96 protein-coding genes, 1 tRNA gene and 1 pseudogene (1 of these 98 only partly in view) are annotated in these 93765 nt (G+C 65.7%); 63 read left to right on the top strand and 35 right to left on the bottom strand.

Annotation, left to right across the window (positions count from 1 at the left end):
* A pseudogene (locus ISO4_RS01235) lies at positions 1 to 186 on the bottom strand (hypothetical protein); the annotation flags it as partial.
* Positions 187 to 203: 17 nt separating this feature from the next.
* Positions 204 to 443 (bottom strand): kazal domain protein, encoded by a 240-nt coding sequence (locus ISO4_RS01230; protein ID WP_142947645.1) that lies wholly within the window; start codon positions 441 to 443, stop codon positions 204 to 206.
* Positions 444 to 576: 133 nt separating this feature from the next.
* Here ISO4_RS01230 and ISO4_RS01225 point away from each other — a divergent pair, with 133 nt between their 5' ends.
* The 7 genes from ISO4_RS01225 (at position 577) to ISO4_RS01195 (ending at position 7337) form a co-directional block, all read left to right on the top strand.
* Positions 577 to 1341 carry an ATP-binding protein gene (locus ISO4_RS01225; RefSeq protein WP_142947644.1) on the top strand — a complete coding sequence of 255 codons (765 nt, stop codon included), beginning with the start codon at positions 577 to 579 and terminating at the stop codon, positions 1339 to 1341.
* Between the two features lie 242 nt (positions 1342 to 1583).
* Complete coding sequence (locus ISO4_RS01220) at positions 1584 to 4424, top strand: monovalent cation/H+ antiporter subunit A (RefSeq protein ID WP_194854870.1); 2841 nt, start codon at positions 1584 to 1586, stop codon at positions 4422 to 4424.
* On the top strand, positions 4424 to 4759 hold the full coding sequence (locus ISO4_RS01215) for a Na+/H+ antiporter subunit C (protein WP_142947642.1): 336 nt from the start codon (positions 4424 to 4426) through the stop codon (positions 4757 to 4759). The genes ISO4_RS01220 and ISO4_RS01215 overlap by 1 nt, the downstream gene beginning before the upstream one ends.
* Positions 4759 to 6249 (top strand): monovalent cation/H+ antiporter subunit D, encoded by a 1491-nt coding sequence (locus ISO4_RS01210; RefSeq protein ID WP_194854869.1) that lies wholly within the window; start codon positions 4759 to 4761, stop codon positions 6247 to 6249. The genes ISO4_RS01215 and ISO4_RS01210 overlap by 1 nt, the downstream gene beginning before the upstream one ends.
* Positions 6246 to 6731, top strand: coding sequence for a Na+/H+ antiporter subunit E (locus ISO4_RS01205; protein ID WP_142947640.1), 486 nt, complete (start codon positions 6246 to 6248; stop codon positions 6729 to 6731). The genes ISO4_RS01210 and ISO4_RS01205 overlap by 4 nt, the downstream gene beginning before the upstream one ends.
* Positions 6725 to 6994, top strand: coding sequence for a K+/H+ antiporter subunit F (locus tag ISO4_RS01200; RefSeq protein WP_142947639.1), 270 nt, complete (start codon positions 6725 to 6727; stop codon positions 6992 to 6994). The genes ISO4_RS01205 and ISO4_RS01200 overlap by 7 nt, the downstream gene beginning before the upstream one ends.
* A 10-nt stretch (positions 6995 to 7004) precedes the next feature.
* Positions 7005 to 7337: a Na+/H+ antiporter subunit G gene (locus ISO4_RS01195; protein ID WP_142947638.1), complete on the top strand. Its 333-nt coding sequence runs from the start codon at positions 7005 to 7007 to the stop codon at positions 7335 to 7337.
* 440 nt (positions 7338 to 7777) lie between these two features.
* On the opposite strand, the gene yihA is transcribed toward ISO4_RS01195, so the two are convergent.
* Positions 7778 to 8407, bottom strand: coding sequence for a ribosome biogenesis GTP-binding protein YihA/YsxC (gene yihA, locus ISO4_RS01190; RefSeq protein ID WP_142947637.1), 630 nt, complete (start codon positions 8405 to 8407; stop codon positions 7778 to 7780).
* A 200-nt stretch (positions 8408 to 8607) separates the two neighbouring features.
* On the opposite strand from yihA, the gene ISO4_RS01185 reads away from it, so the two are divergent.
* From ISO4_RS01185 to ISO4_RS01170, 4 genes are all read left to right on the top strand, one after another.
* The gene (locus ISO4_RS01185; RefSeq protein WP_067610052.1) at positions 8608 to 8904 is read left to right on the top strand and encodes a c-type cytochrome; all 297 of its coding nucleotides are present in this window, start codon (positions 8608 to 8610) and stop codon (positions 8902 to 8904) included.
* Between the two features lie 23 nt (positions 8905 to 8927).
* Positions 8928 to 9581, top strand: coding sequence for a c-type cytochrome (locus ISO4_RS01180; protein WP_194854868.1), 654 nt, complete (start codon positions 8928 to 8930; stop codon positions 9579 to 9581).
* A 187-nt stretch (positions 9582 to 9768) separates the two neighbouring features.
* Positions 9769 to 10407 (top strand): thiol:disulfide interchange protein DsbA/DsbL, encoded by a 639-nt coding sequence (locus tag ISO4_RS01175; RefSeq protein ID WP_194854867.1) that lies wholly within the window; start codon positions 9769 to 9771, stop codon positions 10405 to 10407.
* A gap of 22 nt (positions 10408 to 10429) precedes the next feature.
* Positions 10430 to 11329, top strand: coding sequence for an endonuclease/exonuclease/phosphatase family protein (locus ISO4_RS01170; protein ID WP_142947635.1), 900 nt, complete (start codon positions 10430 to 10432; stop codon positions 11327 to 11329).
* A 6-nt stretch (positions 11330 to 11335) separates the two neighbouring features.
* On the opposite strand, the gene ISO4_RS01165 is transcribed toward ISO4_RS01170, so the two are convergent.
* Entirely contained in the window at positions 11336 to 12511 is a 1176-nt protein-coding gene (locus tag ISO4_RS01165) for a helix-turn-helix transcriptional regulator (protein WP_194854866.1), read from the bottom strand.
* 158 nt (positions 12512 to 12669) lie between these two features.
* Between ISO4_RS01165 and ISO4_RS01160 the strand changes: the two genes are divergently transcribed.
* Both ISO4_RS01160 and ISO4_RS01155 read left to right on the top strand, forming a co-directional pair.
* Complete coding sequence (locus tag ISO4_RS01160) at positions 12670 to 13068, top strand: gamma-glutamylcyclotransferase family protein (protein ID WP_323745315.1); 399 nt, start codon at positions 12670 to 12672, stop codon at positions 13066 to 13068.
* Positions 13043 to 13816, top strand: coding sequence for an alpha/beta fold hydrolase (locus tag ISO4_RS01155; RefSeq protein WP_228547816.1), 774 nt, complete (start codon positions 13043 to 13045; stop codon positions 13814 to 13816). Before ISO4_RS01160 ends, ISO4_RS01155 begins: the two co-directional genes overlap by 26 nt.
* Positions 13817 to 13833: 17 nt before the next feature.
* Here ISO4_RS01155 and ISO4_RS01150 read toward each other — a convergent pair whose 3' ends face one another.
* The gene (locus ISO4_RS01150) at positions 13834 to 15186 is read right to left on the bottom strand and encodes a deoxyguanosinetriphosphate triphosphohydrolase (protein WP_194854864.1); all 1353 of its coding nucleotides are present in this window, start codon (positions 15184 to 15186) and stop codon (positions 13834 to 13836) included.
* Positions 15187 to 15323: 137 nt separating this feature from the next.
* Between ISO4_RS01150 and ISO4_RS01145 the strand changes: the two genes are divergently transcribed.
* On the top strand, positions 15324 to 15998 hold the full coding sequence (locus ISO4_RS01145; RefSeq protein ID WP_194854863.1) for a type 1 glutamine amidotransferase domain-containing protein: 675 nt from the start codon (positions 15324 to 15326) through the stop codon (positions 15996 to 15998).
* A gap of 67 nt (positions 15999 to 16065) precedes the next feature.
* Positions 16066 to 16542: a glutathione peroxidase gene (locus ISO4_RS01140; RefSeq protein WP_142947629.1), complete on the top strand. Its 477-nt coding sequence runs from the start codon at positions 16066 to 16068 to the stop codon at positions 16540 to 16542.
* A 6-nt stretch (positions 16543 to 16548) separates the two neighbouring features.
* Here the strand turns inward: ISO4_RS01140 and trhA are convergent, their stop codons facing one another.
* Positions 16549 to 17226 (bottom strand): PAQR family membrane homeostasis protein TrhA, encoded by a 678-nt coding sequence (trhA, locus tag ISO4_RS01135; RefSeq protein ID WP_142947628.1) that lies wholly within the window; start codon positions 17224 to 17226, stop codon positions 16549 to 16551.
* 201 nt (positions 17227 to 17427) lie between these two features.
* Between trhA and ISO4_RS01130 the strand changes: the two genes are divergently transcribed.
* The 3 genes from ISO4_RS01130 (at position 17428) to ISO4_RS01120 (ending at position 19892) form a co-directional block, all read left to right on the top strand.
* A complete protein-coding gene (locus ISO4_RS01130; RefSeq protein WP_142947627.1) occupies positions 17428 to 17877 on the top strand; it encodes a Dps family protein in 450 nt (149 codons plus the stop codon).
* Positions 17878 to 17993: 116 nt separating this feature from the next.
* Positions 17994 to 18734, top strand: a complete 741-nt coding sequence (locus ISO4_RS01125; RefSeq protein WP_067604764.1) for a glutathione peroxidase — start codon at positions 17994 to 17996, stop codon at positions 18732 to 18734.
* Between the two features lie 282 nt (positions 18735 to 19016).
* Positions 19017 to 19892: a metal-dependent hydrolase gene (locus ISO4_RS01120; RefSeq protein WP_194854862.1), complete on the top strand. Its 876-nt coding sequence runs from the start codon at positions 19017 to 19019 to the stop codon at positions 19890 to 19892.
* An 8-nt stretch (positions 19893 to 19900) separates the two neighbouring features.
* Here ISO4_RS01120 and ISO4_RS01115 read toward each other — a convergent pair whose 3' ends face one another.
* Complete coding sequence (locus ISO4_RS01115; RefSeq protein ID WP_142947625.1) at positions 19901 to 20719, bottom strand: mechanosensitive ion channel family protein; 819 nt, start codon at positions 20717 to 20719, stop codon at positions 19901 to 19903.
* Positions 20712 to 23411 (bottom strand): ATP-binding protein, encoded by a 2700-nt coding sequence (locus ISO4_RS01110; RefSeq protein WP_194854861.1) that lies wholly within the window; start codon positions 23409 to 23411, stop codon positions 20712 to 20714. The genes ISO4_RS01115 and ISO4_RS01110 overlap by 8 nt, the downstream gene beginning before the upstream one ends.
* A gap of 126 nt (positions 23412 to 23537) precedes the next feature.
* Here ISO4_RS01110 and ISO4_RS01105 point away from each other — a divergent pair, with 126 nt between their 5' ends.
* From ISO4_RS01105 to ISO4_RS01085, 5 genes are all read left to right on the top strand, one after another.
* Positions 23538 to 23942: a CBS domain-containing protein gene (locus tag ISO4_RS01105; protein ID WP_142947623.1), complete on the top strand. Its 405-nt coding sequence runs from the start codon at positions 23538 to 23540 to the stop codon at positions 23940 to 23942.
* A 123-nt stretch (positions 23943 to 24065) separates the two neighbouring features.
* Complete coding sequence (locus tag ISO4_RS01100) at positions 24066 to 24566, top strand: Mpo1 family 2-hydroxy fatty acid dioxygenase (RefSeq protein ID WP_142947622.1); 501 nt, start codon at positions 24066 to 24068, stop codon at positions 24564 to 24566.
* Positions 24567 to 24638: 72 nt separating this feature from the next.
* The gene (locus ISO4_RS01095) at positions 24639 to 25358 is read left to right on the top strand and encodes a helix-turn-helix transcriptional regulator (protein ID WP_194854860.1); all 720 of its coding nucleotides are present in this window, start codon (positions 24639 to 24641) and stop codon (positions 25356 to 25358) included.
* Between the two features lie 15 nt (positions 25359 to 25373).
* On the top strand, positions 25374 to 26240 hold the full coding sequence (locus ISO4_RS01090; protein WP_194854859.1) for a crotonase/enoyl-CoA hydratase family protein: 867 nt from the start codon (positions 25374 to 25376) through the stop codon (positions 26238 to 26240).
* Positions 26241 to 26274: 34 nt separating this feature from the next.
* A complete protein-coding gene (locus ISO4_RS01085; protein WP_194854858.1) occupies positions 26275 to 27546 on the top strand; it encodes an O-acetylhomoserine aminocarboxypropyltransferase/cysteine synthase family protein in 1272 nt (423 codons plus the stop codon).
* Here ISO4_RS01085 and ISO4_RS01080 read toward each other — a convergent pair.
* Positions 27543 to 28514 carry an AraC family transcriptional regulator gene (locus ISO4_RS01080; RefSeq protein WP_194854857.1) on the bottom strand — a complete coding sequence of 324 codons (972 nt, stop codon included), beginning with the start codon at positions 28512 to 28514 and terminating at the stop codon, positions 27543 to 27545. The genes ISO4_RS01085 and ISO4_RS01080 overlap by 4 nt on opposite strands.
* 202 nt (positions 28515 to 28716) lie before the next feature.
* Here ISO4_RS01080 and ISO4_RS01075 point away from each other — a divergent pair, with 202 nt between their 5' ends.
* From ISO4_RS01075 to ISO4_RS01050, 6 genes are read left to right on the top strand one after another with little or no spacing between them, the layout of a single operon-like run.
* On the top strand, positions 28717 to 30003 hold the full coding sequence (locus ISO4_RS01075) for a flavin-containing monooxygenase (protein ID WP_194854856.1): 1287 nt from the start codon (positions 28717 to 28719) through the stop codon (positions 30001 to 30003).
* Positions 30004 to 30017: 14 nt separating this feature from the next.
* Positions 30018 to 30929: a bile acid:sodium symporter family protein gene (locus ISO4_RS01070; RefSeq protein WP_194854855.1), complete on the top strand. Its 912-nt coding sequence runs from the start codon at positions 30018 to 30020 to the stop codon at positions 30927 to 30929.
* Positions 30926 to 31861: an SDR family oxidoreductase gene (locus ISO4_RS01065; protein ID WP_194854854.1), complete on the top strand. Its 936-nt coding sequence runs from the start codon at positions 30926 to 30928 to the stop codon at positions 31859 to 31861. The genes ISO4_RS01070 and ISO4_RS01065 overlap by 4 nt, the downstream gene beginning before the upstream one ends.
* Complete coding sequence (locus ISO4_RS01060) at positions 31858 to 32658, top strand: SDR family NAD(P)-dependent oxidoreductase (RefSeq protein WP_194854853.1); 801 nt, start codon at positions 31858 to 31860, stop codon at positions 32656 to 32658. The genes ISO4_RS01065 and ISO4_RS01060 overlap by 4 nt, the downstream gene beginning before the upstream one ends.
* Positions 32659 to 33399, top strand: a complete 741-nt coding sequence (locus tag ISO4_RS01055) for a sulfite exporter TauE/SafE family protein (RefSeq protein WP_228547815.1) — start codon at positions 32659 to 32661, stop codon at positions 33397 to 33399. It abuts the gene before it with no gap.
* Between the two features lie 28 nt (positions 33400 to 33427).
* Positions 33428 to 34039, top strand: a complete 612-nt coding sequence (locus ISO4_RS01050) for a GNAT family N-acetyltransferase (protein ID WP_194854852.1) — start codon at positions 33428 to 33430, stop codon at positions 34037 to 34039.
* 208 nt (positions 34040 to 34247) lie between these two features.
* Here ISO4_RS01050 and ISO4_RS01045 read toward each other — a convergent pair whose 3' ends face one another.
* Together ISO4_RS01045 and ISO4_RS01040 are read right to left on the bottom strand one after the other, a co-directional pair.
* Entirely contained in the window at positions 34248 to 34883 is a 636-nt protein-coding gene (locus ISO4_RS01045; protein WP_194854851.1) for a class I SAM-dependent methyltransferase, read from the bottom strand.
* Positions 34880 to 35977 carry an alpha/beta fold hydrolase gene (locus tag ISO4_RS01040; RefSeq protein ID WP_194854850.1) on the bottom strand — a complete coding sequence of 366 codons (1098 nt, stop codon included), beginning with the start codon at positions 35975 to 35977 and terminating at the stop codon, positions 34880 to 34882. The genes ISO4_RS01045 and ISO4_RS01040 overlap by 4 nt, the downstream gene beginning before the upstream one ends.
* A 186-nt stretch (positions 35978 to 36163) precedes the next feature.
* On the opposite strand from ISO4_RS01040, the gene ISO4_RS01035 reads away from it, so the two are divergent.
* From ISO4_RS01035 to ISO4_RS01005, 7 genes are all read left to right on the top strand, one after another.
* Positions 36164 to 36403: a hypothetical protein gene (locus ISO4_RS01035; RefSeq protein ID WP_142947610.1), complete on the top strand. Its 240-nt coding sequence runs from the start codon at positions 36164 to 36166 to the stop codon at positions 36401 to 36403.
* Between the two features lie 243 nt (positions 36404 to 36646).
* On the top strand, positions 36647 to 37255 hold the full coding sequence (locus ISO4_RS01030) for a hypothetical protein (protein WP_194854849.1): 609 nt from the start codon (positions 36647 to 36649) through the stop codon (positions 37253 to 37255).
* Positions 37252 to 37821, top strand: coding sequence for a hypothetical protein (locus tag ISO4_RS01025; protein ID WP_194854848.1), 570 nt, complete (start codon positions 37252 to 37254; stop codon positions 37819 to 37821). Before ISO4_RS01030 ends, ISO4_RS01025 begins: the two co-directional genes overlap by 4 nt.
* 89 nt (positions 37822 to 37910) lie before the next feature.
* Complete coding sequence (locus ISO4_RS01020) at positions 37911 to 38195, top strand: hypothetical protein (RefSeq protein ID WP_194854847.1); 285 nt, start codon at positions 37911 to 37913, stop codon at positions 38193 to 38195.
* Positions 38192 to 38446, top strand: a complete 255-nt coding sequence (locus ISO4_RS01015; protein WP_194854846.1) for a hypothetical protein — start codon at positions 38192 to 38194, stop codon at positions 38444 to 38446. The genes ISO4_RS01020 and ISO4_RS01015 overlap by 4 nt, the downstream gene beginning before the upstream one ends.
* The gene (locus ISO4_RS01010; protein WP_194854845.1) at positions 38446 to 40011 is read left to right on the top strand and encodes a PepSY-associated TM helix domain-containing protein; all 1566 of its coding nucleotides are present in this window, start codon (positions 38446 to 38448) and stop codon (positions 40009 to 40011) included. Before ISO4_RS01015 ends, ISO4_RS01010 begins: the two co-directional genes overlap by 1 nt.
* Before the next feature lie 194 nt (positions 40012 to 40205).
* Positions 40206 to 42971 carry a PKD domain-containing protein gene (locus tag ISO4_RS01005; RefSeq protein ID WP_194854844.1) on the top strand — a complete coding sequence of 922 codons (2766 nt, stop codon included), beginning with the start codon at positions 40206 to 40208 and terminating at the stop codon, positions 42969 to 42971.
* On the opposite strand, the gene ISO4_RS01000 is transcribed toward ISO4_RS01005, so the two are convergent.
* From ISO4_RS01000 to glnT, 3 genes are all read right to left on the bottom strand, one after another.
* Positions 42960 to 43568 (bottom strand): TetR family transcriptional regulator, encoded by a 609-nt coding sequence (locus tag ISO4_RS01000; RefSeq protein WP_194854843.1) that lies wholly within the window; start codon positions 43566 to 43568, stop codon positions 42960 to 42962. The two genes, ISO4_RS01005 and ISO4_RS01000, sit on opposite strands and share 12 nt — an antisense overlap.
* 62 nt (positions 43569 to 43630) lie before the next feature.
* On the bottom strand, positions 43631 to 44722 hold the full coding sequence (locus tag ISO4_RS00995) for a putative urea ABC transporter substrate-binding protein (protein ID WP_194854842.1): 1092 nt from the start codon (positions 44720 to 44722) through the stop codon (positions 43631 to 43633).
* A gap of 22 nt (positions 44723 to 44744) precedes the next feature.
* Positions 44745 to 46103, bottom strand: coding sequence for a type III glutamate--ammonia ligase (gene glnT / locus ISO4_RS00990; protein WP_142947601.1), 1359 nt, complete (start codon positions 46101 to 46103; stop codon positions 44745 to 44747).
* Between the two features lie 148 nt (positions 46104 to 46251).
* Between glnT and ISO4_RS00985 the strand changes: the two genes are divergently transcribed.
* The 4 genes from ISO4_RS00985 to ISO4_RS17140 are packed head-to-tail and all read left to right on the top strand — an operon-like array spanning position 46252 to position 50414.
* Positions 46252 to 47250 carry an alpha/beta fold hydrolase gene (locus ISO4_RS00985; RefSeq protein ID WP_323745312.1) on the top strand — a complete coding sequence of 333 codons (999 nt, stop codon included), beginning with the start codon at positions 46252 to 46254 and terminating at the stop codon, positions 47248 to 47250.
* Between the two features lie 43 nt (positions 47251 to 47293).
* Positions 47294 to 48028 (top strand): TetR/AcrR family transcriptional regulator, encoded by a 735-nt coding sequence (locus tag ISO4_RS00980; protein WP_185956858.1) that lies wholly within the window; start codon positions 47294 to 47296, stop codon positions 48026 to 48028.
* The gene (gene nfi, locus ISO4_RS00975; RefSeq protein WP_194854840.1) at positions 48029 to 48736 is read left to right on the top strand and encodes a deoxyribonuclease V; all 708 of its coding nucleotides are present in this window, start codon (positions 48029 to 48031) and stop codon (positions 48734 to 48736) included. It begins immediately after the preceding gene.
* 40 nt (positions 48737 to 48776) lie between these two features.
* Positions 48777 to 50414, top strand: coding sequence for an NHL repeat-containing protein (locus ISO4_RS17140; protein WP_194854839.1), 1638 nt, complete (start codon positions 48777 to 48779; stop codon positions 50412 to 50414).
* Between the two features lie 12 nt (positions 50415 to 50426).
* On the opposite strand, the gene ISO4_RS00965 is transcribed toward ISO4_RS17140, so the two are convergent.
* The 5 genes from ISO4_RS00965 to ISO4_RS00945 all read right to left on the bottom strand — a co-directional run bounded on the left by ISO4_RS00965 (position 50427) and on the right by ISO4_RS00945 (position 56124).
* Entirely contained in the window at positions 50427 to 51293 is an 867-nt protein-coding gene (locus ISO4_RS00965; RefSeq protein WP_194854838.1) for a hypothetical protein, read from the bottom strand.
* 101 nt (positions 51294 to 51394) lie between these two features.
* The gene (locus tag ISO4_RS00960) at positions 51395 to 52789 is read right to left on the bottom strand and encodes a hypothetical protein (protein ID WP_194854837.1); all 1395 of its coding nucleotides are present in this window, start codon (positions 52787 to 52789) and stop codon (positions 51395 to 51397) included.
* A 580-nt stretch (positions 52790 to 53369) separates the two neighbouring features.
* On the bottom strand, positions 53370 to 54245 hold the full coding sequence (locus ISO4_RS00955) for a crotonase/enoyl-CoA hydratase family protein (protein ID WP_142947594.1): 876 nt from the start codon (positions 54243 to 54245) through the stop codon (positions 53370 to 53372).
* A gap of 76 nt (positions 54246 to 54321) precedes the next feature.
* The gene (gene pyk, locus ISO4_RS00950; RefSeq protein WP_194854836.1) at positions 54322 to 55767 is read right to left on the bottom strand and encodes a pyruvate kinase; all 1446 of its coding nucleotides are present in this window, start codon (positions 55765 to 55767) and stop codon (positions 54322 to 54324) included.
* A gap of 280 nt (positions 55768 to 56047) precedes the next feature.
* Positions 56048 to 56124, bottom strand: a tRNA-Arg gene (locus ISO4_RS00945).
* A 254-nt stretch (positions 56125 to 56378) separates the two neighbouring features.
* Between ISO4_RS00945 and ISO4_RS00940 the strand changes: the two genes are divergently transcribed.
* The 5 genes from ISO4_RS00940 (at position 56379) to ISO4_RS00920 (ending at position 61304) form a co-directional block, all read left to right on the top strand.
* Complete coding sequence (locus tag ISO4_RS00940; protein WP_194854835.1) at positions 56379 to 56708, top strand: DMT family transporter; 330 nt, start codon at positions 56379 to 56381, stop codon at positions 56706 to 56708.
* Positions 56709 to 56799: 91 nt separating this feature from the next.
* Positions 56800 to 57489: a response regulator transcription factor gene (locus ISO4_RS00935; protein WP_194854834.1), complete on the top strand. Its 690-nt coding sequence runs from the start codon at positions 56800 to 56802 to the stop codon at positions 57487 to 57489.
* Between the two features lie 227 nt (positions 57490 to 57716).
* Positions 57717 to 60314, top strand: coding sequence for a CHASE2 domain-containing protein (locus ISO4_RS00930; protein WP_194854833.1), 2598 nt, complete (start codon positions 57717 to 57719; stop codon positions 60312 to 60314).
* 160 nt (positions 60315 to 60474) lie between these two features.
* Positions 60475 to 60927: a c-type cytochrome gene (locus ISO4_RS00925; RefSeq protein ID WP_194854877.1), complete on the top strand. Its 453-nt coding sequence runs from the start codon at positions 60475 to 60477 to the stop codon at positions 60925 to 60927.
* Positions 60928 to 60959: 32 nt separating this feature from the next.
* The gene (locus ISO4_RS00920) at positions 60960 to 61304 is read left to right on the top strand and encodes a c-type cytochrome (protein ID WP_194854832.1); all 345 of its coding nucleotides are present in this window, start codon (positions 60960 to 60962) and stop codon (positions 61302 to 61304) included.
* A 15-nt stretch (positions 61305 to 61319) separates the two neighbouring features.
* Here ISO4_RS00920 and rep read toward each other — a convergent pair whose 3' ends face one another.
* The gene (rep, locus tag ISO4_RS00915; RefSeq protein WP_194854831.1) at positions 61320 to 63341 is read right to left on the bottom strand and encodes a DNA helicase Rep; all 2022 of its coding nucleotides are present in this window, start codon (positions 63339 to 63341) and stop codon (positions 61320 to 61322) included.
* Between the two features lie 74 nt (positions 63342 to 63415).
* Between rep and ISO4_RS00910 the strand changes: the two genes are divergently transcribed.
* The 3 genes from ISO4_RS00910 to ISO4_RS00900 are packed head-to-tail and all read left to right on the top strand — an operon-like array spanning position 63416 to position 65332.
* The gene (locus tag ISO4_RS00910; protein WP_194854830.1) at positions 63416 to 64144 is read left to right on the top strand and encodes a pseudouridine synthase; all 729 of its coding nucleotides are present in this window, start codon (positions 63416 to 63418) and stop codon (positions 64142 to 64144) included.
* Positions 64141 to 64620, top strand: a complete 480-nt coding sequence (locus ISO4_RS00905; RefSeq protein ID WP_142947586.1) for a LabA-like NYN domain-containing protein — start codon at positions 64141 to 64143, stop codon at positions 64618 to 64620. Before ISO4_RS00910 ends, ISO4_RS00905 begins: the two co-directional genes overlap by 4 nt.
* Positions 64613 to 65332 (top strand): 16S rRNA pseudouridine(516) synthase, encoded by a 720-nt coding sequence (locus ISO4_RS00900; protein WP_194854829.1) that lies wholly within the window; start codon positions 64613 to 64615, stop codon positions 65330 to 65332. The genes ISO4_RS00905 and ISO4_RS00900 overlap by 8 nt, the downstream gene beginning before the upstream one ends.
* Here the strand turns inward: ISO4_RS00900 and ISO4_RS00895 are convergent.
* On the bottom strand, positions 65329 to 66390 hold the full coding sequence (locus ISO4_RS00895) for a fatty acid desaturase family protein (RefSeq protein WP_194854828.1): 1062 nt from the start codon (positions 66388 to 66390) through the stop codon (positions 65329 to 65331). The genes ISO4_RS00900 and ISO4_RS00895 overlap by 4 nt on opposite strands.
* A 142-nt stretch (positions 66391 to 66532) precedes the next feature.
* Here ISO4_RS00895 and ISO4_RS00890 point away from each other — a divergent pair, with 142 nt between their 5' ends.
* Complete coding sequence (locus tag ISO4_RS00890; protein WP_142947583.1) at positions 66533 to 67564, top strand: AraC family transcriptional regulator; 1032 nt, start codon at positions 66533 to 66535, stop codon at positions 67562 to 67564.
* Between the two features lie 120 nt (positions 67565 to 67684).
* Entirely contained in the window at positions 67685 to 68443 is a 759-nt protein-coding gene (locus ISO4_RS00885; RefSeq protein ID WP_142947582.1) for an SDR family NAD(P)-dependent oxidoreductase, read from the top strand.
* Here the strand turns inward: ISO4_RS00885 and ISO4_RS17275 are convergent.
* From ISO4_RS17275 to ISO4_RS00875, 3 genes are all read right to left on the bottom strand, one after another.
* On the bottom strand, positions 68440 to 69147 hold the full coding sequence (locus ISO4_RS17275) for an ATP-binding protein (RefSeq protein WP_407647908.1): 708 nt from the start codon (positions 69145 to 69147) through the stop codon (positions 68440 to 68442). The two genes, ISO4_RS00885 and ISO4_RS17275, sit on opposite strands and share 4 nt — an antisense overlap.
* Positions 69047 to 69931 (bottom strand): magnesium chelatase domain-containing protein, encoded by an 885-nt coding sequence (locus ISO4_RS00880; protein WP_407647907.1) that lies wholly within the window; start codon positions 69929 to 69931, stop codon positions 69047 to 69049. Before ISO4_RS00880 ends, ISO4_RS17275 begins: the two co-directional genes overlap by 101 nt.
* Before the next feature lie 116 nt (positions 69932 to 70047).
* Positions 70048 to 70290, bottom strand: a complete 243-nt coding sequence (locus ISO4_RS00875) for an accessory factor UbiK family protein (protein ID WP_194854827.1) — start codon at positions 70288 to 70290, stop codon at positions 70048 to 70050.
* Between the two features lie 301 nt (positions 70291 to 70591).
* On the opposite strand from ISO4_RS00875, the gene glnK reads away from it, so the two are divergent.
* From glnK to ISO4_RS00860, 3 genes are all read left to right on the top strand, one after another.
* A complete protein-coding gene (glnK, locus tag ISO4_RS00870) occupies positions 70592 to 70930 on the top strand; it encodes a P-II family nitrogen regulator (RefSeq protein ID WP_067612559.1) in 339 nt (112 codons plus the stop codon).
* A gap of 86 nt (positions 70931 to 71016) precedes the next feature.
* Positions 71017 to 72276: an ammonium transporter gene (locus ISO4_RS00865; RefSeq protein ID WP_194854826.1), complete on the top strand. Its 1260-nt coding sequence runs from the start codon at positions 71017 to 71019 to the stop codon at positions 72274 to 72276.
* A gap of 154 nt (positions 72277 to 72430) precedes the next feature.
* On the top strand, positions 72431 to 73783 hold the full coding sequence (locus tag ISO4_RS00860; RefSeq protein WP_194854825.1) for a DEAD/DEAH box helicase: 1353 nt from the start codon (positions 72431 to 72433) through the stop codon (positions 73781 to 73783).
* A gap of 12 nt (positions 73784 to 73795) precedes the next feature.
* Here ISO4_RS00860 and ISO4_RS00855 read toward each other — a convergent pair whose 3' ends face one another.
* Genes ISO4_RS00855 through ISO4_RS00845 form a run of 3 tightly spaced genes read right to left on the bottom strand, consistent with a single transcriptional unit; the run spans position 73796 to position 76093 of the window.
* Positions 73796 to 74548, bottom strand: coding sequence for an SDR family oxidoreductase (locus ISO4_RS00855; RefSeq protein WP_194854824.1), 753 nt, complete (start codon positions 74546 to 74548; stop codon positions 73796 to 73798).
* Positions 74549 to 74581: 33 nt separating this feature from the next.
* Entirely contained in the window at positions 74582 to 75394 is an 813-nt protein-coding gene (locus ISO4_RS00850; RefSeq protein ID WP_194854823.1) for an alpha/beta fold hydrolase, read from the bottom strand.
* Positions 75395 to 75415: 21 nt separating this feature from the next.
* A complete protein-coding gene (locus tag ISO4_RS00845; RefSeq protein WP_142947575.1) occupies positions 75416 to 76093 on the bottom strand; it encodes a histidine phosphatase family protein in 678 nt (225 codons plus the stop codon).
* A 95-nt stretch (positions 76094 to 76188) separates the two neighbouring features.
* On the opposite strand from ISO4_RS00845, the gene ISO4_RS00840 reads away from it, so the two are divergent.
* From ISO4_RS00840 to ISO4_RS00830, 3 genes are all read left to right on the top strand, one after another.
* Positions 76189 to 77103, top strand: a complete 915-nt coding sequence (locus ISO4_RS00840) for a LysR family transcriptional regulator (protein ID WP_142947574.1) — start codon at positions 76189 to 76191, stop codon at positions 77101 to 77103.
* Positions 77104 to 77456: 353 nt separating this feature from the next.
* A complete protein-coding gene (locus tag ISO4_RS00835; RefSeq protein WP_194854822.1) occupies positions 77457 to 78182 on the top strand; it encodes an SDR family oxidoreductase in 726 nt (241 codons plus the stop codon).
* 28 nt (positions 78183 to 78210) lie between these two features.
* On the top strand, positions 78211 to 78798 hold the full coding sequence (locus tag ISO4_RS00830) for a 2-hydroxychromene-2-carboxylate isomerase (RefSeq protein ID WP_194854821.1): 588 nt from the start codon (positions 78211 to 78213) through the stop codon (positions 78796 to 78798).
* An 8-nt stretch (positions 78799 to 78806) separates the two neighbouring features.
* Here the strand turns inward: ISO4_RS00830 and speE are convergent, their stop codons facing one another.
* Positions 78807 to 79664, bottom strand: coding sequence for a polyamine aminopropyltransferase (speE, locus tag ISO4_RS00825; protein WP_194854820.1), 858 nt, complete (start codon positions 79662 to 79664; stop codon positions 78807 to 78809).
* Positions 79665 to 79823: 159 nt separating this feature from the next.
* Between speE and speA the strand changes: the two genes are divergently transcribed.
* The 4 genes from speA to betA all read left to right on the top strand — a co-directional run bounded on the left by speA (position 79824) and on the right by betA (position 86101).
* A complete protein-coding gene (gene speA / locus ISO4_RS00820; RefSeq protein ID WP_194854819.1) occupies positions 79824 to 81701 on the top strand; it encodes a biosynthetic arginine decarboxylase in 1878 nt (625 codons plus the stop codon).
* Positions 81702 to 81705: 4 nt separating this feature from the next.
* Positions 81706 to 82161 carry a DUF4112 domain-containing protein gene (locus tag ISO4_RS00815; RefSeq protein ID WP_142947569.1) on the top strand — a complete coding sequence of 152 codons (456 nt, stop codon included), beginning with the start codon at positions 81706 to 81708 and terminating at the stop codon, positions 82159 to 82161.
* 179 nt (positions 82162 to 82340) lie between these two features.
* Positions 82341 to 84413, top strand: a complete 2073-nt coding sequence (betT, locus tag ISO4_RS00810; RefSeq protein WP_194854818.1) for a choline BCCT transporter BetT — start codon at positions 82341 to 82343, stop codon at positions 84411 to 84413.
* On the top strand, positions 84410 to 86101 hold the full coding sequence (betA, locus tag ISO4_RS00805; protein WP_142947567.1) for a choline dehydrogenase: 1692 nt from the start codon (positions 84410 to 84412) through the stop codon (positions 86099 to 86101). Before betT ends, betA begins: the two co-directional genes overlap by 4 nt.
* 126 nt (positions 86102 to 86227) lie before the next feature.
* Here betA and betB read toward each other — a convergent pair whose 3' ends face one another.
* Both betB and ISO4_RS00795 read right to left on the bottom strand, forming a co-directional pair.
* Entirely contained in the window at positions 86228 to 87691 is a 1464-nt protein-coding gene (gene betB / locus ISO4_RS00800) for a betaine-aldehyde dehydrogenase (protein WP_194854817.1), read from the bottom strand.
* Between the two features lie 23 nt (positions 87692 to 87714).
* Positions 87715 to 88383 carry a DUF523 domain-containing protein gene (locus ISO4_RS00795; RefSeq protein WP_142947565.1) on the bottom strand — a complete coding sequence of 223 codons (669 nt, stop codon included), beginning with the start codon at positions 88381 to 88383 and terminating at the stop codon, positions 87715 to 87717.
* A gap of 34 nt (positions 88384 to 88417) precedes the next feature.
* Between ISO4_RS00795 and ISO4_RS00790 the strand changes: the two genes are divergently transcribed.
* Positions 88418 to 89389, top strand: a complete 972-nt coding sequence (locus ISO4_RS00790) for a 2-hydroxyacid dehydrogenase (protein ID WP_194854816.1) — start codon at positions 88418 to 88420, stop codon at positions 89387 to 89389.
* Between the two features lie 15 nt (positions 89390 to 89404).
* A complete protein-coding gene (locus ISO4_RS00785; RefSeq protein WP_194854815.1) occupies positions 89405 to 89830 on the top strand; it encodes a secondary thiamine-phosphate synthase enzyme YjbQ in 426 nt (141 codons plus the stop codon).
* Positions 89831 to 89851: 21 nt separating this feature from the next.
* On the opposite strand, the gene ISO4_RS00780 is transcribed toward ISO4_RS00785, so the two are convergent.
* From ISO4_RS00780 to ISO4_RS00760, 5 genes are all read right to left on the bottom strand, one after another.
* On the bottom strand, positions 89852 to 90580 hold the full coding sequence (locus ISO4_RS00780; RefSeq protein ID WP_142947562.1) for a DUF2057 domain-containing protein: 729 nt from the start codon (positions 90578 to 90580) through the stop codon (positions 89852 to 89854).
* Positions 90581 to 90652: 72 nt separating this feature from the next.
* On the bottom strand, positions 90653 to 91000 hold the full coding sequence (locus tag ISO4_RS00775) for a DUF4870 family protein (protein ID WP_194854814.1): 348 nt from the start codon (positions 90998 to 91000) through the stop codon (positions 90653 to 90655).
* Positions 90997 to 91275, bottom strand: coding sequence for a BPTI/Kunitz-type proteinase inhibitor domain-containing protein (locus ISO4_RS00770; protein ID WP_194854813.1), 279 nt, complete (start codon positions 91273 to 91275; stop codon positions 90997 to 90999). The genes ISO4_RS00775 and ISO4_RS00770 overlap by 4 nt, the downstream gene beginning before the upstream one ends.
* Before the next feature lie 56 nt (positions 91276 to 91331).
* Complete coding sequence (locus tag ISO4_RS00765) at positions 91332 to 91685, bottom strand: DMT family protein (protein WP_142947559.1); 354 nt, start codon at positions 91683 to 91685, stop codon at positions 91332 to 91334.
* Positions 91686 to 91754: 69 nt separating this feature from the next.
* On the bottom strand, positions 91755 to 93134 hold the full coding sequence (locus ISO4_RS00760) for a cytochrome P450 (protein ID WP_194854812.1): 1380 nt from the start codon (positions 93132 to 93134) through the stop codon (positions 91755 to 91757).
* Between the two features lie 161 nt (positions 93135 to 93295).
* Here ISO4_RS00760 and ISO4_RS00755 point away from each other — a divergent pair, with 161 nt between their 5' ends.
* Positions 93296 to 93765 carry the 5' portion of a complex I NDUFA9 subunit family protein gene (locus ISO4_RS00755; RefSeq protein WP_194854811.1) on the top strand. Its footprint extends 439 nt past the window's final position, so only the first 470 of its 909 coding nucleotides appear in the window; its start codon is at positions 93296 to 93298; the stop codon falls past the right edge of the window.

Below are 93765 nucleotides of genomic sequence, written 5' to 3'. Positions count from 1 at the left end.
CGCGCCGGCGCCGGGGGCGTCCACCGCGCTCAGCCAGGCGGCGGCGTCCGGCGGCGGCGCGCCGTCCTGTTCACGGGCCAGCGCCAGACGGCGGTCGCGGCGGTGCAGAAAGTCCGGCGTGTGCTGCTGGTCGCGGCGGTATTGCGCGTCGAAGTCCAGTAACCGGCGTACGGGCGAAAGCGGCAAAGCGGTGTCCTTGGACGTTATTTAACCGGCACGGTATAGGCGACGCCTTCTTTGGCGCAGCCGCTGCAGGCGTTGCTGTATTCGCCCAGGGTTTCGCCGTTCTTGTCCAGGCCGATCACCGGGCGGTATTCCATGGTGCACATTTGCGGCCGCGGTTCCGGGCAGGGGCGGGCGTTGTCGGGGAGGTTCGCCGGGGTATGGGCGCAGCCCGCGGCTGCCAGGATCAGCGTAAGGCCGGCGAGAGGGAAGCGAATCATGGGTGTCTCCGGGGTCGGTTGCGTGTTTTATCCTGGGTCCATGTTAAAGGTGGACCCGGGGCGGGCAAGCAAGTTCTTTAGTCGCCGGGCCGACCGTGGCAATATTTTTGACCTGATTTCCAACGGGGACACCATGAATCACGTTGATTGGCGCGCGGAAGCGGCCGCCATCTGGCGGCCCAGACAGCAACGACTGAGACCGGTGCGGCACCTGGACCCGGTGGCGCTGGACGATCTGCTCGGCGTGGACACGCAGAAACGGAAGCTGGTGCAGAACACCGAACGCTTCCTGGCCGGCAAGCCCGCCAACCATGCGCTGCTGTGGGGCAGCCGGGGCACCGGCAAGTCGTCGCTGGTGAAAGCGCTGCTGAACGAATACGCGCCGCGCGGGCTGCGCATGATCGAGGTGGAAAAGCACGACCTGGTGGACCTGCCGGAGATCGTCGATGATCTGCGCGAGCGCGCCCAGCGTTTCGTGGTGTACTGCGACGACATAGCCTTCGAGGACGGTGAAACCCAGTACAAGCACCTGAAAAGCGTGCTGGAAGGCTCGCTGGAGCTGCCGCCGGAGAACGTCCGCCTGTACGCCACCAGTAACCGCCGCCACCTGGTATCCGAGTACCAGGCCGACAACGAGCAGAGCCGGGTGGTGGGCCGTGAGATCCACCACGGCGACGTGGTGGAAGAGAAGATTTCCCTGTCCGACCGGTTCGGCCTGTCGCTGAGCTTTTACCCGATCAATGAAGCGCAGTATTTCCAGATCGTCGATCACCTGTTCGGCGAGGTCGCCGACCGCGACCGGCTGCACATTCTCGCCCGCCGCTTTTCCATGGAGCGCGGCGGGCGCTCCGGGCGCACCGCCCGGCAGTTCTATAATCAATTCGTGGGCGAGCTCTGATACCCGGGTGGCGGGCCGGTCTTGTGTTCGCCCCGGATCGGCGTGGCATACTACGGACCCTTTTCAGTGATTCGGTTTTGCATGGACTGCCAATTGCGGCACCACAGAATGATCAGTATGCCCGCCCACTGCCCGCGGCGGGGCCGCCGCCCCTATTTCCCGGATCCGCCCGTTGTCACGCTGAGTTGATGATTTACTGATAAGCTCGACGCGGCGTTGCCGCAACTGACAACGGATTGCCTATGAATCTTTCCATTCTGGTGCTGCTGCCCTTTCTGGGGGCCGCACTGCCGCCGCTGGCCGAACGTTTCAGGGCCTCGCGCACGCTGCTGGCGCTGAGCGCCGCGGCGTTGCCGGCTCTGGCGCTGGCTTTGATGGTGGCGCCCGCGCGACGGGTGATCGCCGGCGAAACGGTGCTCTCTTCACTGCAGTGGCTGCCCAGCCTGGGCCTGGACCTGGCGTTCCGCCTGGACGGCCTGGCGCTGATGTTCGCCATGCTGGTGCTGGGCATCGGCCTGCTGATTATTCTGTACGCGCGCTACTATCTGTCCGCCGATGAAAAAGCCGGGCGTTTTTACGCCTACCTGCTGCTCTTCATGGGCGCCATGCTGGGGGTGGTGACCAGTGACAACCTGCTGCTGCTGGTGGTGTTCTGGGAGCTCACCAGCCTCAGCTCGTTCTTGCTGATCGGTTTCTGGTCGCACAACAGCGGCGCCAGGAAGGGGGCGCGCATGGCGCTCACGGTCACCGGCCTGGGCGGCCTGGCACTGCTCGCCGGGGTGCTGCTGATCGGCCAGGTGGTGGGCAGCTATTCCCTGGGCGAGGCGCTGGCCAGCGGCGACGCCATCCGCGCCAGCGGGCTCTACCCGCTGATTCTGTGCCTGGTGCTGCTGGGTATTTTCACCAAGAGTGCCCAGTTCCCGTTTCACTTCTGGCTGCCCCATGCCATGGCGGCGCCGACGCCGGTAAGTGCTTACTTGCACTCCGCCACCATGGTCAAGGCGGGGGTGTTTTTGCTGGCCCGCTTCTACCCGATGCTGGCGGGCACCAACCTGTGGTTCGACCTGGTCACGCTGGCCGGCATGGCGACGCTGCTGTGGGGTGCGCTGGCCGCGCTGTTCCAGCACGACCTGAAAGGGTTGCTGGCCTATTCCACCATCAGCCATCTGGGTCTGATCACCCTGCTGTTCGGCCTGAACACCGAGCTGGCGGCGGTGGCGGCGGTGTTCCACATCATCAACCACGCCACCTTCAAGGCGTCGCTGTTCATGGCCGCCGGCATCATTGATCACGAAACCGGCACCCGGGACATGCGCCGTATCAACGGCTTGTGGCGTTACATGCCGTACACCGCGGTGCTCGCCATGGTGGCCTCGGCGGCGATGGCCGGGGTGCCGTTGCTCAACGGCTTCCTGTCCAAGGAGATGTTCTTCGCCGAGACCCTGCAGTCCGACCGCCTCGGCGCCCTGAGCTGGGTGCTGCCGCTGGGCGCCACCCTGGGCGGCGTGTTGTCGGTGGCCTATTCGGCGCGCTTTATCCACGACGTCTTCTTCAACGGCGAGCCGGTGAACCTGCCCAAGTTTCCGCCCCATGAGCCGCCCCGTTACATGAAAGTGCCGGTGGAGATTCTGGTGGCGCTGTGCGTGGCGGTCGGCGTGTTCCCGGCGCTCACCGTGGCCGGGCTGCTGGCGGTGGCCGGCACCGCCACGCTTGGCGGCACCCTGCCGGAATACCATCTTTCCATCTGGCACGGCTTTAACCTGCCGTTGCTGATGAGCGTCATCGCCCTGGTCGGCGGCGTGCTGGTCTACAGCCAGCGGCAGCGCCTGTTCCGGTGGCACGCGCGCCTGCCCGAGATCAACGCCAACCTGATTTTCGAGCGCGCCATGCAGGCGGTGGCGGGGTTCGCCGGCGCGTTGAGCGGGCGCTTGCGCAACGGCTCCCTGCAGACCTATGTGGCCTGGTTGCTGGCGGTGGTCTCGCTGGTGCTGCTGACGCAGCTGGGGCCGCGTTTGCTGAGCGGCGACCGGGCGCTGCTGCCCCTGGACGGGGTGGCGCTGCTGGCCGGCGCCATGTTGATCGTGGCCGCGGTGATCACCGCCATTCTGCACCGCCACCGGATGACGGCGATCATGTCGATCAGCGTGGTGGGGCTGGTGGTGTCGCTGGTGTTCGTGCGCTTCTCGGCGCCGGATCTGGCGCTCACCCAGCTTTCCGTGGAAGTGGTCACGGTGATGCTGCTGATCCTGGCGATGTACTTTCTGCCGGTGCGCACCAGCGCCGAATCCGGCGTGTTCAGAGTGTTCCGCGATCTGTTCCTGTCGGTGGTGGTCGGCGGCGGCGTCGGCGTCATGGCGTTCGCCATGATGACCAGCGACTTCAACAGCATCAGTGGCTTCTTCCTGGAGAACGCCAAGCCGGGCGGCGGTGGCACCAATGTGGTCAACGTGATCCTGGTGGACTTCCGGGGCTTCGATACCTTCGGTGAGATCACCGTGCTGGGCATCGCCGCCATGGGCATCTACGCGCTGCTCAAGGATCTCAAACTGACCTCGCCCCGGGCGGATTCCACCGGCCGGCCCTGGGCGCGGGACGCGCACCCGCTGGTGCTGGTGACCATCTCGCGGCCGTTGCTGCCGCTGGCCCTGCTGGTGTCGGTGTACATCTTCCTGCGCGGCCATAACCTGCCCGGCGGCGGCTTTATCGCCGGCCTGGTGACGTCGGTGGCGCTGTTGCTGCAGTACGTGGCCTCCGGGGTGGGCTGGATGCACCACCGCATGCCCGGCGACTACCACCCGGTGGTGGCGTTGGGCCTGCTGCTGGCCGGGATCACCGGGGTGGCCTCCTGGTTGTTCGGCCATCCGTTCCTGACCAGCACCTTTGATTACATCCACTGGCCGCTGGTGGGCAAGTTCGAGGTGGCCAGCGCCATGCTGTTCGATACCGGTGTGTTCCTCACCGTGGTGGGCGCCACGCTGCTGATGCTGGCGAACCTCGGCAAGCTGTCGCTGTTGGACGACAAGGGCGCCGGCACCGGCGCCGGGAATGACCCTGACCAAACCGGCCAGAGAGGAGGCGCCTGATGGAAGTGATGCTTGCGTTGATCATCGCGACGCTGGTCGGTTGCGGCGTCTATCTGACCCTGCGCGCGCGCACCTTCCCGGTGATTCTGGGCATTACGCTGCTCAGCTACGGGGTCAACCTGTTCGTGTTCGTGTCCGGCCGCTTGAGCCTGAACCAGGTGCCGGTGGTGGGCATGTCCGAAAACGCCAGCGACCCCTTGCCCCAGGCGCTGGTGCTGACCGCCATCGTGATCGGTTTCGCCATGACCGCCTTTCTGGTGGTGCTGGCCCTGCGCGGCCAGGGTGAAATGAAGAGCGATCACGTGGACGGTGGCTCCGACGGGGAGGACGGCTGATGGAACATTTGATCATCGCGCCGATTCTGATCCCCGCGTTCGCGGGCATGCTGCTTTTGCTGGAGGTCCGCGAACGCCAGCGCCTGCGCCGCCTCACCGGTTTGCTGGCGACCCTGGCATTGATCCCCGTGGCGCTGGGCCTGTGGCAGCAGGCGGCCAGCGGCGACATCGGCGTGTATCAGCTGGGTGACTGGCGGGCGCCGTTCGGCATCGTGCTGGTGCTCGACCGGTTGAGTGCCCTGATGGTGCTGCTCACCGCGGTGCTGGCGCTGCCGGCGCTGATCTACGGCAGCCGTGGCGACGACCGGCGCGGCGCCAACTTCCACGCGTTGTTCCAGCTGCAGCTGATGGGCATCAACGGCGCCTTCCTGACCGGCGACCTGTTCAACCTGTTCGTGTTCTTCGAGGTGCTGTTGATCGCCTCCTACGGGCTGGCCCTGCACGGCCGTGGCCCGGCCCGGGTGAAGGGCGGCATTCACTATGTGGTGCTCAACCTGATCGGTTCGGCGCTGTTCCTGGTTGCGCTGGGGCTCGCTTACGGCACCACCGGTACGCTCAATATGGCCGACTTTGCGGTCAAAGTGAGTGAACTGGAGGGTAACAGCCTGGATCTGGCGCGCCTTTCCGGCCTGCTGATGTGGGTGGTGTTCGGCCTGAAGGCGGCGCTGTTCCCGCTCTACTTCTGGCTGCCGGCCACCTACGCCAGCGCCACGGCGCCGGTGGCGGCGCTGTTCGCGATCATGACCAAGGTGGGTATCTACGCCATCGCCCGGGTGTACGGCCTGGCGTTCAGCGGCGGCGCGCTGGCCGGGCTGGGCCGGGACCCGCTGTGGATTCTGGCGCTGATCACCCTGGGCCTGGCGGCGGTGGGTGTGCTCGGCGCCCGCCGCCTCGGCGAAATGGTGGCCTATTTGCTGGTGATGTCGGTGGGCACGCTGGTGGCCGGGCTGGCCTGGTCGTCGCCGGCGGCCTTCGGCGCCATGCTTTACTACCTGATCCACTCGACCCTGGTGTGCGGCGGCCTGTTTCTGCTGGCGGACCTGGTGTCCCGGGGGCGTGGGGAACTGGCGGACCGGCTTGAAGCGGGGCCGTCCCCCGTCGGCCGCGGGGTGCTCGGCGCGCTGTTTTTCGCCGGCGCCATCGCCGTGGTCGGCCTGCCGCCGTTATCCGGCTTTATCGGCAAGGTCGCCCTGATGCAGGCGGTGCCGGCGCCGGTCTATTGGTTGCTGTTGCTGGGCGGCGGCCTGATCGCCCTGATCGGCCTGAGCCGGGCCGGGTCGACGCTGTTCTGGCGGGCCACCGGCGACGGCGAAGAACGCAGCCTGGACGGGCCGCGCCTGGCGGCCACGGTGGCGCTGCTGGCCACCACCCCGGCGCTGGCGATCTGGGGCGAGCCGGTGCTTGAAGCCTGCCTGGCGGTGGCCGGGCAGTGGGCGCAGCCCGGCCTGTATATCGACGCGGTGCTGGGCGCCGGGGAGAGTGCGTTATGAGTCGAGTATTGCCGTTTCCGCTGTTGAGCCTGTTTCTGTGGGCCACCTGGATGCTGCTTAACGGCTTCTCCTGGGGGCACGCCCTGCTCGGTCTGGTGCTCGCGGTGGTGCTGCCGCTGGGCACCCAGTCGTTCTGGCCCAATGTGCCGCGCCTGCGCAACTTCCCCAAGCTGGTGCGGTTCGTGCTGGTGGTGCATTGGGACATTCTCACCGCCAATATGGCGGTGGCGATTCTGATCCTCGGGCCGCCCCGGCGTTTGCGGCCCGGGTTCGTGGAGCTGCCGCTGGACCTCACCGACGAGTTCGCCATCACGCTGCTCGCCAGCACCATCTCGCTGACGCCGGGCACGGTCAGTGCCGATGTCAGCGAGGACCGGCGCACCCTGCTGATCCATGCCCTCGACGTGGACGACCAAGACGCCATGATCCGGCAGATCAAGCAGCGCTATGAGCGGCCACTGAAGGAGATTTTCGAATGCTAGAGACCGCGCTGACGATTGCCTTCGGGCTGTTCGTGCTGGCCCTGCTGCTCAACCTGTACCGGTTGTTGCGCGGGCCCACGCTGCCGGACCGGGCCCTGGCCCTGGACACCATGTACATCAACACCATCGGGCTGATCGTGCTGTACGGCATTTCCTCGGACAGCAAGCTCTATTTCGAGGCCGCCATGCTGATCGCGTTGATCGGCTTCGTGAGCACCGTGGCGGTGGCCAAATACATGTTGCGTGGCGACATCATCGAGTAGGGACGACACTATGAACGAGATCGTTGAATTTCTGGTCAGTGCCTTCATTCTGGTCGGGGCGGTGTTCGCGCTGGTGGGGTCCATCGGCCTGGTGCGGCTTTCGGATTTTTATCTGCGTCTGCACGGCCCGACCAAAGCCAGCACCCTGGGCGTGGGCGGCACCATTCTCGGGTCGCTGCTGTTTTTCTCCTGGCAGGAGCGGGCGTTGCAGCTCCAGGAAGTGCTGATCGTTCTGTTCCTGTTTATCACCGCTCCGGTATCGGCGCACATGCTGGCCAAGGCGGCCATGCACCGCAATCTGAAGCGCCGGGAAGATACCCGCGGCGGCCCCTGGAAGCAGTAGCCGCAAGCGGGTTTAATAGTGCTTGTTGTGCAGGAATTATGAAATTTGTAAAAGGTATTAGGACGTGGAAACTTTTTCCAAAGGCGGCCAGTCCTAATCAATAGCTACGGACCGGTACCCCCGATCCCCCAGTACCCTCACCGGTTCGTAGCTTCTGGACACCCCGGTCTCTCCCCCAGGAGGCTGGGGCGGCAAGCCTCCCTGGCAGCGCAGTCGTTCCCTTCCCCCACTTGCTGCCAGGGATTTTTTTTGCCCACTGAAAAGTGGGACTTCCCCTCTTCCTTCTTCTTGCCGTTCACTGAAGCAAGAGGCATGCCTGTTTTTGGAAATCGGTAAAAGACGTTTTATGTCAGTGGGTTACACTGAATCGGCACGCTTTGGCCGGCGCCGCCCCTGCGCCAGAGCGGTGTCGTAAAACGTCGCCGGAGTGACGGACCCGGTCAGCCCGCCGGGTCCGGCGGCACCGCCAGCCAGGTGCCGAGCTGGCGCCAGGCCTCGTCGCAGCCGCTGCCGTTGGTGGCGGAAAACAGCTGGGCGCTGAGCGGCGCCGGGTGATCGCGGACGTCCTTGAGCACCTGCAGCAGGGTGTTCTTGGCGGCGCCGTACTTGAGTTTGTCCGCCTTGGTGATCAGCAGGTGCAGCGGCATGCCGGCGCGCGCCGACCATTCCAGAATCAGACGGTCGAAATCCTTGAGCGGATGGCGGATGTCCATCAACAGCACCAGCCCGGTGAGGCTTTGCCGGCGCGCCAGATAATCGTCCAGGTCGCGCTGCCATTGCTGGCGGGTCACCTTGTCCACCTTGGCGTAGCCGTAGCCGGGCAGGTCCACCAGGCGCCGCTCCTCGTCCAGCTCGAAGAAGTTCAGCAGCTGGGTGCGGCCCGGGGTCTTGGAGGTGCGCGCCAGGGTGCGCTGGCCGGTGAGGCGGTTGATGGCGCTGGATTTGCCGGCGTTGGAGCGGCCGGCGAAGGCCACCTCGAAACCCGCGTCCGGGGGGCACTGTTCCACGTTCTGGGCGCTTTTCAGGAAGCGGGCCTGGTGGAGAAGGCGCTGGGTCGGATCTTGGGCCATTATCGGTCTCTCAGTGAGCGCGGACAGCGAATACCCGCGCCTTTAATAAGGCATATGACGGGAGCGAACCTCTAGTATATAATGCGCGCCGTCGCGCGTTCGCCGTGCGGCCGACGTTCTACAGGTGTTTGTGTGCAAAGGCAAATTCGGCGCCGACGCCTGAGTAAGCCAGCATGTCGCCAGCTCATGGGGAGATTCACATGAAAGGTTTTGCCACGGGGCTCGCCCTCGCCATCGCTATGAGCCTGTCGGCCGGTGCCCAGGCCGAATCCGTCAAAGAGCTCTATGATCAGAGCTGCACCTACTGCCATGCCAGCGGTGCCGCCGGCGCCCCCAAAACCGGGGACCAGGCCGCCTGGAAGCCGCGCATGGACAAAGGCATGGACACGCTGGTCAAGCACGTCGAGGAGGGCTACAACGCCATGCCCCCGGGCGGCATGTGCGGCGACTGCTCCAAAGAAGATTATCGTGCTCTTATTGAATACATGACCAAGTAATCCCTGCTCTTGAAGGAAAGGCCATGAAGTGTTTCAAGCTGTTCGTGCTGTTGGCTGCCGTGGTGGCCACCCCCTTCGCCCTGGCCGAGGGCGACCCGGAAGCCGGTAAAGAGAAAGCCCAGGTATGCGCGGCCTGCCATGGCCCGGACGGCAATTCCCCCTCCGGCCAGTACCCGAGTCTGGCGGGGCAGGGCGAGCGCTACCTGATCAAGCAGCTTAAGGCCTACAAATCCGGTGAGCGCGAGAACGCCATCATGCAGGGCCAGGCCGCCAATCTGAGCGAGCAGGACATGCAGGACCTGGCCGCCTTCTTCACCGAGCAGTCCGTGAAAACCGGCCAGGTGAAGCCGGACCTGGTGGAAATGGGCGAGCGTATCTATCGCGGTGGCGACGTGGAGCAGGGCATCCCCGCCTGCGCCGGTTGTCACGGCCCCGCCGGTCAGGGCGTCGACGCCGCCGGTTTCCCGGCACTGGCCGGCCAGCAGCCCGCCTACACGGAAAGCCAGCTGAAAGCGTTCCGCGCCGTCGGCCGCGAGGACATCGGCGACATGGCCAAGCGTGATAACGATCCCCAGGCGATGATGCGCACCCTGGCCGCGAAGATGAGCGACGCCCAGATTCAGGCGGTCTCCAGCTTTGTGGCGGGTCTCTCCGCGCCGGAGCGCGACAGCGAATAATCCGCTGTTGATCGGCGTTCAGCGAAAAGGCAGCCTCGGGCTGCCTTTTTTGTGGCCGCCGTTCATGGGCAAGACGGCGCCAATGCGGTAATAATGCAACTTTCCGTGACCGTGGGGAGCGTTTTCGCGTTACCACGGTCCTATCTGCCACGATCAAAGTGGAACAGCCAACAACAAGGAGAACCTCATGTTGCGAACGGTTATGGCGGTGCTGCTCGGCCTGACTCTTACGGCGGCGGCCTGGGCACAGGAATCCGGCGGCGAGCACGCCCGCTACGCGGAAGGGACCCACTACAAGGTTCTGAACAATCCCGGCAATGTGGACGAGCCCGGTCAGGTGGAAGTGCGCGAGTTCTTCTCCTACATCTGCCCGCACTGCTTCAGTCTGGAGCCGGTGATCGAGGACTGGCTGGAAGACAAGCCGGAGCACGTTAACTACGTCCGCTCGCCGGTGACCTTCCTGCAGAACGCGGAGCCCCTGGCCCGCGCCTACTATGTGGCGGACATCCTCGACAAGGTGGATGAGATCCACAAACCCCTGTTCGACGCCATTCACAAGCACCGGGAGCCGCTGTTCACCCCCACCGCGCTGGCCGACTTCTTCGCCAAATACGGCGTGGAAGAGGATGAGTTCAACCAGCTCTACAGCTCTTTCGGGGTGTCCACCAAGCTGCGTCAGACCGACGCGCTGGCCCGCGACTACCAGATCCGCGGCGTACCGTCCTTCGTGGTCAACGGGAAGTATCTGATTCTTCGCGACGGCCTGCGTAACAATCAGGAAATGTTCGACGTGATCGACTTCCTGGTGAAGAAGGAACGCCGCTAGCCCTTTCGGGAGTTCAAGCTGAATGCTGTTGGAGCGCGCGCGAACCGCGTACCAGTCCTGGAAAACCCGGCCCGCCGGGTTTTCCTTCGCACGCGAAGGCCACCGCCGCACCCGCCGGGTGCGCGAGGTCACCCTGCCGGATGACACCCTCAGGCTGCTGAGCTTCAACATTCAGGCGGGCATCGGCACCAGCCGGTTCCGGGAGTATTTCACCGGCAGCTGGAAGCATCTGGTGGCGCACCCGCGCAGTGTCGAGACCATCGAGCAGATCGCCGATGTGGTTCGCCATTTCGATGTGGTCGGCCTGCAGGAGGTGGATGGCGGCAGTTTGCGTTCACGCAATGTGAATCAGTTGGTTCACCTGGCGTCCCTGGCCGATTTCCCCTTCTGGCATCAGCAACTCAACCGCAACCTGGGCCGGCTGGGCCAGTTCAGCAACGGCTTTCTGAGCCGCCTGACGCCCTATTCCGTGGAGGACCACATCCTCCCCGGCCTGCCCGGGCGCGGCGTGATCCTGGTCAAGTTCGGCCACCCGGTGGAGCCGCTGGTGCTGGCGGTGGTGCACCTGGCGCTGGGCGAGAAAATGCGCAACACCCAGTTGGCCTACATCACCCGCCTGCTGTCGCCGTTCCGTTACGCCGTGGTGGTGGGTGATTTCAATTGCCGGCTGGAGCACCTGGGCAGTTCGCCGCTGGCGGAGCTGGGCCTGCGCGCCGTGGAGGGCGATTTGAACACCTTCCCGAGCTGGGCCCCGGACCGGCACATCGACCATATCCTGGCGTCCCCCGAGCTGGAGGTCAGCCACAGCCGGGTGCTCACCGACTGCCTGCTTTCCGACCACCTGCCCCTGGCCACGGAAATCCGCATTCCCGACGCGGTGCGGGCCGCCACCCTGGAGCACCGGCTGCCGCTGATCGACTGAGCGGCGCTAGGACAGTTTGATCGGCAGCGTTTCCGCGGCGCGCAGGGCCGGCGAGCGGAGAATCCTCGCCGCCAGTTCGTTCTGCCGACGGGTGCCGGTTTTCCGGAACACCGACTTCAGCTGCCCGCGCAGCGTATCCACCGACAACGACAGACCGGCCGCCAGGGTCTTGAGGTCGCCGCCTTCGGCGATGGCGCGGGCCACGCGGGCTTCCGCCGGGGTCAGGTCGAACAGCTCGGCGATCTGCTGCTCGTCCACGGCGCCCTCGTACTCCGGCGCGTGGAAGTACACCAGCGCGCGGCCTTCCGGCGCCAGCAGGGCGCCGCTGTTCTCCGGTGCCATCGGGCTGATCATGCACACCAACTGGCCGCCGCCGCGCCGGGGCAGGGTGACGGTGCCTCCCGGGTGGCGCCAGTCCCGGCCGGCGCCGAGGATCACCTTGTCCACCAGCGCCATGAAACGCTCGCGGGGGGCTTGCCGTTTCGGTGCCAGACGCCCGTGCCGGCAGACCAGCTCTTCCTCTTTGGCGATCAGCGCCCGCGCCCGGTCGCAGAGGAATTCCACCCGGCCGCCGTTGCCGAGCACCGCGAACGGCCGGTGCGCGGCCAGCCGGCCACCGCGGTTGCTCCATTCCAGCTGATGGAGATGGCGGGTCAGGTCAATGGCCCGGCGCACATGGGGCACCAGCTCATTGAACCAGGCGGTGTCCTGGGCCTCGTAGGGGCCCTGCCCGCCGGTGCGCTGCACCAGTAGCTGGATGGTGTATTCGTCGGTCTGGTACACGGTGCCGCAGACACCGTGGTGGATATCCAGGTTGCGGGCCCAGTCGTTATAGAACTCGGTCTTGTAGAAGCGACGCTGGCGGCAGGAAAAATCCAGGTAGGTGGAATACAGCCGGCCGGCGGGCTTTTCCTTCAATTCCGGCCGCCAGGGGCAGGTGTTGACGAAATAATCCACGTAGTTCTGGTGGGCGCGGTCGTCGATATTGATCTTGGTGCTGGAGCGCACCGTCTCAGCAGCCTTGTCGAGCACCAGCAGACGGGCTGACCGGGATTCGCTGACGGTGACCAGCTTGTGGAGAAAATTCCGCCACAGCGACTGATCCGTGGGCGTGGCATAAAGTGTATCCAGAAGCGCCTGATGGCCTGCCCCGGTGTAAGGCAGCCTGCTCGAACCTTCCATAAAACCCCCAATGTCTCCTTGTCCCCCACGGTCAACTATGTCACAAAACAAGACGCACTGGCGTCGCCGGCGCGTGAACGTAACGATGGGACAACCGACCGCAAAATGCCGATACCGCGAATTACGCTGCCGCCACGGGCGGAGACGCCATCTTGAGAGTGTTCGTCTATGGCACGCTGCTGGCCGGGGAGGGCAACCACGGCTGGCTGAAGGGCGCTTCGTACTTGGGCCGGTGGACCACGCCGCCGTTGTTCAGGCTGATCGATCTGGGCCCTTACCCGGTGCTGTCGCCGGGTGGCCGCACCGCCGTGACCGGCGAGGTCTACCGGGTCAGCCGCCTGATTCTGCAGCGCCTGGATGTGCTTGAAGGCTATCCGGGTGACTACCAGCGGCGCCTGATCGACACGCCGTGGGGGCGTGCCTGGGTGTACCTGCGCGCCAGCGCTCCGGCCGGGCGGCCACTGCACCATGGCGACTGGCGGCGCCGTCCGTTGACGCATCGAGCCTTTTATCCGCTTAGGGGGAAACAACTTGGAACGGGAAGTCATACTGAGTGACGGGCGCCGGCTGGCGGCCACCGAGAAGAACGGGTCCGGCGACACCCTGGTGGTGCTGGTGCACGGCTGGTGCTGCCGGCGCAGCGACTGGCACGCCTACCTGGAAAGCGCGCCGGAGACGGTGAGTTTTCTGGCGCCGGATCTTCCCGGCCATGGCGACTCCGCCTCGACCCCGGGCACCTGGACGGTGGCTGGCATGGCGCGGGATATCGCCGATCTGGTGCGCGCCCGGCGGCCCGCCAGGGTGGTGCTGGTGGGCCACTCCATGGGCGGCGCGGTGGCGCTGGAGGCGGCGGCGCTGCTGGAATCCGTGGCCGCCGTGGTGTTCGTCGACACCTTCATCATTCCCTACGGCGATCTGTCGGAGGACGACGCCGCCGGCATCGAGGGCGGCTTCCACGAGGATTTCCCGGCGGCGGTGGGCAGGCTGGTGGAGGCCAACACCTCCGACGCCATGCCGGAGCACCTGAAACAGACGCTCGGCGCGCAGATGGCGTCCGCGGCCCCGGACAAGATGCTGCCGCTGTGGGGTGACCTGTTGCGCTGGAACCCGGAGCCCGCCTTCGCGGCCGTGAAGGCGCCGCTGTTCGCCATCAACGGTGAAATGATCCCGGATGTCGCCCGCCAGCGCTGCGCCGGCCGGGTCAGTGACACGGTACTGGCGTACCCCGGCCATTTCCCCCAGTGGGAACAGCCGGAGGCGTTCAGCCAGGCCCTCAACAAGCAGCTCGAAGCGCTGCGGCTCTAGCGGGCCTCAGTGGCGCATTAGTAGCGCGTTTCCGCCATGCCGGAGAACTGCTTGGCCAGATAGGTGGCGTAGTTGTCGGTCATGCCGGCGAGAAAGTCCAGCGCCCGCATGATGCACTGGTAGAGCCGTTCCTGTTCGTCCATGTCCGCCAGGCCGTCCGGGAAGCTGTGGCGGCCGATCAGATCGATGATGCGCTCGTGGCGGTAGTTGCGCGTGGCGCCGCGGGCGTGGGACAGCGACGCCTCGATCAGGCCGTCCAGCAGGGCGCCCATCACCTCGAAGGCGCCGATCTCCAGCTCGATCTTGCGCGGGTGCTCGAACACCTTGCCGCGCGCCAGCTGCTTGGCGTTTTCCACGACGTCGTAGACCGCCGGTTCGCAATGGTGCAGCAGGTCGCCTTCCATGTTGCCGGCCAGCAGAGCCTCGTGGTTGGCGACGAAGGCCTCGACCCCCGCTTCGATAAACCGCTCAATGATCTTGCCGCGCAGCAGCGCCGCCTTGCGGCCGTCGCGCAGCTCGGAATGGACCAGGCGGCGCACTTCGTTGTTGTCCGGCAGGGCGGGCTGCAGCAGGGCGTAGACCTCGTCCCAGTGCAGCAGATCCATCTCCAGCCCGTCTTCCAGATCAATGATCGCGTAGCAGAAGTCGTCCGCCGCCTCCATCAGGTAGGCGAGCGGGTGGCGGCAATGGCGGCCGGGCGCCAGCTCCCTGAGCCCGGTGGCCGCGCACACTTCCTGGAAGGCGTCGGCCTCGGACAGAAAGGCGCTGTACTTGCCCGGCTTGAGCCCGCCCTCGGCGGCGCGGGACGACAGCCAGGGGTACTTCAGGAAGGTCGCCAGGGTGGCGTAGGTCAGGCGCATGCCGTCGTCGTACTGATGGTATTCGCTCTTGGTGAGGATGCGGAAACCCTGAGCGTTACCCTCGAAGTAGATCAGATCGGATTGCTGCTCCGGCGTGAGCAGGTCCAGATAACGCTGGCCGCGCTCCTGGAACCAGGCGCGGATCGCCCGCTCGCCGGTGTGGCCGAACGGCGGGTTGCCGATGTCGTGGGCCAGGCAGGCCGACTGCACGATATCGCCCAGGTCGGTGGCGCCGGCCCCCTCCGGGAGATGGCCGAGGGCCTGCAGGCGCTCGCCGGCGCGGATGCCCAGGGTGCGGCCCACGCAGGACACCTCCAGGGAGTGGGTGAGCCGGTTGTGCACATGGTCGTTGGTGGCCAGCGGGTGCACCTGGGTTTTGCGCGCCAGGCGGCGGAAGGCGCCGGAGAAGATGATCTTGTCGTGGTCACGCAGGAAGGCGGTGCGGCCGGTTTCGTCCTTGGCGTCGCGGTGTCCCAGGCGGCCCTTGTTGAGCAATTGTTCCCAGTTCATGGTTTGAGTATCCGTCCGGGGGGCGGTCGTTGAAATGGTGAAGGCCGCCCCCACGCTGTGAGAAACGGCGAATGAAGTTCATCACATCTTGATGCCGCGTCTGTCAGCGTCAAGCGGAATATCGACGAGGAGCCACTATGAATTTGGACAAGCCACTTCTGATGCTGGTCACCAGCGCATCACAGATGGGTCAGGGGCAACAAACCGGTCTGTGGCTGGAGGAGTTTGCGATTCCCTACCAGATTTTCCGCGACAACAAGGTGCCGGTGCGTGTCGCCAGCCCCACCGGCGGCAAGGTGCCGATCGATCCCCGCTCGGTGCCGGACGATGAGCAGAAAGCACAGTGGAAGGACGCTATCGCCGAGTTGGAAAACACCCGCCCCCTGGAGGAAATCTGGGAAGACGGCTTCGTCGGGGTATTCGTGCCCGGCGGCCACGGCGCCATGTTCGACATGCCGGACAACCCCCTGGTGGCCGGCGTGCTGGAGCGCACCTGGGCCCAGGGCGGCGTGGTCAGCGCGGTCTGCCACGGCCCGGCGGCCCTGGTCGGGGTACGTGACGAAAACGGCGTGCCGCTGGTCAAGAACCGCCGCGTGAGTTGCTTCACCAACGAAGAGGAGCAGGAAGTGGGCCTCGACGAGGTGATGCCGTTTCTGCTGGAAACCCGTCTCCAGGAGCTGGGCGCGGAGATCCACAACAAGGGCAAATTCGAGCCCCAGGTGGTCACCGACGGGCGCCTGGTCACCGGCCAGAACCCGCCCTCCAGCGAAGTGACCGCGAAAGCGGTGGTGGAAGCGCTATACTCGGACTAGGCGCACCGTCGGGTCGGCGGGCGGGACTGCCCGCCGACGTTACGGCCCTTTGATAAGGAGAAGGTCCATGAGTCTTTTCGACTATAAGGCACGCACGCTCAACGGCGAGGAAAAGCCCCTCTCCGACTACAAGGGCAAGGTTCTGCTGGTGGTGAACACCGCCAGCAAGTGCGGCTTCACGCCGCAGTACGAAGGGCTGCAGAAGCTGTACGCCAACTTCGCCGACCGGGGGCTGGAAGTACTGGGTTTCCCCTGCAACCAGTTCGGCCGCCAGGAGCCCGGCGAGGCCGAGGAAATCGGCGCCTTCTGCGAGAAGAATTACGGCGTCTCGTTCCCGATGTTCGAAAAAGTGGACGTCAACGGCGACAACGCCCATCCGGTGTTCAAGTTTCTGAAATCGGAATCGCCGGGCCTGCTGGGCACCGAGGCGATCAAATGGAACTTCACCAAGTTTCTGGTCGATCGCGACGGCAACGTGGTCAAGCGCTACGCGCCGAAGGACAAGCCGGAAAAGCTCGCCGACGACATCGAAGCGCTGCTCTGAGGCCCGTCAGGCGGGCAGCACCGCGTAGTAGATAGCGTAGAAATGGCAGACACTGCCGCCCACCACGAACAGATGCCAGATGGCGTGGTTGTACGGCAGCCGGTCGGCCAGATAAAACACCACGCCGGCGGTATAGGTGATGCCGCCGGCGAGCAGCAGCCAGAAGCCCAACGGGCTGACCGTGTCCATCAGCTCCCCGGACGCGAACATCACCAGCCAGCCCATGGCCAGATAAATCCCCACCCGGGCCAGTTTGTAGCGGTTACCGAAACGCAGCTTCAGAACGATACCGGTGAACGCCAGCCCCCAGATCACGCCGAACAGGGTCCAGCCCACGGTGCCGCGCATGTTGACCAGCAGAAACGGCGTATAGGTGCCCGCGATCAACGCGAAAATCGCGCAGTGATCCAGCATCTTGTAGAGCGCCCGCCAATGCGGGCGCCGGCTGCCGTGGTAGAGCATGCTGGCGCCGTACAGCAGCGCCAGGCTGGCGCCGAACACGCTGAAGGAAACGATTTTCCAGGGGTCGCCCTGGACGCTGGCCGACGCCACCAGTACCGCGGTGCCGGCGATGCTCAGCAGCAGGCCGATGGCATGGGTGAGGCTGTTGATCACCTCTTCGATCAGAGGGTAGTCCGGCTGACCCGGCTCGGAAGACGCGGAGGGTGTAGAAGGTGTCGTCATACACGTTCCTTGAGTGTTAACCCGCCGTTCACTGAAAACGCGCATCATGAGCGCTGGCTTTGCGGCTTGCAAAGCGCGGATAAAGGTTCGATTGCACCAAGCTATGACGAGTATATCGAAAATGAGTTCGCGGTTCCGACCCCAAGGGCTTAGCGTGAAGGTATTGGAGTCAATCCGGACATTCCCGCAAAGGAGAGCACCATGATTGAACACAGCAAAGAAGTCTCCCAGGAGCTGAGTAAACTGCTCGCGGAGAGTTATACCCTGTATTTGAAAACCCACAATTACCACTGGAACGTCACCGGCCCGATGTTCCACAGCCTGCACCTGCTGTTCGAACAGCAGTACACCGAGCTGGCGACGGCGGTGGACACCATCGCGGAGCGAATTCGCGCCCTGGGCGATAAAGCGCCGGGCAGTTACGCGGCCTTCGCCCGCCTGTCGTCCGTGAAGGACGCCGAGGGCGAGCCGGACGCCACGGAAATGCTGAAGACGCTGACCGCGGACCATCGCATCGTGGCGGAGCGCGCCAACAAGGTGCTCAAGCTGGCCGCCGGCCATGAGGACGAAGGCACCGCGGCAATCGCCAGCGAGCGTATCGAGATCCACGAGAAGGCCGCCTGGATGCTGTCCGCCCACCTGGGCGATTGATAGCGAAGGGCTATTCGCTATATAGAAACTATCCGTTTTATTGATGAGGGCGCGGTGGCTACCATGCTCTCATCATTCAGCCACATTCCGATGCACCGAACAGGAGGAAGCATTTAATGTTGGAGAATCGTGAAGGCGAAAAAGTACCTGAAGTTACGTTCCGTACCCGCGAAGGGAACGAGTGGAAAGACGTTACCACCGATGATCTGTTCGCCGGCAAAAACGTAGTGGTGTTCGCCCTCCCCGGCGCGTTCACGCCGACCTGTTCGTCCACGCATCTGCCGCGTTACAACGAACTGGCGCCGGTGTTCAAAGCCAACGGCATTGACGAAATCATCTGTCTGTCGGTGAACGACGGCTTCGTGATGAACGCCTGGGCCGGTGATCAGGACGCCAACAACATCCGTTTCATTCCGGATGGCAACGGCGAGTTCAGCGAAAAGATGGGCATGCTGGTCGGCAAGCAGGATCTGGGTTTCGGTCCGCGCAGCTGGCGCTATTCCATGCTGGTGAAGGACGGCGTGATCGAGAAGATGTTCATTGAGCCGGAGAAGCCCGGCGACCCGTTCGAAGTGTCCGACGCCGACACCATGCTGACCCACATCAACGGTGAAGCGTCCCTGCCCCAACGGGTGACCATCTTCACCAAGCCGGGCTGCCCGCACTGTGCCCGCGCCAAGCGCGAACTGCGCGACGCCGGCTTCAAGTTCGAGGAAATCGAACTGGGCAACCGTGGCCTGAGCTACAGCACCCTGGCCGCCGTCACCGGCGCCGGCACCACGCCGCAGGTGTACATCGAAGGCCAGCGTATCGGTGGCGCCGACGAGCTGACCGACTGGCTCAAAGCCACCGCCTGAAACCCATTACGCGCTCACCGTAATGCTCAACCCCGGGCAAAAGGATGTGCCCACGGGCGCGGGTTTGCCCCGCGCCATGATCTTCCCCAACTGGCCGGCTCCCCGCCGGCCTTTTTTATGCGTGGCCGCCGCGGTCTCCGGGCGGGCCACCCGCGGATTAAAAAATGGCACAACCGGCCCTGGAGTGTTCCGGGTGCGCTGGCCCATATTGACGGTCATTACTCAAGGTTCCAGTGAGGCGTCGTCGAGGCGCCGCTCACCGCGACAGGGAAGATGATTGCTATGAACGCCAAAGCCCCGATTTCCCCGAACGAGCCGCGCCGCACCAACGGCAGCGACATTCAGCCCCGGCGTATGGATTTCCAGTTCGACCCGGACATGCCGCGCTACTGGTTCGCCGGCGACCAGTTCAAGACCATCCTGCTGACCGCGTTGTCCTGTACCTTCCCGGAAGGCGAGCGCTTCTTCGTGCGCTCGGTGCGCCACTACCAGAAACAGATCACCGACCCGGATCTGCGCGAGCGGGTGAAAGGGTTCATCGGCCAGGAGGCGCACCACGGCAACGAACACGAACAGTTCAACGCCTTCATGGAGAGCAAGGGTGTACCGACCCAGAAGGTGCACGATTATGTTCATGAAGGCATGAAGTGGATCGCCAAGAAGTTTTCTCCGGAGCGGCAGCTCGCCAAGACCTGTGCCCTGGAGCACTTCACCGCCATGCTCGCCGAGCTGATGCTTGAGGAGCCCGAGTTCCTCGAAGGCATGGACGAGCGCATGCTGCCGCTGTGGCTGTGGCACGCCATCGAGGAAAGCGAGCACAAGGCGGTGGCGTTCGACGTCTATGCCGATCAGGTGGGCAGCTATTGGGTGCGCACGTCGGAGATGGCGCTGACCACGGTGGAATTCATCGGCTTCACCATCTTCCACTACATCCAGCTGCGCCAGGGCATGGACGACAAGCGTGATTTGCGCTCGGTGGGCAACGGCCTGAACTGGCTGCTCGGCCGCCCGGGCTGGCTGCGCCGGCTGGGCCGTTCCTACGCCGCTTACTACAAGCCGTCGTTCCACCCGGAAAAGAAAGACAGCCGCGCGGTGCGCGAGCGCGCCCTGGCACGGCTGGCCGAGATGCTGGATCGGCCGGAGCTGGCGCCCCGCTAACGCTACGTTCAGTCGCGCAGTATCCGCGGCCGGGGAATCTCCTGGTCGCGGAACAGCGCGGTCACCCGCAACACCACGTCACTCTGGAACGCTTTTTCGTAGCGCACGTCCAGCACATAGGCCTTGGAGCGGAACCGCACCGCCAGGGCGTTGCCGATTTCCACCTCTTCAATGGCGAAGGTCACCGGCTTTTTCAAATAGGCGTAGCGGCTGGTGACGATCACTTCCTCGATAATGCCGCGCACCTGTTCCAGGTCCGCCTGCACCGACACATGGAAGTCGGTGACCACCATCATGTCCAGCTCGCCGGCGTTGCCGGAGGCCACCACGTCGGTGATGAAACGGGCGTTGGGAATCGTCACCAGGTTGTCGTCCAGCGTCTGCACGCGCACCGCGCGCAGGCCGATGGCGACGATCTCGCCGTAGGTGTCGCCGAAGCTGATCCGGTCACCGACCTGGAACGGCCGGTCGAACAGCAACAGCAGGCCGGCCACCAGCGACGCCGCCACGTCCTTGAGCGCGAAGCCCAGCGCCACCGCGATCGAGCCCGCCGCCGCCAGGATGAATTCCCGCGGCGGGTTGAGCACCCCGACGATCAGCGCGCCGGTGCCCAGGGTGTAGATCAGAAAGCCGATCAGCGTGGTGATCTGCAGGATCAGAAAGCGGCGTGCCGGCACCTTGTCCATCAGCGAGCCGCTGACTTTCTGAATGCCCCAGTTCAGCGCCCACAGGCAGAAACCGCCGGCCACCAGCAAAAGAATGGCGTAGGCGTTGAACAGGTCCACCACCACCGCCAGGTCCGTGACAATATCGCCGCTTTCATTCATGGAGCAGATTCTTCCTGGTCAGATGGTTGATCACGGTGTGGTACCAGAGCGGCACCAGCCGGTACCGCCCGTCGTCGCTCTGGCGGATAAAGCCGGCGTCGAAGCCCGCCTTCAGGGCGTAACGCACCACATTTTCCGGCAGGTCGGTGGCGGCCACGATCTCCCCGCTGGACAGGTTTTCGTGGGTGGCGATGGCGGCGTACACGAACAGCAGATTCTCGCCGGCCTTTTCCACCGCGGTGCCCTGCGGTTTGGCGGGCAGCCCCACCAGCACCTGGCGACGGGTCACTTTCACCGAGCTCAGCCACAGCCTCAGCGCCGCCATCGGGTTACCCCGGCAGGCGTCCCACAGCAGGCTGAAGTAGCGCTGCTCGGCGTTGCGCACGTTGCCCGCCTCCGGCCCCCGGGAGGACAGCAGCACCTCGTCGTAACGCAGGGTCTGGCCGGAAAGATGGTGCCGCGACAGAATCAGGGAGCGAATCTCGCTCTGCCCCCAGCGCTTCACGCGCACCACATTGCGGAACTGATATTCCCGGCCGAACACATTGCACAGGTACGCCCAGCTCTGGTTGTTGAGCAGCACCAGCCAGAACAGATTGTCCAGGCGCGCGTTGGTCAAACGCAGCAGCGTGCGCCAGCCTTCCAGGCCGCCGATCCGGGCGAGGAAGAAATTCTGCGCTTCGTCCAGTACCAAAAGGGTGGGGCGGCGCTGCTCATCGTTCTTCACCAGGCTGGCGGGGCCCTCCTCGAGAGATTCGTCCAGGGCCTCGGCGACCAGGGCGATGACGTCCTCCGGGGCCAGGGTCTTGGGCGGCACCGCCACGGACACCACCCGCAGGCCCTCATCGTTTTTCTCCAGGGCGCGAGTCAGGCGGCGCGCCGCCATGCTTTTGCCGCTGCCTTTCTCGCCGGCCACCAGCAGGGTGTTCTCGTCGGTTTTGTCCTCGCGCCAGCGCTGGATCGCTTTTTCCATCGCGTCAGTGAGCCCGGTATCGATAAACGGCGCCGGCTCGTCGTCGGGCAGGCCGGCGTCGAACCACTGCTGATACTCGCGGGCGGGCTGGGTGTCGTCCTCGGTTTTTTCGTCCTCGTCGCCGCTTTGCGCGCGCATCCGGAACCAGCGCGCCTTGAGGCGCAGGTACCAGTCGGCGCCGGCCAGTAGCTGGTCCAGGTAACGGAACACGAAGTACACCAGAGCCACCGGGAGCAGCAAGGGCGCGGTCCAGGAGAACAGGCGCTGACTGAGCAGGCGCGCCGCCAGGGGGTCGAGCCGCGACGGCAGAATGCTCTGCAGGCACACCAGGTAGTCCTCGCCGCGCTGCGTGAGCAGGCGGCCGATGGCGGCGTACAGCGCCAGCCCCAGCAGCAGCCCGCTGAAATCGTGCAGCAGGCCGCCGCCGAGCAGTTGGTCCACCGCCAGGAACAGCGCCCAGGGCAGCATCAGCCAGACCGCCACGCGGCGCGCCCGTTCGCCGGCCTGGTTGGCCTGTTCGCCGTTCAGGTAGGTGCCGGCGCCCTGGGCCACGCGCAGCACCAGCCATTCGCCGATCAGCCAGGTGAGCCCGAACACCACGTACAGCCGGGCCAGCGGCAGCAGCCACAGCAGCAAGCGGGTGGAGGGCGCCTGCAGCGCCGGTTCCACCAGGTCGAGGGCGAACCAGGGAATCAGCCACGGCAGCAGCGGCGCCAGCCCCGCCACCAGCCGGCTGAGGTTCCACAGCCAGCGGCGCCCGCCGCTGGCTTCCATGACGCGTGCGTGCAGCGACAGCAGGGCGCCTTTGCCGCGCCGGCTGAAATGGATCAGCACCGCGAACAGGGCGATACCCAGCAGCAGCGCCAGGGCATTGCTGAGCAGCGGCAGATAGCGGCGCATCTCGCCGTTCAGGCGCCCCTCCTGGAAGGTGAGCTGGAACGCCTGATAGAGACGGTCCACGGCCAGCCCGGTTTCCAGATCAATCACCGTCAGCGCGGCGTCGAGCCCGCCGCCCCCGGTCAGCAACGACAGGCCGCCGGCCTGATCCCATAAAGCGGCGCGCAGCGCCAGCACCTGGCGTTGCGCCTCGGCGCTCTGCCGGCGCCAGAGCATCTCCTGGGCCGGTTCCGCCGCGCTCAGCCAGGGCGGGGTGCCCGGGCGCCGGGCCAGCCGGTCCAGCGCGGTGAAGGCGGCGGCCGGATCCCGGCGCAGCAGCGGGGTCAGGGCGATCAGGCCGGCCAGGCGCTCGCGCAGATAATCGTCGGAGCCGCCCTCGGCCGGGGCGCCGGCCAGGTTCTGGTAGAGCTCGTGCCAGGTGGTCAGGGCGCGCCGCTGTTCGTCGGCCAGCTCAAACCATTGCAACCGTTTCGCCCGGCGTTGTTCGGTGAGCCGCAGGGTTCGTTCGCGCACCCCTTTGTACTCCGGGGCCAGGGCGTCGCAGCCGGGCACCACGGCGGCGGGCGCCCGCGACGGCGGCGGCGCGGTGCCGGTGGGGGCGGCGCCAAGCGCGTCGGTGAGCGCCGCCGGCGCCACCGGTTCCCCGGCCAGGGCCGTGTCCAGGTGCTCAAGATGCGCCTCCAGCCGCTCGTTGCCTTCGCGCCACTGGTTGAGCGCGGCCTGTTCGCGCTGGCACTGGGCATCGCTGGCGGCAAGGGCCGGACCGGTGAGCCATAACGCCACGAGGACGAAATAAAACCGGTGCCGCCGCGAAAACCCCATGGTCTGTTCCTTTTTAGTGGTTTTGCGCCATTGTAGGGACGCCTTGAGCGGGCGTCATCCGCGCCGCGGCGGTGTATAGTCGGGGTACGGACGTGATGATCGCGGCGGTGACAAGGAGATTGGCAAATGGCTTCGTTAGTGGTCAGGGATCTGATGGTGCGGCACCCGCCCTCTCTGGTGGCGGGCACCGAAATGACGTCGGTGGTGGCGACACTGTTGAACGGGCGCTATACCGGCTTGCCGGTGATCGACGGCGATCACCGGGTGATCGGTTTCGTCTCCGAGCAGGACTGCCTGCGCCATTTGCTGGTGTCCAGCTATCACCAGGAAGGGTCACTGCGGGTGGAAGAGCTGATGCACGATCAGCCGCTCACCGTGCGCGAGGACGATTCGGTGGTCGACGTGGCCGGGCTGATGGTCAAGCAGAAGCCGAAAATCTACCCGGTGCTGGACAGCGGCGACCGGCTGGTGGGCCTGCTGACCCGCCGGGCGGTGCTGCAGGCGCTGAACGACAGCCGTCGCGGCGATTGACCGCCGGCCGCTGGGACGCCAGCCGCTGGATCGCCAGCCGCTACATACAAGTTTGCCGGCATCCGCGTCGCTAGTGTTTGAGGTAGTGTGAACAGGCCCTAAAACAACAAGAGGAGTGTTGTCATGCGTGATCTGTCGACTTTTCTACATGATTACGGCGACAGCCATCGCCACCCGGTGAACCAGTGGGTGCATATTTTTTGTGTGCCGGCGATTTTCGTCTCCACGCTGGGGCTGTTCTGGCTGATTCCGGTCGGCCAGTGGCTGGGCCTGGAAGGCGCGGCGGCCTACTGGGTCAACGGCGGCACCCTGCTGGCGGTGCTGTGCATGCCGTTCTACCTGCGGCTTTCCATGGGGGTGTCCCTGCTGATGCTGGGCTGGCTGGCGGTGTCCATCGCGGTGGTCACGCTGGTCGATCGCAGTGCCCTGTCGCTGGGCTGGAGCGCGCTGGTGCTGTGGCTGGTGGCCTGGGCGGTGCAGGTCTGGGGCCACAAGGTGGAAGGCAAGAAGCCGTCGTTCACCGACGACCTGGTGTTCCTGCTGGTGGGCCCGGTGTTCGTCAGCCTGGAGCTGGCCTACAAGCTGGGGCTCAGCCGCACCCCGGGCCACGGCCGCCCGTCCTGAACCGGGCGCCGAATGGCGTACGCTGAAACGCGCCCCCGCTCGCCCCTTTTCCTTTGGGAAGGGGGCTGGTGCATGCTGGCGCCGCATCTGCACAACCGGCCGCACAGCCATGTGGCGGCGTCGCTGCTGGTGAGCCTGGGCCGTGAGCCGATTCGCGTGCAGCTGGCCGGCCACTGGATCACCGCCGAGGCGGTCTGGGCGGCGCCGGATGTGGACCAGGCGCTGGACAGCGACGGTCCGGTGGCGGTGCTGCACCTGGACCCGGACCACCGTGCCTGGCGGGCGCTGCGGTTGCAGGGCCCGGGCGGTGAGTTTCCGCTGGCCGAACATCCCCGTTTCCGCGCCTGCCTGAACGAGCTGGCGGCGTCGCCGTCCGCCGCCGCGGCGTTGGCGGCGCGCGCCACCCTGGAAGCCGGTGAACCCCGTCCGCTGGATCCGCGCGTGGTGCTCGCCTGCCGCGCCCTGCGCCGGGGTGATGACGCCGCCGGCCTGGGCGGCGCCGCCCTGGCCGAGGCGGTGGGGTTGTCCGAATCCCGGTTCCGGCACCTTTTCCGCGAAGAACTGGGCGTCAATCTGAAGCGCTTCCAGCTGCATCTCAAGTGCCAGCGGGCGCTCACTCTGTGGCGTGACGGCATGAGCCTCACGGATCTGGCGCTGGCCGCCGGCTTCTACGATCAGCCGCATCTCAATCGCACCCTCCGTGCCATGTTCGACACCCTGCCTTCCCGCTATGCTAGAGCCTTCCCCATTCAGGTGGAGCATCTCGACGAGCCCCGCCTTCACGATCAATAAAAACCGGGAGTTATCATGGAGTACCAGCACATCCGCACCGAGCTGGCGGACAATATTCTTACCGTCACCCTGAACCGGCCCGACCGCATGAACGCCTTCACCCTGCGCATGAAGGACGAACTGGTGCACGTGTTCGGCGAGGCGGACCGCGACAACCAGGTGCGCGCGGTGGTGGTCACCGGCGCCGGGCGGGCGTTCTGTGCCGGCATGGAGATGCAGCCGGAGGACGGCGGCCATGTGTTCGGTTACGACGATGCCGAGGGCGAGGAGCCGCCGGTGGGCACCATCCGTGATTCCGGCGGCGAGGTGTCGCTGGCGATCTTCAATTGCCGCAAGCCGGTGATCGGCGCGCTCAACGGCGCCGCCGTGGGCGTCGGCATCACCATGACCCTGCCGATGGACTTCCGCCTGGCCGCCGAGGGCGCCAAGATCGGCTTCGTCTTCACCCAGCGCGGCCTGACGCCGGAGGCGTGCTCCACCTGGTTCCTGCCCCGCGCGGTGGGCATGCAGAAAGCGCTGGAATGGGTCTACAGCGGCGACATCTTCCTCGCCGAGGAAGGTCTGGAAGCGGGCCTGTTCCGCAGCCTGCACGGCAAGGAAGAAGTGCTCGACGCCGCCCTGGCGCTGGCCCGCAAGCTGATCGCCAAAAGCTCACCGGTATCGGTGGCGCTGGCCAAGCAGATGCTGTGGCGTAACCCCACCTTCGACCATCCGATGCAGGCCCATGCGGTGGAGTCGAGAATGATCTACCGCGCCAATGAGTTCTGGGACGGCAAGGACGGCTTCACCGCCTTTTTGGAAAAACGGGACCCGGTGTTCGATACCGATCTCAACCATGTGCCCGCGGAGTTTAATTTCTGGCCCGAACCGCCGTTGAAATAACCCGCTAAAAAATCGAAGACCCAGCGAGGACACCATGAAAAAAGAGACCATAGCGATTCACGGCGGGTTCGCCGGTGATCCGGAAACCCACTCCGTGGCGGTGCCGATCTACCAGACCACCAGCTACTACTTCGATGACACCCAGCACGGCGCGGACCTGTTCGACCTGAAAGTGCCGGGCAACATCTACACGCGCATCATGAACCCGACCAACGCGGTGCTCGAAGAGCGCGTCGCCCAACTGGAAGGCGGCATCGGCGCCCTGGCGATGGCCTCGGGCATGGCCGCCACCACCGCGGCGATCCAGACCCTGGCCCGCGCCGGCGACAACATCGTCTCGGTGAGCCAGCTCTACGGCGGCACCTACAACCTGTTCGCCCACACCCTGCCGACCATGGGCATCGACGTGCGCATGGCGGACGGCCGCGATACGGCGGCCATGGCCGCGGCCATCGACGAGCGCACCAAAGCGGTGTTCTGCGAGTCGATCGGCAACCCGGCCGGCAACATCGTCGACCTGGCGGCGCTGGCCAAGGTGGCCCACGACGCCGGGGTGCCGCTGATCGTCGACAACACCGTGGCCACGCCGGCACTGTGCCGGCCGTTCGAGCACGGCGCGGACATCGTGGTGCATTCCCTGACCAAGTACATGGGCGGCCACGGCACCACCGTGGGCGGCGCCATCGTCGATTCCGGGCGTTTCCCGTGGAAGGACAACCCGCGCTTCCCGCAATTCAACGAGCCGGACCCCAGCTATCACGGCGTGATCTATTCCGAAGCCATGGGCGAGGCGGCGTTTATCGGCCGTGCCCGGGTGGTGCCGCTGCGCAATATGGGCGCGGCGTTGTCGCCGATGAACGCCTTTCTGATTCTTCAGGGCATCGAGACCCTGAGCCTGCGCATGGAGCGGCATTGCGAGAACGGTCTGGCGGTGGCCCGCTACCTGCGGGATCACAAGAAAGTGGCCTGGGTGAACTTCGCCGGCCTGGACAGCGACCAGGACTATCAACTGGCGCAGCGCTACATGGACGGCGGCGTGCCCGCGTCGATTCTCAGCTTCGGCATTGAAGGCGGCCGCGATGCCGGCGCCCGCTTCATCGATGCGCTGTTGATGATCAAACGTCTGGTGAACATCGGCGACGCCAAATCACTGGCCTGCCACCCGGCCACCACTACCCACCGTCAGCTGGACGAGGCGGAGCTCAAGACCGCCGGCGTCAGTGCCGACCTGGTGCGTCTGTCCGTGGGCATCGAGCACATCGACGACATCCTCGCCGACATCGAGCAGGCGCTGGCCGCCGTCTAATCCGGCGGGGCCTCCCGGAAGCGGGCCGGCGTCCTGCCGGTCCAGCGTTTGAACGCCTTGGCGAAGGCGCTCTCATCGGAAAAACCCAGATCCTCCGCGATCCGGCCGGTGCGGGCGCCGTTCGCCAGGGCCTGTTCGGCCAGATCCTGCAGTAAGGTATCCCGCAACAGCTTGAAGCTGGTGCCTTCGTCCGCCAGCTTGCGGATCAGATGGCGCCCGCTCATGCCCAGTTCCCCGGCGATGCGCTCCTTGCCCCAGCGTGGGTGATCGCGGATCAGGGTGCTGACGCGGGCGCCCAGGGACTGGCTGTCCAGGCGCGCCAGCAGCTCGTCGGCCAGGCCGCGCAGGTGGCGGCACAGGGCCGGGTTGGCGTGGATCAACGGCAGAGCCAGTTGATCGCTGGCGAACACCAGGGCGTTGTCGGCGCGGTTGAAATGCACCGGCAGCCCCAGTTTGTCCTGGTACCGCTGGGGTTGAGCCTGGGCAGCGTGGCGGAACGTCAGGTGGTCCGGGCGGAAGGCATCGCCGGTGCTCCACCGGGTCAGATGAATCAGGCTGGCCATGACCGCTTCCACCCGCGTGGTGCGCCGTGTCCGGTAGACCGGCTCATAGCGCACCTCGCAGAAGCGCGGGCCGCGCGCTACCTGAAAGGCGCCGCCCTCGCCGACGATCGGGTGGTAATCGATCAGCGATTCCACCGCCTCGTCCAGCGTCTCGCAACTCATCAGAATCATGCCGGCGGTATCCAGGTGCCCGACCTGCAGCGCCAGGCCCAGATCCACGCCCACCAGCGGGTCGCCGGCGCCCTCGCAGAACGCTTCCCAGAGCCGGTCCTGGCTGGCCAGGTCGACCCGCTCGCGGCGGTCCAGGCGTGCCACCAGGTCGCCGGGCAGCGCCAGCCCCAGGCGCTGGGCGGCCTGCATGATGGCTTGCGAGAAGTGCACCGTGACGGTGGGGCTGTGGCTCATGGAAAAGTCCTGGATGGAGAGGTCCTGAATTAACCGTATTCCCGTCGCGAATCCGCCATGTCCGGCAAACGCCGGCGGGCTAGGCTTATAAACAAGTCTGAAACAATAACAAAAAATCGTCTGGAACGATTTTTGACGCCTCGTCAGAGGCGGCCCGCAGGGTGGCCGCCAAGGACGGAGGCCACAAAAAAAGGCGTTACCCATGTACGCAGTGATCGGCGCCGGCCCCATGGGCCTGGCCACGGCAAGAAACCTCAGTAAACAGGGTCTGCCCTTCGTCGGCTATGAGTTGAACGGCGACGTGGGCGGTTTGTGGGACATCGATAACCCCCACAGCACCATGTACGAAACCGCGCATCTGATCTCCTCGAAGCGGATGACCGAGTTCCGCGAATTCCCCATGGACGAGCGGGTGGCCACCTACCCGCATCACGCGGAGCTGAAGCGCTACTTTCAGGATTACGCCCGGCATTTCGGTCTCTACGAGCATTACCGGTTCAACACCCGGGTGCTGTCGGTGACGCCGGAAGGCGAGGGCTGGCGCGTCACCGTGGAACGGGACGGCGAGCAGAGCAGCCGCTGGTTCGACGGCGTGCTGATCGCCAGCGGCACCCTGCATACCCCGAACCTGCCGGCGCTGCCCGGCCACTTCGACGGCGAGATACGGCACGCCCGGGAGTACCGCGACCCGTCCCTGTTCCGCGACAAGCGGGTGCTGATCGTCGGCTGCGGCAACTCCGCCTGCGACATGGCGGTGGACGCGGTGCACCAGGCGAACAGCGTGGATCTGTCGGTGCGCCGGGGTTACTACTTCCTGCCCAAGTTCATCGGCGGCCGGCCATCGGATTCCATCGGCGGCAAGATCAAGCTGCCGCGCCGCCTGAAGCAGTGGCTGGACGCCCGGCTGATCCGCATGATCATCGGCCGACCCAGCGACTACGGCCTGCCGGACCCGGACTACCGGCTGTACGAGGCGCACCCGGTGATCAACTCCCTGGTGCTGCATCACCTCGGCCACGGCGACATCACCCCGCGCACCGACATCGCCGACATGCAGGGCCGCACCGTCACCTTCACCGACGGCGGCCGCGCCGACTACGACCTGATCCTGCTCGCCACCGGCTACAAGCTGGATTACCCCTTTATCGACAGCGACCTGCTCAACTGGCAGGGCGACGCGCCGCGCCTGTATCTGAACGTGTTCCACCCGCACTACGACAACCTGTTCATGATGGGCATGATCGAGGCCGCCGGTCTGGGCTGGGAGGGCCGCAACGAACAGGCCGAGCTGGTGGCGCTGTATCTCAAGCGCCGCGCCGAGGGCCATGCCGCCGCCGCGCGCCTGGAGAACACCAAGCGCGAGCGCGCCGGGGAATCCCTGGACGGCGGCTATCGTTATCTGAAGCTGTCGCGCATGGCCTATTACGTGCACAAGGACAGCTACCGGGCCGAAGTGGCCCGTCAGCGCCGGGCACTGCAAGAACAATAACCAGGAGGCGACGTATGTCCCCCGATAACCCGATTGATTTCAGCACCGGCAGTCTGGTCGTGCTCAATGTGATCCTCGCTCTGATGATGTTCGGGGTTTCCCTGACCCTGCGTGGCGAGGATTTCCGGCGCGTGCTGCGTATGCCGGAAGCGCCGGCGGCGGGGCTGCTGGCGCAGTTCGTATTGCTGCCGGCGCTGACCTGCGTGATCACCTGGTTTCTCGACGTGGAGCCGGAGCTGGCGCTGGGCATGATCCTGGTGGCCTCCTGCCCGGGCGGCACCTTTTCCAACATCATGACCTGGCTGGCGCGGGCCAATGTGGCGGTGTCCGTCAGCATGACGGCGGTGTCCAGCCTGGCCGCCACCGTGCTCACGCCGCTGAATTTCGCGCTCTACGGCTGGCTGAACCCCAACACCCGGGCGATGGTCACCGAGATCGCGCTCGACCCCTGGAACATCCTGCTGCTGGTGGCGCTGGTGCTGGCGTTGCCCCTGGTGCTGGGCATGCTGGCCGGCCGCCACTTTCCACGCTTCGCCGAGCGTGCCCAGAAGCCCATGCGCGTGATCACGCTGCTGGTGCTGTTCGCCTTCGTGGGCCTGGCGTTCGGTAAGAACATGGATGTGTTCCTGGAAAACGCGGACCGTATCGTGGCGCTGGTGATCGGCCAGAACGCCCTGGCACTGGGCGTCGGCGCCCTGGCCGGGCTGCTGGTGGGCCTTAACCGTGCCGACCGGCGCGCAGTCACCATGGAGGTGGGCATCCAGAACTCCGGTCTCGGGCTGGCGATTCTGTTCACCTTCTTCCCGCAGGCCGCGGGCATGATTCTGATCGCCGGCTTCTGGGGCGTCTGGCATCTGGTCAGCGGCCTGGCGCTGGCGCTGATCTGGTCGCGTTCCGCCGAGCCGGTGGCCAAGGAGGGCGTATGAGCCGGGTACTGATCACCGGCGCCGGCGGTTATATCGGGCGCCTGCTCGGCGAGCGGCTGGCCGAGGGCCACACCGTGCTGGGGCTGGATGTGCGGGTGCCGCCGGGGCTGCCGTTTGAATGCCGGGAAGGGGATATCCGCGACCCCGCACTGGGCGAGCTGCTGCGCGAGCAGCGCATCGACACCGTGGTCCACCTGGCCGCCGTGCTGGAGGACTCCGGCGACCGGGCGCGGGATTACGACATCGACGTGAACGGCACCCGCAATGTGCTCGACGCCTGTCTCGGCGCCGGGGTCGGGCAGCTTATTGTCACCAGCTCCGGGGCTGCCTACGGCTACCACTCGGATAACCCGCCCTGGCTGGATGAGCAGGACCCACTGCGCGGCAATCCGGAATTCGCCTATTCCGACCACAAGCGCCTGGTGGAGGAGATGCTGGCGGACTACCGGCAACGTCATCCGGCGTTGCGGCAGCTGATCCTGCGCCCCGGTACCGTGCTCGGCGAGGGCACCCGCAATCAGATCACCGCGTTGTTCGAGCGCAAACGGATCCTCGCCATCGCCGGTTCCGATTCACCGTTCGTATTCATCTGGGACCGGGATGTGGTGGGCGCCATCGCGCGCGGTGTGGAGACCGGCGCCGAGGGCGTCTACAACCTGGCCGGCGACGGCGCGTTGGGCGTGCGCCAGGTGGCGGCGATTCTCGATAAGCCGGTGTTGGTGCTGCCGGCCGGCCTGTTGCGCGCTGCCCTGTGGCTGGGCCACCGCCTGGGGCTGACGCCGCACACGCCGGACAAGCTGAATTTTCTCCGCTACCGGCCGGTGCTCAGCAACCGGCGCTTAAAAGAGGAGTTCGGTTACCGACCGGAAAAGACCTCCGAGCAGGCGTTCCGCCTGTTCGTTGACGCGGCGCGAACCAGGGGGCAATTATGACCACGCCGACCACGACGCTGGTTACCGGCGCCGCGTCCGGCCTGGGCTGGTCGCTGGCCAGGGCGGCGTTCGCGCGCGGCCACAGCGTGATTCTGGTGGACCGGGACGCGGATGCCCTGGCGGAAAAGCACGCCGAACTGGCCGCCGAAGACGCGCCCCGGGTGCGCCACTTCGCCCTGGATCTCACCGATGGCCCGGCCCTGGACCGCTTGATCGACGCCGTGACCGCCGGTGGCCGGCTGGATGTGCTGATCAACAACGCCGGCATCACCCACCGCTCGCCGGCGGCGCGCACCGACATGAAAGTGTTCCGCCAGGTCATGGCGGTGGATTGGGAGGCGCCGGTGGCGCTGACCCTGGGTTGTCTGCCGTTGCTGCGCGCGAGTGGCGGCTGCGTGGTCAATATCGGCTCCATGGCCGGCTGGATGCCGGTGCTGGGCCGTGCCGGCTACTGCAGTGCCAAGGCGGCGCTTACTCAGTTTTTCGAAGTGCTGCGCGGCGAGGTGGCGGACCAGGGCATCCGCGTGCTGATGGTGTACCCCAGCTTTCTGGCCACGCCGATCGAAACCAATGCGCTCGGCTTCGACGGCAAGCCCGCCGCCCACGCCCGCTCGTCGGTGGGCAAGGTGCGCAGCGCCGACTGGATGGCCGAGCGGATTCTGAAGGCGCTGACGCGGGGCGAAAAGCGGCTGTTCCCGGACAGCTTCACGGTGTTTGCCAGCTTGTTGTGGCGCCTGGCGCCGAATACCTATCATCGTCTGATGCGGCGCCGCTTCGCCGTGGAACTGGAATCCTGAATGCTGGAACCGTTGCTGTCTCCGTGGGTGTTGCTGGGCCTGTTCGTACTGCTGGCTTACACCACCGAGGCGATGACCGGCTTCGGCTCCATCGTCATCGCCTTGTCCCTGGGGGCGCTGGTATTGCCGCTGGATACGCTGATGCCGGTGCTGGTGCCGTTGAACCTGTTGCTCAGCGGCTACCTGTCGCTACGCTACCGGCGGCTGGTGCACTGGCGCCTGTTGTTACGGGGCATTCTGCCGTTGATGGCGGCGGGCACCCTGGCCGGTTATCTGGCGCGGCCCTGGCTGGGGCAGACGCTGCTGCAAACCCTGTTCGGTGTGCTGATCGCGGTGTTCAGTGTCCGCGAGCTCTGGCGCCTGCGCCACGGGCCCGCGCCGGCCCGGCCCCACGGCGCCGGCTGGGGCCGGGTGTGGATGCTGCTGGCCGGGGTCACCCATGGTTTGTATGCGTCCGGCGGGCCCTTGCTGGTGTACGCGCTGAGCGGCGTGACCCTGGACAAAAGCCGTTTCCGGGCCACCCTGATCATGGTCTGGTTCACGCTCAACGGTCTGCTGACCCTGGGGTATGCCGCCCAGGGGGCGCTGCAGCCGGTGTGGCCACAGCTTGCCGCGCTGGCGCCGGTGGTGCTGGCGGGCATCGTGCTGGGTGAGATTCTGCATCACCGCGTCGACGAGCATCGCTTCCGTCAGGTGCTGTTCAGTGTGTTGTTGCTGGCCGGGCTGGCCTTGGTGTTCTAGGATTTAAGGCAGCAACAAGGAGGGCGCCATGTCCGCAGTGGAAATTCGACCGGTGAGCGGCATTGCCGTGGAGCCGTGGCTGGACGAGCTCGCGGAGCTGCGTATCCGTATCTTTCGCGATTACCCTTACCTGTACGACGGCTCCGCGGAGTACGAACGGGACTATCTGGACCGCTACGCCCGTTCCAAGCAGAGCGTGGTGGTGCTGGCGATGGAGTACAACCGCCTGATCGGCGCCGCCACCGGCCTGCCCCTGAGTGACGCCGACCCGGAATTCGTGGCGCCGTTCGAGCGCCACGGCCCGCCCCCCGAGCAGGTCTTCTATTTCGGCGAGTCGGTGCTGCTGCCGGCGTACCGTGGCGAGGGCGTGGGCCACCGGTTCTTCGATCTGCGCGAGCTGTACGCCCAGGACTTCGGCTATTCACTGACCGCCTTCTGCGCGGTGGTGCGTGATCCGGCGCACCCCCGGCGTCCCGCCGATTACCGCTCGCTGGAGCCGTTCTGGCGAGGGCGCGGGTACCGGCCGGAGCCGGCGCTCACCGCCCGTTTTCCCTGGAAAGACCTGGGGGACAGCGAGGAAACCGAAAAGACCATGCAATTCTGGATGCGTGACGCCACCCTGGCGGAATCTGAAATGTAAAATGTGAACGCCTAGTACGTTCGCCTCATGAAGAACGCGTCAATGCCGGTCTATAGTCGAACCCACTTGGAGAGGGTAACTATGGATTGGTCCTACCTGAAAGGTCGGCTGCTGCGCGGCCTGCTTATTATCGTGCCGCTGGCCCTGTTGGCGGCGTTGATCGCCATGGCGGTGGCCGGCTGAGCCTGCCACCGCCGGTAAGCGGGCGTTACCGTCGACGCAAGAGCGCCACCGGATTGTTCGCCATCACCAGTTCCCAGCCCTGCTCTCGCGCCAGCCATTGGAAGGTGGCCGGCTGCCAGAAACACACATGGGTGGGGTCGCGCCGGTAGTGCCAGCGCGGAAAATGCCCGTCGTCGGTCAGAAAACGGGTCATCACCCCCAGCCAGCCCCCCGGTTTCACCAGCTCCGCGAATCGCCGCCACTCCCGTTCCGGCCAGTGCAGGTGTTCAAGCACCTCGGTACAGGTCACGAAATCGTATTGCTGGTCCAGCGGCGCCGGGTCCGGGGCGTAAATCGGATCGTAGACGCGCATCGGGTGGCCCCGTTCTTCCAGCATGCGTGCCAGGGCCGGGCCCGGGCCGCAGCCGAAATCCAGGCCCCGGGCGCCGGCGTCCAGGCGCTCGCAAAGCGGCGCGCCCAACTGGTCCAGAAAACGCCGGTAGCCGGGGTCGTCCGGTTCATTGCGGTGCAGGTCGTACTGGGCTTTTTCTTCGGCCTGGTCCGGTAACTGGGTGGCGGCGAGGAAGGTCAGGTGGCAGCGCGGGCACCGCAGATAGCGGCGCCCCTCCACGGAGGCGAACAGCTCGGCGCCGGGTTGCCCGCACAGGCGGCAGCCGCTCATGGGGCGGTCAGCCACTCCCGCAGGCTGTCGTAGGTGCGCGGGTCCTCGAGCATCGCCATATGGCCCATGCGATGGAACAGCCGCCGGGTGAGGTTGTCGGCGTCGGGGTAGAGCCGTTCGGCCAGGGCGCTGTCCACCCGCACCAGCCAGTCGCCCAGCGGGTTGTCGGCGCCCTCGTCACTGAGCGAGCCGGCCAGGAACAGTTGTTTCACGTGCGGGTCCAGCGGCACCTTGCCGCTGGGCCGGGCTTCATCCAGTGGCCGGTCCCGCCATTGCTTTTCCAGCACGTAGCCGAAGCGCAGGTCGCGGATGCCGTCGGAGCGCAGATTGCCCAACCGCATCAGGGGCCGGGAGTAGGGGGTGACGCCCAGCAGCCGGTTGGCCTGGTTGCCGACCCGTTCAAGCACCGCCCCCTGGTGGGGCGCCCCGAGGCACGCCAGATGGCTGATGCGGTCGACCCAGGCGTCGCCCCGTTCGCGGCCCTGATGCAGGGCGCTGCGCGACACCAGGCCGCCCATGCTGTGGCCGATCAGAATGACGCGGGAGGGCAGCGCGATGCCGGCCAGCAGATCGGCCAGTGCACGGCCGTTCTCGGAAATATGCAGGCCGGTGTTGTAGCGCAGCGTGCGGGTCTGGGCATCCAGTTTCGGGCCGGCCCAGTCGCTGAAGGCGCGGGCGGCCGGGTTGTTCCAGCAGCCTTCGTTCAGGCATAGCCCGTGCACGAACAGAATCAGGGTGTCCCGTTCCAGGGACGGCGCCTGGGGCAGCATGGTCATCGGCAGCGCGTAGTCGCTGTCCTGGGTGTGCAGCAATTGCCCGAACACGCCGTTGACCACGCTGCGCAGGTCCAGGTTGTCGCGCAGCTCCTGGTCCGGATCGGCGGCCAGATTGGCGAACCCGGCGAGATTGCCGGCCTGGCGAAACCCGTAACGGATCAGGTCGTAGACGATGGGCGCGGCGGTATAGCCTTCGCCCCGGATCTTGAACGGGTTGGCGATGGTGCCGTGCATATCCTGCACCACCTGTGTGACTTCTCCGCCCATTGTTGTTAGTAGCTGGGCGAGCCCGCCCAGTTGTTGGCTCAGTCTTTTCATCCCCGGCTCCTCATGCGCTTATCGATCATAGCAGGGTTGGTGCGGCGTCCCAACGCCGCCCGGAGCCGCGCAGCGCCGGTTTGTCGGAACGTAAAATAGAGGAAAATCAAAGGGGTGGCCCCTGTTCACTGGCGAAGCGGAACGATAGATTGCTCCTCAACGATCACGACACGTCGAGGAGTGACTATGCGTACGTTCAGTAAAGGACTGTTAGTAGTAGTGTTTGGTGGCCTGCTGGGTCTGGCCGGTTGCGATCAGCAAGGCCCGATGGAAAAAGCTGGCGAAAACGTCGACGAGGCCGTTGAGGACGTCACCGAAGATCAGGGCCCCATGGAAGAGGCCGGTGAAGAGATGGGCGAAGCTTGGGATGAAACCAAGGAAGCCGGTAGCGAAATGGGCGAAGCCATGGACGGTGACGACAGCTAATACAGCTTCGTTAGCGACAAAAAAACCGCCGGCTACTCCGGCGGTTTTTTTATGCCCGGACGCCGGCGACGCCCGGGCCGAAAAGATACATTCGGCTACATCCGTTCACCCAAACGGGACGCATTGTGTCTTTGGTGCTTCACCCCGGCTGGCTAGAGTGAATGCGTATTGGGTGGCCCTTTGCCACCCGTGATCAGGGGCGAACATTGCGGGCCGCCCGGCCCGCTAACCAGGAGTGATCCGATGGCTTCCGAGGGACAAAAAGCGGTGTCCGAATCGCCGCTGCGGCTCGCCATCGAGGCGCTTCACGGCCGCGCCCGGGCCCTTTCCGAGTACTACTCCGTCTATCGTTCCGGGGCCGGCCCCCGTGCCCGTGGCCGCCGCCATCAGCGGGTCCGCGAACTGCGCCACGATATCGTCCGGTTGCAGGCCTGGACCTGGTACCTGTCAGTGGCGGATCGCCGGCCCTGGTGGTGGCGCGCGCTCCATCGGCTCAGTGGCGTATTCGGCCGTGACCGGCGGGAGCAGGCCGGCCGGCGGCGCCACCGTCGCGCCGGCATTCAGCGCCTGAGCAGCTTCAGCGTGGTGGACCGGGCCTATGTGGCGCAGATGGAGGACTTCCAGGGCCGCCTGCTGACCCTGCAGCTGGCCCAGCAGAGCCGACCGGACCCGCGCCGCGCGGCCTGCCAGCAGCGGCTGGAAGACGCCGTGCGCAGGCTCGCCGAACACCGCCGCTGCCTGGCCGAAAACGCCGGCCGGGTGGCGGTGATCTGCTGGGCGCTGGCCCGGGTGCTGCGGGTGCGCGGCTGGCTGGGTCTGGATCGCGGCGAGCCCTGCGTGGTGGATTCATGAACGCGTCATCCCACGACCCTGATACCCGCCTGCCGGTGGTGTTCACCCTGGCCGACCTGAAGCAGCAGCTGCCCGGCGACGAGCAGGCCGCCATGGCGCTGGCCCTGCGCTGGCTGGAAAGTGGTCAGGTGCGTCAGGTGGCGCCGCCGCGCCCGGTGTTCATCCGGCTGGGCAGCGGTGAGACACCTGCCGAGGCGGACCTGTGTCTGGCGCTGCGGCGCGCCTTCCCCTCCCTGGTGGTGGTGGGCGGCTCCGCGCTCTGGCGCCAGGGCATCAGCCACGAGCGGGACGCGGTGCTGGACTGCGCGGTCAGTGAGCCGGTGGAGCGCTGCCCGCTGCCCGGGGTGCGCCTGCATCAGCGGCCCGCCGGCTGGCTGGATGTGGTGTCCCGGACCGGTGGGCTGCATGGGCACCTCCACGAGGTACCGCTATTGAGCGCGGAAATGGCGGTGGCCGACGCCGCCCGCTTCACCGATGTCTGGGTGCCGGACCGGGACCACCTGGACTGGCGCACGCTCAGCGCGGAGCGCATCACCGCCGCCCAGGATGCCATGAACTCTTTGTGACACCCCTGCGATAAGACGATGGCGCATTGACCCCTTGCCGCCTCAAGAGTATAAATGCGAATCGTTATCAGGATCACTTTGAGTTATCTATGCTGTTCCTTCTCGCCGCCGTGCTGCTGGCCGGCACCGCCTTACTGTATCTCTCCGACCGCCAACAGCGGGCCCTGGCCCAACCGTTGCCGGCCGCCGCCCGCCTTGCCGGCGTGATTCTGGTGGTGGGGAGTTTCGCCGGTTGGGGCTGGCGTTTGGGGCCGGGCGTGGGGTTGTTCACCGCCTGCTGGGTGTTCGCCCTGGGCGCCATCTCGCTGCCCATGCTGGTGGGCCATCTGGTCGACAGCTACCGGCGCCCCGGCGCCTCCGGAGAGAGGGCATGAGGGCGCTTCTGGGGGGTGTGCTGGGCTTGCCGCTGGCGGCCATGTTGTGCGGCCTGCTGGCGGCGGCGATGCCGGTGGACTGGCACGACTGGCTGGTACTGATGATGTTGCTGTGCCTGGTGTTCTGGGCCGCTTTGATCGTGCTCGCCGGGGTTGCGTCCAGCCATTGGCGTGCCGGCGTGGTACTGCTGGCGGCCAACGGCCTGGCCTGGCTGTTGCTGCAAACCACCACGCTTTACGGGGGTGCCTGATGCGCGTCGACACCATGAAACGGCAGATCGATCTGCATGCCTGGGTGGGTATTGTTTCCGGGTTGGCCTTGTTCGTGGCGTTCTTCGCCGGCGCGGTCAACATGTTCCACCATGAGCTGCATCACTGGCAGGAGCCCTGGGAGACCGCCGAAGCCGGCGACGCCAACATGCAGGCCCTGCTGGACACGGTGATCGCCAGAAACCCGGAGGCCGGCAACTGGCTGTTCCTGATCCCCGGCGACGAGCCCGCCGCCATCTGGCAGGAAAGGGTGGACGGCGAGGCGGTCTGGCACACCGAGCACGCCAGCGACTTCAACGATGCCGGGGAGGCCGTCGAGCGGCCGCATTCGGAGCTGGCCGGGTTCATCAACGAGCTGCATTTCCAGCTCGGCATCCCGACGGTGGGGCTGTACCTGATGGGCGTGATTTCGGTGCTGTACGGCGCCGCGCTGATCGGTGGCCTGGTGATCCACTGGCCGAAAATGAAAAAGGAATTCTTCGCGCTCAAGCACCAGGGCAATCTGCGCCGCTATTGGAAAAACCTGCATAACCTGGTGGGGGTGATCAGCTTCCCGTTCCATCTGATCTTCGCGGTCACCGGCGCCGCCATGGGCTGTTTCGCCTTGCTCACGCTGACACTGGGCGCCCTGGTGTTCGGGCCCCAGTTCCAGGGTGCCGCCACCGAGGCCATGGAGGCCTGGCCGACCCCGGAAGCGAGCGGTAACGCCGCCGCCATGGCGCCGGTGGACCAGTATCTGGCCACCGCCCGCGAGCAGCTTCCGGACATGGAAGTGGGCTGGATCGAGTTGCAGCAGTACGGCGATGAAAACGGCGTGGTCGACGTGGGCGGCTCGGTGCCGGGCAATGTGGCCCACCACGCCCATGTGGTGATGCGCGCCGACAACGCCGAGCTGCTGACGGTGTCCGCGCCCGGCGCGCGGCCGTTCAATCATTTCCTGCTGTCGCCGGTCTATTCGCTGCACTTCGGTGACTATGGCGGCTTGTTCGTGCGCCTGCTGTATTTCGTGTTGGGCCTGCTGGGCTGCCTGCTGTTCGTCTCCGGCAACATCATGTGGAGCGAGCGGCGCACCGACCGCCAGGGCCCGAGCCGGGCGGCGGCGATCATGTTGCGCCTCACCCTGGGGGTGACCTTCGGTGTGATGGCCGGTATCGCGGCGTCCTTCATGGCCAATAAGCTGGCGATGTATTCGCCCTGGCCCGGCACCACCGCGGTGGCGGAAAAGGCCGCCTTCGTCGCCACCTTGCTGGTGGCGGTGCTGAGCGCGTTCCGTTTCCCGCCACTGACCACGGCGCGGGTCTGGCTGCCCCTGTGTGCCGTGCTCTATGTGCTGGTGCCGGTGCTGCAGGGTGCCATCGAAGGGTTCGCTTCCTGGCTGGATCCGGACCGCCTGCTGGTCAACGGCTCGCTGCTGGCGATCGCCGCCAGCCTGTTCCTGGTCGACCGCCTGCGGGTGCGCCGTCTGCGACAGGCCGGGCCGCATCCGCTCTGGGTGAGCGGCGTCCGCCGCGGCGCGGCCGGGCCCGCCGAGGCCGGCGTCGCCTGAACGCCGGGCCGGGTCCCGGCCGCCGCCGCGCGTCTTTTTGTACGCCGCTTTGCCGCCCGTTAGCCACCCGATAGGCGACGTTCGCTGCTGAAGTGGCGCTTTGTGTCTGTCTGTAGCCTTTCCCGTCCGCGCCGTCATGGCCCGGTCATCCCGTAAAGGAATACTCGCGCCTTGTTCTGGTACGGGGGTTCCTTATGAGCGGTTGGCAGGATTCAGGGCGGGCACGCCGGTTTTGCATGGTGCCGGTGTTCTTGATCACCGCGTTGCTGGCGGCCTGTGGTGGGGGTGGGGGTGGCTCGGACAGTGACCCGGCGTCGCCCGAGCCCTCCAACCGGGCGCCCCAGGCGATACTGGAAGGTCCGGCCCGGCTGATCGCCGGCACCGAGGGCACCTTCCGGCTCACCGCCGAGGACGATGACGGCCGGATCGAGTCGGTGACCTGGACCGTGGACGGGGCCCTGACCGTGGTCGAGGAGCAGCCACGCCGCCTGACGGTGCGTGTGCCGACTTCGGCGGTGGACGGCGAAGCCCGGGTTCGGGTGCGGGTCACCGACGACGGCGGCGCCTCCGCGGAGGGGGTGAGCACGGTGACCATCGAGGCCGCCGGCGGCGATGCGCCCCGCGTGGACGCCGGCCGGGACCAGCGCGTCGATGAGGGTGAGGCCCTGCAGCTCAACGGTGGCGCCACGGTGTCCCCGGGCCGCTCCCTGCGGCGCCTGGGCTGGCGGCAGACCGACGGGCCCGAAGCGGTCATCGACGGCGCCAGGGACCAGAACCTGTTGACTATCGTCGCGCCGCAGGTGGACGCCGACACCGCGCTGACCTTCGAACTGGAAGCCGAGGATTCCAGTGGCGCCGTGGGCCGCGATACGGTCACCGTCACCGTGGTGGATACCTTCAACAACCCCCTGCCGACGGTGGATGCCGGCGACGACCGCACCGTCACCGCCGGCGAGCGGGTGGTGCTGGACGGCACCGCCAGTGACGACGGCGCCGTGGTCAGCGTGCTGTGGCGGGTGACGCCGGGCGGCCCCGCCCTGACCCTGGAGGGCGACGACCGGCTGCAGGTGGCGTTTACCGCGCCGCCGGTGGCCGAGGCCACGGACGTCGAGCTGTCGCTGACCGCCGTGGACGATCAGGGCGGGCGCGCCAGCGACCGCGTCACCGTCACTATTCTTCCGGCACCGGCCAACGCGGCCCCGCGTATCGATGACGCCTACGCCGACCCGGGCGTCGCCAGCGGCGGCGAAACCGCACGGCTGCTGGCGGTCGCCTCGGACCCGGACAACCACCCGTTGCAATACCGCTGGACGCAACGGGATGACGGCGCCCCGGCGCTGGCGATCGACAACGCCGACACCGGCGACGCCCGGGTCACCCTGCCGCTGCTGGACGAGGCCACCGTGTTCGGCTTCGAGGTGACGGTGTCCGACGGCGACCGCGAGACCAGTCGCACGGTGACCCTGCAGGCGACGCCCCGGGCGGAGGCCTCGCCGGGTGTGTTCCAGTGCCTGCTCAGCCCGCTGCAGGCCGGCTGCCCGCTGGCGGTGCTGGGCGGATTGCTGGACCCGGACGGGATCGGCGCCTGCCTGGATGATCCGCGCGATCCGGCCTGTCCGTTCTCGGCGCTGGCGAGCCTGGATGACGGCGTGGCGGGGTGCCTGCGCGATCCCGCCGGCGGCGGCTGCGAGGCGATTCTGGGCAAGCTCACCGACCCGCTCTACGTGCTGGAAACCCTGCCCCAGGCGGCGCCCGCCGACCAGTGCACGCCGGCCTTCGACGCGCGCACTTTCGAGCATTACATCGGCGCCATTCACGAACACACCGGCTATTCGGACGGCGCCATCAGCTCGCGGCCGGCGGAGGTGTTCGAGCGCACCCGGGCGCTGGGCCTGGATTTCACCGCCGTCACCGACCACTCGGACAACACCCGCCTGCCGCTTTCCGTTAACGGCGATTGTTTTTCCGAACGCTTCTTCGAATGTCTGATCGCCGATGACGATGCCCCCTTCGATTCGTTCCGCAAGTGGTCCGCCACCGAGGAACAGGCGCTCGCCGCCAGCGACGACGGCTTCACCGCCATCCGGGGTTTTGAGTGGACCTCGGACCGCTTCGGGCACATCAATCTGTTGTTCGGCGACAACGTGATCAACGCCAAAACCGGCCCCGGGTACGCGGTGTCCATGGGCCTGTTCTGGCAATGGTTCAGTTATCCCGCCGCGTTCGGTGGCGGCGGCGACAGCCTGCTGGTGTTCAACCACCCGGGGCGCGAGGACGCGCTGGAACAGATCGTCGAGCCGATCGGCGGCGATCCCGCCTACACCTTCAACGATTTCCGCTACGTGCCCGCCGCCGACCGCCGCGCGGTGGGCCTGGAGGTGTTCGGCAAAGGCTCGGAGTACGACTCCGGCGGCCCCGGCGGCAGCTGGCTGGCCTACGCGCTGGATAAAGGCTGGCATCTGGGCGCGGTGGGCTCGGAGGACCATCACGATGAGGAATGGGGCGATCCGGATCTGCCGAAGACGGTGTTGATCGCCCGGTCCCGCGACGCGGCGGACTTAAAGGAAGCGTTGTCCGCGCGTCGCTTCTACGCGGTGGCCCAGGGCTACAACGACCTGCGCATGACGGTGCGCGTGGACGACAAGCCCATGGGCAGCCGTCTGCGCCGCCCGGAGGGACAGCAACTGCCGTTGCGGGCATCGCTGAGCCGCGCCGGCGCGGATTTCACCGGGCGCATGGAGCTGGTCACCAACGGCAACCGGGTGGTCGCCACCGGCACCGGCGCGAGCTGGACCGCGACCCTCACCGTCGGCGACCAGGAGCGGTATTATTTCCTCCGCATTCTGGATCCGGACACGGGCCGCCCGGTGGCGTTCTCCAGCCCGGTGTGGGTGTTGCCCGGGGCGTCCCCGTTGCCGCTCTGCGAAGCCGACGGTGGCGGCGCCGGATCAATCCTGTAGCAGGCGGTCGAGACGGTCGAGGAAGAAGGGAATTTCCTGTTCCAACTTGAACAGGCGCGGGGAGAACAACCAGGTCTGGGTGATGCCCATCAGATAGGTGTAGCACAGCAATCCCAGCTCGTCGGCGCCGTGGCGATCACTGATGAGCTGCTGTTGCTGGGCCTGCGTGACCAGGTTGGTGAGTACCGAGACCACGTCCCGGGTGAGTTTGCGCTCCCGTTTGAGGGTGCGCTCCATGGTCGAGGTGAGCTCGGTTTTATTGAGCAGTATTTCAAACGACTGACGGTGCCAGCGGTTATCCACCAACAGGCGCAGCCATTGTTCCGCGAATTCATGGATGGCGTTTAACGGATGTGCCAGCTCACCGCGTGCCTGGTTGATCAGGTCGGCCAGCGGCTGCTGCGAAAACGAAAGCACTTCCTCGAACAATTCATCCTTGTTGTTGAAGTGCCAGTAAATCGGTCCGCGGCTGAAGCCCGCCTCGGTGGCGATCTTGGCCAGCGTGGTGTTGGTGTAGCCGTTGCTGCTGAAAAGCTGCAGGGCCACTTCGACGATTTTGCGGCGGGTTTTTTCCGCGTCTTCTTTTGTTCGTCTCATCGGCAACAAGGCCGCCACGCGCAAGCGAAACGTGGCGGCCGACCTCCCTGTGCGGATTAATCTTACAGTTCGCCGTCGTCGGCCATCTGCATGTAGGTGGTGTCAAAGCGCAGCTTGATGTTGCCTTTGTCGCCCAGCACCTTGCCACCCGGGAAGGCGATGCCGATAAAGTCGGCACTGGGGGCGCCTTCGCCCAGCAGACCGTGTTTAAAGGAAAACTCACGCACGTCGTCCATGGCCTGGAAGGCTTCGTCGCTGTTGGCGAAGGCCACGGCGGCATCCGGTTCCCAGAACATCTTCATGCCGGCCAGCTGGTCTTCGTAACCCTTCTGGTCGGTGCCGGAAGCCTGGCCGAGAAAGGCGCGGGCGTCTTCGCCTTTCTGGGTGTTGCTCTCCAGAATCGCCATTACTTCGTACCAGGCGCCAGTCAGTGCCTTACCCAGCTTCGGATTGTCCTTCAGGGTTTCGGTATTGACCAGGGTCAGGTCCTTGATGTGGCCGGGGATCTGGCTGGAGTCGAACACGATTTCGGCGCCGGGCGTGGCGGCCGCTTCGGTGAGCAGCGGATTCCAGGTGACGATGTTGCGCACGTCGTCGCTGCTGAACGCGGCCACGATATCCGCGTCGGAAGTGTTCACGATGTTCACGTCCCGCTCGCTCAGGCCCTGTTCTTCCAGTGCCCGGGCCAGCAGATAATGGGACACCGACAATTCCACCAGGTTGATGGTTTGGCCTTTCAGTGACGCCACGCCGCCGTCCGGGTCTTTCATCACCAGGCCGTCGTTGCCGTTGGAGTAGTCGCCGATCAGCAGGGCGGTGGAATCGACGCCGCCGGCGGCGGGGATCGACAGGGCGTCCATGCTGGTGAGGGTTACCGCGTCGTACTGACCGGCGGTGAACTGGTTGATCGATTCGATGTAATCATTGATCTGGGTGATCTCCACATCGATGTCGTACTTGTCGGCCCACTTGTCCATGATTCCGGACTCGTCGGCGTACTTCCAGGGCATCCAGCCGGCGTAGATGGTCCAGGCCAGCCTGAAGCTGTCGCGTTCCTCGGCCTGCGCCGTGGACGGCGCCAGGAAAGAGGCGGACATCACCCCGGCCAGCGCCAGCGCGCCGGTCCAGTGAAGAGTGCGTTTGATTAACTTCATGGTGTTCTCCTGTACGGTCGGATCAGAACATTTTCAGGTAGCGTTTCACTTCCCAGTCGGAAACCAGGTTGTGGTACTGCTCCCACTCGGAGCGTTTGAAGTCGATAAAGCTGTCGAACATCAGGTCACCGAACACGTCACGGGAAAGCGGGTCCGCCTCGAAGGCGTCCACCGCTTCGCCCAGGGTGCGCGGCAGCATTTCAATGCCCATCGCCTTGATCTCGGCGAGGCTGTGGTCGTTCATGTTTTCCCGGTGCGGTTCACCCGGTTCCAGTTTTTCGCGAATCCCTTCCAGGCCGGCGGCCAGCATCATCGCCGCGCCCAGATAGGGGTTGCCGCTGATGTCCGGGGCGCGGCATTCCACGCGGCCGCCCTGGGACGGAATGCGCAGCATGTTGGTGCGGTTGTTGTTGCCGTAGCAGCAATACACCGGTGCCCAGGTGGAACCGGACATGGCGCCGCGCTGCACCAGACGCTTGTAGCTGTTCACGGTGGGCGCGATCACCGCGCAGATGGCGCGCGCGTGTTTCAGCACCCCGGCGATAAAGTGGTAGGCCAGCGGTGACACACCGCACTGGTGCGGGTCGTCGCCGTCCGGCTCGAACAGGTTCTTGCCGCTGTCGATGTCCGCCAGGGACATGTTGAAGTGGGCGCCGCTGCCGGTGCGGTCGGCGAACGGCTTGGCCATGAAGCTGGCGAAGGCGCCGTGCTTGCGGGCGATCTCGTTGGCCATCATGCGGAAGTACACCAGACGGTCGGCCATGTTGAGGGCGTCGGTGAACATGAAGTCGGTTTCGAACTGGCCGTTGGCGTCCTCGTGGTCGAAGGAATACACGTCCCAGCCCTGTTCGTTCATGGCGTCCACGATCTCGTCGATGATCGGCAGGTTGTCCATCAGCACGCTGGGGTCGTAGCAGGGCTTGTCGAGCACATCGCGGTCGCTGATCGGCGCGAAGCCGCCGTCCTCGGTGTCCTTGAACAGAAAGAACTCGGTCTCGATGCCCAGGTTGAAGCTGAAGCCCAGCTCGGCGGCGGCCGCCAGCTGGCGCTTGAGAATATGCCGGGAACAGGCCTGGAACGGCTCGCCGTTCAGGTGCAGGTCGCTGGCGAACCAGGCGAGCTGACGGTTCCAGGTGCATTGGGTGGCGCTGGCCGCGTCGGGCATGGCCGCCACTTCGTCGTCGTTGATGTCCTGGGGCACACCGTCCAGGGCGGCGCCGGTGTACAGTTCCGAACCCTTCATCATGCGGTCCAGGTGGTTGAGCGGCACGAACTTGCCCTTAATGGCGCCGTGGATATCCACGTAGCTGGCCATGGCGTACTTCACGCCTTTTTCCGCCAGATCCTGGCGCAGGGATTCAACGGGTTGGTACGCATTCATCGGTTTCTCTCCTGTCGGTTCCGTCGCTGGGCGCTCAGGGTGCGCCTTGGCACGATTCCTTCATTCAATATACATGCCAGCCTGTATATATAATTTCGGACGCGCGGCCTTCCCGGCCTGTTCGATCCGGCCTGCGAGGAGAGAAACAGTGGTTCAGAAACAAGGGTTTAGCAGAGAGATTCGACTGGGCGATCTGCCGCTTAAAGAAGGCGGCGTGCTGCGCGATGCCGTGCTGACCGGCTACCAGATCGGTGCGTTGAACGCGCGCCGGGACAACCTGGTGATCGTTCCCTGCTACTACGGTGGCACTTATGAGGGCAGCCTGCCCCTTGTTGGTGCGGGCGGCCCGCTGGCCGGCGGCGACTACTGCGTGGTGCTGTTTGATATGTTCGGCAACGGGCGCGCCAGCTCGCCGAGCCGGTGCCACCCGTCACAGGCGGGGCATCGTTTTCCCGCCGTGACTCTCGACGACAATGTGGAGGCCCAGCGCCGGGCGTTGCAGGCCTGGTTCGGCGACGTGGACATTGCCCTGGCCACCGGCTGGTCCATGGGCGGCATGCAGTCCTATCTGTGGGCGGCGCGGCATCCGCGGCGGGTGCAACGCCTGCTGCCAGTGTGCGCCACCGCCCGCTGCTGGCCCCACAACCGGGTGTTTCTCGACGGCGTGCGCAGCGCTCTGATGGCGGACCCGGTGTACAACGGCGGTGATTATCAGCGCGCGCCGGAAGCGGGGCTCAAGGCGTTTGCCCGGGTTTACGCCGGCTGGGCCTACAGCCAGGCGTTCTTCCGCCAGGGCCTGTACCGCAATCTGGGGTTCGCCGACATCGACGCGCTGCTGCGCTTCTGGGAGCAGGACCATCTGGCCCAGGACGCCAATGATCTGCTCGCCGTGATGCACGCCTGGGAAAGCGCCGACCCGGGCGACAGCGCCCTGGGCGCGATCAGCGCGCGCACCCTGGTCATGCCGTCGCGCACCGATCTGTACTTCACCGTCGAGGACGCCCGCCACGAGGCCGGGCTGATCGCCGGTGCCCGCGTCGAGGTGCTCGACTCCGACTACGGGCACGCCGCCGGCGCCCCGGGGCGCGAGCCGGTGGCCATGGCGCAGTGGTGGCGCGCCATGGCGGGCCTGCTTGCTGCTCCCTGAGCTGCTAATATTCAGCCATTAAATGACGTGGAAGGCCGGAGCCATGACAGCGAGGACCGAGATACGAAACTCCAAGAGTAAAAGCCGGGCGCTTAAGGGGACCCGCCTTGAGCTGACGCTGGCGGCGGAGCAGGTGTTCGCGGTAAAGGGTTTGCAAGGCGCCACGTTGCGTGAGATTCGTGAGCAGGCCGGGCAGAGAAACGAGTCCGTCATCCACTATCATTTCGGTTCCCGCGAGGCGATCGTGGAGTCGGTGTTGCAACTGCGCTCCGCGCCAGTGGACGCACGCCGAACCGAAATGCTTGATCAGGCACTGGCGGCAAGCAACGGCATGCCGTTGAGCACTGAGCAGATATCCCGTTGTTGTCTCATGCCGCTGGCCGAGTTGCTTCTCGACGGCTCTTCCCCAGGTCATTACATGCGCTTTTTGATACAGCTACGCGTGGACCGTGCTGTCTGGCGCCAGTTTCGTGGTCTTTACGGGTTGGGGCTGGAGGCTTGTCTTGCCGCCCTGCGCGACTGTAAACCCTACATGCCCGTGCAGATTGTCGATCAACGCTTTATAAGCGTCATGGATATGCAGGTTAATGGCCTGGCCGCGCTGGAGCAGATTCAGCACGCTCAAGGTTCCGCGTTCCGCTACGACGACGCGCGTGTGCGTATTGAAGATTTGATCGCCACCGGGGCGGCGATGTTTGATGCCCCGTTGTCGCCGGCCGTTGTGGCGGCGCTGGATAAGAGCACGGAACAGGTTCGCAAGGACGAAGGCAGAGGTTGAATGGTTACCGCGCAGCAACTGCAGCAACAATGGGCCGACATGGACGCGTCGCGGGCCCGGCGCATACAGCGGGACACCGCGACGCAGATCAGGCTGAGCGACGATTTGCCGCCGGTGCGCACGGTTGCCGGCGTCGATGTGGGGTTCGAGAACGCCGACACCGCCCGTGCCGCCATTGTGGTGCTGGATTACCGCACCCTGGAGCCGCTTGATTACGCCCTGGCGCGACTTCCGGTGGCCTTTCCGTATGTGCCCGGGCTGCTGTCGTTCCGCGAATGTCCGGTGATCCTGCGCGCGCTGGAACAGCTTCGGGTGGCGCCGGATGTGCTGCTGTGCGATGGCCACGGCATCGCCCACCCGCGCCGGCTGGGTATCGCCGCGCATCTTGGTGTGCTGACCGGGCTGCCCGCGGTGGGGGTCGCCAAGAAGCGGCTCACCGGCCGCCACGGCGAGGTGCCGGAGGGGCGCGGTGAATGGACGCCGTTGCTGGACCGCGCCGGCGACACCCTGGGCGCGGTGCTGCGCACCCGAGTCGGCACCCGGCCGCTGATCGTGTCCCCGGGCCATCGCACCGATCTGGCCACGGCGCTGGAACTGGTGATGGCCTGCACCACCCGTTATCGGCTTCCCGAGACCACCCGCTGGGCGGACGGGCTGGCGTCCAACCGCGGCCAACGATGGCTCGCCCGCCTGGATGCGCTGCGCTAATCTGGATCGACAACATCGATAACAACCAGGGAGAGCGTACATGGATCATCTCAGAACACACCGCTGGCTGTCGCTGAGCGCGTTGCTGCTGGGCGCCGCCGCCTGCAGCACCACGCCACCGCCGCCGCCGCAAGCGGAATACGGTGAACCAGCCGTCGTCGAGGGGCCGTTGCCCTACCTGGGCGTGCACGGCCTGGGCATCGACCCGCGGGGCCGGCTGCTGGCCGGCAGCGTGGTGGGGCAGTCCTTGTCCCTGGTGGACCGGGAGAGCGGCGCGGTCCGCCCGTTCGTGGGGCCGCCGGCGGGCATGGCCGATGACGTGGCGTTCGGGCCGGACGGCGAGGTCGCCTGGACCGCCTATCTGGTCGGCGAGCTGCGCATCCGTAACGCGGCCGGTGAGATTCGTACCGTGGCCAGTGGCCTGCCCGGCCTGAATTCCCTCGCCTATACCGAGGACGGCCGTCTGTTCGCCACCCAGGTGTTCATGGGCGACGCGCTTTACGAAATCGACCGTAGCGGTGAACAGCCGCCGCGCAAGATCATCGAGGGCATGGGCGGGCTCAATGGCTTCGAGTTCGGCCCCGACGGCCACCTGTACGGCCCGCTCTGGTTCAAGGGCGAGGTGGTGCGCGTCAATGTGGAGAGCGGTGAGATGGACACCGTCGCCGACGGCTTCCGGATACCGGCGGCGGTGAACTTCGACGGCCAGGGGCGCCTGTACGTGGTCGACAGCGCCACCGGCGAACTGTTACGGGTGACTCCGGGCCGTTCTGAAAAGGTCCGTGTCGCGCAGCTCAGCCCGTCGCTGGACAACCTGGCCATCGATAAAAAAGCGGGCCTGATTTACGTATCCAATATGGCTGATAACAGCATCCAGGAAGTGGATCTGGCCGACGGCCGGGTCCGTGACCTGGTGCGCACCCGTCTGGCCGCGCCCTCCGGGCTGGCGATGGTCGGCGACCAGCTGCATATCGCCGACACCTTCGCCTACCGGGTGATGGACACCGGCAGCGGCGACATCCGCGAAGTGGGCCGCATGTGGGCGTCCCATCTGGAGTACCCGCTCAACGCCTGGGCGGACGAGCATGTGGTGGTGCTGACCAGCTGGGCCACCGGCACGGTGCAGGTGTTCGACCGCGCCAGCGGTGAAATGACCCACGGTTTCCAAGACTTCCAGGCGCCCCACGACGCCGTGCAGCTGGCCGATGGCAGCCTGCTGGTGGCGGAGCTGGCCACCGGCCGTCTGCTGCGTGTCAGCGGTGAGCAGGGCGAGCAGCGGGAAGCGGTGGTGGTGGCGCTGGCCGGTCCGGCGGGCATGGCGTTCAACGCGGACCGCTCAACCCTGTTCGTGACCACGGCGGGCGGTTCGGTGTGGGCGGTGAACCCGGCGGACTGGTCCAAGCGGCGGGTCCGTGACGGCCTGGCGATGCCGGAAGGCATCAGTGTCAGCGCGGCCGGTAAGCTGCTGGTGATGGAAGTGGGCAAGCAGCGCCTGCTGGAGATTGATCCGGTGGACGGCGCCACCCGCACGCTGGCCGAGGACCTGCCGGTGGGGCTGCCGGCGCTGGAGGGGCTGCCGCCCACCGGGGTGTTCAACGACGTGGTGGAAGCGGCCAACGGGGATCTGTTCTTCACCGCCGACCGCGACGCCGGGCTGTACCGCCTGCCCCGGCGCTGACCTTCGTGCCTGCTACTGACTGGCGGGCAGCGTGATCCAATGACGGTCGTCCGGCGTCTGGCCGGACACCGTCTTCACCACCGCCAGGTAGTCGCCGACGAACTCCACGATTTCCACCCGCCCCACGCTTTGCCCGGGGCGGAACGCCACCACCTGGCCGGAGGGCGCGCGTACCGCCTTGCCCGGCTCCCGCACGTCCAGCCGCTGGCCCTGATTCAGACCGTTAACGCGGCTGGCACTGATATACAGGCCGCCGTCCTCGCCCTGGAAGACGCGGCTGGACCAGGGGGCCATGGCCACGCGCCGGTTGATCTCGTCCATGAGCGCGTCGGCACCGGCTTCACTGTTGGCGAAGCGGTCGATGCGGTAGTGGGCATTGAGGCTGGTGTCGTGCAGCTCGGCGCTGAGGCCGTCGCCTTCCTGTGCCGGCATGATTTCCACCAGCAGGCGCACGCCTGGGTAAGCCGCCAGGCTGGCCAGGCAAGCGTCGCTGGCAGTCGCCTGGTTTTGGCAAGCGTCCGCAGTGTTGATGGTCTCCGCTACCAGCCCGCCGGGAAGTGGGCGCAGACCTTGTCCCTGGCCGTCGCTGTAGAGCGTTTCGACCAACGCCCGACCGTCCTGTATGGAAGGGGCAAGGACCAGGCCGATGTTCGTCAGAGGGTCGTCGCCACTGACCGTATCTGGGCGTTCTGTCTGGCTTGAGCCGGCATTGGTGCGGCTCTCCCAGAACGGGGTTTGCCAATCGGACTGTTCACGATCCAGTGCCAGTTCAGAGTCGGTAAGTGCGAGGGTCTCTTCCTGAGTGATGTCGGTGGCGCAGGCGCTTAGCACCGCCAGCGTCAAAATCAGGGCGGAGCCCCTGCAAACGGATAAAGTCATGGTGTTCACTTCCGGACATTTGTGATCAGGGCTGAAATTAAAAAGCCGGAGAGGCAAGGCCCCTCCGGCTTTTCATGGTACTACAGTGGACCAGGCGTTGATTAGAAATCCACCGCGATGTTCAGGCTGGCGGCCTGGACATCATCATCCGCGATACTTGCCTGGGGATCGCCCGGGCCGGAGAAGCCGCCGATGAGGCCATTGCCGGTCAAGGCAACCGCCTGATTCTCTTCCATGACACCATAGGTGAACCAGGTGCGCAGGGACTTGTTCACCTGGTAGCTCAACTCCAGATCATAGAACATGGAATCGTCAGTGCCGAGGGCTGGATGATCCACGTCCAGTTGACCGACGGCACCGGTAATGGAGAACTTCGGAGTCAGGTTGAAGGTCGCTTTGCCAGCGATGATCTGTTGGTCTAAGTCTTCCACGCCAAAGGTCTGCCCGATGCTGTAGACGCTGGTCGGGCTGTTGGTGGATTCAGGATTGCTATTGATCAGGCTGGAATAGGTATCAAACCCGGTGGAGACCAGGCCGCCGTCTTGGGCGCCAGCGTACTGCAACCCCCAGTCCATCAAGCCCAAGCTGCCTTCCAGTCGCACGAACTGGGACATGGAATCTTCGGTGAAGTACTGGCCATTGCTTGGGTCTGCGGTTTGCAGCTCGCCGTCCATGAACAGGTTAAAGCCCACAGTCATCTTGGCCAGTTCACCGACATCGCCAGCTACGTAACCGGATACCGCGTTGACGCCTTGCAGGGCGTATTCATTGCCGCCGGTCACGCCGGAATCGTTCTTGCCGTAATGGAGAAGCAGCAAGCTGGTATCGAGGCCGGCTACCTTGGCCACGGCGGCTAACCCGTACTGATCGCCATTATCGTTATTGTCGAAAGTTGCGCCGTTGTGGGCATCTTTACGACGGTCATAAAGAGCGAGAACCTGAAAATCCTTGCTGAAAGGCTGAATCATCAGCAGGCGGTCACGGCGATCGTCACACACCAGAAAGCAACTGTTGTAGCTGGTAGCCTGACGGCCGACCCGGAAAACGGTGTGGCCCACCGGAATCTGCAAATAACCCAGATCCAGACGAACGTTGTCACCGTTGTTGGAGGTGTTGAAACCCTGGGGGCCAGTGGTTTCATAGTTGCGAGCGTCGCCAGACCACCGGTCCCCGGCCACCTCCAGGCTGGTGTGTAGGGAAATGCCGGTGTCTTCGTCAAGGAAGTCGGTCTTGACACGAATCAAATGCGCCATGCCGTTGTCGCTATCACCGGTAGCGCCGCCAAGTTCGAAAGCTTCGGATTCTACTTGGAAACCGGTGGCGCGGTATTCAACGCCGAAGTCGGTTTTCAGTGCCTGGGCAGCGGGGGACAGCGCGGTGGTGGCGCCGAATACGGAGGCCAGGCCGATTGCTTTGGTCAGTGAAGAGATGCGGAGTTTGCGGTCGGCACTGCTGTTCAGCGCCCCCTGAGCTTTATTGGTCCACTTAAGTGCCATTGTTTTTGTCCTGTTTTCTTCGAAGTTTATTGGTATTTGAGGGCTTATCCGGTTATCCAGCGCCGGCCTCGAAACCCTCTTATATGCCCTTCCCAGGGCATCGTCTCCCGAGCGGACACCTTTACGAAGAAAGAGTCCACTAGACTTTCGGCGAATACCTGAAAAATCAGCTGTTCACCCGGTTGTCACGAACTATCTTAGAACCCCTCTTGTCACAGACGCAATACTGTAAAACGCCAAAATACCCTTTGGTATGTGGTTTATTTTCAGAGCCGGAGGACAAATCCGGACGGCAATGTGAACACTGGTAAATTAAAGGACGGGCCGCCCTGACTTTTTAATGTAAACAAAAATACCGGTCGGTATGTACGGGGTGTTCCGGGCGCCTGAATCTTTAATAGTAGCGGGATCCGCGTTTTCGAAAAATGGAACAGGTCACAGCCCGCTGTTCCATTTTCCAGAAAAGGAACAAGTGTTCACTAATATCGAAGGGGGTTGGCCGGGGGCGGACACACTTTCTCTGGCAAGTCGAAAGTGTTGCAAGATATGTCCCTGCGCGCCGCCCCGGCCGGGTGCCGCCTTACTCGAAAGGCGGCTCGCCCTGCCAGTCGAAGAAATCGGGCAGGTCCTCGGACACCTTGTCGGGGAAGACGGCGGCTCTTTTCTGCAGAAACGACTCCACGCCTTCGCGCACATCGGCGGATCCACCCCGTGACTTCATCGCCCGGCTGTCGAGTTTGTGCGCTTCCATGGGGTGCTCGGCACCGGCCATGCGCCAGATCATCTGACGGATCATCGCCACCGACACCGGCGCGGTCTGGTCGGCGAACTCCTTCGCTAGTGCCAGCGCCGCCGGGTAGAGTTCGTCCGGTGCGTGCACCGAGCGCACCAGCCCACGCTCCTTGGCTTCCGCCGCGCTGAACACGCGCCCGGAGAAGCACCACTCCAGCGCCGAGGAGATGCCCACCACCCGGCTCAGAAACCAGGACGACGCCGCTTCATTGACGATGCCCCGGCGCGAGAACACAAAGCCGAACTTGGCGTTCTCGGAAGCCATGCGCACGTCCATGGGCAACTGCATGGTGACGCCGACGCCCACGGCGGCGCCGTTGATCGCGCCGATCACCGGCTTGAGGCTGCGGTGGATGCGCAGGGCCACCTGGCCGCCGCCGTCGCGGTGGGCGTCGTCCGGGTTGGCCCCTTCGCCGCCGCGCTTCTTGTAGTCGAAGGTGTCGCCGCCGGAGGACAGGTCGGCGCCGGCGCAGAAGGCGCGGCCGTTGCCGGTGACGATCACCGCGCGCACCGCGTCGTCGGAATCGGTGTAATCAAAGGCGGCGAGCAGCTCGTCCTTCATTTCCCGGGTAAAGGCGTTCATGCGATCCGGGCGGTTCAGATAGATGGTGGCGATGCCGTCATCGACGGTGATCTCCAGAGTATTAAAAGAAGGCGTTTCCATGGTCTCTCCCGATGTTATTGAGTGTCTGATTATTCATGGTGACTGATGCAGGGACTTGCCGGGGGGGGGGGGGCGGTCAGTCGCCGGCCTCGCCCACGGTGATGATCTTCAGGGTGTTGGTGCCGCCGCCCACGCGCACGGCGTCGCCCTTGGTGAGAATCAAGCGATCGCCGTCTTCCACCAGCCCCAACCGCTGAAGCTGGTCGGCCGCTTCCCGGTTGACCTGACCGGGGTCGCTGGCCATTTCGAAGTGCTGCGGCTCCACGCCCCGGTAGATCGCCACGCGGCGGCGGGTGCGCGGGTCCGGGGTAAAGGCGAAGATCGGCATGCCGGAGCGCACCCGCGACATCAGCCTCGGCGTAGTGCCGGTTTCGGTCATGGCGATGATCGCCTTTACCCCGCTCAGGTGGTTCGCCACATGCATGGCGGCGCGGGCGATGGCCTCGTCGTTGTGGCTCATGCCCTGCTCGGGCCGGTCCTCGCTGGGCCGACTCTGATAGGTGCGCTCGGCGCCGAGGATAATGCGGTCCATGGCCTGCACCGTGGCCACCGGGTAGTCGCCGACCGCGGTTTCCGCCGACAGCATCACCGCGTCGGTGCCGTCGAGCACCGCGTTGGCCACGTCGGAGACTTCCGCGCGGGTGGGCTGGGGGCTGTGGATCATGGATTCCATCATCTGCGTGGCGGTGATCACGAACCGGTCCAGGGCGCGGGCGCGACGGATGATGTGCTTCTGTACGCCCACCAGCTCGGCGTCGCCGATTTCCACCGCCAGGTCGCCGCGCGCCACCATCACGCCGTCGGCGGCGAGGATGATGTCGTCCAGCACCGCCGGGTCGGCGACCGCTTCCGCCCGCTCGATCTTGGCGACCATGTCGCCGTGACCGCCGGCTTCGCGATACAGGGCGCGGGCCTGATGGATGTCGTCGGCGTGGCGGGGGAACGACAGCGCCAGGAAATCCACTTCCAGGGAGGCCGCCAGCTTGATGTCCTCGCGGTCCTTGTCGGTGAGGGCCTGGGCGTTGAGTCCGCCGCCCTGGCGATTAATGCCTTTATTGTTGGACAGCTCGCCACCCACCAGCACCCGGCACTCGACGCGGCTGCCGGCGACGTTCTCGACGCTCAAGGCGAGCAGGCCGTCGTTCAGCAGCAGGGTGTCGCCGGCCCGGCAGTCGTCGGCGAGCCCGGCGTAGTCGGTGCCCACCTGGCCGCTGTCGCCGGCGTCCTTGTCCAGGGCGGTGTCGATGGTGAAGGGCTGGCCGGGTTCCAGCATCACAGGACCGTCGCGGAACCGGGCGATGCGAATCTTGGGGCCCTGCAGATCGGCGAGGATCGCCACGTTGCGGGCCTGCGCGTCGGCCTGTTCGCGGACGCGGGCGGCGACGGCGCGGTGGTCGTCGGTGCTGCCGTGGGAGAAATTAAGGCGGAAGACGTTGACGCCGGCGTCGATCAACCGGGCCAGGAGGCCGGCGTCGGAGGAGGCCGGGCCGAGGGTGGCGACGATTTTGGTGCGTCGGAACATGGGGCTGCCTTTTGCTGGGATCGGGTCAGGTGGGTTTCATTGTTGCAGATATTGAGGATCAGGTGAGGGGGCGGAGTGTTTGCGGATGTGTTTTGGGGCGTTTCCGTGAGGATTGATCGAAACGGCTTTTGGCCGTTTCGACCCCTGCGGGGCTTCGCGGCCTTTGGCCGCTCGTCGCCAACTCGCTTGTAAAGCGAGTTGGTCGAACCTGGAGAGGTCGATCCGACGGGCGTGCCAAATAAAAAGGCCCACCCCCTTCGCGGGGGTGGGCCTTTTTATTTGGCACGCCCGAGAGGATTCGAACCTCTGACCTTTGCCTCCGGAGGGCAACGCTCTATCCAGCTGAGCTACGGGCGCAAAACTTGTTGTCACAAAACCTGTCCGGCGGCGCCTTTAGTGGGCGGGGTGCCGATTCAGGACGCGCATGATAGCCGTTTGGGTGGGCGGCGTCCATGCTCCGCGCGGCCTTCGGCCCGGTGGGCCTGACCCTGTCAGCTGCGTATAATGCCGCCGCCGCTTCGTTCCGGTCGGGCGGCTGATGGTCCTGTCTCTTACGGGTTTCCGGCAGGTCCGTCCGCTACACGAGCCCGTTTTTCCCGGGAGTTCGAGACATGAATCCATATTGGTGGGTTTTGCTGGCGGCGGTGGTGGTGGAAATCGCCTGGGCGATGAGCCTGAAGTGGATACAGATGCAGCCGGGGGTGGCGTCGATCAGCACGTCGCTGGTGCTCACGGCGCTCAATATGCTGGCGCTGTCGTTCGCCATGCGGGGCATCCCGGTGGGCACCGCCTACGCGGTCTGGACCGGGCTCGGGGCGGTCGGCATTACCCTGCTGGGGGTGGTGTTTTTCCAGGATCCGCTGGGTACCGCGCGGTTGGGCTTTCTGGCTCTGATCATCGTCGGCGTGGTGGGGTTGAAGCTTTCCACGCAGGGCGGTTGACGGCGCCGCGCCGCCGGGCATTTTACAATCTTTTCCCGCGATCCGATGATGGATTGGGTACGCTTCAGCGGTATTGGATGGAGTAGAAACGGTGCGCATTGCTTATTTAGAAGACGATCACGCCCAGGCCGAGCTGGTCACTCACTGGCTACGCGAGGCGGGGCACACTTGCATGCATCTCTCCAGCGGACGGGAGTTCATGAGTCTGCTGCGCAGAGACACCTTCGATTTACTGGTGCTTGACTGGGAAGTCCCCGACATGAGCGGTTACGCGGTGCTCGGGGAGGTGCGGGCCAGCGGCAATAAAACGCCGGTGCTGTTCGCCACCCAGCGTGATGATGAGTCGTCGATTGTCGGCGCACTCAGTCAGGGTGCCGATGACTATATGGTTAAGCCTGTGAAACAAGCGGAATTGCTGGCCCGTCTCAACGCGCTCGGGCGCCGGGCGGGCGTCGCTGACATGGATGATCAAGGAATGATGACCGTGGGACCCTGGACGATCGATCGTGGTCGCCGCCAGATTACCCTGGACGATGAGCCGGTCAAGCTCACCGACAAGGATTACGAGCTCGCTTGCTATCTGTTTCAGAACGTCGGCAAGCTGATGTCCCGTGCCCACCTGCTGGAGAAAGTCTGGGGCATCATGACCCCGATCGAATCCCGCACCGTGGACGTGCACATCAGCCGCATTCGTCGTAGTTTGCAGATCCGCCCCGAGCGGGGCTACCGCATCAAGACGGTCTACCAGCACGGTTACCGCCTGGAACCGATCGACGATTGACCCGCCGGCGACCGGTTCGCTGTCGTTCCCCACTACCGTCGACTCCCCCGCGCCTCGGGACAGCGGTGCCCTGCCCGTGGCGCCGCGCCTGCGGCCCGAAAGGCGCTTTTCGGCAAAATCCCTGTTCCGGCCGTAAACGCCCGGTGGTACCGTTACGCTACGTTGGACCGGCCACGGTGGTCCTGGGCACCGTGGCGGCCGAACTACTACTGACGTTATAGGATTTCATGGCGAAACTCGGCTCCGAGCAACGACGCTACCTGGTGGAACACCTGTCCGTGCTTCTGGTGGTCGCCGGGCTCTGCGTATTGCTCTCGATCAGCGGTGGCTTGTCGTTCTTCAACCGCTACGTCTACGACAGCCTCATGCAGTGGCTGCCCATGGAGCCGTCCGGCGACGTGCTGATCGTCGGCATCGATGAATACAGCCTTCGCGAGGTGGGCCGCTGGCCGTGGGATCGGCGCATTCACGCGCAGATTATCAACCAGCTGGAAGAGCAGGGCGCCCGCGCGGTGCTGATGGATCTGATTCTGTCGGAGCCGGATCGCAGCCGGCCCGAGTCCGACCAGGCGCTGGCGGAGGCGATCCGCGCCGCCGGACACGTCTATTTGCCGGTGCACGTGGAGCAACTGCGCTCCGGCGGCCAGTTGATCGAGGTGCTGCCCCACGCCGAGTTCGCCCGCGCCGCCAAGGGGCTGGGCCATGTGGACCTGGAGCTGGACGGCGACGGTGTGGCCCGCTCGGTGTTCATGCGCTCGGGCATCGGCCAGCCCTGGTGGCCGCACATTACCCAGGCCTTGCTGGAAGGCGAGGGCCTGATCTCCACGGATCTCTACCCGGCGGGGGACGAAGGCGCTTTCGCCGGTCTCGCCAATGTGCGCAAGTACCCCCGCTATATTCCGTTCGCCGGCGGCGCCGGCACCTACCCCCAGGTGTCGGCGGTGGACCTGCTTGAAGGCCGGGTGCCCGACCAGCTGGTGAAGGACCAGTTCGTGTTCATCGGCGCCACCGCCGCGGGGCTCGGCGACATGCTGCCGACCCCCATGGCCGGCCAGGGCGAGCTGATGGCGGGCGTGGAAATCAACGCCAATATCTTCGATGCGCTGCGCCGTCATCAGCTGATCGAGCGGCTGGACACGGTGCCGGCCCTGTTCGTCAGCCTGTTGCTGGCGCTGCTGGCGCCGTTCCTGCTGCCCTTCGTGCTGCCGCGCTGGAGCATCCCCCTGGTGATGGCCTCTCTGGCCTTGACCGTGGCGGTCTGCTACGGCCTGCTGGCGCTGTTCAATCTCTGGTTTCCGCCGGCGGCGGCGCTGCTTTCGGCCATTGTCGCCTATCCGCTGTGGACCTGGCGGCGTCTGGAATACTCCATGGCCTACATGCGCAACGCCCTGGCGCGGCTGGCCGAGTACAGCGACCTCAACCGCCGTTTGACCGAGCCGGCACCGATGTCGCGCATGCTGAGAATGCTCGACCAGGTGCTGCCGGTGCGCGCCTGGCGCCTGCAGACCCAGGGCGGCGCCCCGGTCTCCGGCGGCGAGGCGCTGGCGCCGGTGGACTGGCGCGGCCAGCTGGCGCGCCGCTACCCGTTCCGCCACGAGGGCAAGCGTTACGAGCTGTGGGTGGCCTGGCGCCAGGGGCTCGACGCGGACACCTACGATTACTGGATCCGCGCCATGCTGGCCCGCACCGAGGCGCGCCGCCCCAGCGGCGGGCCCCGCTACGAGGTGATCGAAAAGCACATCGAACGGTTGCGCTCCGAGGAGCAGCGTCAGCAGGCGCTGACCCGCTTTTTCCAGGTCGGGCTGGCGCAGATGAGCGAGGGCGTGCTGATCTGCGACGCCTGCGGGGGGGTGGTCTTCATCAACCCCCAGGCGGCCTACCTGCTCAGCCTGGAAGGCGTCGGCCAGGACACCCTGGGGCTGGCGGATATCGGCCGCGAACTGGAATTCCACGGCGACCGCGACTGGATGGGGCTGCTGCAGGAGGTGCTCGCCGACGGCCGGGTGCAGAAAGAGTGCCGCAACCGGCGCGGCATGGATCTCTACCTGGACATGATTCTGGTGCACGCCGGCGATCAGCCCGGGCGCATGCTGATCGTCAGCCTCAAGGATATTTCCGACGTCAAGCAGGCCATGCGCACCCGCACCGAGATGCTCGATTTCCTGTCCCACGATTTGCGCTCGCCGATGGTCTCGGTGCTGGCGCTGATCGGCAGGATGCGCCATGGCGAGGACGGCGAACGGCTGCGGGACTTCCTCGACAACGTGGAGCACTACGCCCAGCGCAACCTGAATATCGCCGAGCAGTTCCTGCAATTGGCGCGGGTCGAGGCGGAAGAATCCGTGGAGATGGTGGAGCAGGACATGCTCGACGTGGTCGAGTCCGCCATCGACCAGGTGCAGATCCAGGCTCAGAGCCGGGGCATCACCCTGCGTTTTGACTACGACCAGGAGCAGGATGTCTGGGTGCGCGGCAACAACGAGCTGCTTGAGCGTCTGGTGGTCAACCTGCTCACCAACGCGGTGAAATACAGCCACGAAAACGGCAAGGTGCTGGTGCGTCTCTATGCCGAAGGCGGCCAGGTGTGCTGTGACGTGCGCGACCAGGGCGTGGGTATTCCGGAAGCGTTCCAGGACAAGCTGTTCGAACGCTTCAGCCGCGCCAGCACCAGCGGCGGGGCGCGCACCCGCGGCGCCGGTCTGGGCCTTCGTTTCGTCAAGGTGGTGACCGAGCGCCACGGCGGCACCATCCATGTGGAGAGCGTTCCGAACGAAGGCAGCTGCTTCCGTCTGGCGCTGCCGCGCATCGATGTGGGCGGCCTCTAGGCCGCGCTCCCCGGGCGCTTTTCACGGCGCCGTGAGCGCTCCGCGCTAAGCTGATTCCGCGATAGGCGTCGATGGCGCCTTTTTCCCGGTGTTTTCTGCGGGTATAATTCCGCCGCCCCCGGGGCAAGTCATAGCTATCAGAGGTGTCATAGTGAATAAAATGCTGACCGCCAGCCTGGTCCTTCTCGCCACCGTTTTCGCCGGCAACGCCGCGCTGGCGGCGGAGAAGTCTTCTTATCCCCTGGGTGAGCGCTCTATTCTCAGCGACCGCGCCACCGCCGAGCGTCTCAAGCCGGTGGGCAGCGTCTGCGTGGAAGGCGAGGACTGCGGCAGCCAGATGGCCGATGCCGGCGATGCCGCCTCCGGTGAGCCGCGCGACGGCGCCACCGTCTACAGCAGCGGCTGCGCCGCCTGCCACGACTCCGGGGCCGCCGGTGCGCCCAAGACCGGCGACGCCGGTGCCTGGGCCTCGCGCATCGACAAAGGCATGGACACTCTGGTCAAGCACGCCTACGAAGGTTTCAACGCCATGCCGGCCAAAGGTATGTGCAGCGACTGTTCCGAAGAGGAAATCGCCGCCGCCGTTGAATACATCGTGGACAAGAGCCAGTAGTGCGGCGGTTCGGGCCCGCCCTCCTCGGCGGGTTGCTGGCCTCGTTGACGCTCGCCGGCTGCGGCGACGCGGACGGTCCAGCCGATGCGTCGGGCGCCGACGCGTCCGGCGAAAGCGCATCCCGTGAGCCCGCCGAAATCTACGCCCAATACTGCGTGAACTGCCATGGCACCGGCATGGCCGGCGCCCCCATGGTGGGTCCGGAACACCGTCTGATCTGGTCTGAAGAGATCGAGGAAGAAGGCTTCCCGACGCTGGTGAAGATCGCCATCGAAGGTCAGAACGGCATGCCGCCGCGCGGTACCTGCTTCGACTGCAGCGATGAAGAGATCGAAGCCACGGTGCTGTACATGCTCAAGGAGAGCGGCGCCAAGTAGTCCCGGCGCCGCCGCCTAGTCCAGCAGGGCCTTGAGGTTGGCGATGCTGGCCTGGGCCACCTGATCTTCCTGTTCCTCGTCTTTCTTGAACCCCTCGCCGATATACTGAAGGTCGTCCAGCGGCAGCTCTTCCAGGAAGCGGCTGGCCAGGGTGTCCACCTTCTCACCGTACTGCTTGCGGGTCAGCGCCTGGGTGATCGCCAGGCTCTCGCGGGCGCGGGTGATGCCCACGTACATCAGGCGGCGCTCCTCGACGATGTTGTCCTCCTCGATGCTGGTGCGGTGCGGCAGTAGCTCTTCCTCCACGCCCATCATGTAGACGTGGGGGAACTCCAGGCCCTTGGAGGCGTGCAGGGTCATCAGTTGCACCCGGTCCGAATCGTCTTCCTCGTCCTGCTGTTCCAGCATGTCCATCAGCACCAGTTTGCTGATCACCGCTTCCAGGTCGGAGGCGCCTTCCTCGTCGTCTTCCTGCTTTTCCAGCATGCGCTGGATATTGCGCACCAGTTGCCAGACGTTCTCCATGCGCTTCTCGCCGATGCGCGGGCTGGAGGCGTTCTGCATCACCCAGCTCTCGTAATCCATCTCGGTGATCAGTTCGTTCACCGCCTGCAGGCTGTTATGGCCGAAACAGGCGCGGCGCTTTTCATCCAGCCAGGTCTTGAAGGCGCGCAGCTTGTCCGCGGCTTTCCCGGCCATCACCTCGCCCAGGGCGAAGTCGTCGCACACATGGTAGAGGCCCTGGTCCCGCTGGGCGGCCCAGCCGGCCAGTTTTTCCAGGGTGGCCGGGCCGATCTCCCGGCGCGGCGTGTTGATCACGCGCAGGAAGGCATTGTCGTCGTCCGGGTTGACCAGCAGGCGCAGGTAGCACATCAGGTCCTTGATCTCGCCCCGCGAGAAAAAGCCGGTGCCGCCGGACACCTTGTAGGGAATCTGCAGTGCCTGCAGCTTCATCTCCAGAATCCGTGACTGGAAATTGCCCCGGTAGAGCACCGCGAAGTCCTTCCAGTGCAGGCCGCGCTGCAGGCGCCGGTGGAAGATGTCCCCGGCGATCCAGTCGGTCTCGGCGTCCTCGTCGCGCAGCGCCGCGATGCGGATCGCCTCGCCGTAGCCGTAATCGGACCACAGGCTCTTCTCGAACACGTGGGGGTTGTTGGCGATCACCGTGTTGGCGGCCTTCAGAATGCGACCGGTGGAGCGGTAGTTCTGCTCCAGCTTGACTACTTTCAGGTCCGGCCAGTCTTCCTGCAGCTTGGCCAGGTTTTCCGGCCGCGCACCGCGCCAGGCGTAGATCGACTGGTCGTCGTCGCCCACCACCGTGAAGCGCCCCTCCGGGTGGGTGAGCATGCGCACCAGTTCGTACTGGGCGCCGTTGGTGTCCTGGTACTCGTCCACCAGCAGGTACTGAATGCGGTGGCGCCATTTCTCCAGAATGCGCGGCTGCTCGCGGAACAGCTGCGCCGGCATCAGGATCAGGTCGTCGAAGTCCACCGCGTTGCAGGCGCGCAGCATGCGGTTGTAGCCCTGATAGGCCATGGCGGCGCGCAGGGCGTCGTCGCTGTCGGCGTGGCTGACCGCCTCCTCGGGCAGGATCAGTTCGTTCTTCCAGTCGGAGATGCGCTTCTGCACCGCGTCCACCGCCGCCAGGTCTTTCTCCGATTCGCCCTGACGCAGGATTTCCTTGAGAATCTCCTTGCTGTCGGTCTGGTCGAGAATGGAGAAGCCGCGCCGCAGGCCGCTGGCCGCCAGTTCCTGCTTGAGAATGCGCAGGCCCAGGTTGTGGAAGGTGGAGACGATCAGCCCCCGGGTGGAGCCGCGTTCGGTGAGGCTCTGCACCCGCTCCTTCATTTCCCGCGCCGACTTGTTGGTGAAGGTGACCGCGGCGATGCGGCCGGAGGGCACGCCTTTCTCGGCGATCAACCAGGCGATTTTGCGGGTGATCACGCTGGTCTTGCCCGAACCCGCCCCCGCGAGCACCAGCAGGGGGCCGTCGGTGTAGAGCACCGCTTCCTGTTGGCGGGGGTTGAGAGACGACATCGATACTCCGGCGGGGCTGATGGACGAAGCGCGTATCATAGCAGCCGGAGCGCACCCTTTAGGAGCCGTGATTGATGAGACTGGACCGCTTTCTGGGGCAGCGGAAAAGGCTGGGACGGCGCGGCGTGCGGCTGTTGCTGGCGGCCGGCCGCGTCACCGTGGACGGGCGGGTGATCCAGGACGGTCGCCACGAAGTGGGGCCTTTCACGCCGGTGGCGTTGGACGGCGAACCCTTCACCGTGCGCCGCGCCGCCTACTGGATGCTGCACAAGCCGACCGGCTGCGTGAGCGCCACCCGCGACCGCCACCATCGCACGGTGCTGGACTGTCTGGACCCCGCCGACGCCACCGACCTGCATCTGGCCGGGCGGCTCGATTTCAACAGCACCGGGCTGATGCTGCTCACCAACGACGGGCGCTGGTCGCGGCGTCTCAGCGACCCGCGCCACAAACTGCCGAAGGTCTACCGGGTGCGCACCGAGGACCCGATCACGCCGGATTACGCCGCCGTGTTCGAGCGCGGGCTCTATTTTCCCTACGAGGACCGCACCACCCGCCCGGCCGGCCTGGAGATCCTGGCGCCGCGCGAGGCGCGGGTGACGCTGTACGAAGGGCTTTATCATCAGATCAAGCGCCTGTTCGGGCACTTCGACAACCGGGTGGTGGCTCTGCACCGGGAACGGATCGGCCCGATACGGCTGGACCCCTCGCTCGCACCGGGGCAGTATCGCGCCCTCGGCGCCGACGAAATTCGTCTGCCGGGCCCCGCCGAGCCCGATGTTCAGGAGCTCCGCCGACCATGACTTCCACCGTGGCCGTCTTCGCCGACGTGCAGAACCTGTATTACACCGCCCGCCAGGCCCACCAGCGCAACGTGGATTACAACGCGCTCTGGGCGCGCGCCACCGGTGGGCGCCAGGTGGTGGCCGCCCACGCTTACGCGGTGGAGCGCGGCGATGAGAAGCAGCGTCAGTTTCAGAACATCCTGCGCGCCATCGGTTTCAACGTGAAGCTCAAGCCGTTCCTGCAGCGCGCCGACGGCTCCGCCAAGGGCGACTGGGACGTGGGCATCACCATCGATATCATGGAGCAGGCGCCCAGCGTGGACCGGGTGGTGCTGGCGTCCGGGGACGGCGACTTCGCCATTCTCGCCGACCACATCCGCGCCCGGCACGGCTGTCAGGTGGAAGTCTACGGCGTGGCGCCGCTCACCGCGGCGGCCCTGATGCGCGCCGCCGACGATTTCATTCCCATCGAAGGGGATTTGCTGCTTGGCTGATTCGCCCACCGGCCCGGCGCGGCTGGATTTCTTCGTCGCCCACGCCGCCGGCCTCAGCCGCAAGCAGGCCAAGGCCCTGATCCGCGGCGGCGCGGTGACGGTGACCGGTGAAGACGGGGCGCCGCGCACCGGCCTCAAGGCCAACAGCAGCGTGGCGCCGGGGGAGTGCGTGCGGCTCGACGGCGCCGTGCTGACGCTGCCCGGCGAGCGCTACCTGATGCTGCACAAACCGGCCGGCCGGGTGTGCGCCCTGGAGGACGCCCTGCCCACGGTGATCGATCTGATTCCCGCCGAGCAGCGCCGTGGCCTGCGCATCGTCGGCCGCCTGGACCGGGACACCACCGGTTTGCTGCTGCTGACCACCGACGGCCAGTGGGCCCACCGCCTGATGTCGCCGCGTCACCACTGCGCCAAGCGCTACCGGGTGACCACCGCCGAGCCGCTGGACGACGCCCAGCTGACGCGGCTGCGCGACGGGGTGGTGCTGCACGACGACCCGGCGCCCACCCGGCCCGCCGAGGCGCGGGCGTTGAGCGACACGGAACTGCTGCTGACCATCAGCGAAGGCCGCTACCACCAGGTCAAACGGATGCTGGCGGCGGTGGGCACCCGGGTGGTCGCCCTGCACCGCGAAGCGGTGGGCCATATTGAACTGGACCCGGACCTGCCCGCCGGCGCCTGGCGCCCGCTCACCGACGCGGAAATCGGCTAGCGCAGCTCGCCCTGCAGCGCCATCACATCCACGGTCCGCGACCGGTCCAGCGGGTCCACCAGCGTGTGCGCGTCCTGATACACCCGCGGTGTTTGGTACAGCGCGACCAGCGCCCGGGCGTGGCTGGGGCAGACATAGCGGTCCGGCATTTCCCGTTGCAGCCAGGCGCGGACCTTGGGCGCCTGGTCGGAGCCCATCTTCGGAAACAGGTGATGCTCCACATGGTGGCTGAAGTGGAAGTGCAGCGGATCCAGCCAGCGCAGCTGACGCACGCTCATGGAGTTGTCCACCGGGTGGTTGTTGTCCATCTGCGGGCGCAGCATGTGGTTGGTGAGAATGTAGCCCTGGCCCAGGGCGTTGGCCATCATCAGCGGGATCAACACCGTGAACAGCGCCAGCGGCCCGGACAGCACCGCCAGAACCAGCCAGGCGGCGCCGCACAGCAACGCCTGGCGAATCGCCTTGTTGCGCTCGAACCCTTTGAATTCCTCGCGGCGGCGGGTCTGCATCCACAGCACCAGCTGGGCGTGGAACATGAAGGAATAGAACAGGAAAAAGTAGCTGTACCAGGTGCCCGAGCCCGGCGCCAGCTTGGTGAAGTTGGCCAGCTTGGGGTGCTTGTTGTAGCGGTGGGCGGTGCCGAACGAATCCGGATCCCGGTCGCCCAGGTTGGTGTGCGCGTGGTGGGCCACGTTGTGCCAGCGGCGCCAGAACTCCGGCGGAATCATCATCGGGCCGAAGCCGATCCAGCCGAACAGGTTCTGCAGGCGCCGGCTCATGCCCAGGGCGCCGTGCAGCACCTCATGGGCGAGCAGCGCCTGGCAGCCCAGGGTGTGGCCCACCACCACGGCGATCATCAGATTACCCCACCAGGGCAGGCCCAGCGTCAGAATCGCGGCGATGCCGCCGACGATCACCAGGCTCATGGGCAGAAACCAGATCGCGCGCCACGGCCGGGCCCGGAACGCCGACGGCCCCAGGTCCTGTTTCATGGCATCGCGAATGGCGCGGGCGTCGTCGGCGCCGAAGGTGCGCTGGTAGCCTCGGGTGTCGCTCATGGGGTCCTCCGGAAGGGAATGGCAACGGGTGGATGTCACAGCGCCGCTATTCTCACCGTGCCCCTGTCGACGGCGAAGGGCCGCGCCGGACAGTGACCTGTCATTTTCGGACAAAGCCGCGAACAGGTGTATTCTCTTGGCCATGAGCGTACAGATCGCGGATCTCCCCAGCCTCGCCGGCGACCGCACCCCGATTCCGGTCAACTATGTCCGTAATCTGGTGGAGCTGGTCCATGAGTTCGGTCTCGACACGGACCGGCTGCTGGCGCATGTGGGCCTGACCCAGGCGGAGGTGTACAGCGCCGAGCCGGCACTGCGCTTCGAGCAGTTCCAGCGGGTCATGGCGGGCGCCCGGGACCTCAGCGGCGACCCGGCCATCGGCCTGGCGCTGGGCCGCCAGCTCACCGTCACCGCCCACGGGCTGCTCGGCTACGCGGCGATCAGCAGCGCCGACCTGGGCGAGGCGCTGGAGCTGCTGGAGCGCTATTTCCGCACCCGCACCCGCCTGTGCCTGCCGCGTCTGAGCCTGGAGGGCCGCTGGGTCCGGTTTTGCCTGGCGGAACCCTACGACCTGGGCGATATCCGCGAGCCCTATCTGGAAGTGGTCACCGCCGCGCTGGTGGGCGGGCTGCGCTATTTGCTCGATGACCGCCTGCAGGACGCCACCCTGGAACTGCCCTACGCGCCGCCGCCCCACGCGGAGCGCTACGCCGAAGTGCTCGGCATGCCGGTGGTGTTCGGCCGTGAAGTGGCGGCGCTGCGCTTTCCGGCACGGCTGATGAAGGTGGCGTTTCCGCTCTCCGACCCGGCGTCCCGGCGCATGGCGGCGCACAAATGCGAAGAGGAACTGCAGCGCCTGGAGGCGGACCTGGACTGGGCCTCGCGGGTGCGTGCCCGGCTGATGCAGGCGGAGGGCATGCTGCCCAGCCTGGATCAGCTGGCGGCCAGCTTCCATCTCACCTCCCGCACCCTGCGGCGCTACCTGGCGGCGGTGGGGGTCAGCTACCGGCACCTGCTGGAAGAGGTGCGCATGGCCCGGGCGGTGCGCTACCTGCAGGCCAACCTGCCGGTGCAGAAAGTCGCCGACCTGCTCGGCTACGCCGACCCCAGCAATTTCACCCGCGCCTTCCGGCGCTGGACCGGCCACCCGCCCAGCTTCTACCAGAACGGCTGAACCGACACATCCGCTTACCCAACCGCCGCCGGTGCGCGCCGTGGGCGCTTGAGCGCGGCCCCGCCCGGCGTTAGGGTTTTGCTCTTCTTTCCTATTCCTCCACCTGATAAAGAGACCCCCATGAGCGAGAACCGATTCGACGTCAGCGGCAAACGTATTCTGATCACGGGGGCGTCCAGCGGCTTCGGCGCCCACTTCGCGCGGGTGCTGGCGGAACAGGGCGCCGACCTGGTGCTCGCCGCGCGGCGCGTGGAAAAGCTGGAAGAAACCGCCGGCGCGGTGCGCGCCCTGGGCCGGGACGCGGTGGTGGTGCCCATGAACGTGGCCGACCACGCCAGCGTGGAGGCCGCCTTCGAGCGCATGCCGGCCCTGGATGTGGTGGTCAATAACGCCGGCATCAGCCGCGACGGAGCCACCGACACCCTGAGCGAAGAAGACTGGAGCGCGGTGGTGGACACCAACCTGAACGGCGTCTGGGCGGTGAGCAAGTTCGCCATCCAGCAATGGCGCCGCGACGGCCGCCCCGGCAACATCATCAACATCGCCTCGATCCTCGGCCTGCGCGTGGGCGCCATGCTCGCACCCTACACCGTGGCCAAGGCGGCGGTGGTTCAGTTCACCCAGTCCATTGCCCTGGATTACGCGCGCCACAATATCCGCTGCAACGCCATCTGCCCCGGCTATGTGGAAACCGACATCAACCGGGAATTCTTCCAGGGCCCCCACGGCGAGAAGCTGATCAAGCGCATCCCTTACCGCCGCCTGGGCCAGATCGACGAACTGGTGGGGCCGCTGTTGCTGCTCGCCTCCGACGCCTCCAGCTACATGAGCGGCGCGGCGATCCCGGTGGACGGCGCGCATCTGTGCAACACGCTTTAAGGCTTGAGCAGGTTCTGGCGGTAGCTCAGCGCCTCGCGGAGATGCTCCCGGCGGATCACCTCGCTGCCGGCCAGGTCGGCGATGGTGCGCGCCACGCGCAGGCTGCGGTGAAGCGCCCGGGCGGACAGCTCCAGGCGTTCCATCACCCCGGTGAGCCAGGCCTTGTGCGGGCCTAATGCCTCCATCAGTCGCTCCGCGTCGAGCTCACGGTTAAGCCGGCCCTGGCGGTGCAGCTGGCACGCCCGGGCGGCCAGCACCCGCTCCCGCACCCGTCGGCTGGGCTCGCCGTCCGCGGCCCCCAGCAAAGTATCCGGCGACACCGCCGGCACTTCCAGATGCAGATCGATGCGATCCAGCAGCGGACCGGACAGCCGTCGCTGATAGCGCTTCGCTTTCTCGCACTCGTAGCCGCAGCTTTTCTCCGGGTCGCCCAGGTACCCGCACGGGCAGGGGTTCATCGCCGCCACCAGTTGGAAGCGGGCCGGAAACGTCACCTGTTGAGCGGCCCGCGCGATGTGTACCTCGCCGGTTTCCAGCGGCTCGCGCAGCACCTCCAGCACCCGCGGCTGGAATTCCGGCATCTCATCCAGAAACAGCACACCTTCATGGGCCAGGGATATCTCGCCGGGGCGCGGCCGGCCGCCGCCGCCCACCAGCGCGGCAGCGGAGGCGGTGTGATGCGGCGCCCGGTAGGGCGGCTGCAGGAACGCGCCGGCGGGGCGCGCGTGACGCAGCGAGTTGGATCGCCGCCACTTCCAGGGCCCGCTCCCGGTCCAGTGGCGGCAGCAGGCCGGGCAGGCGCGAGGCCAGCATGCTTTTGCCGGCACCGGGCGGACCGCTCATCAGCAGGGAGTGGCCGCCCGCCGCGGCGATCTCCAACACCCGCTTGGCGGCCGGCTGACCGCGAATCTGAGACAGACAAGGGGCGCCCCCGGTGTCGTCGCCGGGCGAGGCCGGTGGGGCGTGGAGCGGTAGCCGGGTGTCCCCCTTCAGGTGCGCGCACAGTTCGGTGAGGCTGTTCACCGCCAGGGTGTCCGCGCCGGCGAGGGCGGCTTCGTCACCGTTCGCCGCCGGCACCACCAGGGTGTGTCCGTCGCGGGCCGCGGCCAGCGCGCCGGGCAGCACCGCCGGCACCGGGCTCAGCGCTCCGGACAGTGCCAGCTCGCCGATCCACTCCATGTCTTTCAGATCGACGCGCCCCAGCTGTCCGCTGGCGAGCAGAATGCCCACCGCGATCGGCAGGTCGAAGCGGCCGCCGTCCTTGGGCAGGTCGGCCGGCGCCAGATTGACGGTGATGCGCTGTTGCGGGATGCGAAAACCGCCGTTGATCAGCGCCGAGCGGACCCGGTCCTTGCTCTCGCGGACGGCGGTGTCGGCCAGACCGACCACGGTGAAACCGGGCAGCCCCGGACCCAGGTGAATTTCCACGCGCACCGGTACGGCACGGATTCCCAGGGTGGTGCGACTGTGAAGCAGGGCGATAGACATGGGGCGAGATTAACCGGCCGGTGGGGCCGGCGGTGTACGCCGGCGCCCTCGATCCGGGTGCGCCGGTGGCTCGACGTCATGTAGGACGTCCTCGACGGTGCGCCGGGGTCAGGTGTTCAGGCGCGCTCTTCCAGCGCCGCCACCTCTTTTTCCAGGGCCTCGAGCCGGGCGCGGGTGCGCTCCAGCACCTGCTGTTGGATTTCGAACTCCTCGCGGCTGATCAGATCCAGGCGAGTCAGGGTTTCGTTGAGGACGGCGCGCACGCTGTGCTCCACCTCCTGGCGCAGCTGGCCCAGATCGCCGGGCAGATGGCGGCTGATGTCGGCCATCAGTCGATCGAGAAAGGCTTGGCTTTGCATGGCCACAGGCTCCACTATTTGCTACTCGGGCGGGTCAAGGTGCGATGGTACCACCGCCCTTGGCGTTATGGGCGCTTCGAGAGCACCGTAACGGCGTGCACCATTTTGGGAAGCGCTCCATGATGATGCACTATATTGCCGCAACCGACCCCGGAACACCCCGGGGCAACAGTTCTAACCCTCTGAATATGCGTGACTTTTAAAAACTGGCATGGGTCGTGCAGAAAATGGGCTAGAGCGTTCCGGTCTGAAACCCAACGGACGTTAACGGACGCGTTATAAGCGTTTGAAGGAGATAGAAATGAAACTGGTTACAGCCATCATCAAGCCGTTCAAATTGGACGACGTGCGTGAAGCACTGTCCGAGATCGGCGTTCAGGGCATCACCGTTACCGAGGTGAAAGGCTTCGGACGTCAAAAGGGTCACACCGAGCTGTATCGCGGCGCGGAATACGTGGTCGATTTCCTGCCCAAGGTAAAAATCGAAGTGGCCATCGCGGAGGCCAGCCTGGATCAGGTTATCGAAGCGATCACCAAAGCGGCCAATACCGGGAAAATCGGTGACGGCAAGATCTTTGTCACCACCCTGGAGCAGGCCATCCGCATCCGTACCGGCGAGACCGGCGAGGACGCGATCTAAAGTTTAGAAGCTTACGTTTAGAGAAATGTGTAACACGACCCATGCCAAGGTCCTGAACACGCTTCCAATTCTCGGAGGGTTGCAACGTGGAAAATCAAATCTTTGAACTTCAGTACGCCATCGACACCTTTTATTTTCTGGTGTGTGGCGCACTGGTAATGTGGATGGCGGCGGGCTTCGCGATGCTCGAAGCCGGCCTGGTGCGTGCTAAAAACACCACCGAAATTCTCACCAAGAACGTGGCGCTGTTCGCCATCGCCTGCCTGATGTACCTGGTCTGCGGTTATTCGATCATGTACGGCGGCGGCATCTTCCTGAACGGCATTGAAGCCTTTGATCTGGCCGGTGTGCTGGCGGACTCCGCGGAAGCGGGTTTTGACGGCGGCTCGGTCTACTCCGGCGCGTCCGACTTCTTCTTCCAGGTAGTGTTCGTCGCCACCGCCATGTCCATCGTTTCCGGTGCCGTGGCCGAGCGTATGAAGCTGTGGGCCTTCCTGGCGTTCGCGGTGGTCATGACCGGTTTCATCTACCCGATGGAAGGCGCCTGGACCTGGGGCGGCGTCGACGTGTTCGGCATGTACAACCTGGGTGATCTGGGCTTCTCCGACTTCGCCGGTTCCGGCATCGTGCACATGGCCGGTGCGGCCGCCGCCCTGGCCGGTGTGCTGCTGCTGGGCGCCCGTAAAGGCAAGTACGGCCCGAACGGCGAGATCCACGCCATCCCCGGTGCCAACCTGCCGCTGGCGACCCTGGGTACCTTCATCCTGTGGATGGGCTGGTTCGGCTTCAACGGCGGTTCCGTGCTGAAGCTCGGCGACGCCGCCAGCGCGCACTCCGTGGCCATGGTGTTCCTGAACACCAACACCGCCGCCGCCGGTGGTGCCGTTGCCGCGCTGATCGTGGGCCGCTTCCTGTTCGGCAAGGCCGACCTGACCATGCTGCTCAACGGCGCCCTGGCCGGCCTGGTGACCATCACCGCCGAGCCGTCCACCCCGACCGCTCTGACCGCCACCCTGTTCGGCGCGATCGGTGGCGTGCTGGTGGTGTTCAGCATCGTGACCCTGGACAAGCTGAAGATCGACGATCCGGTCGGTGCCATCTCCGTGCACGGTGTGGTCGGCTTCCTGGGCCTGATGCTGGTGCCGATCACCAACGACGGTTCCAGCTTCTCCGGCCAGCTGATCGGCGCCCTGACCATCTTCGTGTGGGTGTTCGTGGCCAGCCTGATCGTGTGGGCCATCCTCAAGGCGATCTTCGGCATCCGCGTCTCCGAAGAGGACGAGTACGAAGGCATGGATATCGTGGACTGCGGTATGGAAGCGTACCCGGAGTTCGTGAAGAGCTGATCCGTCTTCTTCCAATCTGTCTTGCTCCAACCTACAGGGCGCCTTCGGGCGCCCTTTTTTGTATCGGTGAAACAAGTCTCTGGTATCCTGCCGGGAGCGGCGCTCCCTTTCGCGGGCCGGGCCCGCTCCTACAAGTCATCACCGAGTATTGTCTGTGTTTGCTGATCTGAATCTCCATGAACGTTTATTGCGCGCCCTGGAAGAGCTGTCGCTGAGTGAGCCCACGGCGGTGCAAACGGCGGCTATTCCCCCCGCTCTGGCGGGTCGGGACCTGCGCGTGGTGGCGCGGACCGGCACCGGCAAGACCGCCGCCTTCGTGCTGCCCATGCTGCAGCGATTGCTGGAAGAGAAGGACCGGGGCATCGGCACCCGGGCGCTGGTGCTGGCGCCCACCCGGGAGCTGGCCCGGCAGACGCTCAAGCAGGTGCAGGCGCTGTCGCGCTTCACCTTTATCAAGGCGGAAGCGGTCACCGGCGGCGAGGACTTCAAGGTGCAGGCGGCGCGCATCCGCAAGAACCCGGAGGTGCTGGTGGGCACGCCGGGCCGGCTGATCGAGCATCTGGAAGCGGACAATCTGGCGTTGTCCGAACTCAAGGTGCTGGTGCTGGACGAATCGGACCGCATGCTCGACATGGGCTTCAGCGACGACGTGCTGCGTCTGGCGGCGGCCTGCAACCCGGCCCGGCAGACGCTGTTGTTCTCCGCCACGCCGGGCGGCGCGGCCATGGACGCCATGGTGGCGCGGGTGCTGCGCGAGCCCGAGTCGCTGATGCTCGACAGCGTGCGCGAGCTCAACCAGCAGGTGCGCCAGCAGATCATCACCGCCGACGACCGCTCCCACAAGGAGCGCCTGGTGCAGTGGCTGCTCGCCCATGAGCCCCACCGCAAGGCAATCGTGTTCACCAACACCAAGGCCACCGCCGACCGCCTCGGCGGGGTGCTGCGCTCCACCGCCCACAAGGTGTTCGTGCTGCACGGCGACAAGGACACCAAGGACCGCAAGCTGGCGCTGGAACGGCTGAACAGCGGCGCGGTGACGGTGCTGGTGGCCACCGACGTGGCGGCCCGGGGGCTGGATGTGGACGGCCTGGAGCTGGTGATCAACTTCGATATGCCGCGCAGCGGCGACGACTATCTGCACCGCATCGGCCGCACCGGGCGCGGCGACGGCGAGGGCGCGGCGATCTCGCTGGTGGAAAGTTTCGAATGGAATCTGATGGCGAGCATCCAGCGCTATTTGCGCCAGGAGTTCGAGTTCCGGGTGGTGGAGGCGCTGCGCGGCCGCTACCTGGGCCCCAAGGAGCGCAAGCGCTCCGGCAAGGCGGTGGGCAGCAAGCATAAGAAGCTGAAGAAGAAGGCGCTGGCCCAGTCGGCCAAGGCGGCCGGCAAGAAGCCGGCGGCGAAGAAGAAGGCGGCGCGCAAGCGCCCGGCGCCATCGCCGGCGCCGGATACCCAGGGCGGTTTCGCCAAGCCCAAGCGGCGCAAGAATCCGGGGCCGCTGGACTAGTGTGAACAGGCCCTAGGTCATTTTCTTGACCAGGGACAGCGGCAGGACCTTCATGGCGAAGCCCAGCGGCGCCCAGGGCCAGGACGGCACGTAGGCCTTGGCGGGTTCTTTCTCGATGGCGCGGACCAGCGCCTTGCAGCCGGTCTCGGTGTCCACCATGAACGGCGCCTTTTCCACTTTCTCGTTGATCTCCGAACGGATGTAGCCCGGGTAGAGGGTGCTCACGGTGATCGGCTTGCCGATCATCTCCATGCGCAGCCCTTCCGCCAGGCTGGCCACGCCCGCCTTGGTGGCGGCGTAGGTGTTGATGTTCTTGCGCATGCCGCGCACCGCGCTCATCGAGGAGATCACCACCAGATGGCCGTTGTTCTGGGCCCGGAAGATCTCCATGGCCGCCTCGCACTGGGCCAGGGCGGCGACGAAGTTGGTCTCCGCGGTCTGCCGGTTGGCGTGGAAATAGCCGGTGCCCAGCGGCTGGCCCTTGCCCATGCCGGCGTTGACGATGATCCGGTCCAGGCTGCCCAGCTCGGTGCGGAACGCACGGAACACGTCGAACACCTGGTCGTAGTGGTTCACGTCCAGGGGTTTGACCAGCACGGTGATGCCGGGGTGGGCCTGTTCCAGTTCCGCTTTCAGGGCGTCCAGCTTGTCGGTGCGCCGCGCGCACAGGGCCAGGTTGCGGCCCCGGGCGGCGAACAACCGCGCCATGCCGGCGCCCAGGCCGGAGCTGGCGCCGGTGATGAGAATATTGGAACGGGTACTCATGGCATTATCCTTGTCGCGTGCGTGGACCCCGGATCACAGCGTGGCGAGGAAATCGGACAGCGCCCGGTTCACCGCTTCGGGGTTTTCTATCGGCGAATGGTGCCCGGAATCGGCCACCGTGACCAGCCGCGCCCCGGGGATGGCGTCGACGATGCGCTGCGCTTTTTCCGGCGGCGTTGCCCGGTCCAGTTCGCCGACGATCACTAAAGTAGGCGCACTGATCGCGCTGATATCGCCGCTGATGTCGTCACGGGTAAAGACGTTCTCCAACGCCAGCTCGATGCCGTGGCGGTCGTGGGCCAGGATCAGCGCCTTCTCGTGGGCCACCCCGTCCGGGTTGGCGTCGCGCCAGGGCTTGGCGTACAGGAATTTCTGCATGCGCGTGACCACCTCATCGCGCTCGGCCTCGCTGCCGTGGGCGAACCGGGACTGCTGCTGGCGGTGCACCGGCAGCAGGTCGGCGTCTTCCGGGTCCGCGGAGGTGTCCAGCAGCACCAGGGCGCGCACCCGCTCCGGGCACTTGAGCGCCAGCCGCATGAAGGTCATGCCGCCCTGGGACAAACCCACGAAAATCGCCTGGTCATAACCCAGCTGATCGAGCAGGGCGACGCTGTCGTCGGCCATGTCGTAGAAGCTCCAGCCTTTCTCCCGGTAGCCGGAACCGGTGTGGCCGGGCCAGTCCAGGCTGACGCAGCGGTAGCGGTCGCGGAGTGCCTCGATCTGCGCCTCGAACATGGATTTGTCCGCCAGGACGCCATGGCCGAACACCAGCAGCGGGCCTTCGCCTTCGTCCAGGTAGGCGTAGCGCTGGCCATTCAGTTCGATGGTGTGGTGGGTGAACGCCATGGTGGGCCTCGTGATCGCCGGTTATCGGTAGGTGAGCATGTCGCCGGCCAGATGCAGGTGCTCGTTGAGCGTGGCCAGGCGCAGACGGCCGGTGTTGACCAGCAGACGGGTGACGCTGGTGTTGATCAGGCCCCGGTTGAAGGTGATCAGCGCCTCCTGGTCCAGCTCAAGCAGGTGCTGAATGGCCACGCTGATGGCGCCGCCGGAGGTGAACACCAGGGCGCTGTCGCCGCTTTCCAGCCGGTTGGCCAGGCTGTACAGGGAGGCCAGCACCCGCTCGCGGAACGCCGGCCAGGTTTCCTGATAGTCGTCTTCGTTGCGCTGCCAGCGGCGCAGGGCCTCCTCGAAACGGGCCTGGAAGGCGCGGCGCGGGTTGTCCTGTTCGTTCATCCAGCGGGTGAGCACCGCCCGGTCCTGGGACTCGGGCCAGTGCACCCGCATCAGGGTCTGGTGGTCGTATTCGTTAAAGCCGGTGTCGGTGGCCCATTCCTGCGGCAACCCCAGTGCTTCCAGTGTCGCCTGGGCGGTTTCCCGGTGACGCTGCATGGCGCCGCACACCACCCGCGGCGCGCCCAGATTCTGCTCGCGCAGGTGGCGGCCGAGGATGCGGCTCTGTTCCCAGCCGGCGTCGGACAGGGCGTCGTAGTTCTCGGCGCCGAAACTGGCCTGGCCGTGACGGATCAGGTAAATCACTGGCATCGAGGGTCTCTGCTTATTCCCGGAAGTTGACCCCATGCTAGGGGGCGGTTTTCAATTAATCTAATGAATCTGAAAAATACACCTGGATAAGCCCCATGCATGTCTCCCGCTTCGATCTGAACCTGTTCGTGGTCTTCGACGCTATCTATACCGAAGGCTCCCTGACCCGCGCGGCGCGCGTGCTCAACCTGACCCAGCCGGCGGTGAGCCACGCCCTGGGGCGGTTGCGCGACCGTCTCGAGGACCCGTTGTTCGTGCGCCAGGGGGCACGCATGGTGCCCACCAGCCGGGCACGCGCCATGGTCACCCCGGTGCGCCACGCGCTGGGCGGACTGCAGCGTTGTCTCAGCGACGAGGGCGGCTTCGACGTGGCGGACGCGGAGCGCACCTTCGTGGTCGGATTGCGCGACGGGCTGGAAGGCTGTCTGCTGCCGCCGCTCACCGCCGGCATTCTTGAAGAGGCCCCCGGCGTGCGGCTGCAGTCGATGACCGTGGCGCGCCGGCAACTGGCGACCGAACTGGCCAGCGGCCGGCTGGATCTGGCCGCCGACGTACTGCTGCCACTGCCGGACGCCATCGAACACCGCCCGGTGATGAGCGGGCCGCTGGTGGTGATCATGCGGCCGGGCCACCCGCTGGCCGGCAAGCTGGACCTGCCGGCCTACCTGGCGGCGCAGCACGTGCTGGTGTCCTCGCGGCGGGAAGGGCCGGGCATGGAAGATTTCGGTCTGTCCCGCCTTGGCTACCGGCGCAATATCCGCCTGCGTTGCCAGCACCACATGGCGGCGTTGTCCACGGTGATGGGCTCGGACCTGCTGCTCACCCTGCCGGGCCTGCTGGCGCGTCAGCTGGCGCCCGCCGGCAGCCACGTGGAGCCGCTCCCCGCGGACGTTCCCGGCCTGGAGCTGCACCTCTACTGGCACCGGGATCAAAGCGCGGACCCGGGCCACACCTGGCTGCGGCAAAGGGTGATGGCGATGCTGGCGGAACAGCAGAGCGAACCCGGCTAAGACACCTTACTGACGCCACCTTCACGCTTACCCAATTCGCCTTATTGCATATCCACAGGGTGCAAGAGCAACCTCGTCACTTGTGACGTGAGTCACATTTTTCGGTTGTGATAATAAAAGTACCTTGGGGATAGAAAAATGGGATGGTTCAAGGATTTTTGGCTGGTTGACTGGCCGATGGTGATACGTCGTGTGGTTCTGATTCTGGTGCTGGGGGCGGTGGCCTGCGCGGTGGCGGTGGCCGTGGGCGGCTGATCGTGAGCATCATCGGTGCGGGTCGGCCGCGCCTTTCCCCTGTTAAGCGAAGCCGGTGCATACTGGGTCGACCTCTGTAGCCTGTACAAGGAGACCCCATGACCGCCCCCGCGATTCTTGTGGTCGGCGCCGGTGACGCCACCGGCGGCGCCATTGCCCGACGTTTTGCCCGTGAAGGCTTCACCGCCTGTGTCACCCGCCGCACCGAGGACGCCCTGACGCCGCTGGTCGAGCGTATCCGGGAGGAGGGAGGGCAGGCCCGCGGCTTCGGCTGCGACGCCCGCGACGAAGATCAGATGCAAGCCCTGGTGGACACCATCGAGACCGAAGTGGGGCCGCTGGAGGTGGTGGTTTTCAATATCGGCGCCAATGTTCATTTTCCGATCCGCGAGACCACCGCCCGGGTCTACCGCAAGGTGTGGGAAATGGCCGCGTTCGCCGGCTTTCTCACCGGCCGGGAGGCGGCCCGGGTGATGGTGCCGCGCGGCCGTGGCACCATCCTGTTCACCGGCGCCACCGCGTCGCTGCGCGGCGGTCGCGGTTTCGCCGCGTTCGCCGGCGCCAAATTCGCGCTGCGCGCGCTGGCGCAGAGCCTGGCCCGTGAGCTGGGTCCGGAGGGCATCCACGTCGCCCATCCGATCATCGACGGTGCCATCGACACCGCCTTTATCCGTGATAACTTCCCGCAGCGTTACGCGCTCAAGGACCAGGACGGCATCCTCGATCCCGAGCACATCGCCGATGCGTACTGGATGCTGCACCAACAGCCCCGCGATACCTGGACCCACGAGCTGGACCTGCGCCCGTGGATGGAAAACTTCTAACAAACGATGAATGAATGGAGAGCCGCCAATGAGCCGCGAGCTGGAATTTTTCTTCGATGTGGGCAGCCCCGCCTCCTACCTGGCCTGGACCCAGACGCCGGGTGTCTGCCGGCGTACCGGCGCCACCCTGCGCTACCGGCCCATGTTGCTGGGCGGCGTGTTCAAGGCCACCGGCAACGCCTCGCCGGCGGCGGTGCCCGCCAAGGGGCGCTACAGCGGCCGGGACATGCAGCGTTTCGCGCGCCGTTACGGCGTCACCCTGAACCAGAATCCGCACTTTCCGGTGAACACCCTGATGGCCATGCGGCTGGCCGCCGCCGCCGTCGACAGCGACCAGCGCGACACCGTGCTGGCCGCCCTGTTCGAGGGGATGTGGCTGCAAGAGCGGGATCTGTCGGACTTGGACGTGCTCGGCCGCACCCTGGCCGAAGCCGGTCTGGATTCGGCGCACTGGGCAACTCTGGCCCAGGATCAGGCGGTCAAGGATCGCCTTAAGGCGACCACCGAAGAGGCGGTGGAGCGCGGCGTATTCGGCGCGCCCACCTTCTTCGTGGGGGAGGAAATGTTCTTCGGCCAGGACCGGCTCGACTTCGTCGAGGAAGCGTTACGGGCCTAGGCCGCGGCTCAGGACAACGCCTGTTCCATGAACGGCGGCAGCACCAGCGCCGCCTTGTGGATGTCGGCGCTGTAGTAGCGGGTCTCGAACCCCTTGCCGGTGGCGTCCGCCTGGCGGAACCCGGCCACGTCGTGATCCTTGCCCGCCAGGGTGCAGCTCCACCAGCCGCTGGGGTACACCGGCTGCGGGAACGGCAGCGTGCGGGTATGGCTGAAGCCGGCCTCGCGCATATTGGCGTGCAGGTCGCGGATGATGGTGTCGCTGTGCAGCAGGGGTGATTCGGATTGCTGCACCAGCACGCCGCCGTCGGCCAGCGCGCGGTGGCAGTGGCGGAAGAATTCGGCCTTGAACAGCCCCTCCGCCGGGCCCACCGGATCGGTGGAATCGACGATGATCACGTCGAAGCGGCCGGCTTCGCATTCCTGCATGAACTTCACGCCGTCCTCGAAGCGCAGCTCCGCCCGCTCGTCGCTGTTGGACTCGCACAGCTCGGGGAAATACTTTTCGGAAAAGCGCGTCACCTGCTCGTCGATATCGATCTGCACGGCGCTGGCCACTTCGCCGTGGCGCAACACTTCCCGCAGGGTGCCGCAGTCGCCGCCGCCGATGATCAGCACGTTGCGCGGTGCCGCGTGGCTGAACAGCGCCGGGTGGGCCATCATCTCGTGGTAGAGAAAGTTATCCCGGGTGGTGAGCATGGTGGCGCCGTCAATGGTCATCAGATAGCCGAAGGTATCGGTGTCCCACATTTCGATGTGTTGATAGTCGGTCTGTACCGATTCCAGCTTTCGTTTCAGGCGCAGGCCGAAGGCGGTGCCGGCGGAGTCGAAATGCTCGATGAACCAGTTGTCTTTTTCGGAGCTCATAAAGGGGTGTCCGCTAAACGCTTCACAGAAGGCCGCTATTGTAAGCGTTCGGCGTCAATGTAGAAGCGCCGGGGCGCGGTATCCGAGCAACTATTTTTGTCCGCCGGCGGCCCCGGCAGGCATAATGCGGCAAAGTACGCAGCCGCCAAGGAACCGTCCATGACCCAGCCCCAAAGCCCGTTTGACGCCATTTACAATGTGCAGCGTTGGGGTGACGGCTATTTCCGGATCGGCAAGGACGGCCACCTGCATGTGCGCCCCCAGGGCGATCAGGGCGGTGAAGCGACCCTGGAAGCGGTGTTGCAGGCGTGCCGCGCCGCCGGATTGCGCACGCCGGTGCTGGCCCGCTTCTCGGGCATTCTGCGCGACCGGGTGCGGCGCCTGGCCGGCGCCTTCCGGGGCGCCATCGGGGAGCAGGCCTACCAGGGCCGCTACACGCCGGTGTATCCGATCAAGGTCAACCAGCAGCGGCGCGTGGTGCATGAAATTCTGCGCGCCCGGGAAGAGGGCGAGCCGGTGGGGCTGGAGGCCGGCTCCAAGCCGGAGCTGCTGGCGGTGCTGGCGCTCTCCAACCCCGGCGACGTGGTGGTCTGCAACGGCTACAAGGACCGTGAATACCTGCGCCTGGCGCTGATGGGCGAGAAGCTCGGCTTCCAGGTGCAGATCGTGGTGGAAAAGCTCTCCGAGCTGCCCATGCTGCTGGAGGAAGCGCGGGCGCTTGAGGTGTCGCCGCGCATCGGTTTGCGGGTGCGTTTGATGAGCATCGGCAAGGGTAACTGGCAGAACACCGGCGGCGAAAAGTCCAAGTTCGGTCTCAGTGCGCCGCAGCTGATCGAGGCGGTGGAGCACTGCCGCCGGGCGGGCAGGCTGGACTGCGTGCGCATGCTGCATTTCCACCTGGGCTCGCAGATCGCCAACATCCAGGACATCAAGGCGGGCATGCGCGAAGCGGCCCGCTACTATGTGGAACTGCGCCAGCTGGGCGCCGCCCTGGATACCGTGGACGTGGGCGGCGGTCTGGGCGTGGACTACGAAGGCACCCACTCCCGCTCCTACTGCTCGATGAACTACAACCTGGCGGATTACGCCTGGCACATCGTGCATACCCTGAGCGAGCAGTGCCGACGCAGCGACGTGCCCGAGCCGCATCTGATCTCCGAATCCGGGCGTGCGCTCACCGCCCACCATGCGGTGCTGCTGGTCAACATCACCGACGAGGAACGTCAGGCCACGGCGCGGGTGACCGCCCCCGGCGATTCCGACTGCGTGGAGCTGCACGAGCTCTGGCGGTTGAATCAGGTGCTGAGCGGCGAGCACCCCAATCTGCTTGAGGTGCACCCGGAGCTGCTCGGCGCGTGGCAGGACCTGCACCTGCGTTACCTGAACGGTGAAGTGGATATCCGCGGCCGCGCCCGCGGCGAACAGCTCTACACCAACGGGCTGCTGGCGCTGCGTGCCCGTCTCGACCCACGCCGCCGCCAGCAGCGTGATCTGCTCGATCGCCTAAACGAAATCCTCGCCGACAAACTGTTCGTTAACTTTTCCGTGTTCCAGTCGGTGCCGGATGTGTGGGGCATTGATCAGGTGTTCCCGGTGCTGCCGTTGTCCGGCCTGGACCAGCCCGCCACCCGGCGCGGTGTGTTGCAGGACATCACCTGTGATTCCGATGGCCGTATCGACCAGTACGTGGACGGCGAAGGGGTGGAAGCCACCCTGCCGTTACCGGAAACGCTGAACGGGCACCTGGGTATTTTCATGGTGGGGGCCTACCAGGAAATCCTCGGTGATATGCACAATCTGTTCGGCGATACCGATTCCGTGGACGTGAACCTCAATGAGCGCGGCGAGATAGAGCTGACCCACGCGATCCAGGGGGACACGGTCAGCTCGGTGTTGCGCTATGTGAATTTTGATCCGGAACGGTTGCTGGCGACCCTGGAAGACCGTTGCCAGCAATCCCAGCTTCACGACGATGAGCGCCAGCGTTTCCTCGGTGAAATCCGGGACGGTCTGGCGGGCTACACCTACTTGGAATAACAGCATGGACGATCAGAAACGGGCCCGTCAGCAGGCCACCCTGGCACGCCTGGACCGCTTCAGCCGGTTCACCGATTCCAGCATTCGCATTCCTTTTACCCGCTTTGAACTGGGCGCCGAAGCGCTGATCGGCCTGGTGCCGGTGATCGGCGACGCCGCCGGCCTGGTGCTGTCCGGTTACGTGCTGCTGGAAGCCCAGCGCGCCGGCGTCAGCGGCGCCACCAAGCGGCGCATGCTGCGCAACATGCTGGTGGATTTCGTCGGCGGCCTGGTGCCGGTGGTCGGCGACGCCTTCGACGCCATTTTCAAAGCCAACACCCGCAACACCCGGCTGGTGCGCCAGGACCTGCTTAAGCAGCTGGGCGCGGAGGCGCCGCGGCGGTTCCCCTGGGGCACTCTGGTCGGGCTTTCTATACTGTTCGGCGTGATCACCGCCGCCGGCGTGGCGCTGTTGGCGTAACCCGGCCGTGACGTTACGGTGAAACGCGCCGTTGACAGGTAAAAAGCTGTAACAGGATGCTGCTATTCTCAAATTGGAGGCTGATACTGGCGAAGTGATTAGAAGGCTCAAACAAGAACAGCCTCTCAATCAGGGAACGCACGTATGATTTCGAGCGACGCTTGCCAAAGGAGCTCCGGATGACCACCTCATCGCCTTCCCAGGAATCGGAATCCCTGGATCAGCAGGACCGTATCAACCCGGTCGTTTTTTACGGCTCGGGCCTGGCCATTCTCGTATTCGCCCTGTGGGCGATGTTCTTCACCGAAGCGGCGGGCACCGTGATCTACGCGGCGCTGGCCTGGATCTCCAACAGCTTCGGCTGGTTCTACTTTCTCGCCGTGGTGGCTTACCTGGTGTTCGTGATCGCCATCGCCTGCTCGCGCTATGGCTCGATCAAACTGGGGCCGGACCATTCCGAACCGGAATTCAACATTGTTACCTGGGCGGCGATGCTGTTCTCCGCCGGCATCGGTATCGATCTGATTTTCTATTGCATCGTCGAGCCGGTGACCCAGTTCATGGAACCGCCGGTGGGCGAGGGCGGCTCCGTGGAAGCCGCCCGCGAAGCCATGCAGCTGACCTTCCTGCATTGGGGCCTGTCCGGCTGGGGCATTTATACCCTGGTGGGCATGTCGCTGGCGTTTTTCAGCTATCGCCACGGTCTGCCGCTGACCATCCGCTCCGCGCTGTATCCGATCTTCGGTAAGCGCATTTACGGCAGCATCGGCAACACCGTGGACATCGCGGCGGTGCTGGGCACCGTGTTCGGCGTGGCCACCAGCCTCGGCATCGGCATTATTCAGCTCAACTTCGGCTTGAACTATATGTTCGGCGTGCCGGAAAGCACGCTGACCCAGGCGCTGCTGGCGGTGGGCATCGTCGTGTTCGCCGCCATCTCCGCGGCCACCGGCGTGGAGAAAGGGATCCGTCGCCTGTCGGAATTCAACATGCTGCTGGCCGTCGTGCTGGTGCTGTTCGTGCTGATCGCCGGCGACACCCGCTTCCTGCTGGACGCCTTCGTGATGAACGTGGGCGATTACATTTCCAACTTCATCCCCATGTCGTTCGACACCTACGCCTTTGACCCGCCGCAGGACTGGCTCAACGCCTGGACGGTGTTCTTCTGGGCCTGGTGGATTGCCTGGGGGCCGTTCGTGGGCCTGTTCCTGGCGCGTATTTCCCGTGGCCGCACGATCCGCGCCTTCGTTACCGGCACGCTGATTCTGCCGCTCACTTTCATGATGGCTTGGATGTCCATCATGGGTAACTCCGCCATTGATCTGGTGATGAACGGCGCCACCGAGTTCGGTAATGAAGCGGTCGGCAACCCGGGCTCGGCGATCTATCTGTTCCTGGAAAATCTGCCCTGGGTCACGGTGACCACGGTGGTGGTGACGATACTGGCGATCGTGTTCTTCGTGACGTCCGGCGACTCCGGCTCGCTGGTGCTGTCCAACCTCACCTGCTTTATCCGTGATCCGTCCAACGACGCGCCGGCCTGGATGCGCATTGCCTGGGCCACCGTGATCGGCCTGGTGACCGTGGCGTTGTTGTCGACCGACGGCCTCAACGCCTTGCAAAGCGCGGTGGTGATCATGGGGCTGCCGTTCGCGTTCGTGTTGTTCCTGATGATGATCGGGCTGTTCAAGGCGCTCAAAGTCGAAGGCATGAAAACCACCAGTAACCGCGACGCCCTGGCCGGCCATCTGTCGGCGCGCATCGCCTCCGCCCGCGATCACAGCAACTGGGCGCACCGCCTCAGCCGGGCGATCAGCTTCCCGGGCCTGAAGCAGGTTCAGAAGTTCCTGGAAGGTACCGCGCGGCCCGCGTTCGAGGATGTCAAAGCGGCGCTGGCGGAGCAGGACCACAAGGTGGAGATTTCCGTCGGCGAGGGCGATCAGGAGCATCTCGGCCTGGTCGTCGACCTGGGCGGCGAGGAAGACTTCGCTTACACGCTCTGGCCGCGCCAGTGCGCCATGCCGTCCTTCACCATCCGCGCCCAGCAGCGCCGCTCGGTGTACTACCGCCTGGAAGTGCACCTGCGTGAGGGCGGCCTGGGCTATGACGTGATGGGCTATTCCCGCGAACAGCTGATCGAGGACGTGGTGGATCATTTCGAGAGCCACCTGCAATACCTGCACCTGCGCCGCGAGAAGAGCGCCGGCGGCGCGTCGGAAATACGCGGTGACTACGAGGAGGGTGAATCATGAGCGAGACGGCCTACGACGCCGAGTTCGATTATGTGATCGTCGGTGCCGGCTCCGCCGGCGCCGCGCTCGCCCACCGGCTCAGCGAAAGCGGTGACCATTCGGTGCGTGTGCTGGAATACGGCGGCAGCGACAACTCCATCTTTATCAAGATGCCCACCGCCTTCTCCATTCCCATGAACATGAAGCGCTACGACTGGGGCTTTCACTCCGAGAAAGAGCCCGGCCTCAAGGGCCGCAGCCTGCACCAGGCGCGCGGCAAGGTGCTGGGCGGCTCCTCGTCGATCAACGGTCTGGTGTACGTGCGCGGTTGCGCCGGCGACTTCGAGGAATGGGAAGAACTGGGCGCCGCCGGCTGGGGCTACCAGGACGTGCTGCCTTACTTCAAACGGGGCGAGGACTGCGTCTACGGTGGCGATGCCTACCGCGGCGACCAGGGTGGTCTCACCACCTGCAACGGCAACAACATGAAGAACCCGCTCTACCGCGCCTTTATCAAGGCCGGCGAGCAGGCCGGCTACGGCTACACCGAAGACTACAACGGTTACCGCCAGGAAGGCTTCGGGCGCATGGACATGACGGTGCGCGACGGCGTGCGCTGTTCCACCGCCATGGCCTACCTCAAGCCGGCCATGAACCGCCCCAACCTGGACATTCAGACCCACGCCCTCACCACCCGGGTGATCATGGACGGCAAGACCGCCGTGGGCGTGGAATACCGCCAGGGCGGCAAGACCCGCCGGGTGCGGGCGCGCAAGGAAGTGATCCTGTCCGCCAGTTCGTTCAACTCACCCAAGCTGCTGATGCTGTCCGGCATCGGTCCGGCGGACCACCTTAAGGAACACGGCATCGAGGTGGTGCACGATCTGCCCGGCGTGGGCCGCAACCTGCAGGATCATCTGGAAGTCTGGGTGCAGCAGGAGTGCACGCAGAAGATCACCCTGAACAGCTGGCTCGGCCCTCTGGCGAAAGCCTGGATCGGTGCCAACTGGCTGTTCCTGAAACGGGGCCTGGGCACCTCCAACCAGTTTGAATCCAACGGCTACATCCGCAGCCGCGCCGGCATGAAGTACCCGGACATCCAGTTCCACTTCCTGGCCGGGGCCATCGCCTACGACGGCTCCAGCGCCTTCAAGGGCCACGGTTTCCAGGTGCACCTGGGCGCCAACAAACCCAAGAGCCGGGGATGGGTGAAGCTGAAATCCGCCGACCCGGAAGCGCCGCCGGAAATCGTCTTCAACTACTTCGCCGAAGAAGAGGACAAGGAAGCCTTCCGCGCCGGCCTGCGCTGGACCCGCGAGATCTTCGCCCAGCCGGCGCTGGACGAATACCGGGGCAAGGAAGTGTCACCGGGCCCGGACGTGCAAACCGACGCGCAGATCGACCAGTGGCTGGCGGAAACCGCCGAGACCGCCTACCACCCGGCCGGCTCCTGCCGCATGGGCACCGACGCCATGGCGGTGGTGGATCCGGAATGCCGCGTCCATGGCGTGCGCAATCTGCGCGTGGTGGACTCGTCCATCATGCCCACCGTCACCAACGGCAACCTCAACGCGCCGACCATCATGATCGGCGAAAAAGCCGCCGACCATATTCTCGGCCGCACGCCGCTGCGCAGCGACGCGCCCAGCTTCGCGCCCGACGACTGGCAGACCTCTCAGCGCGTCAGCGCGCCCGAGCGAACCGTCTAGAGCCGGCCGGCAGGATCCCAGAGACCTTGTTGGTGCCGCCGTTAGAAAAGGCTCTGGGATCCTGCCGGGAGCTTTGCTCCCTTTCGCGGGCGGGGCCCGCTCCCACAAGGCCGGCTCTCGCCATCCTCAATAAGGCGCTTCAACATCCCCTTGCGCCACATACACCGTCTTCAAGCGTGTGTAGTGCTCGAACGCCCGGCGGCTGTTTTCCTTGCCGACGCCGGACTGCTTGAAGCCGCCGAACGGCATCTCGATGGGGGTGATGTTGTAGTGGTTGATCCACACAATGCCCGCTTCCAGCGCGTCAGCCATGCGGTGGGCCCGGTCGATGTCCCGGGTGAACACGCCGCCGGCCAGGCCGAAGGGGGTGTTGTTGGCCCGCGCCAGCACTTCCTCCTCATCGCTGAAGCTGAGCAGCGTCATCACCGGCCCGAAGATCTCCTCGCGGACGAGGGTCATGTCGTCGTTCAGGTCGTCGAACACCGTGGGCGACACGAAGTTGCCGTTCTCGAAGCCGGCCACCCGGGCCCGCTCGCCGCCGATCAACACGCTGCCGCCTTCCTGCTTGCCCTTTTCAATGTAGTCGAGCACATGCTGCATATGCCCCTCGCTGATCAGCGGACCCACGTGGGTCTCCGGGTCGAGCGGATCGCCCAGTACCATCTTGCCGGTGCGCGCCAGCAGTTTTTCCACGAAGGCGTCCTTCACCGATTCGTGCACGAACACCCGGGTGCCGTTGGTGCACACCTGGCCCTGGGTGTAGAAATTGCCCAGCAGCGCGCCGGACACGGCGTTGTCCAGGTCGGCGTCGTCGAACACGATCAACGGCGACTTGCCGCCCAGTTCCAGGGTCACCGCTTTCAGGGAGTCAGAGGCGGCACGCATCACCGCCTTGCCGGTGCCCACCTCGCCGGTGAGCGAGACCTTGTCGATGCCCGGGTGCGCGGTCAGCGCCTGGCCGGTTTCCGCGAAGCCCTGCACCACGTTGAACACGCCGTCCGGCAGGCCGGCTTCCTGGAACACTTCCGCCAGACTCAACGCCGACAACGGCGTGAGTTCGGCGGGTTTGAAGATCATCGCGTTGCCGGCGGCCAGCGCCGGCGCCGATTTCCAGGCGGCGATCTGCAGCGGGTAGTTCCAGGCGCCGATGCCGGCGCACACGCCCAGGGGTTCCGGGCGGGTGTAGAAAAAGCCGCCGTCCACCTGCTGGTATTCGCCCTGCAAGGAAGACGCCTGGCCGGCGAAATACTCGAGACAGTCGGCGGCGGAATCCACGTCCGCTTCCGGTGTCTCCGAGATCGGCTTGCCGGCGTCCAGGGATTCCAGGCGCGCCAGATCATCGCGCTGTTCGCGCAGCAGCTGGGCGGCGCGCATCAGCACCCGGCCCCGGGCGGTGCCGTCCATGGCGCGCCACTGCGCCAGGCCGTCACGGGCGGCCCGGACCGCCCGGTCCACGTCCTTGGCGCCGGCCACCGCCACCCGGCAGATCACGTCGCCGGTGGCCGGATTCAGGTTATCGAAAAACTCGCCGTCGGTGCCTTGCTGGTAATGTCCGCCGATCCATAACAGGCGGTCTTTTTGGCGTTCCATAGGGGTACCTCGATGGCAGTGGGTCACCCGGCCGGTGCGGCCAGATGCTCGATAAAACGTCGGGTGCCGGACAGCAGCGGCTCGTCGAGTCCCTCGCTGCGGCGGCGCAGGGTGTTAAGGGCCTGCTGCGGGTGCGTGCTTTGCCGCCACTGACGGTGGCAGAACAGCCGCACCGCGAACGCGGTCAGGAACGAGGGGTCTTGCAGGTCGCTTTCGTTACACAGGGGCAGGGCCGGAAAGCGCGCCGCCAGCGCGGCGGCGAAAGCGCCGTCGCCCAGGCCCAGGACGCCGCCGTGCGGGCCGTGGACCGGCGTGGTGCCCAGTCCGCAACTGGGCGAGCGGGCCTTGAACACGAAGCCGTCGAGCGGGGTGTCGATATTGCGGGCCTGGGCGCCCAGGGCATCGGTGTGGTCCTGGTCGGGCCGGGCTACGCCGCGCACCCGCTGTTCGCCGTCAAGGGTCACCACCTGGATCGGCGGGCGCGGCACCGGCAGGCCGATGGCCACCTCCGGACACACCTCCACGAAACGCACCAGGGGGCCGAGTTCGCGGTGCAACAGGGGTTCGTCGCGGTGGCCGCCGTCGTAGCGGACCGGGCGGCCGAGCAGGCAGGCACTGACGCCCAGCCGTGGCCGTCGGTGCGCTGGCGGGGCCGTTTCGAAGCCCATTTTTTGCAGTAAATCCGGTAGCATGGGGAACCCTCTCCCAACCTGTACCGATTGTCCCATGAAAGGTGTGATCCTCGACAGCCAGACCCTCAAGCCTTCGGAGCTGGACTTTTCCGATCTGGAAAAGCTGCTGCCGGAGTGGACATTCTATGAACAAAGCGGCCCGGACGATGTAAAAAACCGTTTGCGGGGCGTGACCGTGGCGATCACCAATAAAGTGGTGATCGACGCGGACACCCTGGCGGCATCGCCGGATCTGAAGCTGATCTGCATCTCCGCCACCGGCACCAATAACGTGGATCTGGAGGCCGCCCGGCGGCACGGCGTGGTGGTCTGCAACGTGAGCGGCTACGCCACCGCCACCGTGGCCCAGCATACCCTGGCGCTGATGCTCGGCCTGGCCACCGGCTGGCACCGCTACGACGCCGACGCCCGGGCCGGCCGCTGGTCCGAGTCCGACATGTTCTGCCGCATGGATTACCCGGTGGTGGAACTGGCCGGCAAGACCCTCGGCCTGATCGGCCACGGTGACCTGGGCCGGCGCGTGGCGGCGCTCGCCGAGGCGCTGGGCATGACCGTGCGGGTGGCGGCTTCGCTGCGCCCCGGGGCGGACAACAGCGGCCGGGTGCCGCTGGACACCCTGCTCGGCGAAGCCGATGTGATCAGCCTGCACTGCCCGCTCACCGACGCCACCGAGAAGATGGTCAACCGGGATTTCCTGGCCGCCATGAAGCCCGGCGCCTTTCTGATCAACACCGCGCGCGGCGGCCTGGTGGATGAGCCGGCGCTGGCGGAGGCGCTGCGCGGCGGCCGTCTGGGCGGCGCCGCCCTGGACGTGCTCAGCCAGGAGCCGCCGCCGGCGGACCATCCGCTGCTGGCGCCGGACGTCCCCAACCTGATCATCACCCCGCACAGCGCCTGGGTGAGCCGCGAGAGCCGCCAGCGGCTGCTCGACGGGGTGGCCGCCAATATCCGGGCCTGGCGGACCGGCCGGCCCACCAATGTGGTCAATGGTCTGCACAGCGCCTGAAACCGGAGATTGAGAATGTGGTTACAGCGGATTCTTACCCTGGCGCCCCGTGGCCGGGGCTTTCATCTGGTCAGCGGCGAGGTGCGCGAGGCCCTGCCGGAGCTGTCGGAATACCGGGTCGGGCTGTTGCACCTGTTTCTGCAGCACACCTCTGCCTCCCTGGCGATTAACGAGAACGCCGACCCGGATGTGCGCGGCGATCTGGAGCGCCACTTCAACGTGATGGTGCCGGAGAACGCGCCGCATTACGCGCACACCCTGGAAGGGCCGGACGATATGCCGGCGCATATTAAAACGGTGTTGATCGGCGAGAGCCTGACGGTGCCGGTGCGTGACGGGGCGTTGGCACTGGGCACCTGGCAGGGCCTCTATCTGTGCGAGCATCGCGACCACGCCGGAAGCCGGCGCATGGTCGCGACGCTGCAGGGCGAGAAGCGCTGACGCCGCCCGCGCGGGGTGTTGCTACTGCGAAATCCACTGCAGGAACTGGCGGCGCTCCTCCTGGGTGGCCTGGTTCCACTGGGCTTTCAGCGTGTCCAGATAGCTGGCCTGGCTGCCGGCGCTGGCGCCGCCCTCGGAGCCGTTAGCCGTGCCGCTTTCCGCCGGCGCCGCCGGTGCCGGCGTTACCGCTTCGGCCGCCTTGGCTTTCGGCTGCACCGCGGTGGCCCCCTTGGTTTCCACTTCGGTGCCGGTGATCGGCGCCAGGAAGCCCCGGTTGAGCACCAGGCCGCTGGCCTGGCTGGGGGTCTTCTCGCCGCTGTTCATGTTCTCCACCCAGCCGGAAAAGTCGTCTTCAAGGGCGCGTGCCTGGGTGACGTTCTGCGGGCGCTCGAAATCCAGGCGATAGAACTCGCCGGCTTCGCCGTCCACCACGAACAGGGCCGGGTCGGACTTCATCACTTCGTGGTTGTCGGCGTCCAGATCCCACAGCCGCTTGTAGTAGGCCAGGATCTCATAGCGCCCTGGGGTCACCTTGAGGTCCTTGTGGTCGGTATTGAAGAAGGTGTTGACCCCGTCCACTTCGCTGCCGTTGATGGTGAAGACTTCCAGGTCGGAGGGCACGCGAATCGTCAGCACCTGGCTGTCCGGTTGTTTGGCGCCTTCGTAGAGTTGCACCACCGGGCTGCGGCTACAGGCGGTGAGCAGAAAGGCGGCGGCCGCGATCAGCGCGAACGAACGCAATAAAGCCATGATGTTCTCCCGGTTTGCGGACCCGCCAGTGTGGCGGACCCGTATGATGTTTTTATGACGGTCAGGGGCGGGTCAGAAGCCCCAGGTGGTCAGGTTCGAAGGTGGTTCCCCGTTCGCCAGGCTGTTCAGCCCGCGTACGCAGCGCACGATCCACCAGATCACGATGATCACCAGCAACAGCCAGCCGATCAACGCCAGCGTGGTGATGCCCGCGATCAGGTTGTACAGCAGGCCGATCCAGAAGGTGCGGTACTGGAAGCGGAAGTGGGCCTGGTGCGGCTCCGGCGCGTCCGGCGCTTGCAGATGGGCGATCACCGCGCCCACCAGCGCCGTGACGCCGCCGGTGAGCAGGCCGATCAGCAGCAGCGCGTAGTTGATCCGGACCAGCTGGGAGCGGGTTTCCGCACTGCTCTCGCTCACGGCATTTCCTGGTCGGTCAGATCCGGTGCCGGGGCGTAGCAGGTGGCCATGCACTCATCCATGGTCTCGAACGGCACCTGGCCTTCGCAGCCGCCCCAGGCGAATTCCTGGCAGCTTTCGCTATCACTGTCGTAGTAATAGCCCGGTATGGCGGCGCGGCACTGGCCGCTGTCCGGCGCCTGGTGGCAGGCGTCCGGCAGGGGGTGGGCGTTGCGTCCGCTCTGGCAGCCGGCCAGCGTCAGGACAAGGGCGGACAGGATCAACAGGACACGCATCGGTGGTTCTCCTTGTGCGGTGGTAGCCCACACTATACCCGGACCGGCGGACGGTCTCAGCCCATCAGTTTGCCGCGGAACAGGAAAAACACCGCGCCCAGCAGGCACAGCCCCGCCCACAGGTAGTCCCAGGTGAGTTTTTCCTTGAGGTAAAACAGCGAAAAAGGCACGAACACCAACAGCGTGATCACTTCCTGGGTGATCTTCAACTGCCCGACGGTGAGCACCTGGTGGCCGATGCGGTTGGCCGGCACCTGCAGCAGATACTCGAACAGGGCGATGCCCCAGCTGATCAGCGCCGCGATGATCCAGGGCTTATGCGGCATGCTCTTCAGATGCCCGTACCAGGCGAACGTCATGAACACATTGCTCAGGGTGAGCAGTGCCAGGGTGGTCCAGATGGGTGGCAAGGTGGCCTCCTGCGAACATGCGAAAACCCATGCCAGCGCCTGGCCACCCGCTAAACGAGAGGCGCGCCTTCAGCGCGCCGAGATCTCCACCGGCAGGCCGTCCTTGGGCATCGCCAGGGGCACCAGCTGCACCGGCATTTCGTAGCCGTCACGCACGGACACCCGGTAGCGCCGCAGGAAGTGGAACAGGAAGGTCTTGGTCTGCAGTTCCGCGAAGTTCAGCCCCAGGCATTTGTGGTGGCCGCCGCCGAACGGAATCCACTGGAAGTGGTGTTTCTTGTGCTCGGCACGCTCGTCGCTGAACCGCTCCGGATCGAAGCGTTCCGGGTTGCTCCAGTACTCGGGCATGTAGTGGGTGTACAGCGGCGACAGGTTGACCAGGGTGTTCTTGGGAATGCGGTAGCCCTGGAAGGTCACCTCCTCGGCGGTGCGGCGCGGGAAGGCGGTCAGTGCCGGTCTCAGGCGCAGGGTTTCGCGGAACACCCAGCCGGTCTTGGTCATCTTTTCCAGGTCACTGTAGCCGAGCCGGTCCGGATGTTCCGCGGCGGCGGCCACCTGGTCCATCTCCTCCGCCAGGGTGTCCTGCCACTCCGGGTGTTTGCAGAGCAGGTAGATCAGCGAGCAGAGCGTGCTGGTGGTGGTGTCGTGGGCGGCGAACAGCAGGAAGATCATGTGGTTGGTGACGTCCTGGTCGCTCAGGCCGCCCTCTTCCTCGGCCGCCTTGCACAGCTCGCTGAAGAAGTCCGGGGTGTCCGCCTGGCGTTTTTCCGGGATCAGCCCGGCCACGAACTGCTCCAGATAACGCCGGCCGCGCAGGCCCCGGTACCAGAGTGTCCCCGGTATCGGCAGGCGCAGCACCGCCAGCGAGGCGTCCGCCGCGTCAATGAAGGACTGGTTCACTTTGTCCGCTTCCGGGCCCATGCGCAGGCCGAAGAAAATCTGCGCGCCCACGTCCAGCAGCAACGCCTTGATGCGGTCGAAGAAGGTGAAGGTTTCGCCGGTGGGCCAGGCCTTCAGGCCGCTTTCCACGCTCGGCCCCATACGGTCGATGTAGCTGGCCAGGGCCGGTTTTTTGAACGCCTGCTGCATGATACGGCGGTGAAACTTGTGGTCGGCGAAATCGCGCAGCATCAGGCCGTCGGTGAACAGCCGCTCGAGAATCGGATTCCAGGCCGCCCGGCTGGAGAACACGTGCTCCTTATCGCGCAGCACGAACTCGTTGGCGTCCGGACCGAGCAGGGTGACGCCGCGCTGAAACAGCACGCTGCCGCGATACACCAGGCCGTAGCGCTCGGCCTTGCTGTGCACCAGACCGTGGTAGTCACGCAGAAACGCCAGCGTGTGGCCGAGCAGCGGCAAGCCGTAATCCCCCGGGATATGGCTCAGGTCGCGCTGTGGCATTTTTGGTAGTTGCGCCGCTCTTTCCTGGGCGCTGTCCATGGAACCCATAATTATTTCCCGTTTAAAAACCGCATTACCGGCAATGTACTGCCGTCCCGGTAAGCGGCGCCAGACGCTGTTGGCAGGTGTCAATCGCCACTGTCCGGCCGGGTAGGGGGGCGTTGAATACGGGCTGGCCGGGGCCGGCGCCGCTTCTCTAGGATGGGGACATGACAGACGACCTAATCACGGTGTTCGGCGGCAGCGGTTTCCTCGGCCAGGACGTCACCCGGGTGCTGCTCGCCCGGGGCCATACCGTCCGCTTGGTGGCCCGGCACCCGCAACACCCCCGCTTCGGCCGGGACCAGGAGAAGCGGCTGCAACGCCGCGCCGCGGACATCAGGGACCCGGGCGCGGTGCGCGATGCGGTGGCCGGCAGCCGCGTGGTGATCAATGCGGTGTCCCTGTACACGGAGCGCGGCGACCTGACTTTCGAGGCGATCCACGTGCGCGCCGCCGCCGGGCTGGCCGCCGCCGCCCGTGACGCCGGCGTTGCGCGGTTGCTGCAGGTGTCCGGTATCGGCGCCACCCTTAACTCGCCGTCGCCGTACATTCGCGCCCGGGCACGGGGCGAAGCGGCGGTGCTCGACGCCTTTCCCGACGCCGTAATCGTGCGGCCCGCCTCGCTGTTCGGCGCCGG

It is taken from the genome of Alloalcanivorax venustensis ISO4 (assembly GCF_015356855.1).
Lineage (GTDB): Bacteria > Pseudomonadota > Gammaproteobacteria > Pseudomonadales > Alcanivoracaceae > Alloalcanivorax > Alloalcanivorax venustensis.
This window is presented reverse-complemented; position numbering and strand designations above follow the sequence as displayed.

Coding starts and splice junctions, on each gene's coding strand:
- ISO4_RS01230 (WP_142947645.1), bottom strand. CDS start 443: ATGATTCGCTTCCCTCTCGCCGGCCTTACGCTGATCCTGGCAGCCGCG.
- ISO4_RS01225 (WP_142947644.1), top strand. CDS start 577: ATGAATCACGTTGATTGGCGCGCGGAAGCGGCCGCCATCTGGCGGCCC.
- ISO4_RS01220 (WP_194854870.1), top strand. CDS start 1,584: ATGAATCTTTCCATTCTGGTGCTGCTGCCCTTTCTGGGGGCCGCACTG.
- ISO4_RS01215 (WP_142947642.1), top strand. CDS start 4,424: ATGGAAGTGATGCTTGCGTTGATCATCGCGACGCTGGTCGGTTGCGGC.
- ISO4_RS01210 (WP_194854869.1), top strand. CDS start 4,759: ATGGAACATTTGATCATCGCGCCGATTCTGATCCCCGCGTTCGCGGGC.
- ISO4_RS01205 (WP_142947640.1), top strand. CDS start 6,246: ATGAGTCGAGTATTGCCGTTTCCGCTGTTGAGCCTGTTTCTGTGGGCC.
- ISO4_RS01200 (WP_142947639.1), top strand. CDS start 6,725: ATGCTAGAGACCGCGCTGACGATTGCCTTCGGGCTGTTCGTGCTGGCC.
- ISO4_RS01195 (WP_142947638.1), top strand. CDS start 7,005: ATGAACGAGATCGTTGAATTTCTGGTCAGTGCCTTCATTCTGGTCGGG.
- yihA (WP_142947637.1), bottom strand. CDS start 8,407: ATGGCCCAAGATCCGACCCAGCGCCTTCTCCACCAGGCCCGCTTCCTG.
- ISO4_RS01185 (WP_067610052.1), top strand. CDS start 8,608: ATGAAAGGTTTTGCCACGGGGCTCGCCCTCGCCATCGCTATGAGCCTG.
- ISO4_RS01180 (WP_194854868.1), top strand. CDS start 8,928: ATGAAGTGTTTCAAGCTGTTCGTGCTGTTGGCTGCCGTGGTGGCCACC.
- ISO4_RS01175 (WP_194854867.1), top strand. CDS start 9,769: ATGTTGCGAACGGTTATGGCGGTGCTGCTCGGCCTGACTCTTACGGCG.
- ISO4_RS01170 (WP_142947635.1), top strand. CDS start 10,430: ATGCTGTTGGAGCGCGCGCGAACCGCGTACCAGTCCTGGAAAACCCGG.
- ISO4_RS01165 (WP_194854866.1), bottom strand. CDS start 12,511: ATGGAAGGTTCGAGCAGGCTGCCTTACACCGGGGCAGGCCATCAGGCG.
- ISO4_RS01150 (WP_194854864.1), bottom strand. CDS start 15,186: ATGAACTGGGAACAATTGCTCAACAAGGGCCGCCTGGGACACCGCGAC.
- ISO4_RS01145 (WP_194854863.1), top strand. CDS start 15,324: ATGAATTTGGACAAGCCACTTCTGATGCTGGTCACCAGCGCATCACAG.
- ISO4_RS01140 (WP_142947629.1), top strand. CDS start 16,066: ATGAGTCTTTTCGACTATAAGGCACGCACGCTCAACGGCGAGGAAAAG.
- trhA (WP_142947628.1), bottom strand. CDS start 17,226: ATGACGACACCTTCTACACCCTCCGCGTCTTCCGAGCCGGGTCAGCCG.
- ISO4_RS01130 (WP_142947627.1), top strand. CDS start 17,428: ATGATTGAACACAGCAAAGAAGTCTCCCAGGAGCTGAGTAAACTGCTC.
- ISO4_RS01125 (WP_067604764.1), top strand. CDS start 17,994: ATGTTGGAGAATCGTGAAGGCGAAAAAGTACCTGAAGTTACGTTCCGT.
- ISO4_RS01120 (WP_194854862.1), top strand. CDS start 19,017: ATGAACGCCAAAGCCCCGATTTCCCCGAACGAGCCGCGCCGCACCAAC.
- ISO4_RS01115 (WP_142947625.1), bottom strand. CDS start 20,719: ATGAATGAAAGCGGCGATATTGTCACGGACCTGGCGGTGGTGGTGGAC.
- ISO4_RS01110 (WP_194854861.1), bottom strand. CDS start 23,411: ATGGGGTTTTCGCGGCGGCACCGGTTTTATTTCGTCCTCGTGGCGTTA.
- ISO4_RS01105 (WP_142947623.1), top strand. CDS start 23,538: ATGGCTTCGTTAGTGGTCAGGGATCTGATGGTGCGGCACCCGCCCTCT.
- ISO4_RS01100 (WP_142947622.1), top strand. CDS start 24,066: ATGCGTGATCTGTCGACTTTTCTACATGATTACGGCGACAGCCATCGC.
- ISO4_RS01095 (WP_194854860.1), top strand. CDS start 24,639: ATGCTGGCGCCGCATCTGCACAACCGGCCGCACAGCCATGTGGCGGCG.
- ISO4_RS01090 (WP_194854859.1), top strand. CDS start 25,374: ATGGAGTACCAGCACATCCGCACCGAGCTGGCGGACAATATTCTTACC.
- ISO4_RS01085 (WP_194854858.1), top strand. CDS start 26,275: ATGAAAAAAGAGACCATAGCGATTCACGGCGGGTTCGCCGGTGATCCG.
- ISO4_RS01080 (WP_194854857.1), bottom strand. CDS start 28,514: ATGAGCCACAGCCCCACCGTCACGGTGCACTTCTCGCAAGCCATCATG.
- ISO4_RS01075 (WP_194854856.1), top strand. CDS start 28,717: ATGTACGCAGTGATCGGCGCCGGCCCCATGGGCCTGGCCACGGCAAGA.
- ISO4_RS01070 (WP_194854855.1), top strand. CDS start 30,018: ATGTCCCCCGATAACCCGATTGATTTCAGCACCGGCAGTCTGGTCGTG.
- ISO4_RS01065 (WP_194854854.1), top strand. CDS start 30,926: ATGAGCCGGGTACTGATCACCGGCGCCGGCGGTTATATCGGGCGCCTG.
- ISO4_RS01060 (WP_194854853.1), top strand. CDS start 31,858: ATGACCACGCCGACCACGACGCTGGTTACCGGCGCCGCGTCCGGCCTG.
- ISO4_RS01055 (WP_228547815.1), top strand. CDS start 32,659: ATGCTGGAACCGTTGCTGTCTCCGTGGGTGTTGCTGGGCCTGTTCGTA.
- ISO4_RS01050 (WP_194854852.1), top strand. CDS start 33,428: ATGTCCGCAGTGGAAATTCGACCGGTGAGCGGCATTGCCGTGGAGCCG.
- ISO4_RS01045 (WP_194854851.1), bottom strand. CDS start 34,883: ATGAGCGGCTGCCGCCTGTGCGGGCAACCCGGCGCCGAGCTGTTCGCC.
- ISO4_RS01040 (WP_194854850.1), bottom strand. CDS start 35,977: ATGAAAAGACTGAGCCAACAACTGGGCGGGCTCGCCCAGCTACTAACA.
- ISO4_RS01035 (WP_142947610.1), top strand. CDS start 36,164: ATGCGTACGTTCAGTAAAGGACTGTTAGTAGTAGTGTTTGGTGGCCTG.
- ISO4_RS01030 (WP_194854849.1), top strand. CDS start 36,647: ATGGCTTCCGAGGGACAAAAAGCGGTGTCCGAATCGCCGCTGCGGCTC.
- ISO4_RS01025 (WP_194854848.1), top strand. CDS start 37,252: ATGAACGCGTCATCCCACGACCCTGATACCCGCCTGCCGGTGGTGTTC.
- ISO4_RS01020 (WP_194854847.1), top strand. CDS start 37,911: ATGCTGTTCCTTCTCGCCGCCGTGCTGCTGGCCGGCACCGCCTTACTG.
- ISO4_RS01015 (WP_194854846.1), top strand. CDS start 38,192: ATGAGGGCGCTTCTGGGGGGTGTGCTGGGCTTGCCGCTGGCGGCCATG.
- ISO4_RS01010 (WP_194854845.1), top strand. CDS start 38,446: ATGCGCGTCGACACCATGAAACGGCAGATCGATCTGCATGCCTGGGTG.
- ISO4_RS01005 (WP_194854844.1), top strand. CDS start 40,206: ATGAGCGGTTGGCAGGATTCAGGGCGGGCACGCCGGTTTTGCATGGTG.
- ISO4_RS01000 (WP_194854843.1), bottom strand. CDS start 43,568: ATGAGACGAACAAAAGAAGACGCGGAAAAAACCCGCCGCAAAATCGTC.
- ISO4_RS00995 (WP_194854842.1), bottom strand. CDS start 44,722: ATGAAGTTAATCAAACGCACTCTTCACTGGACCGGCGCGCTGGCGCTG.
- glnT (WP_142947601.1), bottom strand. CDS start 46,103: ATGAATGCGTACCAACCCGTTGAATCCCTGCGCCAGGATCTGGCGGAA.
- ISO4_RS00980 (WP_185956858.1), top strand. CDS start 47,294: ATGACAGCGAGGACCGAGATACGAAACTCCAAGAGTAAAAGCCGGGCG.
- nfi (WP_194854840.1), top strand. CDS start 48,029: ATGGTTACCGCGCAGCAACTGCAGCAACAATGGGCCGACATGGACGCG.
- ISO4_RS17140 (WP_194854839.1), top strand. CDS start 48,777: ATGGATCATCTCAGAACACACCGCTGGCTGTCGCTGAGCGCGTTGCTG.
- ISO4_RS00965 (WP_194854838.1), bottom strand. CDS start 51,293: ATGACTTTATCCGTTTGCAGGGGCTCCGCCCTGATTTTGACGCTGGCG.
- ISO4_RS00960 (WP_194854837.1), bottom strand. CDS start 52,789: ATGGCACTTAAGTGGACCAATAAAGCTCAGGGGGCGCTGAACAGCAGT.
- ISO4_RS00955 (WP_142947594.1), bottom strand. CDS start 54,245: ATGGAAACGCCTTCTTTTAATACTCTGGAGATCACCGTCGATGACGGC.
- pyk (WP_194854836.1), bottom strand. CDS start 55,767: ATGTTCCGACGCACCAAAATCGTCGCCACCCTCGGCCCGGCCTCCTCC.
- ISO4_RS00940 (WP_194854835.1), top strand. CDS start 56,379: ATGAATCCATATTGGTGGGTTTTGCTGGCGGCGGTGGTGGTGGAAATC.
- ISO4_RS00930 (WP_194854833.1), top strand. CDS start 57,717: ATGGCGAAACTCGGCTCCGAGCAACGACGCTACCTGGTGGAACACCTG.
- ISO4_RS00925 (WP_194854877.1), top strand. CDS start 60,475: ATGCTGACCGCCAGCCTGGTCCTTCTCGCCACCGTTTTCGCCGGCAAC.
- rep (WP_194854831.1), bottom strand. CDS start 63,341: ATGTCGTCTCTCAACCCCCGCCAACAGGAAGCGGTGCTCTACACCGAC.
- ISO4_RS00910 (WP_194854830.1), top strand. CDS start 63,416: ATGAGACTGGACCGCTTTCTGGGGCAGCGGAAAAGGCTGGGACGGCGC.
- ISO4_RS00905 (WP_142947586.1), top strand. CDS start 64,141: ATGACTTCCACCGTGGCCGTCTTCGCCGACGTGCAGAACCTGTATTAC.
- ISO4_RS00895 (WP_194854828.1), bottom strand. CDS start 66,390: ATGAGCGACACCCGAGGCTACCAGCGCACCTTCGGCGCCGACGACGCC.
- ISO4_RS00890 (WP_142947583.1), top strand. CDS start 66,533: ATGAGCGTACAGATCGCGGATCTCCCCAGCCTCGCCGGCGACCGCACC.
- ISO4_RS00885 (WP_142947582.1), top strand. CDS start 67,685: ATGAGCGAGAACCGATTCGACGTCAGCGGCAAACGTATTCTGATCACG.
- ISO4_RS00880 (WP_407647907.1), bottom strand. CDS start 69,931: ATGTCTATCGCCCTGCTTCACAGTCGCACCACCCTGGGAATCCGTGCC.
- ISO4_RS00875 (WP_194854827.1), bottom strand. CDS start 70,290: ATGCAAAGCCAAGCCTTTCTCGATCGACTGATGGCCGACATCAGCCGC.
- glnK (WP_067612559.1), top strand. CDS start 70,592: ATGAAACTGGTTACAGCCATCATCAAGCCGTTCAAATTGGACGACGTG.
- ISO4_RS00855 (WP_194854824.1), bottom strand. CDS start 74,548: ATGAGTACCCGTTCCAATATTCTCATCACCGGCGCCAGCTCCGGCCTG.
- ISO4_RS00850 (WP_194854823.1), bottom strand. CDS start 75,394: ATGGCGTTCACCCACCACACCATCGAACTGAATGGCCAGCGCTACGCC.
- ISO4_RS00845 (WP_142947575.1), bottom strand. CDS start 76,093: ATGCCAGTGATTTACCTGATCCGTCACGGCCAGGCCAGTTTCGGCGCC.
- ISO4_RS00840 (WP_142947574.1), top strand. CDS start 76,189: ATGCATGTCTCCCGCTTCGATCTGAACCTGTTCGTGGTCTTCGACGCT.
- ISO4_RS00835 (WP_194854822.1), top strand. CDS start 77,457: ATGACCGCCCCCGCGATTCTTGTGGTCGGCGCCGGTGACGCCACCGGC.
- ISO4_RS00830 (WP_194854821.1), top strand. CDS start 78,211: ATGAGCCGCGAGCTGGAATTTTTCTTCGATGTGGGCAGCCCCGCCTCC.
- speE (WP_194854820.1), bottom strand. CDS start 79,664: ATGAGCTCCGAAAAAGACAACTGGTTCATCGAGCATTTCGACTCCGCC.
- speA (WP_194854819.1), top strand. CDS start 79,824: ATGACCCAGCCCCAAAGCCCGTTTGACGCCATTTACAATGTGCAGCGT.
- ISO4_RS00815 (WP_142947569.1), top strand. CDS start 81,706: ATGGACGATCAGAAACGGGCCCGTCAGCAGGCCACCCTGGCACGCCTG.
- betT (WP_194854818.1), top strand. CDS start 82,341: ATGACCACCTCATCGCCTTCCCAGGAATCGGAATCCCTGGATCAGCAG.
- betA (WP_142947567.1), top strand. CDS start 84,410: ATGAGCGAGACGGCCTACGACGCCGAGTTCGATTATGTGATCGTCGGT.
- betB (WP_194854817.1), bottom strand. CDS start 87,691: ATGGAACGCCAAAAAGACCGCCTGTTATGGATCGGCGGACATTACCAG.
- ISO4_RS00795 (WP_142947565.1), bottom strand. CDS start 88,383: ATGCTACCGGATTTACTGCAAAAAATGGGCTTCGAAACGGCCCCGCCA.
- ISO4_RS00790 (WP_194854816.1), top strand. CDS start 88,418: ATGAAAGGTGTGATCCTCGACAGCCAGACCCTCAAGCCTTCGGAGCTG.
- ISO4_RS00785 (WP_194854815.1), top strand. CDS start 89,405: ATGTGGTTACAGCGGATTCTTACCCTGGCGCCCCGTGGCCGGGGCTTT.
- ISO4_RS00780 (WP_142947562.1), bottom strand. CDS start 90,580: ATGGCTTTATTGCGTTCGTTCGCGCTGATCGCGGCCGCCGCCTTTCTG.
- ISO4_RS00770 (WP_194854813.1), bottom strand. CDS start 91,275: ATGCGTGTCCTGTTGATCCTGTCCGCCCTTGTCCTGACGCTGGCCGGC.
- ISO4_RS00760 (WP_194854812.1), bottom strand. CDS start 93,134: ATGGGTTCCATGGACAGCGCCCAGGAAAGAGCGGCGCAACTACCAAAA.